The sequence below is a fragment of the Azospirillum sp. ST 5-10 genome, from assembly GCF_051225715.1.
Classification (GTDB): Bacteria; Pseudomonadota; Alphaproteobacteria; order Azospirillales; family Azospirillaceae; genus Azospirillum.
This window is the reverse complement of the sequence record NZ_JBPJSP010000006.1, coordinates 113,313-226,993: the sequence shown is the minus strand read 5'-3', so window position 1 is coordinate 226,993 and position 113,681 is coordinate 113,313. Positions and strand designations below refer to the sequence as shown.

The 113,681-nt window shown below is 72.1% G+C and carries 101 protein-coding genes (2 of these 101 cut by a window edge); 39 read left to right on the top strand and 62 right to left on the bottom strand.

Translation table 11 applies throughout. From position 1 onward, the window contains the following. The 11 genes from uxuA to ACSBPG_RS09880 all read right to left on the bottom strand — a co-directional run. Window positions 1–1,156 carry the 5' portion of a mannonate dehydratase gene (uxuA, locus tag ACSBPG_RS09930; protein WP_435536994.1) on the bottom strand. The gene continues 41 nt to the left of window position 1, outside the view, so 1,156 of the gene's 1,197 nt are visible here — the first part of the coding sequence; the start codon lies at window positions 1,154–1,156; its stop codon lies off the left edge, out of view. A 33-nt stretch (window positions 1,157–1,189) separates the two neighbouring features. After that, window positions 1,190–2,467, bottom strand: a complete 1,278-nt coding sequence (locus ACSBPG_RS09925) for a TRAP transporter large permease (protein ID WP_435536993.1) — start codon at window positions 2,465–2,467, stop codon at window positions 1,190–1,192. Beyond that, window positions 2,467–2,973, bottom strand: coding sequence for a TRAP transporter small permease (locus ACSBPG_RS09920; protein WP_435536992.1), 507 nt, complete (start codon window positions 2,971–2,973; stop codon window positions 2,467–2,469). The genes ACSBPG_RS09925 and ACSBPG_RS09920 overlap by 1 nt, the downstream gene beginning before the upstream one ends. Before the next feature lie 70 nt (window positions 2,974–3,043). Next, window positions 3,044–4,042: a TRAP transporter substrate-binding protein gene (locus ACSBPG_RS09915; RefSeq protein WP_435536991.1), complete on the bottom strand. Its 999-nt coding sequence runs from the start codon at window positions 4,040–4,042 to the stop codon at window positions 3,044–3,046. Window positions 4,043–4,080: 38 nt separating this feature from the next. Beyond that, window positions 4,081–5,097 (bottom strand): Zn-dependent oxidoreductase, encoded by a 1,017-nt coding sequence (locus ACSBPG_RS09910; RefSeq protein WP_435536990.1) that lies wholly within the window; start codon window positions 5,095–5,097, stop codon window positions 4,081–4,083. 35 nt (window positions 5,098–5,132) lie between these two features. Next, window positions 5,133–5,819 carry a GntR family transcriptional regulator gene (locus tag ACSBPG_RS09905; protein WP_435536989.1) on the bottom strand — a complete coding sequence of 229 codons (687 nt, stop codon included), beginning with the start codon at window positions 5,817–5,819 and terminating at the stop codon, window positions 5,133–5,135. Window positions 5,820–5,949: 130 nt separating this feature from the next. Then, window positions 5,950–6,525, bottom strand: coding sequence for a histidine phosphatase family protein (locus tag ACSBPG_RS09900; protein WP_435536988.1), 576 nt, complete (start codon window positions 6,523–6,525; stop codon window positions 5,950–5,952). Further along, window positions 6,519–7,199: a phosphoglycolate phosphatase gene (gene gph / locus ACSBPG_RS09895; RefSeq protein WP_435536987.1), complete on the bottom strand. Its 681-nt coding sequence runs from the start codon at window positions 7,197–7,199 to the stop codon at window positions 6,519–6,521. Before gph ends, ACSBPG_RS09900 begins: the two co-directional genes overlap by 7 nt. Window positions 7,200–7,206: 7 nt before the next feature. Continuing rightward, complete coding sequence (locus ACSBPG_RS09890; protein ID WP_435536986.1) at window positions 7,207–8,331, bottom strand: ABC transporter ATP-binding protein; 1,125 nt, start codon at window positions 8,329–8,331, stop codon at window positions 7,207–7,209. Between the two features lie 3 nt (window positions 8,332–8,334). Continuing rightward, window positions 8,335–10,059 carry an ABC transporter permease gene (locus ACSBPG_RS09885; RefSeq protein ID WP_435536985.1) on the bottom strand — a complete coding sequence of 575 codons (1,725 nt, stop codon included), beginning with the start codon at window positions 10,057–10,059 and terminating at the stop codon, window positions 8,335–8,337. A gap of 77 nt (window positions 10,060–10,136) precedes the next feature. After that, complete coding sequence (locus ACSBPG_RS09880) at window positions 10,137–11,483, bottom strand: ABC transporter substrate-binding protein (RefSeq protein ID WP_435536984.1); 1,347 nt, start codon at window positions 11,481–11,483, stop codon at window positions 10,137–10,139. Window positions 11,484–11,998: 515 nt separating this feature from the next. Here ACSBPG_RS09880 and pobA point away from each other — a divergent pair. Further along, a complete protein-coding gene (gene pobA, locus ACSBPG_RS09875; protein ID WP_435536983.1) occupies window positions 11,999–13,171 on the top strand; it encodes a 4-hydroxybenzoate 3-monooxygenase in 1,173 nt (390 codons plus the stop codon). A 69-nt stretch (window positions 13,172–13,240) separates the two neighbouring features. On the opposite strand, the gene ACSBPG_RS09870 is transcribed toward pobA, so the two are convergent. From ACSBPG_RS09870 to mntR, 4 genes are all read right to left on the bottom strand, one after another. Further along, window positions 13,241–14,620 (bottom strand): sigma-54-dependent transcriptional regulator, encoded by a 1,380-nt coding sequence (locus ACSBPG_RS09870; protein ID WP_435536982.1) that lies wholly within the window; start codon window positions 14,618–14,620, stop codon window positions 13,241–13,243. A 7-nt stretch (window positions 14,621–14,627) separates the two neighbouring features. Further along, window positions 14,628–16,547, bottom strand: a complete 1,920-nt coding sequence (locus ACSBPG_RS09865; protein ID WP_435536981.1) for an ATP-binding protein — start codon at window positions 16,545–16,547, stop codon at window positions 14,628–14,630. Continuing rightward, window positions 16,544–17,926, bottom strand: a complete 1,383-nt coding sequence (locus tag ACSBPG_RS09860) for an ABC transporter substrate-binding protein (protein ID WP_435536980.1) — start codon at window positions 17,924–17,926, stop codon at window positions 16,544–16,546. Before ACSBPG_RS09860 ends, ACSBPG_RS09865 begins: the two co-directional genes overlap by 4 nt. 110 nt (window positions 17,927–18,036) lie before the next feature. Next, window positions 18,037–18,519 carry a manganese-binding transcriptional regulator MntR gene (mntR, locus tag ACSBPG_RS09855; protein WP_435536979.1) on the bottom strand — a complete coding sequence of 161 codons (483 nt, stop codon included), beginning with the start codon at window positions 18,517–18,519 and terminating at the stop codon, window positions 18,037–18,039. Window positions 18,520–18,697: 178 nt separating this feature from the next. Between mntR and ACSBPG_RS09850 the strand changes: the two genes are divergently transcribed. After that, window positions 18,698–18,919 (top strand): hypothetical protein, encoded by a 222-nt coding sequence (locus ACSBPG_RS09850; RefSeq protein ID WP_435536978.1) that lies wholly within the window; start codon window positions 18,698–18,700, stop codon window positions 18,917–18,919. On the opposite strand, the gene ACSBPG_RS09845 is transcribed toward ACSBPG_RS09850, so the two are convergent. After that, window positions 18,877–19,680, bottom strand: coding sequence for an AraC family transcriptional regulator (locus tag ACSBPG_RS09845; protein WP_435536977.1), 804 nt, complete (start codon window positions 19,678–19,680; stop codon window positions 18,877–18,879). The two genes, ACSBPG_RS09850 and ACSBPG_RS09845, sit on opposite strands and share 43 nt — an antisense overlap. 77 nt (window positions 19,681–19,757) lie before the next feature. On the opposite strand from ACSBPG_RS09845, the gene ACSBPG_RS09840 reads away from it, so the two are divergent. From ACSBPG_RS09840 to ACSBPG_RS09810, 7 genes are all read left to right on the top strand, one after another. Further along, complete coding sequence (locus ACSBPG_RS09840) at window positions 19,758–21,875, top strand: FUSC family protein (protein WP_435536976.1); 2,118 nt, start codon at window positions 19,758–19,760, stop codon at window positions 21,873–21,875. Continuing rightward, on the top strand, window positions 21,872–22,087 hold the full coding sequence (locus ACSBPG_RS09835) for a DUF1656 domain-containing protein (protein WP_435536975.1): 216 nt from the start codon (window positions 21,872–21,874) through the stop codon (window positions 22,085–22,087). The genes ACSBPG_RS09840 and ACSBPG_RS09835 overlap by 4 nt, the downstream gene beginning before the upstream one ends. Beyond that, window positions 22,084–22,980: an efflux RND transporter periplasmic adaptor subunit gene (locus tag ACSBPG_RS09830; RefSeq protein ID WP_435536974.1), complete on the top strand. Its 897-nt coding sequence runs from the start codon at window positions 22,084–22,086 to the stop codon at window positions 22,978–22,980. The genes ACSBPG_RS09835 and ACSBPG_RS09830 overlap by 4 nt, the downstream gene beginning before the upstream one ends. A gap of 210 nt (window positions 22,981–23,190) precedes the next feature. Next, on the top strand, window positions 23,191–24,171 hold the full coding sequence (locus ACSBPG_RS09825) for a metal ABC transporter solute-binding protein, Zn/Mn family (RefSeq protein WP_435536973.1): 981 nt from the start codon (window positions 23,191–23,193) through the stop codon (window positions 24,169–24,171). Between the two features lie 13 nt (window positions 24,172–24,184). Then, window positions 24,185–25,012 carry a metal ABC transporter ATP-binding protein gene (locus tag ACSBPG_RS09820; RefSeq protein WP_435536972.1) on the top strand — a complete coding sequence of 276 codons (828 nt, stop codon included), beginning with the start codon at window positions 24,185–24,187 and terminating at the stop codon, window positions 25,010–25,012. Next, window positions 25,009–26,367 carry a metal ABC transporter permease gene (locus ACSBPG_RS09815; protein WP_435536971.1) on the top strand — a complete coding sequence of 453 codons (1,359 nt, stop codon included), beginning with the start codon at window positions 25,009–25,011 and terminating at the stop codon, window positions 26,365–26,367. The genes ACSBPG_RS09820 and ACSBPG_RS09815 overlap by 4 nt, the downstream gene beginning before the upstream one ends. A gap of 16 nt (window positions 26,368–26,383) precedes the next feature. After that, window positions 26,384–27,325 carry a metal ABC transporter permease gene (locus ACSBPG_RS09810; protein ID WP_435536970.1) on the top strand — a complete coding sequence of 314 codons (942 nt, stop codon included), beginning with the start codon at window positions 26,384–26,386 and terminating at the stop codon, window positions 27,323–27,325. A 24-nt stretch (window positions 27,326–27,349) separates the two neighbouring features. Here the strand turns inward: ACSBPG_RS09810 and ACSBPG_RS09805 are convergent, their stop codons facing one another. Both ACSBPG_RS09805 and ACSBPG_RS09800 read right to left on the bottom strand, forming a co-directional pair. Then, the gene (locus tag ACSBPG_RS09805) at window positions 27,350–27,589 is read right to left on the bottom strand and encodes a hypothetical protein (RefSeq protein ID WP_435536969.1); all 240 of its coding nucleotides are present in this window, start codon (window positions 27,587–27,589) and stop codon (window positions 27,350–27,352) included. 72 nt (window positions 27,590–27,661) lie between these two features. After that, window positions 27,662–27,892, bottom strand: coding sequence for a hypothetical protein (locus tag ACSBPG_RS09800; protein ID WP_435536968.1), 231 nt, complete (start codon window positions 27,890–27,892; stop codon window positions 27,662–27,664). A gap of 155 nt (window positions 27,893–28,047) precedes the next feature. Between ACSBPG_RS09800 and ACSBPG_RS09795 the strand changes: the two genes are divergently transcribed. Beyond that, a complete protein-coding gene (locus tag ACSBPG_RS09795; RefSeq protein ID WP_435536967.1) occupies window positions 28,048–29,043 on the top strand; it encodes a LysR substrate-binding domain-containing protein in 996 nt (331 codons plus the stop codon). A gap of 13 nt (window positions 29,044–29,056) precedes the next feature. Here ACSBPG_RS09795 and ACSBPG_RS09790 read toward each other — a convergent pair whose 3' ends face one another. From ACSBPG_RS09790 to ACSBPG_RS09780, 3 genes are read right to left on the bottom strand one after another with little or no spacing between them, the layout of a single operon-like run. After that, window positions 29,057–32,110, bottom strand: a complete 3,054-nt coding sequence (locus tag ACSBPG_RS09790; protein WP_435536966.1) for an efflux RND transporter permease subunit — start codon at window positions 32,108–32,110, stop codon at window positions 29,057–29,059. Further along, window positions 32,107–33,186 (bottom strand): efflux RND transporter periplasmic adaptor subunit, encoded by a 1,080-nt coding sequence (locus ACSBPG_RS09785; protein ID WP_435536965.1) that lies wholly within the window; start codon window positions 33,184–33,186, stop codon window positions 32,107–32,109. Before ACSBPG_RS09785 ends, ACSBPG_RS09790 begins: the two co-directional genes overlap by 4 nt. Then, window positions 33,183–34,232: an efflux RND transporter periplasmic adaptor subunit gene (locus tag ACSBPG_RS09780; protein WP_435536964.1), complete on the bottom strand. Its 1,050-nt coding sequence runs from the start codon at window positions 34,230–34,232 to the stop codon at window positions 33,183–33,185. The genes ACSBPG_RS09785 and ACSBPG_RS09780 overlap by 4 nt, the downstream gene beginning before the upstream one ends. A gap of 722 nt (window positions 34,233–34,954) precedes the next feature. Here ACSBPG_RS09780 and bcsA point away from each other — a divergent pair. The 5 genes from bcsA to bcsN are packed head-to-tail and all read left to right on the top strand — an operon-like array spanning window position 34,955 to window position 43,065. Then, on the top strand, window positions 34,955–37,168 hold the full coding sequence (gene bcsA, locus ACSBPG_RS09775) for a UDP-forming cellulose synthase catalytic subunit (RefSeq protein WP_435536963.1): 2,214 nt from the start codon (window positions 34,955–34,957) through the stop codon (window positions 37,166–37,168). Further along, the gene (locus ACSBPG_RS09770; RefSeq protein WP_435536962.1) at window positions 37,165–39,579 is read left to right on the top strand and encodes a cellulose biosynthesis cyclic di-GMP-binding regulatory protein BcsB; all 2,415 of its coding nucleotides are present in this window, start codon (window positions 37,165–37,167) and stop codon (window positions 39,577–39,579) included. Before bcsA ends, ACSBPG_RS09770 begins: the two co-directional genes overlap by 4 nt. 15 nt (window positions 39,580–39,594) lie before the next feature. Next, a complete protein-coding gene (locus ACSBPG_RS09765; RefSeq protein ID WP_435536961.1) occupies window positions 39,595–40,659 on the top strand; it encodes a glycosyl hydrolase family 8 in 1,065 nt (354 codons plus the stop codon). Then, window positions 40,656–42,407: a hypothetical protein gene (locus ACSBPG_RS09760; RefSeq protein ID WP_435536960.1), complete on the top strand. Its 1,752-nt coding sequence runs from the start codon at window positions 40,656–40,658 to the stop codon at window positions 42,405–42,407. Before ACSBPG_RS09765 ends, ACSBPG_RS09760 begins: the two co-directional genes overlap by 4 nt. 4 nt (window positions 42,408–42,411) lie before the next feature. Continuing rightward, the gene (gene bcsN / locus ACSBPG_RS09755) at window positions 42,412–43,065 is read left to right on the top strand and encodes a cellulose biosynthesis protein BcsN (protein WP_435536959.1); all 654 of its coding nucleotides are present in this window, start codon (window positions 42,412–42,414) and stop codon (window positions 43,063–43,065) included. A 28-nt stretch (window positions 43,066–43,093) separates the two neighbouring features. On the opposite strand, the gene ACSBPG_RS09750 is transcribed toward bcsN, so the two are convergent. After that, window positions 43,094–44,974 carry a bifunctional sugar phosphate isomerase/epimerase/4-hydroxyphenylpyruvate dioxygenase family protein gene (locus ACSBPG_RS09750; protein WP_435536958.1) on the bottom strand — a complete coding sequence of 627 codons (1,881 nt, stop codon included), beginning with the start codon at window positions 44,972–44,974 and terminating at the stop codon, window positions 43,094–43,096. A gap of 52 nt (window positions 44,975–45,026) precedes the next feature. Beyond that, on the bottom strand, window positions 45,027–46,406 hold the full coding sequence (locus tag ACSBPG_RS09745) for a GntR family transcriptional regulator (RefSeq protein WP_435536957.1): 1,380 nt from the start codon (window positions 46,404–46,406) through the stop codon (window positions 45,027–45,029). 204 nt (window positions 46,407–46,610) lie between these two features. Between ACSBPG_RS09745 and ACSBPG_RS09740 the strand changes: the two genes are divergently transcribed. From ACSBPG_RS09740 to ACSBPG_RS09690, 11 genes are all read left to right on the top strand, one after another. Then, window positions 46,611–47,600 (top strand): sialic acid TRAP transporter substrate-binding protein SiaP, encoded by a 990-nt coding sequence (locus tag ACSBPG_RS09740; RefSeq protein WP_435536956.1) that lies wholly within the window; start codon window positions 46,611–46,613, stop codon window positions 47,598–47,600. Window positions 47,601–47,680: 80 nt separating this feature from the next. Further along, window positions 47,681–48,199, top strand: coding sequence for a TRAP transporter small permease (locus ACSBPG_RS09735; RefSeq protein WP_435536955.1), 519 nt, complete (start codon window positions 47,681–47,683; stop codon window positions 48,197–48,199). After that, entirely contained in the window at window positions 48,196–49,497 is a 1,302-nt protein-coding gene (locus ACSBPG_RS09730) for a TRAP transporter large permease (protein WP_435536954.1), read from the top strand. Before ACSBPG_RS09735 ends, ACSBPG_RS09730 begins: the two co-directional genes overlap by 4 nt. A 26-nt stretch (window positions 49,498–49,523) precedes the next feature. After that, complete coding sequence (locus tag ACSBPG_RS09725; RefSeq protein ID WP_435536953.1) at window positions 49,524–49,958, top strand: type II 3-dehydroquinate dehydratase; 435 nt, start codon at window positions 49,524–49,526, stop codon at window positions 49,956–49,958. Window positions 49,959–49,963: 5 nt separating this feature from the next. Further along, window positions 49,964–50,824 (top strand): shikimate dehydrogenase, encoded by an 861-nt coding sequence (locus ACSBPG_RS09720; protein ID WP_435536952.1) that lies wholly within the window; start codon window positions 49,964–49,966, stop codon window positions 50,822–50,824. Window positions 50,825–50,947: 123 nt separating this feature from the next. Then, the gene (locus tag ACSBPG_RS09715) at window positions 50,948–51,892 is read left to right on the top strand and encodes an AraC family transcriptional regulator N-terminal domain-containing protein (RefSeq protein WP_435536951.1); all 945 of its coding nucleotides are present in this window, start codon (window positions 50,948–50,950) and stop codon (window positions 51,890–51,892) included. 298 nt (window positions 51,893–52,190) lie between these two features. Then, window positions 52,191–53,354: an efflux RND transporter periplasmic adaptor subunit gene (locus ACSBPG_RS09710; RefSeq protein ID WP_435536950.1), complete on the top strand. Its 1,164-nt coding sequence runs from the start codon at window positions 52,191–52,193 to the stop codon at window positions 53,352–53,354. A 21-nt stretch (window positions 53,355–53,375) separates the two neighbouring features. Continuing rightward, window positions 53,376–56,549, top strand: a complete 3,174-nt coding sequence (locus ACSBPG_RS09705) for an efflux RND transporter permease subunit (protein WP_435536949.1) — start codon at window positions 53,376–53,378, stop codon at window positions 56,547–56,549. A gap of 229 nt (window positions 56,550–56,778) precedes the next feature. Beyond that, window positions 56,779–57,372, top strand: coding sequence for an NAD(P)H-dependent oxidoreductase (locus tag ACSBPG_RS09700; RefSeq protein ID WP_435536948.1), 594 nt, complete (start codon window positions 56,779–56,781; stop codon window positions 57,370–57,372). A gap of 106 nt (window positions 57,373–57,478) precedes the next feature. Beyond that, window positions 57,479–59,062, top strand: coding sequence for a serine hydrolase (locus tag ACSBPG_RS09695; protein ID WP_435536947.1), 1,584 nt, complete (start codon window positions 57,479–57,481; stop codon window positions 59,060–59,062). A 155-nt stretch (window positions 59,063–59,217) separates the two neighbouring features. Further along, window positions 59,218–59,997: an IclR family transcriptional regulator gene (locus ACSBPG_RS09690; RefSeq protein ID WP_435536946.1), complete on the top strand. Its 780-nt coding sequence runs from the start codon at window positions 59,218–59,220 to the stop codon at window positions 59,995–59,997. Here ACSBPG_RS09690 and ACSBPG_RS09685 read toward each other — a convergent pair. Continuing rightward, the gene (locus ACSBPG_RS09685) at window positions 59,945–61,210 is read right to left on the bottom strand and encodes an NAD(P)/FAD-dependent oxidoreductase (protein WP_435536945.1); all 1,266 of its coding nucleotides are present in this window, start codon (window positions 61,208–61,210) and stop codon (window positions 59,945–59,947) included. The two genes, ACSBPG_RS09690 and ACSBPG_RS09685, sit on opposite strands and share 53 nt — an antisense overlap. A 172-nt stretch (window positions 61,211–61,382) precedes the next feature. Here ACSBPG_RS09685 and ACSBPG_RS09680 point away from each other — a divergent pair, with 172 nt between their 5' ends. The 4 genes from ACSBPG_RS09680 (at window position 61,383) to ACSBPG_RS09665 (ending at window position 64,775) form a co-directional block, all read left to right on the top strand. After that, window positions 61,383–62,612 (top strand): aromatic ring-hydroxylating dioxygenase subunit alpha, encoded by a 1,230-nt coding sequence (locus ACSBPG_RS09680; protein ID WP_435536944.1) that lies wholly within the window; start codon window positions 61,383–61,385, stop codon window positions 62,610–62,612. Continuing rightward, entirely contained in the window at window positions 62,609–63,127 is a 519-nt protein-coding gene (locus ACSBPG_RS09675) for an aromatic-ring-hydroxylating dioxygenase subunit beta (protein ID WP_435536943.1), read from the top strand. Before ACSBPG_RS09680 ends, ACSBPG_RS09675 begins: the two co-directional genes overlap by 4 nt. A 10-nt stretch (window positions 63,128–63,137) precedes the next feature. Further along, complete coding sequence (locus ACSBPG_RS09670; protein ID WP_435536942.1) at window positions 63,138–63,455, top strand: non-heme iron oxygenase ferredoxin subunit; 318 nt, start codon at window positions 63,138–63,140, stop codon at window positions 63,453–63,455. 120 nt (window positions 63,456–63,575) lie between these two features. After that, window positions 63,576–64,775 (top strand): DNA polymerase IV, encoded by a 1,200-nt coding sequence (locus ACSBPG_RS09665; RefSeq protein WP_435536941.1) that lies wholly within the window; start codon window positions 63,576–63,578, stop codon window positions 64,773–64,775. A 456-nt stretch (window positions 64,776–65,231) separates the two neighbouring features. Here the strand turns inward: ACSBPG_RS09665 and ACSBPG_RS09660 are convergent, their stop codons facing one another. From ACSBPG_RS09660 to ACSBPG_RS09565, 20 genes are all read right to left on the bottom strand, one after another. Beyond that, complete coding sequence (locus tag ACSBPG_RS09660) at window positions 65,232–65,897, bottom strand: hypothetical protein (RefSeq protein ID WP_435536940.1); 666 nt, start codon at window positions 65,895–65,897, stop codon at window positions 65,232–65,234. Then, a complete protein-coding gene (locus ACSBPG_RS09655; protein WP_435536939.1) occupies window positions 65,894–66,823 on the bottom strand; it encodes a glycine-rich protein in 930 nt (309 codons plus the stop codon). The genes ACSBPG_RS09660 and ACSBPG_RS09655 overlap by 4 nt, the downstream gene beginning before the upstream one ends. Window positions 66,824–66,826: 3 nt before the next feature. Next, a complete protein-coding gene (locus tag ACSBPG_RS09650) occupies window positions 66,827–67,147 on the bottom strand; it encodes a hypothetical protein (protein ID WP_435536938.1) in 321 nt (106 codons plus the stop codon). A gap of 15 nt (window positions 67,148–67,162) precedes the next feature. After that, window positions 67,163–67,684 carry a hypothetical protein gene (locus tag ACSBPG_RS09645; protein ID WP_435536937.1) on the bottom strand — a complete coding sequence of 174 codons (522 nt, stop codon included), beginning with the start codon at window positions 67,682–67,684 and terminating at the stop codon, window positions 67,163–67,165. Beyond that, on the bottom strand, window positions 67,681–68,595 hold the full coding sequence (locus tag ACSBPG_RS09640; protein ID WP_435536936.1) for a hypothetical protein: 915 nt from the start codon (window positions 68,593–68,595) through the stop codon (window positions 67,681–67,683). The genes ACSBPG_RS09645 and ACSBPG_RS09640 overlap by 4 nt, the downstream gene beginning before the upstream one ends. Window positions 68,596–68,598: 3 nt before the next feature. After that, entirely contained in the window at window positions 68,599–70,221 is a 1,623-nt protein-coding gene (locus ACSBPG_RS09635; protein ID WP_435536935.1) for a hypothetical protein, read from the bottom strand. Next, on the bottom strand, window positions 70,221–73,310 hold the full coding sequence (locus ACSBPG_RS09630) for a hypothetical protein (protein ID WP_435536934.1): 3,090 nt from the start codon (window positions 73,308–73,310) through the stop codon (window positions 70,221–70,223). The genes ACSBPG_RS09635 and ACSBPG_RS09630 overlap by 1 nt, the downstream gene beginning before the upstream one ends. Before the next feature lie 377 nt (window positions 73,311–73,687). Continuing rightward, a complete protein-coding gene (locus tag ACSBPG_RS09625; RefSeq protein WP_435536933.1) occupies window positions 73,688–73,834 on the bottom strand; it encodes a hypothetical protein in 147 nt (48 codons plus the stop codon). A 116-nt stretch (window positions 73,835–73,950) separates the two neighbouring features. After that, window positions 73,951–74,349, bottom strand: coding sequence for a hypothetical protein (locus ACSBPG_RS09620; protein ID WP_435536932.1), 399 nt, complete (start codon window positions 74,347–74,349; stop codon window positions 73,951–73,953). Window positions 74,350–74,459: 110 nt separating this feature from the next. After that, window positions 74,460–74,909 (bottom strand): phage tail tube protein, encoded by a 450-nt coding sequence (locus ACSBPG_RS09615; RefSeq protein WP_435536931.1) that lies wholly within the window; start codon window positions 74,907–74,909, stop codon window positions 74,460–74,462. Between the two features lie 115 nt (window positions 74,910–75,024). Continuing rightward, window positions 75,025–75,537, bottom strand: a complete 513-nt coding sequence (locus ACSBPG_RS09610; protein WP_435536930.1) for a hypothetical protein — start codon at window positions 75,535–75,537, stop codon at window positions 75,025–75,027. Continuing rightward, window positions 75,527–75,961: a hypothetical protein gene (locus tag ACSBPG_RS09605; protein WP_435536929.1), complete on the bottom strand. Its 435-nt coding sequence runs from the start codon at window positions 75,959–75,961 to the stop codon at window positions 75,527–75,529. Before ACSBPG_RS09605 ends, ACSBPG_RS09610 begins: the two co-directional genes overlap by 11 nt. Window positions 75,962–76,377: 416 nt before the next feature. Beyond that, window positions 76,378–76,560, bottom strand: coding sequence for a hypothetical protein (locus ACSBPG_RS09600; RefSeq protein ID WP_435536928.1), 183 nt, complete (start codon window positions 76,558–76,560; stop codon window positions 76,378–76,380). Between the two features lie 166 nt (window positions 76,561–76,726). Further along, on the bottom strand, window positions 76,727–77,626 hold the full coding sequence (locus ACSBPG_RS09595) for a universal stress protein (RefSeq protein WP_435536927.1): 900 nt from the start codon (window positions 77,624–77,626) through the stop codon (window positions 76,727–76,729). Continuing rightward, complete coding sequence (locus ACSBPG_RS09590) at window positions 77,623–80,175, bottom strand: cation:proton antiporter (protein ID WP_435536926.1); 2,553 nt, start codon at window positions 80,173–80,175, stop codon at window positions 77,623–77,625. Before ACSBPG_RS09590 ends, ACSBPG_RS09595 begins: the two co-directional genes overlap by 4 nt. A gap of 186 nt (window positions 80,176–80,361) precedes the next feature. After that, the gene (locus tag ACSBPG_RS09585; RefSeq protein ID WP_435536925.1) at window positions 80,362–80,832 is read right to left on the bottom strand and encodes a hypothetical protein; all 471 of its coding nucleotides are present in this window, start codon (window positions 80,830–80,832) and stop codon (window positions 80,362–80,364) included. 128 nt (window positions 80,833–80,960) lie between these two features. Continuing rightward, entirely contained in the window at window positions 80,961–81,467 is a 507-nt protein-coding gene (locus tag ACSBPG_RS09580) for a DUF3306 domain-containing protein (RefSeq protein ID WP_435536924.1), read from the bottom strand. Then, window positions 81,464–81,979: a DUF3305 domain-containing protein gene (locus tag ACSBPG_RS09575; RefSeq protein WP_435536923.1), complete on the bottom strand. Its 516-nt coding sequence runs from the start codon at window positions 81,977–81,979 to the stop codon at window positions 81,464–81,466. The genes ACSBPG_RS09580 and ACSBPG_RS09575 overlap by 4 nt, the downstream gene beginning before the upstream one ends. Further along, complete coding sequence (locus ACSBPG_RS09570; RefSeq protein ID WP_435536922.1) at window positions 81,979–82,701, bottom strand: biotin/lipoate--protein ligase family protein; 723 nt, start codon at window positions 82,699–82,701, stop codon at window positions 81,979–81,981. Before ACSBPG_RS09570 ends, ACSBPG_RS09575 begins: the two co-directional genes overlap by 1 nt. Then, window positions 82,698–83,141: a hypothetical protein gene (locus ACSBPG_RS09565; protein WP_435536921.1), complete on the bottom strand. Its 444-nt coding sequence runs from the start codon at window positions 83,139–83,141 to the stop codon at window positions 82,698–82,700. The genes ACSBPG_RS09570 and ACSBPG_RS09565 overlap by 4 nt, the downstream gene beginning before the upstream one ends. 150 nt (window positions 83,142–83,291) lie before the next feature. Between ACSBPG_RS09565 and ACSBPG_RS09560 the strand changes: the two genes are divergently transcribed. Genes ACSBPG_RS09560 through ACSBPG_RS09540 form a run of 5 tightly spaced genes read left to right on the top strand, consistent with a single transcriptional unit; the run spans window position 83,292 to window position 88,754 of the window. Then, the gene (locus ACSBPG_RS09560) at window positions 83,292–83,891 is read left to right on the top strand and encodes a TorD/DmsD family molecular chaperone (protein WP_435536920.1); all 600 of its coding nucleotides are present in this window, start codon (window positions 83,292–83,294) and stop codon (window positions 83,889–83,891) included. A 17-nt stretch (window positions 83,892–83,908) separates the two neighbouring features. Beyond that, window positions 83,909–84,133, top strand: coding sequence for a twin-arginine translocation signal domain-containing protein (locus ACSBPG_RS09555; protein ID WP_435536919.1), 225 nt, complete (start codon window positions 83,909–83,911; stop codon window positions 84,131–84,133). 14 nt (window positions 84,134–84,147) lie between these two features. Then, the gene (locus ACSBPG_RS09550; protein ID WP_435536918.1) at window positions 84,148–87,039 is read left to right on the top strand and encodes a formate dehydrogenase subunit alpha; all 2,892 of its coding nucleotides are present in this window, start codon (window positions 84,148–84,150) and stop codon (window positions 87,037–87,039) included. A gap of 12 nt (window positions 87,040–87,051) precedes the next feature. Then, window positions 87,052–87,696 (top strand): formate dehydrogenase FDH3 subunit beta, encoded by a 645-nt coding sequence (fdh3B, locus tag ACSBPG_RS09545; RefSeq protein WP_435536917.1) that lies wholly within the window; start codon window positions 87,052–87,054, stop codon window positions 87,694–87,696. Next, window positions 87,693–88,754 (top strand): formate dehydrogenase subunit gamma, encoded by a 1,062-nt coding sequence (locus tag ACSBPG_RS09540; RefSeq protein ID WP_435536916.1) that lies wholly within the window; start codon window positions 87,693–87,695, stop codon window positions 88,752–88,754. The genes fdh3B and ACSBPG_RS09540 overlap by 4 nt, the downstream gene beginning before the upstream one ends. 154 nt (window positions 88,755–88,908) lie before the next feature. On the opposite strand, the gene dctP is transcribed toward ACSBPG_RS09540, so the two are convergent. The 5 genes from dctP to ACSBPG_RS09515 are packed head-to-tail and all read right to left on the bottom strand — an operon-like array spanning window position 88,909 to window position 93,826. Next, a complete protein-coding gene (gene dctP, locus ACSBPG_RS09535; RefSeq protein ID WP_435536915.1) occupies window positions 88,909–89,949 on the bottom strand; it encodes a TRAP transporter substrate-binding protein DctP in 1,041 nt (346 codons plus the stop codon). 55 nt (window positions 89,950–90,004) lie between these two features. Beyond that, window positions 90,005–91,291 carry a TRAP transporter large permease gene (locus tag ACSBPG_RS09530; RefSeq protein ID WP_435536914.1) on the bottom strand — a complete coding sequence of 429 codons (1,287 nt, stop codon included), beginning with the start codon at window positions 91,289–91,291 and terminating at the stop codon, window positions 90,005–90,007. Beyond that, window positions 91,288–91,821: a TRAP transporter small permease subunit gene (locus ACSBPG_RS09525; RefSeq protein ID WP_435536913.1), complete on the bottom strand. Its 534-nt coding sequence runs from the start codon at window positions 91,819–91,821 to the stop codon at window positions 91,288–91,290. The genes ACSBPG_RS09530 and ACSBPG_RS09525 overlap by 4 nt, the downstream gene beginning before the upstream one ends. Next, complete coding sequence (locus ACSBPG_RS09520; RefSeq protein ID WP_435536912.1) at window positions 91,821–92,630, bottom strand: enoyl-CoA hydratase-related protein; 810 nt, start codon at window positions 92,628–92,630, stop codon at window positions 91,821–91,823. The genes ACSBPG_RS09525 and ACSBPG_RS09520 overlap by 1 nt, the downstream gene beginning before the upstream one ends. Then, on the bottom strand, window positions 92,627–93,826 hold the full coding sequence (locus ACSBPG_RS09515) for a CaiB/BaiF CoA transferase family protein (RefSeq protein WP_435536911.1): 1,200 nt from the start codon (window positions 93,824–93,826) through the stop codon (window positions 92,627–92,629). Before ACSBPG_RS09515 ends, ACSBPG_RS09520 begins: the two co-directional genes overlap by 4 nt. Before the next feature lie 138 nt (window positions 93,827–93,964). On the opposite strand from ACSBPG_RS09515, the gene ACSBPG_RS09510 reads away from it, so the two are divergent. After that, window positions 93,965–94,849, top strand: coding sequence for a LysR substrate-binding domain-containing protein (locus tag ACSBPG_RS09510; RefSeq protein WP_435536910.1), 885 nt, complete (start codon window positions 93,965–93,967; stop codon window positions 94,847–94,849). Window positions 94,850–95,024: 175 nt separating this feature from the next. Here the strand turns inward: ACSBPG_RS09510 and ACSBPG_RS09505 are convergent, their stop codons facing one another. The 11 genes from ACSBPG_RS09505 to ACSBPG_RS09455 form a co-directional block, all read right to left on the bottom strand. After that, a complete protein-coding gene (locus ACSBPG_RS09505) occupies window positions 95,025–96,365 on the bottom strand; it encodes a ferredoxin reductase family protein (RefSeq protein ID WP_435536909.1) in 1,341 nt (446 codons plus the stop codon). 281 nt (window positions 96,366–96,646) lie between these two features. Then, on the bottom strand, window positions 96,647–96,817 hold the full coding sequence (locus tag ACSBPG_RS09500; RefSeq protein ID WP_435536908.1) for a hypothetical protein: 171 nt from the start codon (window positions 96,815–96,817) through the stop codon (window positions 96,647–96,649). A gap of 54 nt (window positions 96,818–96,871) precedes the next feature. After that, window positions 96,872–97,828: an iron exporter MbfA gene (mbfA, locus tag ACSBPG_RS09495; RefSeq protein WP_435536907.1), complete on the bottom strand. Its 957-nt coding sequence runs from the start codon at window positions 97,826–97,828 to the stop codon at window positions 96,872–96,874. Window positions 97,829–97,957: 129 nt separating this feature from the next. After that, window positions 97,958–98,200 (bottom strand): type II toxin-antitoxin system Phd/YefM family antitoxin, encoded by a 243-nt coding sequence (locus tag ACSBPG_RS09490; protein ID WP_435536906.1) that lies wholly within the window; start codon window positions 98,198–98,200, stop codon window positions 97,958–97,960. A gap of 57 nt (window positions 98,201–98,257) precedes the next feature. After that, window positions 98,258–99,730: a xylulokinase gene (xylB, locus tag ACSBPG_RS09485; protein ID WP_435536905.1), complete on the bottom strand. Its 1,473-nt coding sequence runs from the start codon at window positions 99,728–99,730 to the stop codon at window positions 98,258–98,260. A 135-nt stretch (window positions 99,731–99,865) separates the two neighbouring features. Then, entirely contained in the window at window positions 99,866–101,170 is a 1,305-nt protein-coding gene (gene xylA / locus ACSBPG_RS09480; RefSeq protein WP_435536904.1) for a xylose isomerase, read from the bottom strand. A gap of 12 nt (window positions 101,171–101,182) precedes the next feature. Beyond that, window positions 101,183–102,376 (bottom strand): Gfo/Idh/MocA family protein, encoded by a 1,194-nt coding sequence (locus ACSBPG_RS09475; protein ID WP_435536903.1) that lies wholly within the window; start codon window positions 102,374–102,376, stop codon window positions 101,183–101,185. A gap of 10 nt (window positions 102,377–102,386) precedes the next feature. After that, on the bottom strand, window positions 102,387–103,442 hold the full coding sequence (locus ACSBPG_RS09470) for a sugar phosphate isomerase/epimerase family protein (protein WP_435536902.1): 1,056 nt from the start codon (window positions 103,440–103,442) through the stop codon (window positions 102,387–102,389). A 141-nt stretch (window positions 103,443–103,583) separates the two neighbouring features. Continuing rightward, window positions 103,584–104,537: a substrate-binding domain-containing protein gene (locus ACSBPG_RS09465; RefSeq protein WP_435536901.1), complete on the bottom strand. Its 954-nt coding sequence runs from the start codon at window positions 104,535–104,537 to the stop codon at window positions 103,584–103,586. A gap of 57 nt (window positions 104,538–104,594) precedes the next feature. Next, window positions 104,595–105,599, bottom strand: coding sequence for an ABC transporter permease (locus ACSBPG_RS09460; RefSeq protein ID WP_435536900.1), 1,005 nt, complete (start codon window positions 105,597–105,599; stop codon window positions 104,595–104,597). Continuing rightward, window positions 105,580–107,112, bottom strand: a complete 1,533-nt coding sequence (locus ACSBPG_RS09455) for a sugar ABC transporter ATP-binding protein (RefSeq protein WP_435536899.1) — start codon at window positions 107,110–107,112, stop codon at window positions 105,580–105,582. The genes ACSBPG_RS09460 and ACSBPG_RS09455 overlap by 20 nt, the downstream gene beginning before the upstream one ends. 230 nt (window positions 107,113–107,342) lie before the next feature. On the opposite strand from ACSBPG_RS09455, the gene ACSBPG_RS09450 reads away from it, so the two are divergent. After that, window positions 107,343–108,536: an ROK family transcriptional regulator gene (locus ACSBPG_RS09450; protein WP_435536898.1), complete on the top strand. Its 1,194-nt coding sequence runs from the start codon at window positions 107,343–107,345 to the stop codon at window positions 108,534–108,536. A gap of 176 nt (window positions 108,537–108,712) precedes the next feature. Further along, window positions 108,713–109,432: an outer membrane protein gene (locus tag ACSBPG_RS09445; protein ID WP_435536897.1), complete on the top strand. Its 720-nt coding sequence runs from the start codon at window positions 108,713–108,715 to the stop codon at window positions 109,430–109,432. Between the two features lie 41 nt (window positions 109,433–109,473). Here the strand turns inward: ACSBPG_RS09445 and ACSBPG_RS09440 are convergent, their stop codons facing one another. Next, on the bottom strand, window positions 109,474–109,878 hold the full coding sequence (locus tag ACSBPG_RS09440; protein WP_435536896.1) for a type II toxin-antitoxin system VapC family toxin: 405 nt from the start codon (window positions 109,876–109,878) through the stop codon (window positions 109,474–109,476). Beyond that, window positions 109,875–110,111 carry an AbrB/MazE/SpoVT family DNA-binding domain-containing protein gene (locus ACSBPG_RS09435; protein WP_435536895.1) on the bottom strand — a complete coding sequence of 79 codons (237 nt, stop codon included), beginning with the start codon at window positions 110,109–110,111 and terminating at the stop codon, window positions 109,875–109,877. The genes ACSBPG_RS09440 and ACSBPG_RS09435 overlap by 4 nt, the downstream gene beginning before the upstream one ends. A 376-nt stretch (window positions 110,112–110,487) precedes the next feature. Here ACSBPG_RS09435 and nifJ point away from each other — a divergent pair, with 376 nt between their 5' ends. Beyond that, window positions 110,488–113,681: the 5' portion of a pyruvate:ferredoxin (flavodoxin) oxidoreductase gene (gene nifJ / locus ACSBPG_RS09430; RefSeq protein ID WP_435536894.1), read on the top strand. The gene runs 370 nt beyond the window's last position; the window shows 3,194 of its 3,564 coding nt (coding positions 1–3,194); its start codon is at window positions 110,488–110,490; its stop codon lies off the right edge, out of view.

Sequence of the window (113,681 nt, the reverse complement as noted above, 5' to 3'; positions counted from 1 at the left end):
CGCCGCGGATCTCGGCCAGCCCGCGCAGGCGGCCGATGGCGGGATAGCCCGGATGGGTCGGCTTGCCGACGTCGTCCAGCAGCTCGTGCCCGTGGTCGGGGCGGAAGGGGATGCGCCAGCGCGGGTCGCCGGCGTCGCGGCGGCGCTTCTGCTCCTCCAGCAGGGTCGTCACCACCGCGACCATGTCGACGTCACCGCCGAGGTGGTCGGCCTCCTGGAACGAGCCGTCGGGGTCCTTGGTGACGTTGCGCAGGTGGGCGAAGGCGATCTTCGGCGCGAAGCGCCGGGCCATCGCCGGCACGTCGTTGTGCCGGCCGGCCCCCAGCGAGCCGGTGCAGAAGGTGATGCCGTTGGCCTCGGACTCCACGGCGCCGACGATGAAGGCGAGGTCGTCCTCGGTCGAGACGATGCGCGGCAGGCCCATCAGCGGGCGCGGCGGGTCGTCGGGGTGGATGCACATGCGCACGCCCACCTCCTCGGCCGTCGGGATCACCTCCTCAAGGAAGCGGGCGAGCCGCTCGCGCAGGGCGTCGACGGTCATGCCGCGGTAGCGCTCCAGCATGGCGCGCAGGCCCGGCACGTCGTAGCGGTCGAAGGCGCCGGGCAGGCCGGCCATGATGTTGGCCAGCAGCCTCTTCTTGTCGGACTCGCTGGCCCGTCCGATCCAGGCGCGGGCGCGGGCCAGCACCTCGGGGTCGTGCTCGTCCTCGGCGCCCGGGCGCTCCAGGATGTGGACGTCGAAGGCGGCGTACTCGAAGGCGTTGAAGCGCAGCGCCGTGCCGCCGCCCGGCACCGGGGCGGCGAGGTCGGTGCGCGTCCAGTCCAGCACCGGCATGAAGTTGTAGCACACCGTCGTCACGCCGCAGGCGGCGAGGTTGCGCAGGGACTGGCGGTAGTTCTCGAACAAGGGCGCCAGGTCGCCCTCGCCGATCTTGATGGATTCGTGGATCGGCAGGCTCTCCACCACGCTCCAGCGCAGGCCCAGCGCGGGGTCGGCGGCGATGGCGGCCTTGCGCCGCTCGATCTCCTCCACCGGCCAGACGACGCCGTAGGGGATGTGGTGCAGGGCCGTGACGATGCCGCTGGCCCCGGTCTGACGGATGTGACCGAGCCGGATCACGTCGTCCGGCCCCCACCAGCGCCAGGTCTGTTCCATGGGTTCTCTCTATCCTCGATGATCTCGTCCGCCTCAGCGGAACAACAGGTTGGGCAGCCAGAGCGACAGCGCCGGGATGAAGGACACCAGCAGCAGGACGATCAGGTTGCACAGCAGGAACGGCCAGATCGCCTTGGTGATCTCGGCCAGCGAGACCTTGGCGATGTTGGCCGCGACGAACAGGCAGACGCCCACCGGCGGCGTCGTCAGGCCGATCATCAGGTTCAGGACGGCGAAGGTGGCGAAATGGATGGGGTCGATGCCCACCTGGGTCGCCACCGCCAGCAGCGGCGGGAACAGGATGATCAGCGCGGCGATCGTCTCCATGAAGGTGCCGACGATCAGCAGCAGCACGTTGATCATCAGGATGATCAGGTACTTGTTGGTGGTCAGCGCCATCATGGCGGCGGCGATGGTCTGCGGGATCTGCTCGCTGGTGAGGATCCAGCCGAAGACGTTGGCCAGCCCCACCAGCAGGATCAGCCCGCCGGAGCCGATGGCGCTCTCCAGCATCAGCCCCGGCACGTCGCGCAGGCGGAAGCCCTTGTAGACGAAGAGGCCGATGACGAAGGCGTAGAGCGCGGCGACGATCGACGCCTCGGTCGGCGTGAAGACGCCGCCGACGATGCCGTAGAGGATGATCACCGTCATCAAGAGCGCCCAGACCGCGGCGCGGCTGGAGCGCAGCAGCTCGGCGAAGCCGGCCCAGGTCCCCTTGGGATAGCCGCGTTTGCGCGCCAGGATGTAGACGGTGATCATCATGCCGAGGCCCAGCATCAGGCCGGGGACGGCGCCGGCCATGAACATCTTGCCGACGGACAGGCCGGTCAGCGTGCCGACGATGATCATCGGCACGCTGGGCGGGATGATCGGCCCGACCGTCGAGGCGGCGGCGGTGACGGCCGCGGCGAAGGGCCGGTCGTAGCCGGACTTGCTCATGGCCGGGATCATCACCGCGCCGATGGAGGCGGTCTCCGCCACCGCGGTGCCGGAGATGCCGGCGAAGATCATCGACCCCGTGACGTTGGCCAGCCCCAGCCCGCCGCGGATGTGGCCGACCAGCGCGTTGCCGAAGCGCACGATCTGGTCGGTGATGCCGCCGCCGTTCATCAGGTTGCCGGCCAGCACGAAGCCGGGGATGCACAGCAGGACGAAGCTGTCCATGCCGGCGAACATGAACTGCGGGACCACCGTCAGGTCGATGCCGGCGAGCCAGAGATAGACGGCCGCCGACAGGCCCAGCGCGATGCTGATCGGCACGCCGAGGACCAGGGCGACGGCGAAGCTGCCGAAGAGGGCGGCGATCAGCATCAGGTCAGCTCCCCACGTTCCATGTCGATGCGCTCGGGATGGCCGAGGCCGAGCAGCCGGGCGACCGAGAAGAAGGCCAGCGACACCGGGATGATCAGCGCCACCACGTAGACGCCGACCATCGGCAGGTCGATGGAGCGCGCCCGCTCGCCGAAGCTGCCGTCGACGTAGAGCCAGGCGCCGGGGATGATGGCCAGCGAGAACGCCAGGACGACCACGTCCACCACCCGGTCGACGACCCGGCGGGCCCCGTCGGGCAGCGGCGCCACGAACAGGTCGACGTTGACGAGGTCGCCGCGCAGCAGCGCCAGGCCGCAGGAAAAGGCCACGAGGTAGACCAGCGCGAAGCGCGCCACCTCCTCGGTCCAGGCCGGCGAGCGGATGCCGGGCACGCGCCCGGCCACCTGCAACAGGACGACGGCGACCAGCACCGCGAAGGCGGCCAGCGTACCGTACCGGCACAGCCCGCTCGCCCCGGCGACGAGAATCGCGAGGACTCTCCGCATCGGAACTCTCCGGAACAGCAGTGGGCGTCCGCCGCCGCCCGAGGCCGGGGCCCCGGGCGGCGGCGACGGGTCAGGCGGCGACGATCTCTTCGTAGAGCGGCTTGATCTCCGGGTTGAGCGCGGCGGCGACCGCCTCGCGGCCGCGGTTGGCGAAGGCCTCCTTGTCGACCTCGACGAACTCCATGCCCTTGGCCTTGAGGTCGGCGGCGAGCTGCTTCTCGTCGGCCAGGAAGAGCTCGCGCTCGTAGGCCTGGGCGGCCGCCGCGGCCTCGGCGATGGCAGTCTGCTGCGCCTCGGGCAGGCGGCTCAGCTTCTTGGCCCCGCCCACGAGGTAGATCCAGCTGATGACGTGCTCGGTCAGGTTGACGTACTTCTGCACCTCGAAGAAGCTGGCCGACTTGATCAGGGCCAGCGGGTTCTCCTGGGCGTCGATGATGTGGCTCTGCAGCGCGGTGAACACCTCGGAGAAGGCCATCGGCGTCGGCTTGGCGCCCAGCGCGTCCCAGAACTTGACGAACAGCGGCACGTTGGGAACGCGCAGCTTCAGGCCGTCGAGCTCGTCCGGGCTCTTGACCGGCCGGTTGGAGGTGAGGTTGCGCGGGCCGCGGGCGAAGTAGGTCAACGGCCGCAGGTCGGTCTTGTCCTCGATGTTGGCGGCGATCTTCTTGCCGGTCTCCCCCTTCACCACCTTGTCCAGGTGGTCGAGGTCGCGGATGGCGTAGGGCACGGCCAGCAGGGCGGCGCTCGGCGCCCAGTTCTGCAGGGATTCGCCGGTGATGGTGAAGTCGACGATGCCGAGCTGGATGCCCTTGATGAGGTCGGTTTCCTTGCCCAGCTGCTCGTTGGGGAAGACGCTGACCTTGAGCGCGCCGTCGGTGCGCTTGGCGACCTCCTCGGCGAACTTCAGCGACGCCTTGTGCCAGACGTTGTCCTCGTTGCCGAGATGGCCGAGCTTCAGGGTCGTCTGCGCCCGGACGATGGCCGGCGCGCCAGTGACCGCGGCGGCGGCGCCGAGTCCGGCGACGCCGAGGCCGAAGGCGCGGCGGGACAGCGGGGTCTTGAACTCCATGGGTGACTCCTCCGTTTCGATCGTTGGTTCGACGGTCTTCAGTCGAAGGTGAGCTGCACCTTGATGGTGCTGGACGGGTCGTTCTCGATCAGCGAGAACGCCTCGGCGGCGCGCACCGCCGGAAAGGTCTGGGTGATCATGGCCGCCGGCGTCAGCTTGCCGGCCTCCAGCCAGGCGACCACCTGCGGCAGCAGGCGCCGGTTGAGGCGGGAGCCGACCAGGGTCAGCTCCTTCTTGACGATCTCCTGCTGGATCACCGGGCAGGGACTGGGCGAGAAGCCCAGCAGGCCGATGCGCCCGGCCGGGCTGGCGACGCGGCAGGCCTCCTCCAGCAGCGCCGGGACGCCGGCGCCGTCGATGACGACCGACGGCCCGAGCCCGTCGTTCTCCCCCCGCACGGCCTCCGGCACCGGGGTGGCGGCGGGGTTGAGGGCGACGTCGGCGCCGAAGGCGCGGGCGCGCTCCAGCCGCGCCTCGTCGAGGTCGGCGACGATGCAGCGGGCGCCGTGCAGCTTGGCGACCTGCAGCACCGTCAGGCCGACCGTGCCGGCGCCGTAGACCAGCACCGTGTCGCCGGCGTCGATGCCGGTGCGGCTCAGCACGTTGGCGGCGATGGAGAAGGGCTCGGCCAGGGCGGCGATGGCGATGGGCAGGTCGCGGCTGACCTTGACGGCGTTGGCCGCCGGCACCGCCACGCGGTCGCGGAAGCCGCCGTCGCGGTGCACCCCGAACACCTCGAGGCTGGCGCAGACGTTGGAGCGGCCGACGCGGCAGGCGTAGCAGCGCCCGCACGACACCACCGGGTCGACCACCACGTGGTCGCCGGGCGCCAGCCCGTCGACGCCGTCGCCGACCGCCTCGACGACACCGGCGAACTCGTGGCCGATGATCCGGGGATACACGGCGAACGGGTTGGAGCCGTGGAGGATGTGCATGTCGGAGCCGCAGATGCCGGCCCGCTGCACGCGCACCAGAACCTCGCCGGGCGCCGCCGCCGGGGCGGCGGCGTCGGCCAGGGTCAGCACGTGGGGTTTCTCGACGGTCAGGGCAACCAAGGCTGTCGTCCTATCGGCTGGAAGGGGAATGGGGGTCAGGTTTCGAAGATGTCGTTGCCGGTCCGGGCGATCTTCTCGACCGCCGCGAAGACGGTGCGCAGGTGCTCGCGCATCGCCTCCTCCGCGCCGTCCGCGTCGTGGTCGGTGACGCGGTCGACGATGTCCCGGTGCTGGTCGAGGACCATGGCGGCCCAGCCCTCGCTGTGCAGGGCGAGGAAGCGCACCCGGTCGAGCTGCGCCTTCACGCCGACCAGCAGGTCCCACACCGCCGGACGCCCGGCGATGCGGGTCAGCTCGGCGTGGAGCGCGTCGTCGAGCGCGAAGAAGACGTCGTGGCGCTCGGGCGCCAGCGTCTCGCGCTGGCGGTCGAGGAGGCCGGTCAGGGCCGAGCGGTCGCTCGGTCCGGCGCGCTCGGCGGCGAGTCGCACGGTGCGGCACTCCAGCGTCTCGCGGACGAACTGGCTGTCGGACACGGCGCTCAACTGGATCGGCGCGACGAAGGTGCCGACCTGCGGCACGATGCGCAGATAGCCCTCGTCGGCGAGCCGGCGGAAGGCCTCGCGCACCGGCGTGCGGCTGACGCCGAAGCGCGCGGCCACCCGCGTCTCGGAGATGGCTTCGCCCGGCCGCATCTCCCCCGTCAGCACGGCGGCGCGCAGCGACTCGTACACCTCCTGGAGGCGCGGACCGCGGTGTTCGGTGGCGGTGTGGGAGAGCGGCATGACGTCCATCGCAGCAGCTTGGATACTAGTATGGCAAGTCTGCGGGCGGACGGCAAGAGGGAGGTGGCACGGCGGACGCGCCGCGGCCGCCGTTGCTCGGGATCGGGGAAAGTCCGCCGGACCGGTCGCCTTATTCCATATCCCGGGGCCGCGGCGGGAGCGGGTCGCCGGCGGCGGACGGGGAAGCCGGGGCCGGCGCCCGCGTCAGCAGGAGCGGCGTCGCGTTCGGCGGCAGCGCCGTGCCGGGGTCGCGTCCCAGCCACCAGCACAGCGCCTGCCACGTTCCGGCGTGCGCCACGACGAGCGGCGGCGGTCCGGCGCCGTCGCCGGGGAGCCGGTCGAGCGCGGCGGCGACCCGGGCGCGGAACGCGGCGAGGGATTCGCCGCCCGGCACCCGCTCGCGCAGCAGGTCGGCGGGGAGGGCCTTGCCCTCCAGCTCCCCCCAGTTCCGCTCCTCCAGGCCGACCGCCACCGACACCGGGCATCCCAGCCACCGGGCGAGGATGGCCGCGGTGTCCCGCGCCCGGCGCTGCGGGCTGGTGTGGATCGCCGGGACGCGCACGCCGGCGGCGGCGAGGCGGCGCCCGGCGTCCTCCGCCTGGGCCCGGCCGCGGGCGGTCAGCGCCACGTCGCGGGAGCCGGCGAGCCAGCCGCCGACGTTGCTCTCCGTCTCGCCGTGCCGGCAGAAGAGGACGGCGTTCAGCACGGCCATCCCCGGCGCAGGGCATCGGGGATGGCGGCGAAGTCGTCGAGCACGCCGTCGTGGGGCAGCCGGTCCAGGGGCACGCGCGCGTACCCGTACCCCATGACGTAGACCCGCCGCACGCCCGCGGCGCGGGCCGCGGCGACGTCGTGCTCGTTGTCGCCGACGAACGCCGCCTCCTGCGGCGCGGCGCCAAGCAGCCCCAGCAGGCCCAGCAGCGGTTCCGGCGACGGCTTGCGGGTGGGGTAGCTGTCGCCGCCGACGACCGCCGCGAAGGCGCCGGCGATGCCGAGGTCGGCGAGCAGCCGGCGCGTCGCCACCAGCGGCTTGTTGGTGCAGACGCCGAGCCGGACGCCGTCGTCGGCGAGCCGCCGCAGCGTCGCCGCGACGCCGGGGTAGAGAACGCTGCGCGCGCTGGGGTCGGCCTCGTAGATCTCCAGGAAGCGGCGGACCTGGGGCTCCGGATCGCCGCCCGGAACGCCGCCGGTGGCGGCGAGCGCCCGTTCGACCAGCCGCGCGACGCCGTCGCCGATGAAGCCGCGGACGGTGGCGAGATCGAGCGGCGGGCGGTCCAGCCCGGCCAGCAGGCGGTTGGCGGCGTCGTGCAGGTCGGCGACGCTGTCCACCAGCGTGCCGTCGAGGTCGAAGGCCACCGCCGTGAAGGGACGTCCGGTCATGCGCCCCTCACCGCCGCAGGAAACGGACCCGGTCCGCGGCGAGCGCGAGACCGACCGTGGTGCCCGGCGCCAGCATCGGCTCCCCCGCCTGATGGGCGCTGTCGACCTGGACCGATTGCCGGCCGAGGTCGACCGTGTAGCGGACGCTCGCGCCCAGGAACTCGCGGTGGCGCACCGTTCCCGCCAGGGCCGCGCCGGGACCGCCGGGCGGCGCCTCCCCCGGTCCGCCGATCCGCAGGTTCTGCGGCCGGAACATCAGCTTGCCGGCGGCGCCGGGGGCGGTGCCGGGCGGCAGCGGCACCAGGGCGTCGCTGCCGGCGACGGCGAAGACCGTCCCGGCGCCGCCCGGCGCCGGCCGCACCTCCCCCTCCAGCACGTTGGCGGTGCCGAGGAAGCCGGCGACGAACAGGTTGACGGGATGGTCGTACAGCTCCTGCGGCGAGCCCACCTGCTGGATGGCCCCGTCCTCCAGGACGGCGATGCGGTCGCAGATGGTGTTGGCCTCCTCCTGGTCGTGGGTGACGAAGATGGTGGTGAGGCCGAGGCGGCGCTGCAGCGCCAGCAGCTCCTGGCGCATCTGGACGCGCAGCTTGGCGTCCAGGTTGGACAGCGGCTCGTCGAGCAGCAGCACCTTGGGCTGCACGACGATGGTGCGGGCCAGCGCCACCCGCTGCTGCTGGCCGCCGGAGAGCTGGGAGGGCCGGCGGTCCGCCAGGTGGCGCAGGCCGACCAGCTCGAGCGCGGCGTCGACCCGCCGCTCCGCCTCGGCCCGCGGCACCCGCCGCTCCTCCAGGCCGAAGGCGACGTTGCGGCGCACCGTCATGTGCGGCCACAGGGCGTAGCTCTGGAAGACCATGCCGACGTCGCGCCGGTGCGGCGGCAGGGGTGCCACGTCCTGGTCGCCGACCATCACCCGCCCGCGCTGGGCGGCGTTGAACCCGGCGATCAGGCGCAGCAGCGTGGTCTTGCCGCAGCCCGACGGCCCCAGGAAGGCGAAGAACTCGCCGGGCTGGATCGACAGGTTGACGGACTTCAGCACGTGGTTGGACCCGTAGTAGAGGTCCACGTCCTCGATGCGCACCGCGACCGAGCGGTCGCCGGCCAGCGCCGAGGGGGCAAACTGGTGGGTCAAGGGTCAATCCTCCCGTCGCGTCTCGGAGGTCCGGTTGCGCTCGATGATCCGGTGCGAGGCGTAGGTCGCCAGCCCGACGATCACCACGGCGATGATGCCGAGCGCCGCACCGGGCCCGCGCCCGGCCGCCGACTGCATGTAGACGTAGAGCCCGTAGGCCAGCGGCGCGTCGCCGGACGAATGCACGAGCATGATGGTGGCGGACAGCTCCACGGCGGCCGTGGCGAAGCTGGTGATGAAGCCGGCGAGGATGCCGCCGGTCATCAGCGGCACGACGATGCGGCGCACCGTGCGCAGCTTGGTGGCGCCCAGGTTCTCCGCCGCCTCCTCCAGCGACTCGCTGACCTGCTGCAGGGCCGCCGTGCAGGCGCGCAGCGCGTAGGGCAGGCGGCGGATCGACAGGGCCACCACCAGGACCAGCCAGAAGCTGGACAGCGGCGCCCCGCTGAACGGCATGGCAACGCCGTAGAAGCTGCGCAGGTAGCCGATGCCCAGCACGACGCCGGGCACCGCCAGCGCCGCCATGGCGGTGTAGTCCAGCCATTTGCGCGCCGGCAGGCGGGTGCGCAGGACCAGGTAGGCGATGGCCGTGCCCACCACCACGTCGATCAGCGCGGCGATGGAGGCGTAGAGCAGCGTGTTGGAGATGTACTGGCCGCTCTCCAGGAACACAGTGCCGTAGTGCTTGAGCGTGAAGGCGTCGGGCAGCGGGCTGAAGGACCAGATGGTGGCGACCGACAGCAGCGCCAGGCCGATGTGCGGCGCCAGCACCAGGAACAGGATCAGCAGCACGACGGCGTAGGCGGCGGCCTGCTCCCACGGCCGCATGCGCCGGCGCGCCAGCCCGCCGCCGCCGCGCTGCACGGTGGCGTAGTCCTTGCCGCGCATCGCCAGGGCCGAGATCCACAGCGCCGCCAGCGAGCAGGCGATCAGCACCACCGAGATCACGTAGCCCATGGGGTCGGCGAGGCCGATGGAGGAGATCCGCAGATAGGCCTGCGGCGCCAGCATGTCGTTGACGTTCAGCAGGAGCGGCGTGCCGAGGTCGTCGAACACCTTGATGAAGACCAGCGAGGCGCCGGCGACGTAGCCGGGCATGGCCAGCGGGAAGACGATGCGGCGGAACAGCCGGAAGCCGTGGCAGCCCAGGTTCTGCGCCGATTCCTCCATGGCCCGGTCGATCGCCTTCAGGCTGGCCGAGACGTTGATCAGGATGAAGGGGAAGTAGTGGATGCTCTGCACGAAGATGACGCCGTTCAGCCCTTCCATGAACGGGACCGAGACGCCGAAATGGTCGCGCAGCAGCAGGTTGACCGTGCCGTTGCGCCCGAACAGGAGCTGCATGGCGACGGCGCCGATGAAGGGCGGCATGATCAGCGGGATGACGCCCAGGCTCTGGATCAGGATGGCGCCGCGGAACTCGAACCGTGTCGTCAGGTAGGCCAGCGGCATGGCCAGCGCGGTCGCCACCAGCACCGACATGGCGGAGACGTAGACGGAGTTGCCGAACGACCGCATGAACAGGTCGTTGCGGAAGAAGTCGACGAAGTTGATCAAGGTGAAGGCGCCGGTCGTCTTGTCCTGGAAGGCGACGAAGACGACCTGGACGACCGGCACGACGAGGAACAGCAGCAGGAACAGCGCGATCAGCAGCGCCACCCCCGCCTGTCCCGGCCGGATGCCGGCGAGGCCGGCGAAGCGGGAGCGCGGCAGCGCGAGAGAGGTCATGGCGGAGACTTTCCGGACGCGGAATCGGGGTGGGCGGCGGGGGCGGGCCCGGCCGGCGCCGGACCCGCCCGTGCGGATCAGTCGACCAGCGCCAGCGCCTCCTCGGCCTTCTCGCGGGCGGCGGCGTAGTTGGCCTTGCCGAAGGCGGCCCACTTGCGCTCCAGCTCCGCCTGGCGCTCGGGCACCTCGTCCTTGGCGGACTTGCGCTCCACGGTGAAGGCGCCGGCGATCTGCGGGTCGGCGGCCTCCGCCGCGCTGATCGGCATGGCGGCGACGAGGTCGCGCGCCTCGCCGACCAGCGCCTTGGCCTTGTCGTCCGGCGTCTTCTCCAGCGCCGTCTCGGCCTGCTGGATGGCGCGGGTGGCCGCCTTCAGGTCGTCGAGCTGGAAGGTGACGAGCTGGTCGTAGAGCGCGTCGACGACGTTGTAGCGGGCCTGCGAGACGTCGACGTCGAAGTCGACGGCGGCGCCCAGCGAGGTGTCCTTGAACGGGTTCGGGTAGTCGGCCGGAGCCTTGGCGTAGGTCGCCGGGTTGACCGGCAGGCGGCGGATCTCCGGCTTCAGCAGCACCTCCTGGCCCTCGGGCGACAGGATGAAGTCGACGAACGCCTCCGCCGCCGCCTGGTTCGGCGGGTTCTTCACGATGCCGATGTTGGCCGGCACGATGGTCGTCACCGTGGGGTAGGCGAACTCCACCGGGAAGCCGGAGGCCTGGGAGGACAGGGCGAAGAAGTCGATGACGATGCCGATGCCGAAGCTGCCGGTGTTGACCCCGTCGGGCACGCCGAAGCTGCGCTCGGTGATCGTGCGGAAGTTGCCGGACATCGCCTTCAGCGTCCGCCAGCCCTTCTCCCAGCCCTCGCCCTGGAGGATCGTCTCCACCGTCAGGTGCGTGGTGCCGGAGCGCGACGGCGCCGACATGGCGACGTGGTCGAAATAGACGGGCGCCGCGAGGTCGGCCCACTCCTTGGGCGGCGGCAGCTCGTTGGCCTTCATGTAGCGGGTGTTCCACATGATGCCGTAGCCCGACGCCGCGAAGCCGCTGTAGTAGCCCTCGGGATCGTTCACGGGGTAGGCGCCCACCTTCTGCGGGATGCCCTCGACCTTGGGCCGGTACTGCTGGAGGAGTCCGGCGCCCTTCAGCACCTCGAAGGCGTCGGGGGCGGACACCCAGTAGAGGTCGGAGGCGTTGTTGGAGGCGGTCTCCTGGAGGTACTTCACGCCCGCGTTGGTGTTGCGGTTCATGATCTCCACGTCGACCTTGGGGTGGGCCTTCTCGAAGGCCTGCTCGAAGGCCGAGGTCAGGTCCTTGGGGAACGAGGTGACGACCACCAGCTTGCCCGACGGCTCCGCGGCGACGGCGGCGGTGGTGGAGAGCAGCGCGGCGGTGAACGCCGTCGCCAGGGTGAGGCGCCTCATGGCCATCTTGGTTTTCCTCCCGGAATGGTTGGTGGCCCCGCAATCAGCAAGAGGCGGGCCAACCGCCCGCTCCTTGTCCGGCAAGGGCCTGCCGCCCGGGCATGGGTCGCGCAGGGAACCGCTGCGGCGCAGCATGGGTCAGGACGGGAACAGGGCGACCGTCAGCCCGGACCGTCATTGCCGGACCGCCATCCCGGACCGCCGCCGCGGCTCCGCGCCGGACCCGACTTTGCCCGAATAGTGCAAATCTTTACCAGCATCGTCCATTCCGCCGCATGCCGTACCGGTCTACAGTCCAATGGTCCGCGGGGCGGATGGCCTGCCGGGGCAACCGACGGCCAGCGGTGCGGTTCTTCGTTCCAAACACGCGCTGAACAAAGGCTTGAGACACGGCACGACGCAATCGCCGCCGCCGGCGGTGCGGCCTCTCGGGATGGCCAACCGGAACGCGTTCGGACGAACAGGCCGCCCGGCGGCCGGCCGTCGACCAGCCAAGCCTGGGCAAACTCATCGGGGAAGTCATGAAAGTCCAAGTTTGCATCATCGGAGGCGGGCCGTCCGGGCTGCTGCTGTCCCAGCTTCTGCACCTCAGGGGCGTCGACACCATCGTGCTGGAGAAGCACAGCCGTGAGCACGTCCTGGGCCGCATCCGGGCGGGCGTGCTGGAGCACGGCTTCGCCGCCCTGATGCGCGAGGCGCAATGCGGCGAACGCATGGACCGCGAGGGGGAGATCCACGACGGCTTCTTCATCGCGCACGACGGGGTGATGGACCGCGTCGACCTGCACAAGCACTCCGGCGGCAGTTCGGTGGTCGTCTACGGCCAGACCGAATTGACCCGCGACCTCTACGAGGCGCGCGACCGGATGAACGGCAAGGTCGTCCACAACGCCGCGGACGTCATGCCGCACGACCTGGACAGCGACGCCCCGTACGTCACCTACCGCGACGGCGACCGGATCGTCCGCATCGATTGCGACTACGTGATCGGTGCCGACGGCTTTCACGGGGTCAGCCGCAAGTCGATCCCGAGGGAGGTCCTGCGCGAGTACGAACGGGTCTATCCGTTCGGCTGGCTCGGCGTGCTGTCCCAGACCAAGCCGGTGTCGCCGGAGCTGATCTACTGCAAGCATGAGCGCGGCTTCGCCCTGTGCTCCCTGCGCTCGCAGGTGCTCAGCCGCTATTACATCCAGGTGCCGCTGACCGACACCGTCGAGGACTGGTCGGATGAGGCGTTCTGGGAGGAGCTCAAGCGCCGCCTGCCCACCGAAATCGCCGCCTCGCTGGTCACCGGGCCGTCGATCGAAAAGAGCATCGCCCCCTTGCGCAGCTTCGTCGCCGAACCGATGCGCTACGGCCGCCTGTTCCTGGCGGGCGATGCCGCCCACATCGTGCCGCCGACCGGAGCGCGTGGCCTGAACAGCGCGGCGTCGGACATCTATTACCTGTATCACGCCATGGTCGACCATTACGAAAAGGGCGACGACGCGGGCCTCGACGACTACTCCCGAAAGGCCCTGGCCCGGGTTTGGAAGGCGCAGCGGTTCTCCTGGTGGATGACCATGCTGCTGCACCGCTTCCCGGACCACACCCCTTACGAGGACAAGCTGCAGTCGACCGATCTGGGGTACCTGTTCTCGTCGGAAAGGGCGCTCGGATCGTTGGCGGAGAACTATGTCGGGCTGCCCTTCTGATCACGCCGGCGGCGGTCCGGAGGCGAGGGGGGCGGTCCGTCCGGCCCGCGGTGCGGCCGTCCGCCCGCCTCACTCCTCCGCGTAGTCCGCCTTGTGCAGGCCGTGGTGGCGCATCTTCAGGTACAGGGTCTTGCGGGTGATGCCGAGGCGCTCCGCCGTCTCGCCGATGCGGCCGCCGCAGCGGGCGAGCGCGGCCTCGACGAGCTGGCGCTCGACCCGGTCGAGCTGGTCGGCCAGCGGACGGACGTCCGGCTCCGGCGCGGCCTCGCCCGGCAGTCCCGCACCCCCCGGCGCCAGGCCGTCGCCGAGGCCCAGCGCCATCCGCTCGGCGGCGTTGCGCAGCTCGCGCACGTTGCCGGGCCAGGGGTGGGCGGCGAGGCGGGCCAGCGTCGCCGGGCCCACAGCCGGGCCCACAGCCGGGACGGGGCGGCGGGCGCGCAGGGCGGCGGCGTCGAGGAAATGGCGCAGCAGCAGCGGCACGTCGTCCGGCCGCTCGCGCAGGGGAGGCAGCGGCACGGTGACGACGTTCAGCCGGTAATAGAGGTCCTCGCGGAAGCGGCCCTGCGACGCCAGCGCCAGCAGGTCGACCTTGGTGGCGGCGACGACGCGCAGGTCCAGCGGGATCGGGCGGTTGCCGCCGACCCGCTCCACCACGCGCTCCTGCAGCACGCGCAGCAGCTTGACCTGGACGTGCAGCGGCATGCTCTCGATCTCGTCGAGGAACAGGGTGCCGCCGTCGGCGTGCTCCAGCTTGCCGATGCGCCGGCCCTGGGCGCCGGTGAAGGCGCCGGGCTCGTGGCCGAACAGCTCGCTCTCCAGGATCGTCTCGGGCAGGGCGCCGCAGTTCAGCGCGACGAAATGGCCGCCGCGCCGCCGCCCGAAATCGTGCAGGCTGCGCGCCACCAGCTCCTTGCCGGTGCCGGTCTCGCCGAGGATCAGCACGTCGACCTCGGCGTCGGCCAGCGCCGCCACCGTCGCCCGCAGCCGCTCCACCGCCGGGGAACGGCCGATGATGCGCGCCTCCAGCCCGCCGCTGCCGGCCAGGCGGTCGCGCAGCGCCCGGTTCTCCAGCACCAGCCGGCGGTGTTCCAGGGCGCGGCGCACCACCTCGACGAGGTGGTCGGGCTCGGCCGGCTTCTCGATGAAGTCGTAGGCGCCCTCGCGCACCGCCCGCATCGCCATGGGGATGTCGCCGTGGCCGGTGATCAGCACCACCGGCAGCTCCGGGTCGATGGCGCGCACCGCCTCCATCAGGGCGAAGCCGTCGAGGTCGGGCATCCGCACGTCGCTGACGACGACGCCGGGCCAGGACCGCCCGAGCCGCGCCAGCGCCGGCCGGGCGGCCGCCTCGGCCAGCACCGCGAAGCCCTCCAGCTCGAGGGTCTGGCGGCTGGAGTGCAGGACTTCGCGGTCGTCGTCGACCAGCACGATGGGGTCCCCGGTGGTCATGGGCGGCTCATGCGCGGTTGAGGGTGATGGCGAAGGCGGTGCCTTCGGGGCCGCTCGACGCGACCGCCAGCACGCCCCCGAAGTCCTTGACGATGTTGTACGAGATCGACAGGCCGAGGCCCAGCCCGGCGCCCGGCGGCTTGGTGGTGTAGAAGGGGTCGAAGACCTGGGCCGCGGCGTCGGCGGGGATGCCGGGTCCGCTGTCGCGCACCTCGATGCGCACCGTGCCCTCCCCGTCCGGCCGCGCCGCCACGGCCAGCCGGCGGCAGTCCCGGCCGGCGACGGCGTCCAGCCCGTTGCCCAGCAGGTTGACCAGCACCTGCTCCAGCCGCACCTCCTCGGCGCGCACGCGCAGCGGCTCGCCCGGCAGGTCGAGGTCGACCGCCACGCCCTCGGCCCGCAGCCGCCCGGCGAACAGGGACAGCGCCCCGTGCACCACCGGCGCCAGCTCCACCGCGCCCACCCGGCTGTCGGGGCGCCGCGCGAAGCGCTTGAGATGGTTGGTGATGCCGGCCATGCGCTGGGTCAGCTCGGCGATGCGGGCGAGGTTGCCGGCGGCCTCCGCGACCCGGCCGCGGGCGATCAGCTTGCCGCCGTTGTGGGCGTAGGAGCGGATGGCGGCCAGCGGCTGGTTCAGCTCGTGCCCGACGCCGGCGGCGAGCTGGCCGAGCGCCGCCAGCTTGGCGGCCTGCACCAGCTCGGTCTGCGCCTCGCGGAACAGATGCAGGGCGTCGGCCATCTCGCTCAGCTCGTCGCCGCCGCCGCGCGGGATGGCGACCGTCAGGTTGCCCGCGGCCAGCTCGTGGGCGGCGGTGCTCAGCGCCGCGATGCGCGAGACGAGGCGGCGGCGCACGTAGAACCAGCCGACGGCCACGGCGACCAGCAGGCTCGCCAGCGCCACCGCCAGCAGGGTCGAGCGCCCCTGTTCCACGGCGACGGCGGCACGGGCGGCGGCGCGGTGCGAGGCCGCCTCCACCGCCTGCACCCGCTCGGCGATGCGGCGGTTCAGGGCGGCGACCAGCCCGCGGTTGGCGGCCAGCAGCTCCTGCCCCTCGGCGACGGTCGCCAGCTCGGCCCGCCGCAGGGCGGGCAGCCCGTCCTCGCCCTGCCCGAGGTCGAGCAGCCGCGCCACCACCTGCGACAGGCTGAGGGCGTCCGGCCAGGTGCCCAGCGCCGCGACGTCGCGGCGCAGCAGCGCCGCCGTCTCGTCCAGGAAGGCGGCGGTGTCGTCCAGCGCCTCCGGCGTCGCCAGGGTGGCGGCGCGGGCGATCAGGCCGACCGCCAGGTTGCCGTTGGCGCCGATCTGCAGCACCGCCTCGCTCTTGCGGTTCTCGTCGCGCAGGATCTGCACCGCCCCGCCCGGGGTGGCGACGCCGGCGGCCGCCTCGACGGTGGCGAGCGCGCTCTGGATGTTGAAGCGGGCGTCGGCGACCAGCGGCTCGATCTCGTCGAGGAAGTCGGCGTGCAGCCAGCGCAGGCGCTCCACGGCCTCCTGGTTGTGGCGGGCCAGGGCGAAGCGGCGGCGCACGTTGGCGTCCAGCGCGCCCAGGTTGCCGGCCAGCGCCTCCACCAGCGGCGCCAGCTCGGCCGCCGGCCCGCCCGTGCCCCGTTCGATCCCGGCAAGCAGGTGGCGCAGCGTGGCGAGGCGGCGCGCCAGGTCGGCGCGGATCGCGGCGACCTCGTCCTCGGTGCGGGCGGCGGCGAGGATCGGCGCGGTGGCGATGATGCCGCCCCCCTCCTCGGCCAGGCGCGCCGCCAGGCCGAGCGCCGGCAGCTGCCCGTCGGCGATGTCGGCGAGGCTGCGGCTCAGCCGGTCGTAGGACAGCCAGCCGATGACGCAGGCCACCACCGACAGCGCCGCCACCGCCGCGAAGGCCAGCAGCAGGCGGCCGCGGATGCCCAGCCGCGCCGGCGCCGCGCCGCTCACGGCGCCGTTCCCGGCGCGTCCGCCACGGGCGGCGCGGCGAGGCGGGCGGCGGCGCGCTCGGCCAACGCCAGCGCCCGCTCCAGGTTGCGCTGGGAGAAGGCGCGCCAGTCGCGCTCCAGCTCCGCTTGGCGGGCCAACACCGGCACCCCGCGCGACGAGCGCCTGAGGTCGGCCACCAGCGCCGGATCGGCCGCCGCCGCCGCGTCCACCGGCACCGCCTGCGCCAGGTCGCGCGCCTGGCGCAGCAGGTCGGCGGCGGACGGGTGGAAGCGGCCGGCCAGCCGCGCCTCGCCGTCGTGGATCACCTGCCAGACGCGGTTCAGCGTCTTCAGGCGGAAGGTGATCAGCTCGTCGAACAGCAGGTTGACCAGCTCGTAGCGGCTGCTCGACAGGGTGCGGTCGAAGACGAAGCGGTCGTCCTCGCCGCTCTCGGCGAAGGGGTCGGGATAGCCTTCGGGGGCCGCGGCGTAGGCGTCGGGGCGCACCGGCAGCCGGCGGATGCCGGGGTGCAGCAGCAGCGCCTGCCCCGGCGGCGACAGCAGGAAGTCGACGAAGGCGCCGGCCCCGGCCGGGTTGGGGGCGTCGCGCAGGACGGCGACGCTGGCCGGCAGGAAGACGTTGACCGTGGGATAGGCGAAGCGGATGCCGTCCGTCGCCGCGGTGGCCGAGGTGCCGAGGAAGTCGATGGTCAGGCCGACGCCGAAGCGGCCCTTGGCGACGCCGTCGGGGACGCCGTAGCTGCGCGCCGTCACGGTCGCCAGGTTGCCGGCGATCTCCAGCCAGGTCGCCCAGCCCCGCTCCCAGCCCTGGAGCTGCAGCACGGTCTCCACCATCAGGTGCATGGTGCCCGAGCGCGACGGCGCGGTGATGCCGATGTGCCGGAAATAGTCCGGCCGCTTCAGGTCCTCCCAGCCCCGCGGCGCCGGCAGCCCGTGGCGCTCCAGGTAGCCGGCGTTCCACACCAGCCCGTAGCCCGACAGGGCGAAGCCGAGATAGGTGCCGTCGGGGTCGTCGAGGGGCTGGTTGCCGACGGTGTCCGGCGCGCCGGTCGGCCGCGGCGCGATCGGCGCCAGCCGGTCGGCCGCCTTCAGCACCTCGAAGGCGTCGGGCGCCGAGGCCCAGAAGACGTCGACGCGCTCGTCCGTGCGGTCCTGGATGCGGGCGATGGCGGCGGTGGTCTTGCGGTTGAGCAGCCGCAGGCGCAGCCCCGGGTGGGCCGCCTCGAAGGCGTCACGGAACGGCTCGTAGAAGGACGCCGGGAACGAGGTCATGACGGTGACCACGCCGCCGGGCTCCGCCGCCGCGGCCCCGCCGGCGGCCAGCACCGCCAGCGCCGCGAGGCAGCCAGCCGCCGCCGACCGCACGAACCGTACCGCCACACGCACCATCCCGCCTCCGGAAAATCCGCCGGTGCGTCCTAGCACACATCCGGCGCCCCCGTCAGGCGGTCGGAGGCGCCGCCCGGCGATCGCCGGGCCGGCGGGGCGCCTCAGCCCCGTCCCGTCCGTTCCAGGAAGCGCTCGAACACCTCCAAGGTCTCGGCGCTGACGTGGTGCTCGATGCCCTCGGCGTCGAGCCGGGCCGTCTCCGGGCTGACGCCGACCGCGCACAGGAACGCCTCGACCACCTGGTGGCGGACCCGGCTGCGCTCGGCCACGGCCCGCCCCTCGTCGGTCAGGAACACGCCGCGGTACGGGCGCTGGGTGACGAAGCCGTCCTTGGCGAGGCGGCGCAGCATCTTCGCCACGGTCGGCTGGGCGACGCCCAGGCGGGCGGCGATGTCGACCTGGCGCGCCTCGCCATGATCGTCGATCAGATCGGCGATCAGCTCCAGATAGTCCTCCACCAGCTCCAGCCGGCGCGCGCTGCGCGCCTGCCGGAAGCTCTCGGCCCGGGCATCGTCGTCGGGAACGGTGTCGGAAAGGCCGTCGGGATCGCCGTCCGGATCGCCGTCGGGAACGCCATCGGACAAGGGGCTGCGCCTCCGCTGCGGGTCTGTCCCGCCAAGGCAGCACGAATTCTTAGCCGAAGCAATCTTTTTTGCCCGCTCCGGCGCGGCGGCCGCCGTGTCACTCCGGCTGGCGTCGTCACATCGACGGGGGCGGCCCGCCGGCGGTGACGGCGTTCTCGCCGAAGGTCGCCGCTCTGGCATGCCCGCCACCAGTTCCCGCGCGATCGTCCGGCATGCGATCCGGTTCCATCTCCGGTTCACGCCGAGCCACCGGGATGACGAGGACCGGCTGGCCGAACGCGGCATCGAGGTGCCCTATGACACGGCCCGCCGCCGGGTTGCGACGCTCGGACCGGTCATCGCCGGCACCTTTATTTTTCAGGCTGGGGGCGTGGGGGCACTGCGTTGCGCGAAATACTGAGCGGGAGTGCTCCCCAGGGCCTTCTTGAACATCGTGATGAATGCGTTGACCGATTCGTACCCCAGTCCGGCCGCGACATTCTGCACCGTCTCGCCGCTCGCCAACTCACGAAGGGCGACAACGAGGTGGAGTTGCTGTCGCCAGCGTCCGAACGTCAGCCCTGTCTCGCGGATCAACAGGCGCGCCAATGATCTTTCACTCATCGCGACCCGCTTCGCCCAGTCGCCCAAGGTGCTGCGGTCTGAAGGCTCGGCTGTCAGAGCGTCGGCGATCGCCCGGATCTTCGGATTGCTGGAAATCGGCAGATTGAACCGCTCGCGCGGCATTTCCGCGAGTTCGTCCAGTACCACCCGCGCAATCCGGGCGGCATGGCTGTCGGCAAGATAATCCGCGCGCTCGCGAGCAAGGCGCTCGACCATTTCCCGGATCATCGGAGAAATCGAAAGCGTGCAACTGTTCTCAGGCAGTTTTGCCGCTTCCGGTTCCACGAACAGATAGTTGAGCCGCGCATTTGCCGTTGCGCGGGCGCTGTGCGGCACACCACCCGGAACCCACACCCCGCAATTGGGGGGCACGATCCAGATTTCGTTGCCCGCAGTGCAGGTGACGGCCCCGTGCAAGGCGAGGATCAACTGACCCTTCCGATGCACATGCAAAGGCACTTCCGCCTCGTGATCCGCGAAATCGAGCTTGTGGGCGACCGCGGGCAGACGCGTCAGGTCGGGATCGAAAACGGCAACGGCGGATCGCGACATGGGCATGAGAATGGCCGTTTTTAGGTATTTTATGGCACAATACCGAATTTACCTGGTTTTGCAAATCGGTCACAACGGGCGGCATGAAGACGACGACGCCCGCAAGCACCCTCTTGAGCAAGGCCGGTGCAGCAATGCTGCACACGGGACCGAACATCCTTCGCACGCCGGCCATGACGGTGGATGCGGATGCAATCCTCTTTTCGGCGAAGAGTTTCGCTGCGGCGATGCTGGCCTGCTACGTGTCGCTGCGGATAGGGCTGCCCAAGCCGTTCTGGGCCATCGTCACCGTCTATATCGTCTCGCAGACGTCCGCCGGAGCGTCACTCAGCCGTGGTGTGTATCGCTTCGCCGGGACGCTCATTGGCGCGATCGCGACGGTCGCGATCGTTCCGAATGTCGTGAACGACCCGATCGTGTGCAGCGTGATCCTCGCTGGCTGGATCGGCCTGTGCCTGTTCTTCTCGCTGCTTGATCGCACGCCACGAGCCTATGCCCTCGTTCTTGCGGGCTATACCGCGAGCCTGATCGGTTTCCCGAGCGTGCTTGATCCCGGTGGGGTCTTCGACACCGCATCCGTGCGCGTCCAGGAAATTTCCATCGGGATTCTCTGCGCGGTTCTGGTTCATCGCTACGTCCTGCCGAAGCGGATGACCGGCCAATTCACCGGCAGGCTGTCGGCAACGCTGCTGGACGCACGTCGGTTGGCGGGCGACGCGCTGAATGGGACCGCAGAGGAAAACCGCAGCGACCGCACCCGGCTTTCTGTCGACCTGCTGACGCTTCAGGGGCTTGCGACGCACCTGCCCTATGATCCGGCCCCCGTGACACCACGGCGCGAGACGCTGCGGCTTATTCACGACCGGCTCGCCCGGCTGCTTCTGCTCACGACGGAGATCGAAGACCGGATACATTTTCTTGGCACGGGCGGCGGCAATGCTCCTGATGAACTGATCGCATTGGCCGGTGACGTCGGCGCCTGGATCGCCACCACGGAGGCGGATGATGGGGAGGCGGCGGCCGCTCGGCTGATTGGGCGCGCACGAGCGGTCCAGAAACATCTGGGCACAGATGCAGCGACGCCTGTCGACAGGGTGGGGGCCAACCTTGCCGGCCATCTGGCCGAAATGATCGGCCTGCTTCATGACTGCGACAGGCTTGGGCTGAGCATCGCCGCCAGCGGGCGCTCACGTGACCCGGCATCGCTTCACGGGCCAAAGCGTGCGAAGGGGTATGTCTATCACCGTGATCCGTGGATGGCGGCCCGCGCAGCGCTTGGCTCCATCGTCGGTATCCTCGGCGGCTGCGCCTTCTGGATATGGTCGGCCTGGCCGGAGGGTGGAACGGCAGTCTCCATTCTCGGCGTATGCTGCACCTTGTTCGGCAACGTCGACGCGCCTGTGCCATTTGTCGTCAAATATATCGTCGGCTCAATCTACGGGGCGCTGATCAGCCTCGTCTACAGCTTCGTCATCCTTCCCCAGGTCACGAACTTCGCCGTTCTTGTTGCGGTCCTTGCCCCGACGTTCCTGTTCGCCGGTTCTCTCCAGGCACGATCGCCGACGACGTTCATGGCGCTGGGCATCACCCTCACCATCCCGATCCTCTCGGGACTGGGCACCGATTACACCGGTGACTTCGCCACCTCCCTCAACACCGTGATCGCGCTCTTTGCGGCGGTCGGTTTCGGGGCGGTCAGCATGTCTCTGTTCCAGACCGTGCCGGTGGACGTAGCGATCAATCGGCTGCTTCATCTCAGTCGCCGGGATGTCGGTCGCCGCGCCCTGGGCGGCGCGCCAAACGAAGCGCGCTGGACGAGTCTGATGATGGACCGGACGGCGTTGCTGCTGCCAAGGCTACGGGCGTCCGGGAAAGCCTATGCAAGCGTCCTTGACGATACGCTGCGCCATCTTCGCGTCGGGCATGCCGCCGGTCAGCTTCGCAAGACGATCCCGCAGACGAAGGGCGAGGCCGGCGCTGCGATAGGCGACCTTCTGTCCGCGATCGCCGCGTGCTTCGGCGTCAGGAGACCGACAACGCCTGCCGAACTCGGCGACATCGATCGGCGCATCGAGACGTTGATGGCGATGATGGGGGACAGCCCACACAAAAGCCGGTCGCGGACATTCGATCTGCTCATCGACCTCCGTTTCGCACTCGGCTCCGGTGGAACGGCAAAGGGAGGAGCATCCGGCTCATGATCGTTGATTTGAATATCGGAGGCGTCTTCATCCCCGGTCTGGTGGTCCTCGCATTCATTGCACTGATCGCCACCATGGCAACGATGCGCTTCTTCGCCGCCACCGGCATCTCCCGCCTGTTCGCGTATCGGCCACTCGTCGAAATCGCCACCTTCCTCTTCATCTACGGTCTGCTCGTGCAGCACCTGCCACGGATCGGACTATTGTCGTGAAATTTTTTCTGTCCCTGTTCAGCCGCTATGCCCTGACCCTCTGCGTGGTGGCTGTCTCCGCCTTTGTCGCCCTGCAGGCGTGGAGCCGTTACGAGCGAACGCCCTGGACCCGCGATGGAAGGGTCGGCGTGGATGTCGTGCAGATCGCGCCGGAAGTCTCCGGTACGATCCGCTCCGTGCCTGTGGCCGACAACCAGTATGTCAAACGGGGCGACATTCTCTACGAGATCGACCCCGAGCGGCTTCGGCTGGAAGTGGCGCTGGCGGAGGCCGACGTCGAAGCGAAACGTCAGGACATGATCGTTCGCCAAGCGACCGCGCGGCGGCACAGCCAGCTCAAGGGCGTCGTTTCACAGGAGGCCGTACAACAAGCCGGCGGGGCGGCCGCGGCGGCCAGCGCTGCCTATCAGGCCGCGGTAGCAACACTTGATCTGGCTAAACTCGATCTTGCCCGCTCGACCATCCAGTCGCCGATCGATGGATACGTCACCAATTTGCGGCTTCGCCCCGGCGACCATGCAACGGCGGGCGCGACCAAGGTCGCCGTCCTCGATGCGTCCAGCTTCTGGATCACCGGCTACTTTGAGGAGACCAAGATCCAGAAAATCCGCGTTGGAGACCCGGCGCGGATCATGCTGATGGGCTTTGATCAGCCGGTGACCGGCCATGTCGAAAGCATCGGCCGCGGTATCGAGAACAGCAACGATGCGCCGGGCCATCTCGGCCTGCCCAATGTGGCGGCGACATTCTCCTGGGTGCGTCTTGCCCAGCGCATACCGGTCCGCATCCACATCGATCGAGTGCCTTCCGGCGTCGAACTGGCAGCGGGCATGACGGCGACCGTCGAGATCACTCCCGCTGACGGTGAAGCGGACACGGGTAAGCGGCCATGACGGACCCGGTCCGTCTGCCGCGCCCGCGCTGGCGCTGGCGCTGGCGCTGGCGCATGGCAACAGCACGCGCGGGAGTCCGGCCGAAATGCCGGAGCGACAGCCCGTCATCCCACAGGATGGAAACCACTACACTTTCGAGCAGCAGCGCTTGATTTTAGCCAAGGCTATTCCATGTGGTAGGGGCAGGAGCGCAGACGTCGGAGGACAGCGATGCGGATGGGACGGCGCGGGGTGCTGGCGGCGGCAGGGGCCCTGGTGGCCCTGGTGGCATCCGCCCACCCGGTCCCGCGGGCGGCGGCGGCGGAGCCGCTGCGGGTGGTCGCCACCACGGGGATGATCGCCGACGTGGTGCGCGCGGTCGCCGGCGACCGCGCCGCGGTGACCCAGCTCATGGGCGCCGGCGTCGATCCCCACCTCTACAAGGCGACGCGGTCCGACATGGCGGCCATGCTCAACGCCGACATGGTGTTCTACAACGGCCTGCTGCTCGAAGGGAAAATGACCGACGCCTTCGTGCGCGTCGCCACCACGGGCAAGCCGGTCTACGCCGTCACCGAGCGCATCGGCGAGGACGAGCTGATCGCGCCGCCCGGGCTGGAGGGCCATCACGACCCGCACGTCTGGATGGATCCGACGGCGTGGATGAAGGCGGTGGACGTGGTGCGCGACGCCTTCGCCGAGCGCGTCCCCGAGGCCGCCGACACCTTCCGCGCCGACGCCGAGGCCTACCGCGGCCGGCTCGTCCGGCTCGACGCCTACGCCCGGCGGGTCCTGGGCAGCGTGCCGGCGGAGCGGCGGATGCTGGTGACCGCCCACGACGCCTTCAACTATTTCGGCCGCGCCTACGGCTTCGAGGTGCTGGGCATCCAGGGCCTCTCCACGGAATCGGAGGCCGGGCTGCAGACCATCGAGCGGATCGTCGGCACGCTGGTCGAGCGCAGGATCCCCGCCGTCTTCGTCGAGACGACGATCCCCGAGCGCACGGTGCGCGCGCTGGTCGCCGGAGCGGCGGCGCGCGGCCACGCGGTCGCCGTCGGCGGTTCCCTGTTCTCCGACGCCATGGGCGCCCCCGGCACCTACGAGGGCACCTATGTCGGGATGATCGACCACAACGTCACCACCATCGCCCGCGCGCTCGGCGGGCAGACGCCGGACGGCGGGCTCGACGGCCGCCTCGCCGCCGCGCAATGACCGGGTGAGACCCATGCGCCCCTCCGTCCTCCCCTCCTCCACCCTCCCCCCCTCCGCCCTCCCCCCCGAGCACAGCGCCGCCAGCCCGCTGTCGGTGCACAGCCTGACGGTCGCCTACAACCGCAAGCCCGTGCTGTGGGACGTCGAGTACGACCTGCCCGACCGCTCGCTGACCGCCATCGTCGGCCCCAACGGTGCCGGCAAGTCGACCTTCATCAAGGCGGTCCTCGGCCTCGTCCCCGTGGCGTCGGGCGGCGTCGCGTTCTGGGGGCAGCCGCTCGCCCGGGTGCGCCGGCGGGTCGGCTACGTGCCGCAGCGCGGCAGCGTCGACTGGGACTTCCCCGTCTCCGCGCTCGACGTGGTGGCGATGGGCCGCTACGGCCGGCTCGGCTGGTTCCGCCGCGTCGACCGGCGCGAGCGCGAGGCGGCCCGCGCCTGCCTCGACCAGGTCGGCCTGGCCGACTTCGCCGGCCGGCAGATCAGCCAGCTCTCCGGCGGCCAGCAGCAGCGCGTCTTCCTCGCCCGCGCGCTGGCCCAGGAGGCCGACCTCTACTTCATGGACGAGCCCTTCGCCGGCGTCGACGCCGCCACCGAGACGGCCATCGTCGACGTGCTGCGGCGCCTGCGCGACGGCGGCCGCACCGTGGTGGTGGTCCACCACGACCTGCAGACGGTGGCGGACTATTTCGACCAGGTGCTGCTGCTGAACGGCCGGGTGGTCGCCGCCGGGCCGGTGGCCGACGCCTTCACCAACGCCAACCTCCAGCGCACCTACGGCGGGCGTCTGGCGCTGCTCGACGACGCCGCCGACGCGCTGGCCCGCGCCGGGACCAGGCGATGAGCGGGCTGGCCGGCACCGCCGTGGCCTGGCCGTCCCTCGACCAGGTGCTGCTCGTCCTGGCCTTCGGCGGCGGCTACAACACGGTCGTGGTGATGATCGGCGTGGCGCTCCTCGGGCTGGCGGCCGGCGTCGTCGGCACCTTCGCGGTGCTGCGCAAGCGGGCGATGATGAGCGACACGCTCAGCCACGCCACCCTGCCGGGCATCGCCCTCGCCTTCCTGGCGGCGGTGGCGGTCGGGGCGGAGGGGCGCAGCCTGCCGGTGCTGCTGGGCGGGGCGGCCGCCGCGGGGATCGCCGGCGTGCTCGCCGTGCAGGCGCTGGTCCGCCACTCCCGCCTGCCCGAGGACGCCGCCATGGGCGCCGTGCTCAGCGTCTTCTTCGGCCTGGGCTTCGTGCTGCTCAGCCACATCCAGACGCTCGGCACCGGGGCGGAGGGCGGCATCGCCAAGTTCATCTACGGCCAGACCGCGGCGATGAGCGTCCACGACGCCACGGTGATCGGCGCCGTCGCCGCCGCCGCCACCCTGGTCACCGCCCTGCTCTACAAGGAGTTCCGGCTGGTCTGCTTCGACCCGGACTACGCCGCGGTGCAGGGCTGGCCGGTGTCGCCCATCGACCTGGCGATGATGGCGCTGGTGGTCGTCGTCACCGTGGTCGGGCTGCAGGCGGTCGGCCTGATCCTGGTGGTGGCGCTGATCATCGTGCCGGCGGCGGCGGCGCGGTTCTGGACCGACCGGCTGGGCACCATGACGGTGCTGGCGGCCGGCTTCGGAGCCGCCAGCGGCTATGTCGGGGCGGCGCTGTCGGCCCTGCTGCCGCGCTTCCCCGCCGGCGGCATCATCGTCCTGGTGGCCGGTGCGGTGTTCCTGGCGAGCCTGTTCTTCGCGCCGCGCCGCGGCGTGATCGCCGGCACCCTGCGCCACGCCCGCCTGCGCCTCGCCGTCGAGCGCGAGCACCTGCTGCGCGGCCTCTACGAGGCGGCCGAGGCGGCCGGCACCCCGCTGGCCGCCCCGGTCGACCCGGCGCGCCTGCGCATCGTCGGCACCTGGTCGCCGCTGCGCCGGACGGCGGTGCTGGCGAGCCTGCGCCACGCCGGCCTGCTGCGCCGCGCCGGCTCCGCCATCGCCCTGACGCCGGACGGGCAGGAGGAGGCGTGGCGGGTGACCCGCAACCACCGCCTGTGGGAGGAGTTCCTGGTCAGCTACGCCCACCTCGCGCCGACCCACGTCGACCGCTCCGCCGACCTGGTGGAGCACGTCCTCGACGGCGCCATGGTGGCGCGGCTGGAGGAGCAGCTCGCGGCGATCGGCCGGCTGCCGCGGCTGCGCGGCGTGCCCAAGAGCCTGCACGCCTGAGGAGGGAGCGGCGGAGATGCAGAACTTCCTTCAGCTCGACCTGCCGGCCCTGCTGGCCGCCCTGTTCGCCACCATGGCCTGCGCGCTGCCCGGCAACTTCCTGGTGCTGCGCCGGCAGAGCCTGATGGGCGACGCCATCTCCCACGCCGTGCTGCCGGGCATCGTCGTCGCCTTCCTGGTGGCGGGGTCGCGGGCGACCGGCACCATCTTCGTCGGCGCCGCCGCCGCCGCCCTGCTGGCGGTGGCGCTGATCGAGCTGGTGCGCCGCTACGGCCGGGTCGAGGCGGGCACCGCCATGGGCGTCGTCTTCTCCGTCATGTTCGCCGCCGGCGTGGTGCTGATGGAGCAGGCGGCGGCCAGCAACGTCGACCTCGACGCGGAGTGCATCCTCTACGGCCAGCTCGAGGACATCCTGTGGCTGGCGCCGCGCGACCTCGCCTCGCTCGGCGACCCCAGGGTGTGGGCCGACCTGCCCCACGAGGTGGTGGTGCTGGCCGGCGCGCTCGCCGTGACGGCGCTCGCCGTCGCGCTGTTCTGGAAGGAGCTGACGCTGTCCTCCTTCGATCCCGAGCTGGCGACGACCCTGGGCTTCCCGGCGCCGCTCCTCAACCTCGGGCTGATGGTGCTGGTGGGGCTCGTCGCCGTGGCCGCCTTCGAGGCGGTCGGCTCGATCCTGGTGATCGCCATGTTCATCTGCCCGCCGGCGGCGGCCCGCATGCTGACCGACCGGCTGGCCACCCAGGTGTGGCTCAGCCTCCTGTTCGCCGCCCTGTCGGCGGTCGGCGGCTACGTGCTGGCGGCGTTCGGGCCGTTCTGGGTCGGCCTGGAGAGCTCGGTGGCGGCCAGCGGCATGATCGCCGTGGTCAGCGGCGTGCTGCTGGCGCTCGCGGTGCTGCTGGCGCCGGTCCACGGCGTCGTCGGCCGGCGCCGGCGCGCCCGCCGCGTCGCCGCGGCCTGAGCGGGCGCGCCGGCGGTCCCCCGCCTACTCGCAGACCAGCGAGTTGTTGGCGTTCTCGTCGCCGACACGCCGCATGCGGCAGTCGTCGCCGAGTCCGCCGGAGCCGCTTGTGCCGGTAGCGACGCCGTCGTCGCTCCCGTACTCGCCGGGCTCGACCGCGGTCGAGCCGGAACGGGCATCGCCGTCGCCGAACAGGGAGCCGGACGATTCGCAGGCGCCGAGCGTCAGCGCCAGCGCGGCGGCGAGGAGAAGACGTGTCGTCATGATGGCGATCCTTGTCGCTGGGAGAGGCCGGAGCGGCCCGCACGGGGCGCCGCCGGAGTTGCCGTCGCGCGGCTATTGGCAGACCAGGGAATTGACGGCGCTGTCGTCGCCGCCGCGGCGGCGCATGTAGCAGTCGTCGCCGAGGCCGTCGCTCGATGCGAAGCCGTCCTCGTCGGCGTAGCCCTGGGATTCGAAGGCGGTGCCGCCGTACCCGTCGTCGCCGCCGCCGAACGCGTCGTCGAAGGATTCGCAGGCGCCGAGGGTCAGTGCCAGAAATCCGGTGAGGAGGAGTCGTGTCGCCATGAGGCCGTTCCTTCCATGGTCGCGGATTCCGTCGTCAACAGGCCGCGGCCGGATCGGTTGCGGCGCGATCCGCCATCGCGCCGGTCGACAGGAGCGGCAGCTTGCCGGTAGAACCCTGGGGAACGAGTGCGGCAAGAGGCCGGAGGAGCGCTGCCATGGACAAGCTGCATGCCATGCGGGTCTTCGTGCGGGTGGTCGAGGCGAACAGCTTCTCCAAGGCCGCCGACACGCTCGGCCTGCCGCGGGCCTCGGTGACCACGACCATCCAGAACCTGGAGGCGTCGCTGGGCGTGCGCCTGCTGCAGCGCACCACCCGCCGCCTCGGCCTGACCCACGACGGGGCCGCCTACCTGGAAGGGGCCCAGCGGGTGCTGGCGGAGATCGACGAGATCGAATCCGGCCTGACCGGCACCCGGGCCGCCCCGCGGGGCCGGCTGCGGGTCGACATGCCGGGCGCCGTCGGCCGGCTGGTCGTCATCCCCTCCATCCACGAGTTCCACCGCCAGTACCCGGACGTCGACGTGATGATCGGGCTGAGCGACCGTCCGGTCGACCTGATCCAGGACGGGGTCGACTGCGTGATCCGGGTGGGCGAACTGGCGGACTCGTCGCTGGTGGCGCGGCGCATCGGCGCGCTGGAGTTCGTCACCTGCGCCAGCCCGGCCTACCTCGCCGCCCACGGCGAGCCGCAGTCGCTCGACGACCTCGCCCATCACAAGGCGGTCAACTACTTCAACAGCCGCACCAGCCGTCCCTTCGACCTGAGCTTCCAGGAGGACGGGCGGGTGCGCGAGGTGGCCATGAAGGGCGCCATCGCCGTCGACGACGCCGACGCCTACGTCACCTGCGGCCTGGAGGGGCTCGGCCTGATGCAGTCGGCCCGCTTCATGGTGCTGCCCCACCTGCGCAGCGGCGCCCTGCGCGAGGTGCTGCGGGCGTGGCGGCCGCCGCACATGCCGGTCTCCGCCGTCTACCCGCACACCCGCCACCTGTCGCCCAAGGTCCGGGTGTTCGTCGACTGGGCGGCGGAGCTGTTCGAGCGCTGCCCCCTGCTGCAGGGTCAGGACGTCGGCGACGGCCCCTGCGAGGAACGGCGGCCCCAGCACCGCACCGCGGCGGAGTGGGCGGCCGCGAGCGAGTGCGTGCTCTGAGCGGCGCCCGCCCTCAGCGGGCGGCGGGGCGCGGCTCGCGGATGCGGAACCAGGCGGCGTAAAGGGCGGGCAGGAACAGCAGGGTCAGCAGGGTGCCGACGATGATGCCGCCCATCATGGCGTAGGCCATCGGCCCCCAGAACACCTCGCGGGAGATCGGGATGAGGGCGAGGCTGGCCGCCGCCGCGGTCAGCAGGATCGGCCGCATGCGGTGCTGCGTTGCCTCCACCACGGCGTCCCACGGCGGCCGCCCCTCGGCGCGCAGGTGCTCGATCTGCACGACCAGGATCACCGAGTTGCGGATCAGGATGCCGATCAGCGCCAGCACGCCGAGGATCGCCACGAAGCCCAGCGGGGCGCCGCTGGGCAGCAGCGCCGCCACGACGCCGATCAGCCCCAGCGGCGCCACAGCCACCACCAGGAACAGGCGCTGGAAGCTCTGCAGCTGGACCATCAGGATGGTCGCCATGGCGAACAGCATCAGCGGAACCACCGCGGCGATCGGCCCCTGGGCCTTGGCGCTCTCCTCCACCGGGCCGGCCACCGCGACGCCGTAGCCGGGCGGCAGGGAGCGGACCAGCTCCGCGAGGCGCGGCGCCAGCTGCTGCACCACCGTCGCCGGCTGCGTCGCGTCGAGGATGGCCGACTTGACGGTGATGGTCGGGGTGCGGCCGCGCCGCCACACCACGGGCTGCTCCAGCTCGTAGTCGAAGGTGGCGATCGCCGCCAGCGGGACGGCCTCGCCGCCGCCGCCCGGAAGCTGGAGGTTGCGCAGGGTCTCGATGGAATCGCGCTCCGCCCGGCGGGCCCGGGCGACGACGTCGACGAGATAGATGCCGTCGCGCACCTGGGTGATGGTGGTGCCGCCGACCACGCTGTTGAGCGCGCCGGCGACGTCCTCGGAGCTGACGCCGAGCTGGCGCGCCTTGTCCTGCAGCACGTTCACCTTGACCACCCGGGCCGGCTCCATCCAGTCGTAGGTGATGGCGGTGAGCAGGGGATGCTCGCCGAGGACGACCGCCACCCGCTGGGCGAGGTCCCGCACGGCCTGGATGTCGGGGCCGCTGACCCGGTACTGCACCGGACGCCCGGGCGGCGGCCCGAGCGGCAGCAGAGTGACGTAGACGTCGATGCCGACGAACGCCTCGCGCGCCAGCGCCTCCAGCCGCGCCCGCACCCGCTCGCGCGCCTCCAGGTCGCGGGTGACGACGACGATCTGGCCGTAGTTGGGGCTGGCCACCTGGACGTCGAAGGCCAGCACGAAGCGGACGGCGCTCTGGCCGACGTAGGACGACCAATGGAGGATGTCGGCGTCGCCGTCCAGCGACCGCTCGAAGCGGTCCATCGCCTCCCGGGTCGCGGCGATCGAGGCGTTGCGCGGCAGGGTGACGTCGACGATCAGCTCCGGGCGGTCCGACGACGGGAAGAACTGCTGCTCGACCAAGCGCATGCCGTAGAGGGAGGCGGCGAACAGCGCCACCGTGACGAGGATGGTGACCCAGCGCCAGCGCATGGCGGCGAGCAGCAGCCGCGTGAACCCCCGCATCAGCCGGCTCGGCCCCTCGCGGTGGCGCTTCATCGCCTTGGGCAGGAAGGCGACGCCGAGCAGCGGCGAGAACAGCACCGCGACGATCCACGACAGCAGGAGCGCCACGGCGATCACCACGAACAGGGTGAAGGTGAACTCGCCGGCGTTGCTGTCGTTCAGGCCGATGGGGACGAAGCCGGCCACCGTGACCAGGGTGCCCGTCAGCATCGGGAAGGCGGTGGAGGTGTAGACGTGGGTCGCCGCCTTGTCCAGGCTGTCCCCCTCCTCCAGGCGCGCCACCATCATCTCCACCGCGATCATCGCGTCGTCGACCAGCAGGCCCAGCGCGATGATGAGGGCGCCGAGCGAGATCCGCTGCAGCGAGATGCCGAGGTACTGCATGACGACGAAGGTCATGGCCAGCACCAGCGGGATCGCCAGCGCGACGACGAAGCCGGCGCGCAGCCCCAGGCTGACGAAGCTCACCAGCAGCACGATCGCCACCGCCTCGAACAGCGCGCGGGTGAAGCCGCTGACCGCCTCCTCGACCACCACCGGCTGGTCGGAGACGAGGTGGACGCCGACGCCGATCGGCAGGTCGGCGACGATCGCCGCCATGCGCGCCTTCAGGGCCTCGCCGAACTCCAGCAGGTTGGCCCCGGGCTTCAGGCCGATGGCCAGGCCGATCGCCGGCTCGCCGTTGACCCGGAACAGCGCCTGCGGCGGGTCGGCGTAGCCGCGCGTGATGGTGGCGAGGTCGGACAGGCGGAAGAAGCGGTCGTTGATCCGCAGGTTGATCGCCCGCAGGCTGTCCTCCGACGTGAACTGGCCGCCGACCCGCACGCTGATCCGCTCCGGCCCGGCCTGGACGACGCCCGACGGGGCGATGGCGTTCTGCGCCTGCAGGGTCTGGACGATCGCCTGCTGGTCGATGCCGAGGGCGGCGATCTGGCGGGTCGAGAACTCCAGGTAGATGACCTCGTCCTGGGCGCCGATCAGGTCGACCTTGCCGACGTCGGGGACGGTCAGCACCTTGGCGCGGACCGATTCGACGTAATCGCGCAGCTGGCGCTGGCTCAGCCCGTCGGCGGTGAAGGCGTAGATGTTGCCGTAGACGTCGCCGAAGCGGTCGTTGAAGAAGGGGCCGGCGACGCCCTGGGGAAACTCCCCCTGGATGTCGCGGATCATGTTGCGCACCTGCACCCAGACGGCGGGGACGTCGCCCCCGCGCACCGTGTCCTGCAGGTTGACGAAGACCGTGGTCTGGCCCGGGGTCGTCATGCTGCGGGTGTAGTCGAGGCCGGGCAGCTCCTCGAGCTTCTTCTCGATCCGGTCGGTCACCTGGTCGATGGTGTCCTGGACCGACGCGCCCGGCCACTGGGCGCTGACCAGCATGGTCTTGATGGTGAAGGAGGGGTCCTCCTCCCGGCCGAGGCCGCGGTAGGCCATCACCCCGGCGACGCTGGCGACGATCATCAGGTACCAGACGAGCGACCGGTGGCGCAGCGCCCATTCCGAGAGGTTGAAGCCGTCCGTCACCGCCGGTCCCCGTCCAGGATCTTCACCGTCTGTCCCTCGTCCAGGCTGTGCACGCCGGCCGTCACCACGCGCACGCCGGCATCCAGCCCTTCGGCGATGCGCACGACGCCGTCGTCGCGCCCGGCGACCCGGACGTCGCGCAAGGCCACCGTCCGGCTCCGCGGGTCCACCACCCACACCCGGGTGCGGCCGTCGCGCTCCAGCAGCGCCGCCGCCGGGATCTCGATTCCGGCCGTGCCGTTCGCCGGCAGGCGGGCGGTCACCGTCGTGCCCAGCCGGAACGCCGGGGGCGGCACCTCGAGGGTGATCCAGAGGCGGCGGGTGCGCGTCGCCGGATCCGCCTGCGGCGCCACCTCGCGCACCGTGCCGCCGGCCCGCACCGAGGGGTCGAGCTGCAGGGCAACCTCGAACCGGGTGCCCGGCGGCAGCCGCCCGGCGATCTCGGCGGGCAGGTCGACCACCGCCTCGCGCACGTCGGGACGGGCCACCGTCACCACCATCTGCCCGGGCTGCACCACCTGGCCGACGTCGGCACCGACGGCGGTCACGACCCCGTCGAAATCGGCGCGGAGCTGGGTGTAGCCGAGCTGCTCGCGCGCCTTGTCGAGCGCGGCGCGGGCCTGGGTCAGGGCCGCCGCCGCCGCCTCGCGCGCCTGCTCGGCCGCCTCGAACTCGGCCGGGGTCGCCGTGCCCTCCTGCAGCAGCGTGCGCTGGCGCGCCTCGGCGGCGGTGGTGTTCTCGAGCTGCGCCGCGGCGCCGGACACGTCGGCCTGGGCCGACAGCACGGCGAGCTCGAACGGCAGCGGATCGATCGCCGCCAACCGCTCGCCCTGGCGCACGCCGTCGCCGACCTGGGCGTCGCGCGCGATCATGCGGCCAAGCACGCGGAAACCCAGGCTGCTGCGGTAGCGGGGCTCGACGACGCCGGCGACGCTCAGGGTGCGTTCGGCGTGGGGCGACACCACCATCGACAGGACCGGCCGGACCGGCGGCGGCGCCTCGGCCTCGCGTTCGCCGCAGGCCGCCAGCAGCGCGGCCAGGCACAGCGCCGGGACGGCGCGGCGGGCGCGGATCACGGCGTCCCTCCCGGCGCCACCTCGACGACCTGCGCCGGATGCAGGAGCTGGCCGCCCACGGTGACCACGACCTCGCCCGGCGCCAGACCGTCGCCGACGATCACCCGGCCGCTGTCGTAGCGCTCGACCGCGACCGCCTTCCTCGACACCGTCCCGCTCCGGGGATCGACCACCCACACGGCCGGCCGGCCCGCCTCGGAGGTCAGGGCGCTCCACGGCAGCACGACCACGCTGCGCGTGCGCAGCCGGGCCTCGCCGACGACGGCGGCGCCCAGCACCATGGCCGGCGGCGGATCGCCGATGCCGACCTTGACCGCCACGGTGCCGCTGTCCGGATCGACCGCCGGCGACACCTCGCGCACCGTCCCGACGGTCGTGACCCCGGGATCGGCGACCAGGCTCACGGCCACCGCGCGGCTCGGCGGGGCCTGGATGAAGATCGATTCCTGCACGTTGAACACGGCGTCGCGCGGGCCGTCGTGGGCCAGGGTGAAGACCGCCTCGGCCGCCTGCACGACCTGGCCGACCTCGGCGTGGCGGGCGGTGACGACGCCGGGCACGCCGGCGCGCAGTTCCGTCTGGGCGAGCAGGTCGCGCGCCGTCGCGCGCTCCGCCTCGGCGGACTCGAGGGCGCTCCGCGCCGTGCGCAGCGCCTCCTCGGCCTGGTCGTACTCGCGCCGCGTCGTGAAGCCCCGCTCCAGCAGGGTCTTCTGCCGCTCGAACGCCGAGGAGGCCTGGCGCAGCCGCGCCCGGGCGGCGCCGACCGCCGCCTCGGCCGCCGCCAGGTTGGCCTGCTGCTCGCGCGGGTCGAGCCGGGCCAGCACCTGGTCGGCGCCGACGTGGTCGCCGACGTCGACGGTGCGCTCGGTGATGCGGCCGCCGACCCGGAAGGCGAGGTCGCTCTGCACCTCGGCCTGGATCTCCCCGGTGAGACGGGCGGTCGGCGTGTCCTCGACCCGCTCGACGGTCCGGGCCTCGACCCGCACCGTCGGCTTGTCGGGACCCGCGTCGCGCTGCTGGCAGGCGCCGAGAACCGCCAGGACCAAGGCTGCGGCCGCCGCGACCGGGCGCCGTCGTGAACGCGGACGGATCATCGCACCTGCACCCGGCTCCAATGATGCCCCACAAATCCGGTCGTGGGGACGTAGTGTTCATCGACACCAAAGTCAATATTCGACGCACGCCCCACGTCATTTCCGGTGAATTTCTGTTCGTATGCAGGACGGTACTAAATAAAATCGCAAAACAGTCCTATGACGTGGGCGGCGCTTCCCGGCCGAACGGAGGGGAGCGCGGCGACCGCCGCATCGGCGCCGGCGGGTGGAGCAATCCTCGGCGACCACGCCACGGGTGCGACCCGCCACCGTCCGCGAAAGCAGACGAGCCATGCACCGGCGGGGCATCGGGGCATCGTTCGCAAACGAATGGAAGACGGGCCTGACGTGCTCCGGCTGCAGTTCACGCGGGGATTCACCACTCCGGGAAATGGTGATACTCATCCAAATGAAACAAATTACGTCATCAAGAAACATGTTTCCCTGAACGCCGCCGAAATCGCTAATCATTCACCAGATGAAGAATCGCGCAAATGATCAGTTCGCGAACAATCGATTAATGAGGCATTAAGGAGAGTTACAGTCAGTCGCAATATTAACGTTGACGTCAGCGAACATATATATACAGTGCGCCTCCGAAATGAGACCCAACCCGCAATCATGTGATGTCTAACGAAATGCCGCGCGCAGGAGGCCTTCCGCAGAAGCGCCACATGGCAATTTCGCGACATCCGCTGCGCCTCCTGCTCTGGGCCGTCTGCCTGCTGGCCGCCGCCGTGCTGCTGGTGCTGGCCGCCCTGCCCGTGGGCCGCGACGCCAACGCCGCGGTCTCCCTGGTCATCGTTGCCGTGGCCTTCCTGTTCGGCCGTTTCACCGAGCGGTCCTGGCACGCGCGGACGGTGACCGTCCTGCTGCTCGCCTTCATCACCCTGCGCTACTTCCTCTGGCGCATCGACGGCACGCTGCCGCCGGTCGAGAACACCGTCGACTTCGCCGCCGGGGCCATCCTGCTGGCGGCGGAGATGCTGACCTTCGCCATGTTCTTCCTGTCGCTGTTCGTCATCCTCGACCCGCTGCGGCGCACGCCGAAGCCTCCGGTCGGCGATCCCGCGAGCTGGCCGACGGTGGACGTGCTGATCCCCAGCTACAGCGAGGACGCGGGGCTGCTGGAGACGACCCTGGGGGCGGCGCTGGCGCTCGACTACCCGCGCGAGCGGTTCCGCGTGTACCTGCTCGACGACGGCGGCACCGACCAGAAGATCGCCCAGGACGACCCCGCGGCGGCGGCCGCCGCCCGGGAGCGCCGCGCGGAGCTGAGCGCGCTGTGCGCACGGCTCGGCTGCGAGTACATCGCCCGCGACCGCAACGTCCACGCCAAGGCCGGCAACATCAACTACGCCCTGACCCGCACCACCGGCGAGTATGTGCTGATCCTCGACGCCGATCACGCCCCGACCGTCGATTTCCTGCGCAGCACCGTCGGCTTCCTCCAGGAGGATCCCGGCCTCTTCCTCGTGCAGACGCCGCACTTCTTCATCAATCCGGACCCGGTGGAGTACAACCTCCACACCTTCGACCGGATGCCCAGCGAAAACGACATGTTCTACTATTCGATCCAGCCGGGCCTCGACCGCTGGAACGCGTCGTTCTTCTGCGGGTCGGCGGCGCTGCTGCGGCGGGTCGCGCTGGAGGAGATCGGCGGCATCGCCACCGGCACCATCACCGAGGATTGCGAGACCTCGCTGGAGCTCCACGCCCGCGGCTGGCGCAGCGCCTATCTGCCGCGCCCGATGGTGGCCGGCCTGCAGCCGGTGACGTTCGCCAGCTTCATCGCCCAGCGCTCGCGCTGGGCCCAGGGCATGATGCAGATCTTCCTGCTGAAGAACCCACTCTTCAAGCGCGGCCTGACCTTGCCGCAGCGCCTCTGCTACACCAACACGATGATCTTCTGGTTCTTCTGGTTCTGGCGGCCGGTCTTCACCTTGGCGCCGCTGTGCTACGCGTTCTTCGGGCTGGAGATCTTCCGCATCGACCTGCACGACTTCCTGTGCCTCGTCCTGCCGCACATCGTCTCGGCCCTCTTCCTGTCCCACCTGCTGCACGGGCGGACGCGCTGGCCGCTGTTCTCCGAGCTCTACGAGTACGTCCAGTCGCTGCACGTCGGCCGGGCCGTCATCGCCGCCATGATCAACCCGCGCCGGCCGGTCTTCAAGGTGACCGCCAAGGACGAGGCGGTGGCCGATGCCCGCTTCTCCGAGCTGGCCGGCCCGTTCGTCGTCGTGGCGCTGCTGCTGCTGGGCGGGCTCGCGACCTGCGTCTGGCGCTATTTCGCCTTCCCCGAGCAGGCCAGCGCGCTGCTGCCGATCACCGCCTGGAACACGCTGAGCTTCATCCTGGCGGTGAGCGGCGTCGCCGTCGTCTACGAGCGCCGGCGGGCCCGCCGCCAGGACCGCGTCGTCACCAACCTGCCCGGCGCCCTGACCTTGGACGACGGCACCGAGATCCCGGTGACCGTGCGCGACGTCTCGGCGGGCGGGCTCGGCCTCGTGGTGGCGGCGCATTGGCGCCAGCGCCTGGCCGAGGTGTCCGCCGCCGCCATCGCCGTCGACGACCCGCTGGACGAGCAGCGGCTGCGCGTCAGCGTCCGGCTGCATCGCCGGCAGGTGAAGGCCGGCGAGCTCCTGGTCGGCGTCGGCTTCGCCCCGACGGACCGTGACGAGATGCTCGCCGTGTCGCGCCTGGTGTTCGGCAACAGCTCGGGATGGGAGGCCTGGATCGGCCGCAAGCGGACCAACCGGCCGAACCTGCTGCTCGGGTTCGCCTACTTCATCATGCGCGTGCTGCCGCGCGGGGCGGTGGCGCTCGCCGTCCTCGCCCGGGCCGGCGCGCGCCGTCTCGCCAACCGGCACGTCCCGGAGGGCGCATGAGACCGGCCTTCGCCCTGATCCTGGCGCTGCTGGCCGCGGCGCTCGCCGCGGCCGGTCCGGCGCGGGCCGAACAGCGGGTCATCCCGCTGTCGAACCTGCACGACGGGCTGGAGCGGGTCGAGCTGTCGGGCGAGACGGACGCCGCGACGCTCGTCCTGGTGCTGCCGCCGACCGCGCCGCTGACCCAGGTCGTGCTGTCGCTGGTCTACGAGAACGGCATCGACGTGCTGCCCGAACGCAGCCACCTGCTGGTCGGCGTCAACGGCGACACGGTCGCCGAGCTGCCGATGGCGGCGATCCGCGGTCCGGTGACCGCATCGATCACCCTGCCCGTCGAACACCTGCGGGCCGGCGCCAACCGGTTCACGGTGCGCCAGGAGGCGCAGCACCGCGTCTTCTGCAACGTGCGCGGCACCTTCGACCTGTGGTCGCGCATCGACCTCGCGCGCTCGACCCTGCGGCTGGACAGCGACGGCGCCCCGCCGGCGCCGACCCTGTCCATGCTGCCGGATCTGTTCGCCGCCAGCGACCGCGCCGCCGTGCCGCTGACCATCGTCCGGTCGGGGGGGACGGCGCGCACCGACCATTTGGGCTGGGCGGCGATCGTCGCCCAGGCCTACGGGCGCGCCCTCGGCGCCAAGGTGCCGCGGGTCGAGAGCTGGGACGCCGCCGCCCGCCCGGACGGCGGCGCGCCCGCCGACCCGCTCCCCGCCAAGTCGGTGGTGGTCGGCACGCGCAACGACCTGGCCGGGATCGTCGCGGCACCGATCCTGCAACAGGTGACCGGGCCCTTCCTCGGCGTCTTCGCCGTCCCCGGCGACCCCGGCGGGTTCACGGTGGTGGCCAGCGGCCGCACCGCGGCGGAGGTCGACCGGGCGGTGGTGCGCCTCTACCGGACCGACCGGCCGCTGCCCTCCCGCCCGACCATGGTGGTCGACGAGGCGGCGGCGGACCCGGCGGCGAGCCCGGCGGCGGCCGACCTGCGGCAGGGGCGCTACCGCCTGCGGGAGCTCGGCCTGGAGACGGCGACGCACGGCGGCTACCGTTTCCGCCGCTCCTTCGAGCTGCCGCTGCCGAGCGACTTCCAGGCGATCGCCGACAGCACCGCCGTCCTGCGGCTCGACGCCTCCTTCGACGGCGAGCTGGGCCCGGCGGCCGTGGTCAACGTGCTGATCAACGACCGCGTCGCCGGCTCCCTCGGCCTGGCGGAACGGTCCGGCAACGAACTCCGCCACGCCGAGATCAACCTTCCCATGAGCGCGTTCCGCCCCGGGCCGAACCGCGTCGAGATCGTCGCCGAGCTGGCGCCCGACCGGGAAGTCGACTGCGCCTACGCGGTGCGGCGGCCGGTCTTCACGCTCTACGGATCGAGCGAGCTGGAGGTGCCGGCGTTCGCCCGCCTGGCGTTCGTGCCCGATCTCGGCCTCACCGCGCGCACCGGCTTCCCGCTGGCGGCCGGCCGCGGCGACCGGGACGGCCGCACCCGGCCCTTCGATCTGGTCGTCGCCGGCGACGGCGAAGGCTGGACCGGCGCCGCCCTGACGCTGCTGGCGCGCCTGGGCCAGCGCGCCGGCACCCTGCTGTGGCCGGTGCCGCACGTCGGCTGGGTGCAGCCGACGGAACGCAGCGCGCTGGTGGTCGGGCCGGTCGGGCAACTGCCGCAGGCCGCCCTGCGCAACGACAACGTGACGCCCGACTGGCTGTCGCGGGTCCTCGAGGCGGGGACCCGGCTGACGCAGCTCGCGTCCGCCGATCCGGGCTTTCCCGAGGAGGCGCAGCGGCGGGTGGCGGAGCGTCTGCTGCGCCTCGCCGGGAAGGACGTCGACGCGGAGCGCGACACGCCGGCGCCATCCGGCCGGCTTGCCGAGGGCACCGGCGCGGCGTCGCGCTGGGCGCGACCCGACTCCGGCGAGCCGGACGCGGCGGAACCGTCGTCGTGGCGCACCCTGCTCCTCGATCTGCTGGCTCCCGTGCGCCGCTTCACCGTCGCGTTCATGGACCATGTCGGCAACGACGCGCCGACGCTTCTGGACATCGACGGGGTGCTGCCGGACGCCGCCCTGCTGCAGATCGCCGGCCCGGACTCGTCGCGCCGGGTCTGGACGGTGCTGACGGGCACCGACGGGGCGACCCTGGAGCGCGCCGCGGCCCGCCTCGTCGCCGAGCCGTCCTGGTCGGAGGTGGACGGCAGCACGGCGCTGTGGCGCAGCACCAGCGGAGCGATGCGGATCGCCCACCCGACGTCCATCTACGCAACCATCGACGACTGGTGGGACGTCCGGAACCTCTTCCTGATCCTGGCCAACCTGTTGTCGCAGCGGATCGGCATGCTGTTCATCATCCTGCTGGCGACCGTCCTGACGCTGGCGTTCGCCCTGCACGCCCTGCTCCGCCGCGGCCGACGGCTCTAGACCCCGGTGACCGCCATGCCCCCATTCCCGTCCACCACCCGCAGGGCGCTGCTCGCCGGCGCCGGAGCGCTCGCCGCCGCGGCCGGCTGCCGGTGGCCGGCGGCGGCCGCGGAGCCGCCCGTCGCCGGCCCGGCGTGGCGAGGCTTCGTCAGCCGCTTCATCGCCGCCGACGGCCGGGTCGTCGACATCGGCAACGGCGGGATCAGCCACTCCGAGGGGCAGGGCTACGGGATGGTGCTGGCGGTGGCCGCCGGCGACCGCGCCGTCTTCGACCGCCTGTGGGCGTGGACCCGGCGCACCCTCGCCGTCCGCGACGACGGGCTGATGGCCTGGAAATGGGAGGAGGGGAAGGGCATCCCCGACCGCAACAACGCCAGCGACGGCGACGTCCTCATCGCCTGGGCGCTGCTGACCGGGGCGGAGCGGTGGAACGACGCCGAGCTGCGCGCGGCGGCGCTGGCGCTGCTCGGCGCGGTGCGCGACCGCGTGGTGACGCGCCTGGCCGACATGACCCTGCTGCTTCCCGGCGCGGCCGGGTTCCGGCGCGACACGGGCATCGTGGTCAACCCCAGCTACCTGGTGCTGCCGGCGTTCCGCGCCTTCGCCGCGGCGGACCCGGCGGGCCCGTGGGAGGAGTTGATCCGCTCCGGTCTGGTGCTGCTGGCCAAGGCGCGCTTCGGGCGCTGGCAGCTGCCGCCGGACTGGGCGGCGGTGGCCGAGGACGGCACGGTCTCGCTGCCCGACGGCTTCACCAAGCAGTTCGGCTACGACGCCATCCGGGTGCCCCTGTACCTCGCCTGGGCCGGCTACCGCGACCCGTACTATTTCCGCCCCTACAGCGCCTTCGCCGCCCAGTTCGGCGAGCGTCCCATCCCCGCCACGGTGTCGCTGCCCGGCGGCACCACCGCCCAGGTCGGGGCGTCGCGCGGCATGCTCGCCGTCCACCGGCTGGCGGCGCGGCTGGCCAACGCCGGCAACACGGTCGCCGTGCCGGCGGCGGCCGGTGAGGACGGCTACTATTCCACCGTGCTCGGTCTGCTCACCGGTCTGGCCGAACGCAGCCTCGGATCGACGCCATGATGCGCCTCCCCCTCCTCGCCGCGACCCTGGCCTGCCTGTCGGCGCCGGCCTGGGCGCAAGCCGGGGGCGGCGCCCCGCACGCCCTGGCGCCCGGCGTCGAGGTCCAGCTCGACGCGCCGGCGGCGCCGGCGCCCGGCGGCATCGACGAGACCGCGCTGCGCCACTACGCCCGCACCGGCGACGTCGCCCGCCTGGAGGCCGAGATCGCCCGCCTCAAGGCGATCGATCCGAACTGGCAGCCGCCCGCCGACCTGTTCGCGCCGCAGGCGACGCCGAGCGGCGTCGACGAGACGCCGATCTGGGCCCTCCTCGCCGACGGCAAGACGGCGGAGGCCCGCGCCGCCGTCGCCGAGCAGCGCCGCACGACGCCGGCCTGGACGCCGTCGGACAAGCTGACGGCCGAGCTCACCCGCGCCGAGACCACCCAGCGCGTCCGCACCGCCAGCGACGCCGGGCACTGGCAGGAGGTGGTCGACGCGGTGCAGGCCGACCCGCAGGTGCTGGGCTGCGCACGGCTCGACACCATGTGGCGGGCGGCCCAGGCGTACGGCGAGCTCAAGCGGACGGAGCGGGCCTTCGACCTCTACCGCTCCGTCATGAGCGACTGCCCGAACGCCGCCGACCGCCGCGCCACCCTGTTCAAGGCCAGCCCCTATCTGAGCGAGGAGCAGCTGCGCACCCTGGCCGAGCTCGGCACGCGGCCCGGCGAGGCCGCGCCGGCGACCGCAAACGGCGACGGGAACGGCGCCAGCGTGCGCGAGGGCCTGGCGGAGCTGAGCGCCGGGCGCATCCTGCAGCGCCTGTCGGCCAGGAACGCCGCCCCGTCGGCCGCCGAGCTGGAGCAGGCCGAGGCCTTCGTCGCCGACCGGAAGTCCGCCGACGGCGCCCTGGCGATCGGCTGGTTCTACCAGAACCGCCGGGCCTACGACGACGCCCGCCGCTGGTTCGCCCGCTCCGCCGACTGGGCGCCGAGCGACCGCGCCGCCGAGGGCCTGGTGCTGGCGCTGGCCGGACTCGGCCGGCGCGACGAGGCGCTGGCGACGGCCAAGCCGTGGCTGTCCAAGTCGCCGCGCGTCGCCCGTGCCGCGGAGAGCCTGCGGCGGGGCGGCGGAGGGGCCGGGAGCGGCGGCGGCGACGCCCCGGGTGCGCGGGCCGCGGCGGCGCTGCGCCAGGCGGTGCAGGTGCGCGACTGGGGCCGCTGCCTGGAGATCGTCCGGGCGGAACGCCAGGCCGGACGGGTGACGGCGGCCCTGGTGCAGCAGAGCGGCTGGTGCCTGCTGGAGCTGAAGCGCACGACCGAGGCGGACCTCGCCTTCGGCGAGGCGGCGGCGCTGGCGGCCAAGGGGCGCGGCGCCGACAGCGCGCGCATCGCCGACGAGGCGCGCTACGGCCAGATGCTGGCTCGCCTGGAGCTCGACGGCGCGGCCCGCGTGCTGAAGGCGCTGCCCGGGTCCGGGCTGACGCCGTCGCAAAAGACCGACGTCCAGGCCGACGCTTACGCCAAGCTGGCGCTGCAGGCCTACGACGAGAAGCGCTTCCGCGACGCGCTGCGCATGCTGGAGGCGCGCCGCGCCCTGGCGCCGGAGACGCGGGGCTTGACCTTGATGCGCGGCTGGTCCCTCTACCACACGGAACGGCGCGGCGAGGCGCTGGCGGTGTTCGAGGAGCTCGACCGCCGCCTCAGCACGCCCGAAACACGGGAGGCGGTCGATGTGGTGCGGATGTCCCTGTACGGGGCCTGGGACTGAGAGGATGGGTGTGAGGCTTCCCGGCGGCGCCGCCGCGGCGCTGATCGTGGCCGTGGCCCTGGGCGGCTGCGCGCCGGGCTTCCGGCGCGACGAGAGCTGGCGCGTGCCCACCACCTGGACGCGCATCGCGCCGGAGGAGGTGCCCGTCTTCCTGTCGCCGGGTCCGGTGGCCGTCGTCGGAGCCCAGGCGCGCGACATCGGCACGATCTACCGTTCCTACCATGTGGTGCTCAGCAACCCGACGACGCTGCCGCAGGAGAACCGTCTCGACGTCGACGTCGAGTGGATGGCCACGGACATCCTCTCGTCCCTTGACCGCCCGGCCCGCCCCTACCCGCTGCCGCTCTACACGCTGGAGCGCCTGAACGAGACGCTGGCCGCCGAGTTTCCCGGGCTGGAGCCGCACGTCGGCGAGATCGAGCGGCACAACCGCTACGGCGTGTACGACCACGCCTACGCGACGGACGGCACCGTCACTTGCGTGCTCGCCTGGCAGCAGATCACCGATCGCGAGCGGGTGCTGCCGGAGACCATCGCGTCCATCCGCCTGGAGTGGCGGGTGTGCGGGACCGGCGGCGATCCGGCATCGCTGCTCGCCCCCTTCGACGCGCTGCGGCTGACGATCGACCCCGCCATGCTGGAGCTGCCGGCGACCTGAGCAAAGCTGCTTGGCGCCGGCCGGCGCGTCAGGGAACGGGCGGGCGCGCCGCCCACCGGGTCTGCGCGGCGAGACGGATCGGCGCGTTGACGGCGCCGTAGCCTTGGTAGGCGCGCCGCTGCACGATCTCGAAGAAGAAGCCGCCCTCCAGCATGCCGGTGTAGGCGTGGTAGAACGCCGACGTCCCCTGGCCGTCGTACAGGATGTTGCCGGCGCGCAGGCGGTCGACCTCGGCCGCGGTCAGGTCGGCCCGCACCTCGAGGTCGTCGTAGTAGTTCTCGGGGATCGCCAGGAGGTCGACGCCGCCCGCCTTCAGGCGGTCGACGGTGGCGAGGATGTCGTCCGTGGCGAAGGCGACGTGCTGGACGCCCGACCCGAAGAACTCGTCGACGAAGCGCGACGACAGGGTCTGGCGGCTCTGCGAGGCGTTGAGGATCAGCCGGAGCGCGCCGTCGGGCGTCTCCACGGCCTGGCTCTGGACGACGCCGCCGGGGTCGATGACCGCCTGGGCCGGCGTCGTCCGCACCTCCAGGAGCGAGGTGTAGAACAGCAGCCAGCTCAGCATCTCCTCGTACTGCATGGACTGGGAGACGTGGTCGATCGCCGTCAGCCCGGCCTCTCCCGCCCCGTCGTCCGCGACCGGCGCGAAGTCGACGTCCCACAGCCGGTCCAGCCCGTGCGCCCGGTCGACGAAATAGAGCAGGCTGCCGCCCAGGCCGCGCACCGCGGGAATGTCCAGCTCGCCCGGCCCGACCGCGCCGCGGAACGGCTGGTCCAGCAGCGCCAGCGCGCGGTCGACGGTGGCGCGGGCGTCGTCGACGCGCAGCGCCAGGGCGCACACCGACGTGCCGTGGGTGATGTGGAAGGAATGGGCGAATCCCTCGGCCTCGGCGTTCACCACGATGTTGACCGCCCCCTGGCGCCAGCGGGTCGCCGCCTTCGAGCGGTGGACGCCGGCCTTGCGGAAGCCGAGGCCCCGCAGGGTGGCCTCGAAGCCGGCGGCGCCGCGCTCGTCGACGGCGAACTCGATGAACTCGACGCCGGAGCAGACCCCTTTGGACGGCAGCACCGGCACGCCCGGCACCGGTGCGCCGGTGCGCCGCCGCAGCCCGTCGAGCATGGCGATCAGCGACCGCTGCCCGTCGACGGCGACGCCGCGCGCCGAGCCGGCGCGGAAGCGGTCGTTGAAGATCTCCAGCGACAGCAGGCCGTCGAAACCGGTGGCGTGCAGCGCGGTCATGAAGGCGTCGACCGGCAGTTCCCCCTGGCCGGGGAAGCAGCGGTGGTGCCGGCTCCACGACAGGCAGTCCATGTCGAGCCGCGGCGCGTCGGCGATCTGGACCAGGAAGATGCGGTCGGCGGGGATGGCGCGGATCGCCGACAGGTCGGTGCCGCGGGCCAGCACATGGAAGGAATCGAGCACCAGCCCGACGGCGGGATGGTCGGCGCGCCGCACCACCTCCCAGGCGTCGCGGTAGTCGTGGATGTGCCGCCCCCAGGACAGCGCCTCGAAGGCGACGCGCAGGCCGCGCCGGGCCGCCCGTTCGCCCAGCTCGCGCAGGTCGGCCGCCGCCCGGTCGATGCCGCCCAGCGAGTCGGGCGAGACGTTGGAGCACACCATCAGCAGGTCGCAGCCCAGCTCCCGCATCACGTCGAACTTCCGCTCGGCACGGGCGAAGACCTTGCTGCGCTGCGGCTCGGGCATGCCCTCGAAGTCGCGGAACGGCTGGAAGGCGATCACCCCGAGGCCGAGGCCGGCGATCATCCGGCGGACATCGGCCGGGGTGCCGTCGAACGTCAGCAGGTCGTTCTCGAAGATCTCGACGCCGGTGAACCGGGCCGCGGCGATGGCTTCGATCTTCTCGGCGAGCGTGCCGCTCAGGCAGACGGTGGCGATGGCCGTGCGCATGGTCGTCTCTCCCGTTGCTCGTGCCGGCCCGTTCCCTGCGCGGGCCAGCCGGTCAGGCGATGGTTCCGGCGGCCAGCGCGTGCTCGACCCCGCCGGCGACGTGGCGCCGCAGCACCTCGCAGGCGCGCGCCGAATCGCGGTCCATGGCGCAGTCCAGCAGCAGCGTGTGCTCGTGCGCCGCGATGTCGCCGCGGTAGCTCAGCGCGATCATCTGATAGCGCAGGTACTTGTCGAAGACGGCGGCGTGGGCCTCGATCAGCATCCGCGAGCCGCAGGCGGAGATGAGCGCCTGGTGGAACTGCCAGTCGTACTGCTTCCAGCTCTCGGTGCAGGTGCGGTCGTCGGCGGCCATCCGCTCCTCCATCCGGGCGAGCCGGTGGTGGGCCGCGACGACGCGGCTTTCCCAGTCCATGTCGCCGGCGCGGAACGACTGCTCGAGCGCGCGGCCTTCCAGCATCAGGCGCAGGTCGGCGATCTCGCGCAGGTTGGCGATCGACACGGGAGCGACCTCGAAGCCCTTCTGGCCTTCGGCGACCACCAGACGCTCCGACGACAGCCGGTTCAGGATCTCGCGCAGGGTGCTGACGCTGGCGCCGTAGTCGGCCTTCAGCGCCTCCAGCTTCAGCTTCCGGCCGGGCGGCAGGCGCCCGAAGATGATGTCGGCGCGGATCTTGCGGTAGGCGGTCTCGCCCACCGACTGGAAGGCCTCGCCGGCCGCGGGGTCGACGTCCATCCGCGCGACGGCCGGTCCGCGCCGGTGCGCCGCCGGCAGGGCTCCGCTCTCCAGCGTATGGGCGACGCAGCCGTCGACGTGACGCGTCAGCACGGCGCAGGCCGCCGCCGCGTCGCGCGCCAGCGCGCAGTCCAGCAGCTCCTGGTGCTCCGACGCCGCCGCGGCGCCGCGGAAGACCACGGCGACCATCTGGTAGCGCAGATACTGGTCGAAGACGCCGCCGAAGAGGTCCAGCAGGGTCTGCGAGCCGCACGCCTCGATCAGCGCCTGATGGAACTCGCGGTCGTAGCGCTTCCACAGCTCGGTGCCCGTGCGGTCGCCGGCCATCATGCGGCGTTCCATGACCTTCAGCTTGTGGTGCGCGGCGACGACGCGGCTCTCCCACTCCAGGTCGCCGGCGGCGAAGGATTGCGGCAGGGCATGGGTCTCCAGGAGGAGCCGCATCGCCGCCACGTCGCGGAACCCGTCCGGCGACACCGGGGCCACCTGAAAGCCGCGCTGCCCTTCGGCGTGCACGAGCCCCTCCGACGACAGCCGGCTCAGCACCTCGCGCAGGGTGCTGACGCTCGCACCGTAGTCGGTCGCCAGCCGGTCGAGGCGCAGCCGCGCTCCCGGTCCGAGCCGGTCGAAGATGATGTCCGTCCGGATCCGGTCGTAGGTCCGGTCTGCGATCGAAGGCGCCAGCAACTCGACGCTCATGCGGCTTCCATCCTTGCTTCGGGCACGTTCGGCTCCCGCCGCGCCGTCGGAGACGGCGCCGTTCCGTATGCGTGACCGGATCTTATCCGATCAACGGCAAAATGTCATGTGATTACGCAATCAGCTATTGATCCTTTTTCCATCCGAGTCAATAGTGCTTCCTAAGACGCAACCATATTGCGCATACGATCGAGGAGGAGACAGATGCTGCCCACCATCACCAGACGATTCGTCGTGGCCGCGGGCGTGGCCCTCGTGGCCTGGGGCGCCGGCGGGATCGCCACGGCTGAGGACGCGAAGAAGCTGCGCTTCTCGGCCGTGTTCTCGGAGCAGGACATCCGCGCCGAGATGATGAAGCGCTTCGCCGACGCCGTGAAAAAGGACTTCACGATCCAGCCCTATCTCGGCGGGACGCTGTTCAAGCAGGGCACCGAGCTGGTCGCCATGCAGCGCGGCAACCTGGAGATGGGCAACGTCGCGCCGCAGGACGTCTCGAACCAGATCCCGGCCTGGTCCATCGTCACGTCGGCCTACCTGTTCCGCGACGCCGAGCACCTGAAGACGGTGTTCGCGAGCGACGTCGGCGCACGGCTCAAGACGATGGCGTCCGAGCAGCTCGGCATTCACATCCTCGGCCCGACCTACTACGGCTCGCGCCAGATCGGCCTGCGCGTCGACAAGAAGATCACCACGCCCGACGACATGGCGGGGATCAAGCTGCGCATGCCCGGCGGCGACGCCTGGCAGTTCCTCGGCGAGGCCATCGGCGCCAACCCGACGCCGATGGCCTACGCCGAGGTCTACACGGGCCTGCAGACGGGCGCCATCGACGGTCAGGACAACCCGCTGCCCAACGTCCAGAACATGAAGTTCTACGAGGTGATGAAGCAGGTCGTGCTGAGCTCGCATCTCGTCGCCTTCGACCTGCTCGCCGTGTCGAACAAGGTCTGGGACGCCATGACCCCGGAGCAGCAGAAGGCGTTCCAGGCCGCCGCCGACGAGGCCATCGCCTGGAGCACCGAGCAGCACCGCAAGCGCGAGGACGAACTCGCCGCCTTCTTCAAGGCGCAGGGGCTCGAGGTCTACAAGCCGGACGTCGACGCCTTCCGGGCCTACGCCCAGAAGAAGTATCTCGCCTCCGACTTGGCCGCGGGCTGGATCCCCGGCATGCTGGAGAAGATCAACGCGATGTGACGACCGGGCGCGGCCGCCGGGGCTCGCTCCCGGCGGCCGCGCCCGGCGATCCGTGACCGCCCACGCGGAGATCCGTCCCGATGACCGGGTATCTTGGCAAGGCCGGGCCGTGGCTCGCCCGCCGCGCCGAAAACGTCGCGGCCGCCATGCTGGCCGCCATGTTCGCGGCGTTCATCCTGCAGATCGCCTTCCGATACGTCCTGGGGCTGCCCATCGGGTGGACCCACGAGCTCAGCGCCACGCTGTGGATCTGGCTGGTGCTCTGGGGCGCGGCGTTCGTCCTGACGGACGCCGAGGAGATCCGCTTCGACATCGTCTACGGCACGGCCCGTCCGCGCGCCCGCCGGGCCATGTGCGCCGTCTCGGCGCTGGCGCTGGTGGCGCTCTATCTGGTGTCGCTGCCTGCGGTCGTCGACTACGTCGCCTTCATGAAGGTGCAGAAGACGACCTATCTCAAGATCCGCTACGACTGGCTGTTCTCGATCTACGTCGTCTTCGCGGTCGCCGCCATCGCCCGCCATCTCTGGCTCGGCTGGCAGGCCCTGTTCGGCCACGACGGGGAGGAGGCCGCGGGCGTCGTCCGGGTGGGCGGCGAATGACCGTCGCAAGCCCCTTCTCGCTGGCGGTCGTCGCGATCACGGCGCTCGCCGTCATCGGGCTGCCCATCGGCCACGCGATGATCGCCGGCTCGATCCTCTATCTGCTGCTGGCCGGCCAGGACATGGGGATCGCCGCCGAGCAGATCCTCAACGGGATGTACGGCAACTACGTCATCCTGGCGGTGCCGCTGTTCATCCTGGCCGCCGAGTTCATGAACATCGGCAGCATGACGGACCGGCTGACGGCGTTCTGCAACGCCCTGGTCGGCCGCTTCCGCGGCGGGATCGCCCACGTCAACATCCTGCAGAGCATCGTCTTCGCCGGCATGTCGGGCTCGGCCATCGCCGACGCCGCCGGCACCGGGCGCATGATGCAGGTGATGATGACCCGCGACGGCGGCTACACGCCGAGCTACGCGGCGGCGGTGACGGCCGTCTCCTCGATCATCGGGCCGATCATCCCGCCCTCGATCCCGATGGTCCTCTACGCCCTGGTCTCCGACGCCTCCATCGGCTTCCTCTTCCTCGGCGGCATCGTCCCCGGGCTGCTGATGGCGGCCAGCCAGATGGCGATCGTCGCCATCACGGCGCGCCGCCGGAACTTCCCCGTGGAACCGCCGGTCCCGGTGCGCGCGCTCCCCGGCATCACCTGGCGGGCCCTGCCGTCGCTGATGATGCCGGCGGTCCTGCTCGGCGGAATCTACGGCGGCGTGATGACGCCGACGGAGGCCGCCGCGGTCGCCGCGGCGTACGCCCTCGCCGTCTCGGCCGTCGTCTACCGCAGCGTCAGCTGGACGACGTTCTACCGGTCGCTGGCGGTGAGCGCCCGCACGACGGTGTCCATCGGCATGCTGATCGCCGGCTCGGTCGTCTTCAACTACGTCGTCACCGTCGAGAACATCCCCGACACGGTGCGGCTCCTGCTCGGCGCCTGGGACCTGTCGCCGGCCGGCTTCCTGATCCTGGTCAACGTGCTGCTGCTGGTGCTGGGCTGCGTGCTGGAGGGCACGGCGATCCTGCTGGTCGTGGTCCCCGTCTTCATCCCGACGGCGCAGGCGCTGGGCATCGACCTCGTCCACTTCGGCGTGGTCGTGGTGGTCAACATCATGATCGGGCTGGTGACGCCGCCCTACGGGCTGCTCCTCTTCATCATGCGGAGCATCTCGGGCGCCCCGGTGTACGCCATCGTCCGCGACACCCAGCCCTTCCTCGCCGCGATGCTGGTCGCGCTCGCCGTCCTCACCTTCGTTCCCGAGACCGTCCTCTGGCTGCCGCGGCTGTTCGGCTACCAGGGCTGACCGGCCCCTGCCCGAGAAACGAGCCCATGAGCACACCGATCCACGTCCTCAACGGACCCAACCTGAACCGCCTCGGCGCCCGCGAGCCGGAGATCTACGGCCGCACCACGCTCGCCGAGGTGGAGGCGATGTGCCGGGAGGCGGCCGGCGGCCATCCCCTGGTGTTCCGCCAGTCGAACCGCGAGTACGAGCTGATCGACTGGGTGCACGAGGCGGTCGACGCCGACGCCGGCGTCGTCATCAACCCCGCCGCCTTCACCTTCACCTCCATGGCGCTGATGGACGCCCTGAAGATGGTCCGCCGCCCCCTGATCGAGCTGCACATCTCCAACATCCACCGCCGCGAGCCGCTCTACCACAAGTCGCTGGTCTCGCCGGTCGCGACGGCGGTGGTGGCCGGCCTCGGTGCCCGCGGCTATCCCGTCGCGGTCCGCGCCGTGCGCGACCTGCTGGAGGAGTGACGGCGATGCCCGCGCCGCCGTTCGCCGGGCCGTCCCTCCTGCTGGGGCTGGTGGGGAGCGGCATCCAGGCCTCGCGCACGCCCGCCCTGCACGAGCGCGAGGCGGCGGAGCTGGGCCTGCGCTGCCTCTACCGGCTGATCGACCTCGAGGCGCTCGGCCTCGACGCAGGCGCCCTGCCCGACATCCTGACCGCGGCCGAGCGCTTCGGCTTCGCCGGGCTCAACGTCACCCACCCCTGCAAGCAGGCGGTGATCGCGCTGCTCGACGACCTGTCGCCCGACGCGCGCGCGCTCGGCGCGGTGAACACGGTCGTCCTGAAGGACGGGCGCCGCGTCGGCCACAACACCGACTGGTGGGGCTTCGCCGAGAGCTTCCGCCGCGAGCTGCCCGACGTCCGCCGCGACCGGGTCGTCCTGTTCGGCGCCGGCGGCGCCGGGGCGGCGGTCGGCCACGCCCTGCTGACCGCGGGTGCGGGGCGGGTGGTGATCGTCGACACCGACGCCGGCCGCGCCGAGGCCCTGGCGGCCGCCCTGTGCGCCCGCTTCGGCGCCGATCGCGCCGCCACGGCGCCGTCCCCCGCGGCGGCCATGGCGGGCGCCGACGGGATCGTCAACGCGACCCCGCTGGGCATGGCGAAATACCCCGGCAGCGCCGTTCCGGAGGCGCTGCTCCACCCCGGCCTGTGGGTGGCCGACATCGTCTACTTCCCGCTGGAGACCGAGCTGCTGCGCCGGGCCCGCGCGCTGGGCTGCCGCACCCTGGCGGGCGGCGGCATGGCGGTCTTCCAGGCGGTCGGCGCCTTCCGCCTCTTCGCCGGGCGCGAGCCCGACGCCGGGCGCATGCTCCGCCACTTCGCCGCCATGTGACACCGGGACCGTCCTCCCGATGCTCCGAGTTTCATGCCCGATCCTGCAAACGGGCCAACTTCCTGTTTCGCACGAGCGAAAGGACCGATAGAGAGGAGTCGACGCCAGCTCAGGAGACCGTTCGTGACCGATCCCTTTCGCGAGATGGCTTCGATCATTTCCCGCCACGCGGCCGGCGAGGGCGCCACCGCCACCGCCATCGCCGACCTCTTCGTCAGCCGCCAGCCGACGCCCTCGAAGCGCGTCCACACCACCCATCGGCCGACCTTCGCCCTGGTCGTCCAGGGGGCCAAGAGCCTGACCGTCGGCAACGAGGACCTGACCTACGGCGTCGGCGACTATCTGCTGGTGTCCCTGGACCTGCCGGTCGCCTCCTGCGTGACCCACGCGCGGCCCGACGAGCCCCAGCTCGGCATGGGACTCGTCATCGATCCGGAACGCCAGGCCGAGGTCTTCGCCCGCATGCGGATCCCCCACCGCGCCACGGCCGACGCGGACACCCGCAGCGTCGTCGTCGCCAAGGCGCCCGCCGACCTCGTCGACGCGACGCTGCGGCTGCTGCGGCTGCTCGACCGGCCGCAGGACATCCCCGTCCTGGCGCCGCTGTTCGAGCAGGAGATCATCTACCGCCTGCTGTCGGGCCCCTACGGCGCGCGCCTGCTCCAACTCGCCATGGCGGAGAGCCCCAGCAACAAGGTCGCCAAGGCGATCGCCTGGCTGCGGGCGAACTTCGCGCAGCCGCTGCGGATCGGCGCCCTGGCCGACCAGGTCGGGATGAGCGAATCCTCGCTCCACCACCACTTCAAGGCCGTCACCGCGATGACGCCGGTGCAGTACCAGAAGCAGCTCCGGCTCCACGAGGCCCGCCGCCTGCTGCTCGTCGAGCGGCTCGACGTCGCCGCCGCGGCCTATGCGGTGGGCTACCAGAGCCCGTCGCAGTTCAGCCGCGACTACAGCCGCCTCTACGGCCTGCCGCCGGCGCGCGACGCCGGCCGGCCGCGCGGGGCCGGGCTGCCGCCCGCCGGCCGGCCCGGCGACGCCGGCCTGGGCGCGTCCGCCCTGCGCTGACCCACGCCACCGCCGGCTTCCGGCGCCCGAACCCTCCGCAACCCCTCGATTGGCCGAACAGACGGGCCCTCCGGACCATGATTGTTCGGACGATCCGAATTGTGTTCCCGAACCCGCCGTCTTTATCCGAGCGCCATGCTCGGACACAGTGCATCTGCTGCACTGCGGGATCGGCGCCGGACACCGGCCGCCGCCTGCGGTGCCGCCTTCATCAGGAGACCCCATGTCCACGACGTCCGTGTCCCAAGCGCCCGTGTCTCAAACGCCCGTGTCCCAAACGCCCGTGTCGGCGCGGCGTGTGCGTTTCGCCCTGCTGCTGGCGGCCGGTGTGTCCATGGCCGCCGTCACCGGGTTCCTCGCCCTGCGCAGCCCGGCCGGCGCCCAGACGGCGCCGGCCGCCCCGCCGGCCGTCGAGGTCGACGTCGCCTCCGTCGTCGCCCGCCCGGTGCGCGACTGGCACGCCTTCTCCGGCCGGCTGGAGGCGGTGGAGCGGGTCGAGGTGCGCCCCCGCGTGCCCGGCACCATCGTCGCCGTCCATTTCGAGAGCGGCGCCCGGGTCGAGCAGGGCGACGTCCTGTTCACCATCGACCCCGCGCCCTACGCCGCCGAGGTGGCGCGCGCCGAGGCGCAGGTCGCCGCCGCCGAGGCGCGGGTGCGCTACACCGCCGCCGACCTGGAGCGCGCCCGCGGCCTGACCCGCGGCGCCACCATCTCGCGCAGCACGCTCGACGAGAAGGAGAGCGCCGCCCGCGAGGCCGCCGCCAACCTCAAGGCCGCCCAGGCGGCGCTGGACATCGCCCGGCTCGACCTCGGCTACACCGAGGTGCGGGCGCCGATCGCCGGCCGCGTGTCGCGGGCCGAGCGCACCGTCGGCAACGTGGTGGCGGCCGGCGCCGCGGCCGAGCCGCTGACCACCCTGGTCTCGGTCTCGCCGATCTACGCGTCCTTCGACGTCGACGAGCAGACCTACCTCACCACCATCGCCCCGGTGAAGGACAGCGAAGCGATCCCGGTGCGCCTCGGCCTCGCCAACGAGGAGGGCCATCCCCGCACCGGCACCGTGGAGTCGGTGGACAACCGGCTCGACACCGTGTCCGGCACCATCCGCGTGCGGGCGCGCTTCGACAATCCCGACGGCTTGCTGGTGCCCGGCCTCTACGCCCGCATCCTGGTCGGCGGGACCGAGCCCCACGACGCGGTGCTGGTCGACGAGCGCGCCATCGGCACCGACCAGGACAAGAAGTACGTCCTGATCGTCGGCGAGGACGACCGGGTCAGCTACCGCGCCGTCGGCCTCGGCCGCCGCCACGGAGCGCTGCGCGCCGTGACGTCCGGCCTGGCGGCCGGCGAGCGCATCGTCGTCAACGGCGTGCAGCACGCCCGCCCCGGCGACGCCGTCCGCCCGCGCGCCGTCGCCATGGTCGGCGAGCGCACCGAGACGGCGTCCGCCGAGACGCCGTAACCGGCTTCACGGGATCCCGCCATGAACGTCTCCGGCTTCTTCATCGAACGGCCGATCTTCGCCGGCGTGCTGTCGGTCGCCATCTTCCTGGCCGGCCTCATCGCCGTCGTCCGGCTGCCCATCTCCGAATACCCCGAGGTCGTGCCGCCCTCGGTGGTGGTGCGCGCCCAGTTCCCGGGCGCCAACCCCAAGGTCATCGCCGAGACCGTCGCCGCCCCGCTCGAGGAGCAGATCAACGGCGTCGAGAACATGCTCTACATGCAGTCGCAGGCCAACAGCGACGGCAACATGGCGCTGACCGTGACCTTCCGCCTCGGCACCGACGCGGACAAGGCGCAGCAGCTCGTGCAGAACCGCGTCGCCCAGGCGCTGCCGCGCCTGCCCGAGGACGTGCAGCGCCTGGGCGTGACGACGGTGAAGAGCTCGCCCACCCTGACCATGGTGGTGCACGTCCTGTCGCCGGACGACCGCTACGACATGACGTACCTGCGCAACTACGCCGTCCTCAACGTCAAGGACCGGCTGAGCCGCATCGCCGGCGTCGGCGAGGTGCAGGTGTGGGGGGCCGGCGACTACGCCATGCGGGTCTGGCTCGACCCGCAGAAGGTGGCTGAGCGCCGCCTCATCGCCGGCGACGTGGTGGCCGCCATCCGCGAGCAGAACGTCCAGGTCGCCGCCGGCGTGATCGGCGCCGCCCCGGCCGCCGACGGCACGCCGCTGCAGCTCTCGGTCAACGCCAAGGGCCGGCTGCGCACCGCCGAGGAGTTCGGCGACATCGTCCTCAAGGTCGGCGCCGACGGCGGCGTCACCCGCCTGCGCGACGTGGCGCGGGTCGAGCTGGCGGCCGCCCAGTACAGCCTGCGCTCGCTGCTCGACAACAAGCCGGCGGTGGCGCTCGGCATCAACCAGACGCCCGACGCCAACGCGCTCGCCATCTCCGATTCCGTGCGCGAGATCATGGCGGAGCTGAAGCAGGACATGCCGCCGGGCGTCGACTATTCCATCGTCTACGACCCCACCCAGTTCGTCCGCTCGTCCATCGAGGCGGTGGTGCACACCCTGCTCGAGGCGGTGGCGCTGGTGGTGCTGGTGGTGATCGTCTTCCTGCAGACCTGGCGCGCCTCCATCATCCCGCTGCTGGCGGTGCCGGTCTCCATCGTCGGCACCTTCGCGCTGATGCTGGCCTTCGGCTACTCCATCAACGCGCTGTCGCTGTTCGGCATGGTGCTGGCGATCGGCATCGTCGTCGACGACGCCATCGTCGTGGTGGAGAACGTCGAGCGCAACATCGCCTCCGGCCTGTCGGCGCGCGAGGCGACGCACCGGGCCATGCGCGAGGTGAGCGGCCCGATCATCGCCATCGCCCTCACGCTGGTCGCCGTGTTCGTGCCGCTGGCGGCGATGACCGGGCTGACCGGCGAGTTCTACCGCCAGTTCGCCATGACCATCGCCATGTCGACGGTGATCTCGGCCTTCAACTCGCTGACCCTGTCGCCGGCCCTGTCGGCGGTGCTGCTGCGCGGCCACCACGATCCCCAGGACCGCCTCACCCGCATCATGAACCGGGTGCTCGGCCCCTTCTTCCGCCTGTTCAACCGCGTCTTCAACCGGGCGTCGGAGGGCTACGGCCGGGGTGTGGGCGGCGTCCTGCGCCGCAAGGGGGCGATGCTGGCGGTCTACGCCCTGCTGCTCGGCCTGACGGTGGTGCTGGGCCGCGCCGTGCCCACCGGCTTCGTGCCGGCCCAGGACAAGGAGTACCTGATCAGCTTCGCCCAGCTGCCGACCGGCGCCTCGCTCGACCGCACCGAGGGGGTGATCCGCGCCATGACCGAGACGGCCCTCGCCCAGCCCGGCGTCGAGCACGCCGTCGCCTTCCCCGGCCTGTCGGTCAACGGCTTCACCAACAGCTCCAGCGCCGGCATCGTCTTCGTCACCCTGAAGCCGTTCGCCGAGCGCCACGACCCCATCCTGTCGGCCGGCGCCATCGCCGGCGCGCTGCAGCAGAAGTACGCCGCCATGAAGGAGGCCTTCGTCGCCGTGTTCCCGCCACCGCCGGTGATGGGGCTGGGCACGCTGGGCGGCTTCAAGCTGCAGATCGAGGACCGCGGGGCGCTCGGCTACGAGGCGCTGAACGAGGCGGTGAAGGCCTTCGTCACCCGCGCCGCCCAGACGCCGGAGCTGGGGCCGACCTTCTCCAGCTACCAGATCGACGTGCCCCAGCTCGACGTCGAGCTGGACCGCGTGAAGGCCAAGCAGCTCGGCGTGCCGGTGGGCGAGGTGTTCGACACCATGCAGATCTACCTCGGCTCGCTCTACGTCAACGACTTCAACGCCTTCGGCCGGGTCTACCAGGTCCGCGTGCAGGCCGACGCGCCGTTCCGCGCCGACGCCGACGACATCGGCCAGCTCAAGACGCGCAACGACCAGGGGGTGATGGTGCCGCTGTCGTCGCTGGTCACCGTCGCCCCCAGCTACGGGCCGGAGATGGTGGTGCGCTACAACGGCTACACCGCCGCCGACATCAACGGCGGCCCGGCGCCGGGATTCTCGTCGGGCCAGGCCGAGGCGGCGGCCGAACGCATCGCCGCCGACGTGCTGCCGCGCGGCATGAAGTTCGAGTGGACCGACCTCACCTACCAGCAGATCCTGGCCGGCAACGCCGCCTACTGGATCTTCCCGATCAGCGTGCTGCTGGTGTTCCTGGTGCTGGCCGCCCAGTACGAGAGCCTGATCCTGCCCCTGGCCATCCTGCTGATCGTGCCCATGAGCCTGCTCTCGGCGCTGGCCGGCGTGTGGCTGACGGCCGGCGACAACAACATCTTCACCCAGATCGGCTTCATGGTGCTGGTCGGGCTGTCGGCCAAGAACGCCATCCTGATCGTCGAGTTCGCCCGCGACCTCGAGGCCCAGGGGCGCTCGGTGGTGCAGGCCGCCATCGAGGCGAGCCGGCTGCGCCTGCGGCCGATCCTGATGACCTCGATCGCCTTCATCATGGGCGTGGTGCCGCTGGTCACCTCCACCGGCGCCGGCGCCGAGATGCGCCAGGCCATGGGTGTCGCGGTGTTCGCCGGCATGATCGGCGTCACCCTGTTCGGCCTGCTGCTCACCCCGGTGTTCTACGTCGTCCTGCGCCGGCTCGCCGGGGCGGAGCGGCGGGCCGGCGGCGGCGCTTACGCCGGGGCGCCGGCGGAGTAGGCAGGGCCGCCAGAGGGCCGCCAGAGGGGGAGGGGTCCGCGCGGTCCCTCCCCCTCGCCGTTTTCGCGCCGGAGGCCGGCGCCGGAATTCGCCCTGACCCGCGGCGGGAGAGGGCACGACGACCCGATGCGATCACCCCGAGGAGGCCGGCACGGCCCCTTGACATGGCCGCCCCGCGGCATAACCTACGTTTCGTAACTTACTATTGGTAACTTACGGAGCCGATGCCATGTCCGCCCTGATCGTCACCGCCAACCCCGACCCTTCGTCCCTGACCGCCACCGTGGCCGCGGCGATCGCCGAGGGGGCACGGCGCGCCGGCGTCGGCGCCGCCATCGCCGACCTGGCGGCGGAAGGCTTCGACCCCCGCTTCACGGCCGGCGATCGCGCCGCCTTCCTCGGGACCGGACCGCTGCCCGACGACGTCGCGCGCGAACAGGCGCGCATCGACGCCGCCGACGCCCTGGCGCTGGTGTTCCCCGTCTACTGGTGGTCCATGCCGGCCCTGATGAAGGGCTGGATCGACCGCGTCTTCGGCCGCGACTGGGCCTATTCGGACCGCGACGGCAAGGTCGTCGGTCTGCTGCGCGAGCGGCCGGTGCACCTCGTCGCCCTCGCCGGCGCCGACCAGGACGGCTTCGACCGGCACGGCCACACCGCCAGCTTCGACAGCCAGATCGTGCGCGGCATCTTCGGCTACTGCGGCCTCCGCTCGGTGACCACCACCATGCTCTACGGCGTCGACGATGGCGATGCGGCGCGCGTCCGCGATCATCTGCGCCGCGCCGCCGCGCTCGGCGAAGCGTTGGCCACCGCCCAGTGAGGGAGGGATCGCCGGGTTCAACATGTGATTGCAACGGCAACACTATCTCCGGCCCAATGCCGTGTCGGCCGCAACGACGGCCCTCCGTTCGGGAGTTGGAGACACCATGCCCCCCATCAGCACGTCCGGCCCGCTCGCCCTCGGCCTCGCCGCCGCCCTGGTCCTGGGCGCCCCGCAGGCCCGGGCCGAGCGCGGCAACCCGGCCATGAGCTTCGGCGGACAGACGATCGACGCGATGATCGCCGAGTTCATGGCGGAGAACGACATCCCCGGCATGGCCGTGGCGATCGTCCAGGCCCCCTACATCCCCCGCGTCACCGGCTTCGGCGTCGCCGACCGCGACCGCAAGTTGCTGGTGTCGCCCAACACCCTGTTCGACGTCGGGCCGATGGCCGAGGCCTACACCGCCGTCGCGGTGATGCAGTTGGTGGAAGCCGGCCGGCTCGGCCTCGACGACGCGGTGGGCACGCACCTGCCCGACCTGCCGGAGGCGTGGCGGCCGATCAGCGTGCGCACCCTGCTGGCGCACGCCTCGGGCCTTCCCGACTACAGCGTCGAGCCGGGCTTCGACCCCTCCGCCCCGCACAAGGCGGCGACGCTGATCGAATCGGTCGCCGGCAAGCCGCTGGCGTTCGAGCCGGGGCACGACGTCGCCGCCAGCGCCACCGACTACCTGCTGCTGGCGCAACTCGTCGAAAAGGCCAGCGGACAGTCGTTCCAGGCCTTCGTGCGGCAGAACCAGTTCGACCGCCTCGGCCTGGCGCACACCGTGTTCGTCGACGAGCGCGACCGCGTCCATGCCGAAGCCGTGGAAAGGAACGGCAACCGCCACAAGGACTTCCTGGCCGATCCCGTGTTCGTCGACCCGACCGAGCCGGCCACCGGCTACCGCGCCGAGGGTGACGCGCTGGTTCCCGCGGCCGCGGTCGACGCGACGGCGCGCCCGGGCAGCGGCGGCATTCTCGCCTCGGCCCGCGACATCAGCCTGTGGGACATCGGGCTGGCCGGTGGCATCCTGGTGAAGGACCCGGCCCTGCGCGCCGTGCTGTACGCGCCGGCCGGCCTGGCCGGCGGCCGCACGGCGCCGGTGATGGGCGCCTGGCGCTTCCCCGGCCACAAGGGGCTGATGTACACGCGCGGCGACGGCCAGGGGCAGTCGGCCTTCCTCAGCCGCTTCACCGACCCCTCGGAGCTGGTGTGCGTCACCCTGCTCGCCAACCGCGACGGCGTCGACCTCACCCAGCTCGCCCGCCGCATCGCCGGCGCCTACGACGCCCGCCTCGGCCCGCCCGCGGCGCCGCCGACCATGCGCCTGCAGGAAAGCCCCTACCCCGTCCGCGAGACCATCGACCGGCTGGAGGCGGTGCTGCGCGCCGGCCAGGTCGGCGTCATGGCGCGCATCGACCACGCCGCCGGCGCCCGGGCCGCCGGCCTCGACCTGCCGCCGACCGAGCAGATCGTCTTCGGCGACCCCGCGGCCGGCACCCGGCTGATGCAGGAGCGGCCCACCGCCGCCCTCGACCTGCCGCTGCGCGCCATGGCGTGGGAGGAGAACGGGCGCGTCTGGCTCGGCTACACCGACCCCGTCGCCATCGCCGCCCTGCACGGCGTGGCCGAGCACGGCGCGCTGGCCCACGCCATGCGCCGCAAACTGGACGGCGCGGCGCTGAAGGCGGTGACGCCGTACTGAGGATCGCCCCTCCCCCGGCGGCGCCGGGGGAGGGAACGGTCGGCGGGCGGTGCCGCGCGGCGACGGCGTGCGAGAGCACGATTCACACTCCAGGCGATTCCACCTGGAGCGATCCCGCTCTAGACTGCCGGCCCGGAACGGCGGACGAGGCTGCGGTGGTCGGCAAGCGCAAGGGAATCCAATCGGTCGAGACCGGCGTCGGCGTGCTCGACGCCCTCGTCCGCCTCGGCCGGCCCGCCACCCTGTCGGAGATCGCCCGGGCCGCCGACCTCTCGGCCAGCCAAGCCCACCGCTACCTCGCCAGCTTCGTCAACACCGGCCTGCTGCGCCAGGACCCGGCCACCACCCTCTACGACCTGCACACCGGCGCGCTGCGCCTGGGGCTGGCCGCCATGGCCCGCCTCGACCTGTTCGAGGAGGCCGGCCGCGCCGCCCAGGCGCTGGTGGAGGGCACCGGCCGCACGGTGCTGCTGGCGGTCTGGGCCGATCTCGGCCCGACCGTCATCCGCTGGTACGCCGGCAACCCGCCGGTCTACACCACGCTCGCCATCGGCTCCCATCTCTCCCTCACCCAGTCGGCGACGGGCCGGGTGTTCCTGGCTTTCCAGAACGACACCTTCGTGGCCGACCTGCTGCAGCGCGAGCTGGTGCGCGAGCGCACCGCCGGGCCGGTCGACCTCGACGCCATCCGCCGGCGCGTGCGCCGCGACCTCGTCGCCGCCGTCGACGGCACCCTGGTGCCGGGCCTGCGGGCGGCCGCCGCCCCGGTGTTCAACCTGCAGGGCGAGCTGGTGCTGGTGGCCTCGGCGATCGCCTCGGCCGCCTTCGCGCCCGCCGACGACGCCCGCATCCGCGACCGCCTGCTGGCGACGGCGCGCGACCTCACCCGGCGGCTGGGCGGGCGCTGGCCGGAGCCGGAGCCGGAGCCGGGCTGAGGAGGGCGCGGGCGGCGCGGGCGTCGAACCGGCCGGCCGCCGCCAGCGTGTCGGGCAGCTCCGCCGCGGCGGCCACCAGGCGCCGGCACAGGCTCATGTCGCGCCCGGCGTTGACGGCGACCGCCCCCACCAGGCGCCGCCCGCGCAGCGCCAGGAACAGCCGGCCGCCGGCCGCCGAGGCGCCCTGCTCCACCAGGCGCGCACCGGCCGCGCCGGCATCGAGTTCGCCGCAGAGCTGGACGTTCAGGTCGAACTGGTCGGTCCAGAACCAGGGCGCCTCGGCCGGCGGCGGCGGCTCGCCGAGGAGGGTGGCGGCCGCCCGCGCCGCGGTCGCCTCGGCGTTCTGCCAAGTCTCGCAGCGCATCGTCCGGCCGTCCGGGCCGGGCCGGGCGGCGACGTCGCCGACGGCGAGGATGGCGGGGTCGGAGCTGCGCATCGCCGCATCGACCACCACCCCGTCGTCCACCACCAGCCCGGCGTCGCGCGCCAAGGTCGTTTCGGGAACGATACCGATCCCGGCCACGGCGAAGTCGGCGCGCACCACGGCGCCGTCGGACAGCGTCGCCACCACCCCCTCCGCGTCCTCCGCCATGGCCCGCACCCGCTCCCCGCAGATGATCGTTACGCCAGCGGATCGATGTCGCTCGGCGATCAGCGTCGCCACCGGCTCCGGAACGTTGCGGCCGAGCGGCCGCGAGCCGACCTCGACCACCGTCACCGCGAGGCCGCGGCCGCACAGGGTCGCCGCCACCTCCAGGCCGATGACCCCGCCGCCGACCACCAGCGCCGACCGCGCCGTGCCGGCACGCGCGGCGATGGCACGGACGTCCGCCACCGTCCGCAGGACGAACAGTCGCGCCAGCCGGAACGGCAGGCGCCGCGGCTGGCCGCCGGTGGCGAGCACCAGCCGGTCGTAGGGCACGCTGCCGCCGTCGTCCAGCGCGACCCGGCGGTCCCGCCGGTCGATCGCCGTGACGCGCCGCCCCGTCAGCAGGCGCACGCCGCGCTCGGCGTAGGTCCCGGCGGCGGCGAGGAAGGCCGGTGCCGCCGCCGGATCGGCCAGCATCCCCTTGGAGAGCGGCGGGCGCTCGTAGGGCGCCAGGGGCTCGGCGCCGATCACCGTCACCGGCCCGCCATGGCCCCGGCCGGCCAGCAGCAGGGCGGTGCGGCCCCCGGCCTGCCCGGCACCGACGATCACCGTTCCCGCCGTCATGCCGCCGCCCTCCCCCGCCCTGCCCCGCCCTGCCCTGTTCATGACCGGCCTCCCGCATCCGACTCCCGACGGGCGCCTCCCGACGGACGCCTTGACGGCGCCTGTTGCTCATCATACAAATCGTTGCATAATATGCAATCACCGACGCCGACCATCGGGGAGGAGGACGACCATGGCCGATCCGGCACCACGGACGTGGGGCCCGCAGGACGCGGGCCGGGTTCCCTACTGGGTCTACACGGACGAGGCGGTCTACCGGCGCGAACTGGAGCGCATCTGGTACGGGCCGCATTGGCTCTACTGCGGGCTCGAGGCCGAGGTGCCGGAGGTCGGCGACTTCAAGACGACGACGCTCGGCGAGCGCCCGGTCATCGTCGTGCGCAGCAGCGTCGAGGAGATCAGCGTCGTCGAGAACCGCTGCGCCCACCGCGGCGTCAAGTTCTGCCAGGCCCGCTCCGGCCGCACCAAGGACCTGCTCTGCCCCTATCACCAGTGGGCCTACGACCTGCGCGGCGCGCTGGTCGGCGTGCCGTTCCGCCGCGGCGTGCGCCGCCAGGGCGGCATGCCGGCCGACTTCGACCCGGCGCGGCACGGCCTGCGGCGCCTCCGGGTCGAGGTGGTCAACGGCGTGGTCTGGGCGACCTTCTGCGACGGCACGCCGCCGTTCCGCGAGTATCTCGGGGAGCGGTTCTGGGCGCACTACACCCGCGTCTACGACGGCCGGAAGCTGGAGGTGCTGGGCTACAACCGCCAGCACATTCCGGCGAACTGGAAGCTGATGCAGGAGAACATCAAGGACCCCTACCACGCCGGCCTGCTGCACGTGTTCTTCGTCACCTTCGGCCTGTTCCGCGCCGACCAGAAGTCGGCGGTCGACATGGACGAGACCGGCCGCCACGGCATCCTGATCAGCCGCAAGGGCGAGCAGGAGGTGAACGACGTCACCGCCGACCTGCGCAACTTCCAGGGCGACCTGACGCTCGCCGACCCGCGCATCCTCGACGTCGTCAAGGAGTTCCCCGGCGACGAGACGGTGGGGATGATCACCGTCTTCCCCTCGGTCATCCTGCAGCAGCAGGTGAATTCGCTCACCACCCGCCAGATCGTGCCGACCGGCCCCGGCGGCTTCGACTTCCACTGGACGCACTGGTGCTACGCCGACGACCCGCCGGAGATGAAGCGGCGGCGCACCCGCCAGGCCAACCTGTTCGGGCCGGCCGGCTTCGTCTCCGCCGACGACGGCGAGATCATCGAGATGAGCCAGCAGGGCTTCGCCGCCGCGGCGGAGGAGGAGGCGCTGGTGCTGATGGGCGGCCGCGACGTGGCCCCCACCGACTACATGGTCACCGAGACGGCGATCCGCGGCATGTACCGCTACTGGCGGGAGGTGATGGGGCTATGACCGCGACGACGACCGCGACGACGGCCGCGACCGCGGCGATGGCCGCCCCGGGCGACGACCTGCGCGCCCGCGTGCGCGACCTCTACGACGCCTATTACGCGGCGCTGGACGACGTCCGCCTGGAGGATTGGCCGGACTTCTTCACGCAAGACTGCCTCTACCGCGTCGTCCCGCGGGAGAATGCCGAGCGGGGCTACGCGCTGGCGACCATGCAGGCGGAGAGCCGCGGCATGCTGCAGGACCGCGTCACCGGCCTCCTGCGGACGCAGATGTACGCCCCGCGCTACTACCGGCGCTTCCCCGGCCCGCTGCGGGTGGCGGAGACGGCGGGCGGCGTGCGCACGCGGCACAACCTCCTGATGGTGCAGACGCTGATCGACAAGCAGTCGGACATCGTGCTGTGCGGCGTCTGCCACGACCTGGTGGTCGCCGACGGCGGGCGCCTGCGCTTCAAGGAGCGCGTGGTCGTGTTCGATTCCGAAATGATTCCCAACAGCCTGATCTATCCCGCCTGAGGAGCACGCCATGAGTTGGGTCAAGGCCATCGCCGCCGCCGCCCTGGAGGCCGAGGGCGTCGCCGGCGCCGAGGTCGGCGGGCACCGCCTCGCCTTCTACGCCGTCGACGGCGCCTACTACGCCACCGCCGACGTCTGCTCCCACGGGCGGGCCTTCCTGTCCGACGGCTATCTCGACGGCCATCTCATCGAATGCCCCCTGCACCAGGGCCTGTTCGACGTCCGCACCGGCGCACCCGCCGGCGCACCCTGCACAGAGCCGATCCGCAGCTTCCCCGTCCGGGAGGAGGACGGCGTTCTCTACGTCGAGGTCGACGGGGCGGGGTGAGACGGGCCGTGCCACGGCCGCACGACGGACGCGCCGCGACGGCAGCGGTGCATTGACAAGCCCGGGCCGGCGCGCCCATGTTCCCGACGTGTTCTCACGCTGGGAAGGACCGCCGGTCGCATGCCGCTCCACCCCGACAGCCGAACCGTCTGCCGCGACTGCGCCGCCGCCCTGGACGGCACGCTGGACGGCGCCCGCGACGCCGCCCCGGGGCGCTGTCCGAAGTGCGGCAGCCGGCGGCTGTTCCGCCACGACGAGCTGCACGCGCTGACGATCGGCCACATCGACTGCGACGCCTTCTACGCCACGGTGGAGAAGCGCGACCGGCCGGAGCTGGCGGCGCGGCCGGTGATCGTCGGCGGCGAGGGGCGCGGCGTCGTGGCGGCCTGCTGCTACGTCGCCCGGCTGGCCGGCGTGCGCTCGGCCATGCCGATCGCCCGGGCGCTGGAGCGCTGCCCCGACGCCGTGATCCTGCCGCCGGACATGGCGAAGTACCGCGCCGTCGGCCACCGCGCCCGCGCCGTCATGGAGGCGTTCACGCCGCTGGTCCAGCCGCTCTCCATCGACGAGGCCTATCTCGACCTCGCCGGCGTCGCGGAGCGCCTCGCCATCTCCCCCGCCCAGGCGCTGGTGGAGGTGGTGCGCCGGCTGGAGCGGGAGCTTGGCATCACCGCCTCGATCGGCCTCTCCTACAACAAGCTGCTGGCCAAGATCGCCTCCGACCTCGACAAGCCGCGGGGCTTCTCCGCCATCGGCCGGGCCGAGGCGGCGGCCTTCCTGGCGGACAAGCCGGTGAAGATCCTGTGGGGGGTGGGACCGGCGCTGGAGCGCAAGCTGGCCGACGAGGGCATCCGCACGGTGGCCGACCTGCGCAGCCGCGACGAGGTCCATCTGGTGCGCCGCTACGGCGCCATGGGCCGCCAGCTCCACCGCTTCGCCCGCGGCGTCGACCCCCGCCGGGTCGAGCCGGAGAGCCCGAGCAAGTCGGTGTCGGCCGAGGACACGCTGGACTGGCCCACCGCCGACGCCGCCGCCCTCGCCGACATCCTGCCCCGGCTGGCCGCCACCGTGGAGCGGCGCATGGAGAAGGAGGGGGTGCTGGGGCGCAGCGTCGTTCTCAAGCTGAAGACCGCCGAGTTCCACCTGCTGACCCGCTCGCGCCGGGTCGACCCGCCGACCCGCTCCGCCGCCGCCCTGGTCGAGGCCGCGCTGCCCCTCCTGGAGCGCGAGGCCGACGGCCGCGCGTTCCGCCTGATCGGCATCGGCTGCAGCGACCTCACCGCGCCGCGCCTGGAGCGCGAGCCCGACCTGTTCCGCTGAGCCGCCCCGCCGGCCGGGCCGCGCGCCGCCGGGACCCGGTGCGCCGCAGAACTCGAACGCGGTCGACAGCAGGACGGTGCGCGGCGCCCCCGGCGCCAGCCAGCCCGGGGCGTAGGAGGACGAGGCCCAGTAGTCGTTGTCGAACAGGTTCTCGACGTTGGCGTGGATGGTGATCGGCGTGCCCCCGGCGTCGAAGGTGTAGCGCGCGCCGATGTCGATGCGCGTCCAGCTCGGGATGCTCTGGGTGTTGGCGGTGTCGACGTGCTGCGCGCCGGTGTGGATGACCCGCCCCGACAGGGTCAGGCCGGGCAGGAACGGGGCGTCCCACTCCGCCCCGGCGTTGACCTGCACCTCGGGTGTAGCGGGCCTCATAAGATTGGAGTGAGAGACGCATAAGATTGGAGCACCTTAACGTCTCTCGCCAGGACCGTCGGGGGGTCGTCTTGGCCGCACATCCTAGGTAGGCCAGCCCGTCTCGATCGCCACAGCGGCCACAGCCTGCACGGTCGTCGCGGCGTCGATGGCGGCGCAAAGCTCCGCCTCACGCCGGAACAGGGGTGCGATGACGTCCGACCGGGCGCGCTGAGCGATGTCCATGACCTCTGCATCCGTGAGCGACAGGTACGCCCGCTTCCCGGCACCCGCGTCCACGCACTTCCACGGTTCGACCGGCGGCTGCCGGAGCCCCGCCGCCGCCGCGGCCCACTCGGCGTCGAGCTTGGCCTGGCTGCCGGGGTCCGTGTAGATCAGGTACGTCTCGCCGTCGGAGCGATCCCAGGTGAGATAGCTGGCCTCCTCCTTCTGCCGGCGCAGGGTCTCCAGCTCGACGCAGCGCGCCTCTTTGGCGGCCGCCAGCTCGGCTGCGAGTTCTGCCGGCGTCTTATCGACGACCTGCCAACCGGCACCGGTCCACACCGGCGCGTGCTGCGTCGCCGGGTCGTAGGCCGGCTGAGCGGGGGCCAGCACGTAGCCGGCGTCCGTCAGCTCGTCCTCGGTGAAGGTGCTGGGGTCGGTGCGCAGACGGCCATCGGAGAGCCGGATGGCGAAAGGCAGGGAAGTCGGGATCGCCCCGCGGTGGGAATATGCATTTGACACGATGATTCCCCTGAGTGAGCCGGTCACGGCAGGATCAGCACGGCTATGCCGTGGGCATGGGCACCACCGTATCCCCGACGATCCGTATCTGCGCTGTTGCCGGGCGTGGTGAAGTTGCCGGCCGTGGTCGAGGCGCTGGACAGCACGTTGGAGTCGAAATAGCCGCTCCCGCCTGCCCCGCCGCCCGTGCCGCCACCGCCACCGCCGCCGTAGCAACCGCCACCGCCCCCACCCCCGAAATTGGTCGCGCTGACCACACCGCCGCCGCCTTGCCCCAGCGAGCCGCCGCCGGCCGCGGCGCTATCACCGCCCTGACCGCCGGCGGATTGTGTGCCGCCCTGCGCAGGGGAGGTACCAGCGCCATTCTGGCCAGATGATCCGCCACCGGCGCCGCCTAGGTTGGAAGAACTACCCGCGCCTCGGCCACCGCCCCCGCCGGCAACTGCGACAAGAAGCGCCCCGACGTACGCATCTGTGCGCCCGCCGCCGCCGCCGCCATAGCTGCTGCCAGAGAAACCGCCATAGCCACCGCCATTGAACCCGCCAGAGCGCTGCGCAAACGATCCACTGCCGCCTGGAACCAACGTCAGCGTGGCGGCGGCATCAATCAGGGTGCCGGTTGTGTATCCGCCCGCCCCGCCGCCGTCGATGCCGCCGCTGCTGCTGCCGTCACCGCCAGCCCCCCACAGCTTCAGGCGCGTTCCCGCGGGCACATTGGCAAAGGGCGCGGCGGCGAAGTGGTTGCCAATTCGGCTGACGGTCGCGCCCGCCGGGGGAACGGCCGCCGCCGCGGAGTCGCCGGCCGCGTAGAAGATCCATATCTTCTTATCGATCACAGCCATGAACGTGCCGAAGCCGGTGCCAGCCACAGCGGCAGGCATGATAAAGCCGCCATCAGCGCCTGCCGCACTGAGGCGGGACAGTCCCGAACCAACCTTACGAAAGCTCGGCATCGCTCATCCCTCCAGGACGCAGACGGTGATCTCGGCGTCCCCGGCGGCCGACGCCAGCGCCTGGATCTTGTCGCCGCTCTCCAGGATCAGGCCGCCGGCCTGCACGGCAATGCTGTCCTTGGCCTTGACCTCGGCTTGGTAGCAGAGGCGCGTGATGGCGGCGCCGGCGCTGGCGTCGGTCCACTGCACCGTGACGTTGACGGCGTTGGTGCCGTCGACGTTGGCGACCTGGATCATCGTCACCTTGGCGCCCCCGGCCGGGGCGGTGTAGACGTCGGCCGCCGAGGTGCCGAGGGCGGCGCGGGCGTTCTTGGGTGTGCTCATGGGGTCCTCGGGTTCTCACATGGAAGCAAAGAAGAAGGCGTCGTTCTCGGCCTTGGCCGCGATCACGGACGCGGGAACGTTGCTCAGCGACGTGTTGGCGGCGCCGATGTCCGCGGCCGTCGCAGTGCTGGGCAGGGCACCGACGGCGGCCGCATCGAGTACGACGTTCGGCCCGGCTTGGCCATTGACCGTCGCCACCGGCCCCCCGGCGATGCTGTCTACAAGCCCCTGGACATCGGCGGCGCTTTGTGCCGCGGCGTCTGCACTGTCCGCCGCCTCGCCAGCCTTGGCGGTGGCAACGCCGGCTTGGGTGGTCGCGGTCGTAGCGTCGATGTCGACCTGCGCCGCCAGCGTCGCCACGGCGCCGGCCGCCTCGACAACCTCGCCGGCCGCCGCGCCCATGTCGTTGAGGGCCCGCGGCAGGTTCACCTCGAAGCCCGTGACGCCGCCGTCGGCGCCGTCGAACCCGTAGGGGTTGGTGTCGGCCTTGTAGAGCCCGCCGTTGTACTGGGCGAGCCGTTCGGTTGCTGCGCTCACTTGGTGATCTCCTCGATCTGGACGGTGGCACCGTCGAACCCGTAGTGCTTCCACGTCTTGCGGAAGGCGTCGCGGCGCTGGCCGATGAAGCCGCGCCGGAACAGGGCGGCGGGATCGTCGACGTCGGGCAGCGACACCACCGGCTTGCTCCAGTTCACCCGCTTCGACTGGTCGAAGAGGGCGTCGCCGTCCTCCTTCGCGATCAGCTCCAGCGGGATCTCGACGGAGCGGTAGCCGGTCCCGGGCTCCACGAAGGTGCCGCCGCCCGGGGTGCGCGTGATCTCGTCGGTGGGGGTCCAATTGTCGCTGTAGCCGGCGCCGTAGCCAGGCGGGATGCGGACCTGCAGGCTGTCGGAGAACCAGGCGTGCCCGATCTCCAGATAGCCGGCGTCGGTGGCGACGTCGGGATCGTCGGGGTCGGGCGCGGCGCCGCTGCCCACCAGGTCCCAGCGGTACGCCGCCGCCCGCACCATCGGCAGCACGACGTGCACGTTGGTCGGGTAGAGGGCGAAATCCTCCGGCGGCAGGTCGCCGCGGAACACGTTGGCGGCCCCCCAGCGCAGCTGCCGCCAGCCGTACAGGCTGGGGATCACCCGGCGGTCCAGGCCGCTCGCCGGGCGGCTGTCGAACAGCACCGCCGTCATCGCCGGATCGGCGTAGAGCCGCAGGCGGATGCGGTCGCCCTGCTTGAGGTTGGTCGCGAACAGGCCGGCGTAGGTGATGGGATAGCGGCCGTCGAAGGTGCCCCGGAAGACCACCGGGGCCGCCTCCGTGCCGGGGCCCGTCGAGCGTGCCCTGACGCCGAGCGGCAGGACGAGGGCGTTGGCGGCCGGGGCGGTGTCGGACCAGCCGGTCTCGTCGGCCGCCCCGGTGACGATCCGGTTGCGGTCGGCGAAGGTGTGGTTCGCCATGGGCTACTCCCGCAGGATGAAGGTGGACAGGTTGGCCCGCTGGTTGACGCGCACGCCGATCACGCGCAGCGGCCGGCCGGCCTCGAAGCCGGGCAGGTCGTCCTCCACGACGACCACGTCGAGGCGGCGGATGTCGGCGAACAGCCGCGTGCAGGGCAGCTCGTAGAGCTGCCGCGGCACCCGGGCGTCGTCGAGCAGCGCCGCCGCCTCGGCGTCGCCATCGGCGGCGTGGCGCAGCAGGGTGTCGCGCTCGATCAGCCGGGCGATGTTGGCGCCGTAGGCCGCCACCGCGCCGGGGTCGTCGGGGGTCCGGCTCTCGCGCCATTCCGTGGTGGCGATGGAGCGGGCGTCGTCGGTGATGGCGCGGTCCAGCGTCGCCGCGTCGCGGGGGGCGTAGTTCCGGCCGGTGCGGAGCAGGACGGCCCGCGCCGGCACGTCGCGCCCCGCCCGGTCGAGCGGCTTGAGCCCGACATGGTCGATGCCGCGGCGCAGGCGCCGCACCGGCGTCCCGGCCGCCGGCAGCACCTGCCCGACGGTCAGCCGCTCCGCCTCGTCCACCAGCCAGAACCCGCGGGCCGACTGCACCGCCCGGTCGAATACGTCGCGCAGGGTCGTGGTGTCGCCGGCCGGCAGCCACAGGCCGATGGCGTAGGGAGCGGCCGCGGCGAACGCGGCGAACGCCGCCGCGTCGACGCCCGCGGGCTCGTCGAGGATGCCGCTGGCGGTCGCCCAGAAGCGCACCAGGTCGGCGATGGTTTGCCGCCAGACGCCGCCGGTCTTGTCCCCCTTCACCTCGCAGGTCAGGGGATAGGCCGTCGGGTTCTGGCCGGCCCCGCCGCCCAGCCGGAGGATGCCGGTCGCCTTGTCCTGTGCCCACTGGCCGGCCGCCGGCGTGCCCGTCGCCTCGACGAGGTCGACGTAGCCGTCGCGCACGGCGACGATGCCCTCGATCGGATGCCCGCCGTTGACGCTGAAGGTGTGGAGCCCCCCGACGATGCCGAGATAGCTCGGCTGCAGCGACAGCACGTGCCCGAAGCACCGCTCCTTCGTCCGTCCCTTCATGTCGGCGGTGCCGTCGAGGCCGCCGGTCCCGCCGTAGGTCTCGGCCTGCAGCGCGGTGTCGAAGTCCACGGTGCGGTCGCGCGGGGTGAGGACGATCCCGGTCCGGGTCAGCCGCGGCATCTCCTGGCCGGCGACCACGACCGGCACGAAATCGACGTCCCGCCGCCCCGTCCGCGGCCCGACGAAAACGGCGAGCCGCCGGCCGGCCAGCGCGTAGTCGGTCCACAGCGCGTTGAGCGGGCGCGCCGCCGCCGGCAGGACCACCCAGCCGCCGGTGTCCAGGTCGCGGCCGCGGATCGGCATGCGCCGCTGCCAGTCCAGGCGGTTGGAGAGGATGGTCTCGCCGACCTCGGCCTGGGACGCTCCCGCCACGCCGCCATAGCTGGCGATGGTGAGCGACACGTCCGCCGCCTGCTCGACCAGCGGGACGTAGGGCAGGTCGGCCAACGCGTCGGTGCGCCGGCACTGGTAGCCCGGCGGCGTGCTGAAATAGAAGCGGTGGCGGTGGCCGGACGCCGCGTGGACGGCGTCCAGCTCCACCAGGAAGACGAGTTCGTCGGCCATCACACCACCTTCCGCTGGCCGGCCGCGGCCATCCGGCGGCCGGCGTCGGCGATGTCGCGCTGCACCTCGATCTGCTCGGCCCCCTGGTCGCCCAGCATGCGGGCCATGCGGTCGACGGTCTGGGTGAGCCGGCCGACGTCGCCGCGCAGCCGGCGCACCTCGCCGGCCGCAGCGTCGGCCGCCGCGTCGGCCACCGGCGCGCCGCCGCGCGGCGGCCGCAGGTCGGCCACGCCGGGCCAGCGGTCGTTGGCGGCGACGTACCGCCCGGCCCGCATCGCCTCGAGCTGCGGCAGGTAGCGGGCCGTCATGTCGGCCGGCATCACGTGCTCGCCGCCGGCCAGCGCGATCAGCCCGCCGTCGGCGTAGCGGGCCAGCACGCTGTCGCGCCCCCACAGGCCGGTGCCGACGACGCCGCCCTCCTCGTAGCCGATGATCATGCGGGCGATCGCGTCGTAGAGCGGGTTGCTGCGGCGGTAGGCGTCGAACGCCCCGGTCCCGAAATCGCCGGTGAAGCCCGTCGCCGCCGCCAGGACGCGGTTGAGGTCCCGGTTCGCGCCGAGGTCGATCCCGTGCTGGCTCACCCAGAGCTGCGAGAACGCATCGAAGGCGCCGGCCCCGAAATCCCCGACGAAGGTCGGGTTGGCCTGCGCGATCAGCCGGTTCAGGGCCTGGTTCGTGCCGTAGTCCCGGAAATCGCCCTCGGCCAGCGTCGCCGTGAGCGCCGCCTCGATCGCCGCCATGCCGTCGTCGGTGACGCCGATCAGCCGGTCCAGGCGCGACACGGTGTCCCGCGCCGCCCTGGACTGCTGCGCCGCGACCGATTCCACCGAGGCCAGCCCCTGCTGCACCTCCTCCATCACCGCCGGGTTGGCGCTGGCGTAGAGCGAGCGGTTGGCCTGGAGATAGGCGTCGATCGTCGCTTGCAGCCGGCCCGCCGCGTCGAGGTCGCCGCCCTGCGCCGCGGCGAGCGTGCTCCGGTACTGCCGCTGCGCCTCCAGGAACATCTCCTGCGGCGACAGCGTCGTGTGGTCGGACAGCAGCAGGTTGCGACGGTACGCACCGAGCGTCTCGCCCGCCGCGTCCCAGGCGTCCGCCGTCTGCTGGGCGGTCTGCCGCGCCGACTGCAGGAGCGATTGCCACGTCTGGTCGATGCTCCGGACGATCGCTTGTCCGGCCTCCACCTCGGCGTCGTGCATCGCCTGTGCCGCCGCGGCCCCGTCCCGGTAGCGCTCGATGAGCATGCCGAGCACGGCGCCGTACTGTTCCGCGGAGATCCGCTCGTTGCGCTGGCGCTGGTTGAGCTCGCCCTGCGCCGCGTACAGGTCCTGCACCGTCGCCGTTCCGGCGTCGGCCTTCGCGAGGAACCCGTCCAACGCCGCGACGAGCGCCGGGAAGCCCGACGCGTCCAGGCCGAGGTCGAGCAGCGTGTCCGTGGCCCCGATCTTGAAGTTCGGGTCGACGGCCTGCGCCACCCGGATGTCGCCCTGCCGGATCACGTTGTCGTTCGCCGCGTTGTAGTCGTCGATGGCCTGCTGCGTCACCCGCGACAGCAGCTCGGACTGCTTGGACGTCGCGACGCCGAGCTCCGTCAGCACCGGGACGAACGCCTCGAAGTTGATCCTCGCCTGCGTCGTCACCCGCTCCAGGCCGCGCAACCCGTCTCCCGCGTCGCCGAGGCCAAGCATGGCCTCGACCTGCTGTTCGAGCACCGAGTTCAGGGTCTCCTCGGATTCCAGCCCGAGGCGGACGGCGGTGTCCCGCCACTCCACGAGTTGCTCCTTCGCCTGCTCGCCCGCGGTCTTCGCCGCCGCCATCATGTCGGCGATCTGCTCCGACACGGCGTAGCCGTCCTTCATCGCGTCGAAGGTCTGGCGGAAGGTCTGCGCCAAGTTTAGGTCTGAAACGAAGTCGTCAAGAGTTGTTGCGTCTGTGTTCTCAAGGGCCGTCTCGACATCCTCGTTGGCGACATTGACAGATCCGCGCTCCACGAGATCGCGATATAGGGCGATTTGCGCCTCATCGAATGAGCCGTACTTTTCAGTAGCCCACTCGTCGTCGATTTTGTACGTGAACTTTCCCTTGCGGGCATTGATCCGGCTGTACGTTTCTTCGGTGAACCGTCCACCGGACGCCTGTAGTACAGTCTCCATGGCCGCGACCATGGTTTGCTGCATTTGGGCGGCCTGCTCCGGATCGGCCTCGTTGTCCGCACCGCTGTCCGCGGCGATCAGCCCGCGGGAGTTGTACCTTGTCGCCGCCTCTAGGGTGGGCGGGCCGGGATCGCCGCCGAAGATGCCCCCGAGGATGCTGCCGGCGATGGCGGCGATCGGCGCGAACGGTTGGAGGCCGGGGATGAACGACATGATGGCGGCGGCCGTGTTGCCGAGGCCGCCGACGACGTTGCCGCTCTGGAAGTTGGAATAAGCATTGAACCCGTACCCGGCAGCACCGAGGATCCTGCCGGGAGTGATTCCGGTACCGGGCGCTCCCGCCACGATGCGGGAGCCCTCCCCACCGGCGAGCATCCCATTTGTTGCCGTCGCCACCGGCGCCGTCGCCGGCGCGGAGAAAATGACCGGGGTGTCCAGCCAGCGGTTGAGATCCGTGAACACGCCGCCGAGCTGTCGGTCCAGCCACGTTCCGTTGAGGAGAGAGGTGTTGACGCCGCCGACGCCCCCCTCGGAGAAGAGGCTGGCGCCTTGTGCCTGCGTCCCGCCGCCCGCCTTGGTGCCTTGCGCGCCCGCGGGCAGCTCGATGCCGAACAATTCGGGAACGAATTCGACGATCTCCTGCGTGATCGGCAGGATGAACTTGGTCCTGACGAGATCGAGGGCCATCTTCCGCAGGGTCTCGTGCCACCATTTGAGAATCGGCTCGCCCTGGTCGAGGATCTTGTCCGTGAAGTCCTTGGCGAGCTCTGCGGCCTTCTCCTTGATCTTCTTCCTGAGCTCCTCGATTTCGGTCTCGTTCGTGTTCGATCCGGTGGACGGGGCGGGCGCCGCCGCGGCCTGCGCCCGCTCCTGCGCCGGTGCCGCCACCAGGGCGCTCGCCTGCGCGCGCTCGTACGCCGCCGTGGCGGCCGGGTCCACGGCCGGCGACGCGCGCCGGACGGCCTCCTGGCGCTCCGCGTAGCGGGCGAGGGCGCGCTCGGCCAGCTCGGTCTGCCTGAGCGCGATCCGCTGCGCCGCGGCGACCGTCTGGATCGCGCCGGAGGCATCCCGGCTGGCCGCGGTGAGCCGGCCGGAGGCGACGGCGGCGCGGCCGACCGCCGTCTCGTAGGTCGCGACGGCGGCCGAGGCCTTGACGGCCCCGGCGGCGAGTTCGGTGACGGAGGTCTGTGCGATCTGCGCCATGGGGCCGCCTCTCCAAAGAAGGAAGGCGCCGCGGCGGCAAGCCGGGCGCCCGTTGCGTGGGTGCTTGGGGTCGGACGGGCGCGTCGCCGCGCGCCGGGCGGGCGGGCCGCGCTTCAGCCGAGGACGTCGAACGCCCGTTCCAGGCGGGCCTGCACCGCCTCCCGGTCCAGCGTCCCGTCCCTCATCGGCGGCGCGCCGGCCGGCCGGCCGGCCGCGTCGTCCGCGGCGCCCCAGGGGTTCGTCCGCTGCAGGAAATCCACCTTGGCGTCGATCGCGACGGCCAGGCGGAAGATGCTGGCCCGCAGGGCCGCCCCGTCCGACCAGCCGAGCCAGCCCGTGGCGTAGCCGTAGAGCCGCTCGGCGTTCTCGGCGTGGGTCAGCCGGCCAGCAAAGGGTCGGCGCCGTCCTCCCCGCCGGCCTCCCCGCCGGCATCCGCCAGGTCGGCCGGACCGGCCTTGTCGGCCATCACCTCGTCCACCGACTTACCGGCGTTGAACAGGCGGAAGACGAAGTCGCTGAGCGGATCGGCGAGGCCGGCCAGGCCGGTGTCCATGACCAGCTGCGGCAGCTTCTTCGCCTGCTGGTCGGTGAAGCCGAGGCCGTGGCGCAGCACGAAGATGATGGCGGGGATGTTGCCGGCGGCGATCTTGCCCAGCAGGACGCCGTAGTTGTCGTACTGCGTGGCCAGGCGCTGGTAGCAGTTCAGCGACGGCTTCAGGGTGTGCTCGGCGCCGGCGAGGGTGAGGGCGACTTCGCCGCGGGTCAGCCTGGACATGTCGGGGCCTTTCGGTCGTGGGCTCGGGACGGGGGAACGGAGCGGGGAACGGGGAAAGGGACGGCGGCGCGCCGGGGCGCCGCCGTCCCGCGCCCGTGCGGGCGCCCCGCTCAGGTGGCGGCGACGCGGGTGATGGCGCCCTGGATGCTCAGGGTCGCGGTGGCCTTGACGATGTCGTTGGTGCCGGAGACGCCCTCCTTGTAGGACATCACGCGGGCCTGGAAGACGCGGTAGGAGCCGTGCCCCGACGGGGTCGCCTTGTCCGGGTACTCGACCCGGAAGTTGTAGAGCTCGTCGGAGTCCAGCGCCTGCGCCAGCGCCTCCTGGCCGGCGTCCTGCAGGTCGCCGCCGAGGCTCAGGGTGATGGTGCCGGCGTTGAAGCTGCCCTTGAACTTCTGCGTCTCGCGGGTGTCCAGGGGCTGGTGGGTGATTTCCTGGAACTCCTTGCCGAACTCGCCGATGGACGTCACCTCGCCGATCAGGGTGTAGGTGTCGCCGCTCGGGCTGCCCGCCGCGGTGCCGATGCTGATGGACGTGCCGGCCGCCGTGGTAACCGCCATGGCATTCTCTCCTTCGTGATGGTGATGACGGCCGCAGGGACGCGGCCAGGGGGACGCCGCTCCCGGACGGGAGGGCGTATGCGGGTGTTCGGGGGGATGGGTGGAAGGCTGCGGATCAGCGCGCCAGCCAGCGGTCGTCCGGCCGGCCCAGCAGACCCATGGTCCAGCCGGACAGCGACCGGACGCGGCCGGCGAGGTCGGGGAGCGCCCGCTCCCACCCCAGGCGGTACTGCCTCAGGTGCCGGCGCAGCGACGGGGCGCCGTCGTGGTGCGGCCCCGCGTCCAGAGGGGCGCCGGCGAGCACGACGCGCCGCGCGCCGCGCGCCAGCGCCACCCGGACCGCGTAGAGGGACGAGGAGCCGTTCCACATGTCGAGCTTGGGGTGGACGTCGCTGACGCCGGCTGCCGGCTCCGGCGCGACCAGCGGCCAGTCGCCGGCCCGCCCCGCCCGGTAGGCGGGTGCGAACTCGGGGTGCAGGGTGGCGCCGCCCCAGATCGCGCCGGGAAAGTCGGCCATCATGCGGTTGACCGCCAGCACGCGGGCCGGCCGGCCGCCCCAGGCGGCGAGGTCGTCGCGCACGGCGGCGGCGCACCCGACGACGAGCCAGGGCAGACCGTCACCGGCCATAGTGGAAGGCGAAGGGGACGGACACGGGGATCGCGTCGTAGGCCTCGGCCGGCTCCGCCACCTCGTCGTCCTCGTGGGCGATCCGGGCGTCCTCGGTGACGAGCTGGGTGCCGTCCGGACGGCGTTCGTTCAGGCGCCGCAGGACGGCCGCGAAGCCGTCGGCGATCTCGGCGCCGAGCTGCTGGCCGCTGCCCTTGGGCGTGTACACGGCGACCGCGACGACGCCGGCCTGCTCGCCGCGCGCCGCGCCGGCGGGGGCGAGCGTGCGCAGCGTGTCGCGGCCGCCGACGACGCGGACCAGGGCCCACGGCCGCGGTGGCGACGGCGGCTCGAACGGTTCCCAGGCGAAGGCGACGTCCGCGGCGGGAAGGGGCGCGTCGGTCGCCAGCTTGGCGCGGATCAGCGCGATGACGGGTCCCAGCATCGCGTTCACCCTCGGTTGCGGAACGACGGCGGGACGCCGGCACCGGGCGCGGCGGCGAAGAGGCTTTGCGGCATGAGCGGGCTCCAGAAACGGCGAAGCCGCCCGCGGATCTCTCCGGGGCGGCTTCAGGTGCAGACGCTCGTATGGCGTTGATGGGCTCCACTTAGCCGGAAATTCCTTAACAAAGCGTTAACAGCTGGTACAAAACAGGAATATCAAGCGAACGAATGCCAAACATATCTGCCCTGCACCGGACCGCGGCGGGCACACGCCGCACCTCCCCTGGAGGAGGCCTGCTCCGCGCGTCCGCGCCACCAGCGGCGGCGGCATGCCGCCGCAGGCGTCCGCCGGCGAACAGCGGAACGACGGAACGGACGGGCCGCAGCCGGCGCGGCCCGTCCGTTCCGCCCGCCACGTCACCGCTTCTCGGCGTGCCTTTCCAGGTAAAGAAGCGGCGCCGGGTAGTCGTGCCTGTGGCCGGACGTCACCTGCTTGCAGTATCGTCTGGCCGCACCGCTGTCGATCCACTCGCCAAGCTCACCGTTCCGGCGCTTGCGAGCAACATGCCGGTCGAACTTATCCAGGATCTTGTGGATCACCAGAACGCCTCGTCCTTTCAGGAACGCTCCTGACCCGGTCCACCATTTCCACGATGGGGACCGGTTCGGCCGGATCATTATGGCCGAGACGACGGCACCGAGATGCGCGGAATGGGCATGCCTGCATGTTGCAACGCACACACCGCGGCGCCCCCCGGCCGGCGGTTCATCCGAGCGCCGTCAGCGGCTCGGAGCCGGGCAGCGGGGTATGGCCGGACAGGGGAAGGGCGACGACGTCGCACTCGGCGTCGCGCAGGACCTCCTCGGCGACGCTGCCCAGGACGAGGCGCTCGACGGCCCCCTTGGCGTGGGTCCGCGTGCCGACGACGCACAGCTCGGCGGGCAGGGCACGGAGCACGTCGTGCAGCCGGGGGGCGGCCGCACTCCATTCGACCATCGGCAGGTAGTCGCCGTCGCGCAGACCGGCCCGGCCGGCGATCGTCCGCAGGCAGTCCCGGCACCGCTCCTCCATCGCCGCCCGGTGCCGTGCCTTTCCCTCGCCGGCGCCGCCGGACAGGCGCCCCGGCAGGGCGGCCGCGTCGCCGAGGACGTGCAGAAGGTACAGGGTCCGGCCCGCGGCCATGCGGCGGGCGAGCCTCACCACCTCGGCCGCCTCCTCGACGAGGTCGACGGCGGCCACCGTGCACGGGTACTCGCCCGGCTCCCGGCGCTTGACCACCAGGACCGGCCGCGTCGTGTTGCGGACGACGCGCTCGACGGTCGTGCCGGTGAGGACGTCCTTCAGAAGGTTGCGCCGGTGCGCGCCGAGGACGACCAGCGCGGCGTCCTCGGCGTCGGCCGCGGCGACGATGGCCTGGAAGTCCAGGCCGCCGACCGCCCGCACCTCGACACGCGCGGACCCGCCGTGGGGCTGCGGCCCCGCCGCCGCCCGCAGGTACGCCAGCGCCGTCTTCCGCGCGGCCGTGAAGATGGCGGAGGGCAGCTCGTCGTCGACCACGTGCAGGACGGTCACCGGCGCGTCGAAGCGCCGGGCCAGGAACAGGGCCTGGGCGACGGCCCGGTCGCTGCGCGCGGAGAGGTCCGACGCCACGAGCAGACGCTTCATGCCGCCCCCCTGTCGCCGCCGGCCCGCGGCGGCGGCAAGGCGGCCGGTGCCGCCTCTTCGTCCGTCGAGGCCTCGTTCATCTGGCGGCGGGCCCGCACGGTCGTCTCGAAGCGTCCCCGCAGGTCCGGGTTGATCCGCAGGAAGCGGCGGAACTCGTCGGCCCGCAGCACCAGGAGCTGGCAATAGCTGAGCGCGACGACGTCGGCGCTGCGCCGGCGCCCGCTGAGCAGGGCCATCTCCCCGAAGAAGTCGCCGCGGCCGAGCCGCACCTTGTGCCCCGGCAGCGCCACCTCCACCGCGCCGGACGAGATGAAGTAGACGCTGTCGCCGGGATCGCCGCGCCGGATGATCCGCTCGCCGGGCACCGCGAAGCGGGCGGCGAACAGCCGGCTGATCTTCTTCAGGCTGTCCTCGTCGAGGCCGGAGAACATCTCGAACCGGCCCATGAGGTCGCGGGTGTCGAGCCCGAGGTCGAGCCGCGGGCGCTCGGCCAGCGCCTCCTGGGCGGCGTGCAGCTCGTGCGCCAGGTTGTTGTACAGCTCCTGCCCGATGAGGTGCTCCTCGAAGAGCGCGCGGTATTCCATGTGCTCCCGCCGCACCGCCGTCTGCTGCAGGAATCGTCGCTCGAGCGCCTCGGCGTAGTCCGGGTACTGGAGGCGCAGGGCGTCGAGCGCCTTGCGCGTGGCCTCGATCCGCCCGCCGACGATCTCCTTCAGCAGGTCGGCGATGCGTCGCCCGAGCAGCGGGGCGAGCTTGCGGTCGGTGAACTCCTCGAGCTGGCGCAGCACCAGCGCCGACACCAGCAGCATCTCGAAGCGGTCGGCCAGCTCGCTCATCAGCGGGCGGTCGACGCGCAGATGGCGGTGCAGCCGATGCGCCAGGCGGAAGGACGGCGGGAAGCCGAACAGGGCGCGGGCGCACCGGTTGTACTCGACCCGGCCGCCCTGCCGCGCGCCTTCGGCGATGCGCCCGACCTTCACCAGCAGGCGCTCGACGATGTGCGGCGACACCGTGCGTTGGCGCTGGTGGTCGAGGATCAGCTCGGTCTCGCGGTTGGTCAACGCCACCAGGCCGATGGTGATGCGGTCGCGGTCGGCGATGGCCGGCTCCTCCTCCCCCGCCGCCGTCGGGTCGGCGATGCGCGCCTCGTAGGCCCTGGTCGCGGCGCGCAGCACCGCCGGGGCGATCTCGTACTCCCGCGCGGTCTCCTTGACGGCGTCCAGGACGTTGCCCAGGGACAGCGCCAGGACCTGGCGGCGCAGGGCGACGTCCACCGGCGACAGCCGGTCGAGGCCGAGGAGCCGGATCAGCGGCCGCAGCGTCAGCCCGTTGACGAACAGGGTGAACAGCACGTAGCCGGTCGCGAGGACGGCGACGAAGGCCTTGGTCTCCGCCGGCAGGACGAGGTTCTCCGTCACCGACAGGGCGAGCGCCAGGGTGACGGCGCCGCGCAGCCCGCCCCACAGGATGACGGCCTTGTAGGGGGCGCTGACCGCCTGCGCCAGGCCGACCATGGTGAGGAGCGGCAGCAGGCCGAACAGCACCGCCGCGCGCGCGGCGAGGGTCGCCGCCACCAGCACGAGGAGCAGGCCGAGGTCGAACAGCGTCAGGTTCACCATCAGCCGCGGCACCAGGATCGCCGCCAGCACGAACACCAGCGAGCCGGCCCAGAAGGCGATCTGCTCCCACATCTCCTGCAGGAAGGTCCAGGTGTCGGGCGCGATGCGGCGGCGTCCCAACGCGCTCATCACCAGCCCGGCGGTCACCGCCGCCACCACGCCGGACACGCCGAGATAGCGGTCGCTGAGGATGTAGGCGACGTAGGGCAGCGCCATCGTCAGCGTCATCTGCGCCGTGCGCAGCTCGCGCATCAGCGGCATCGCCGCCAGGACCAGCTTGGCGGCGACGCTGCCGACCACGGCGCCGCCGACGAAGGCGTAGACGAAGAACCGGACGGCCCCGCCGATGTCCGGCTCCGCGCCCGACACCAGCAGGTTCAGGAGGATGCCGAAGATGGCGATGGCCGCGGCGTCGTTGAGCAGGCTCTCGCCCTCGACCAGCCGGGACAGCCGGCCGGGGGCGCCGACGTCGCGGAAGATGGCGACCACGGCGCTCGGGTCCGTGGTCGCGACGATGGCGCCCAGCATCAGGCAGACCACCACCGGCATGCCCGAGACCGGAGCCAGCGCCAGCCCGACGGCGACGGTGGCGATGACCACCGCGACGACCGCCAGCAGCAGGATCGGCGCCGCATCCTCGATCATCCGGTTGACGTCCAGGGTGAAGGCGGCCTGGAACAGCAGGACCGGCAGGAAGATGTAGATGAACACCGCCGAGTTCAGCGGCAGGTGGAGGATCATCTCCGCCACGGAATTGAACGCGTCGGTGAGCGTGGTGTAGAGCAGGAACGAGGACAGGAGCGCGATGGCGACGCCGACCATCGCCAGCACCACGTTGTTCGGCAGCTTCGCCCGCACCGCCACCGGCTGGACCAGGCCGACGACCGTGAGAAGGCCGGCGAGGGCCAGGAGAATGGAAGGCAGCGTCATCGAGGTCACCCGGGGATGCAACGGATCGGGAACACGCAGCCCCCGCGCACCGCGCCTGTCGGCTTGGCGCCGGGGCGGGGGCGGGACCGCGCACGGCGGACGTCCGGTGGTGGCGACGCCGGGACCACGGCGACCCGCGTGCGCGAGCCGTGCTCCGATTCCCGATGGAACCGGACGGGAGCGGCGTCAGACCGGCGCCGGCGGCGGCGCCCGCGCGCCGAACGGCGTCCGGACCGCCCCGGCCCGGCCGTGTTCGCCGGCCGGTGCCGGCGGCGAGCCGCGGTCCCAGCGCGCCGCGGCGGCACCGACCGCCGGTGCGGCGGCCGGATGCGGCGGTGCCCCGGCGTCGCTGCGGCCCCGCTGTTGCTTCACCTCGGCGGCGGCCGGCCACGCGGCGCCGCGCGGAACCGCCCAGCGGAGAAGGGCGGCCCGGGGCGTGGCGAGGGCGGCAATGCGGGTGCTGCCGGCCTCGTCCGCGGGCCGCTCGTACAGGAGGCTTCCGGCCGAAGCCGCCGTCCCGTCCCTGGCGAACAGGCCGGCACCGAGGACGAGCAGCAGCAGCAGCGCCGCCCCGGTCCGCAGCGGCCGCCGGACGAAGGCGCTGACGGCGATGAGACCGGCCCCGATCAGAAAGGCGAGGTTCATCGCACCAGGCATACGACCGACTCCTCCGCGTCCAGCATCCGGAACACAGGATAAGGGGCCCGATAGCCCGACATCAACCCAAATGGCCGGTCGATGCGGTCGCCCCGCACGCCCTCGTGTCCGGTGCCGGCGGTCGTCCTCTACACACCGGCGGCCGGGCCCTCCTCGCCTGGCGGTGGCGCATCGTCGGCGGCCGGTTGCTGCGGCGGATCGCCGGCGGCCGGTTCCTGCGCCGTGTCCCCGTCGGCCGCCGGCCCGTCCTCGCGCAGGTGGCGGAACAGCGCCTCGGCGACCTTGCGGGCGTCGTCGGTCGGGCGCAGCGCGCCGTAGCCCGGCGCGTTGCAGTCCCAATCGTAGTCGGCCAGCGTGCGGTAGCCGGTGATCGCCGGGTCGCTCGCCCAGGCCTTGCGCAGGGCGGCGAGGCGCAGGGCCTTGGGCACGCCCTTCTTCAGGAAGACGGTGTAGTCGCTGTCGGCGCCCAGGGTGTCCAGCGCCGGCAGGGTCGCCGGGTCGACCGCCTCCTCGTCCGCGGCACCGGACGTGTCGGCCGGCGCCGCCGCCTCGCGGTCCTCGCGGGCGGCGCGCTTGCGGCGCGACCAGCGGGCGAGGAAGCCGTCGCCGTCGCCGCTCTCGGGGTCGTCGGTCATGGTCCGTCCTCCCATCCCGTCGGGCCGCCGCCGGGCGGCCGGGGCGCCAGCGCCTCCGGGTCGGCGCGGTCGCGGGCGCGTCGCCACGGCTTGCGCTCGACGTGGTGGCGGGCGACGAAGGCGGCGAGCCAGGCGCGCACCGGCCCGGGCATCGCCACCGCGTCGAGCAGGTCGTCGCCGACGTCGGCGTGGGCGTGCGCCTCGGCCGGGTCGACGGTGGCCAGCAGCAGGCGCAGGCCGTGCGGCCCGCCGCCCGGACGCAGAACGACGTACACCGCCGGACGCGGCCCCTCCAGGTTGTGCTTGTAGAGGGCGGCGTCGGCGGCGTGGGCGACCAGCGCGACGGTTCCGGCGAAGAAGCGGGTGACGCCGCCTTCCTCCGACAGCACCGACCAGGGCGCCAGGTCCGGGCGGCCCGCCAGCACGCCGGCGGTCGCCCACACATGGTCCTGCCACGGGCTGTGCGCCGGGCGCCGCTCGACCACCACGCCCACGGCCATCCGCTCCACCATCACGCCGTCCCCCCGGCGCGCGCCGCCAGCGCGGCGAGCAGCCCGTGCCGCTCCGTCCCGGCAAGGCGGTCGCCCGTCGCCGGATCGAGGGCGCCGTCGCCGTCCCGCCGCGCCAGCCAGTGGCGGGCGAGGGGCGCGAACCCCTCCTCCTCCCAGCGGTGCAGGCCGTGCAGCAGGTGGCGGGCGAAGGCCTCGACCAGGTCGGCCGCCGCCAGGTCGCCGAACCCTTCCTCGGCGAGCGCGGTCCGCTCCGGCTCCAGCCCCGGCTCGCCGCCGTCGTGGCGCAGCCGGAGCGTGACCCCGACCACCAGCCAGTCCGGCAGCCAGTCCGGCAGCCGGTCCGGCGCCGCGTCGGCGCCGGCGCGCGGCGGCCAGCCCGCGCGCACGCGCCCGACCGCCGCGCCGTCCACCGCCAGCCCGTCCGGCCAGCGCACCGACACCGGCTTGTGCGGCGGCCCGAGCGCCGCCAGCGCCTCGGCCATGGCGACCTGCGCCGCCAGCGCGGCGCGGACCGCGCCCCGCAGGTCCGTGTCGGGCTCCAGCACCACCGCGACGTCCAGCCGGTCCGGCCCGGCGCCCCAGACGAGGCGGCCGGCGCCGGCGCCCGCGCCGGCCTCCGCCAGGGCGCGGCGGAACGCGTCCTCCCCGGGCTCGCAGCCGACGGGCTCGAAGGGCGGCGGCAGGACCGGCGCCGCCACGCGCGCCACGGCCGGCGCGCTCATTCGACGTAATTCTCGGGAAACAGGACGTCCGGGTTGCCGGCGGCGGAGGGCTCCATCTCGAGGGCCGGCTCGCTGGCGAAGGGGTTGGGACGCGGGGTCGGCCGCCCGTCCAGCCCCGGCGGCGCCCGGCGGACCTCGTTCAGCGCCCCGTAGAGCTCGACCTTGGCCTGCTCCGTGTCGGACGGCTCCGGCGGCCGGGTGCCCTGCTGGGTGGGCTCCGGCATCTGGCTGTCCTTGACCTCGGGCGACGTCAGGCCGCGCCGTTCGGCCTCGTCCGGATCGCCGCCCTTCGGGGCGTCCTCGCCGGAATGCCAGCTCCGGACGCCCGCCGGCCAGTCCGGGCCCTGGGACGGCGGTGCCGGCTGGGCATGGGCGGGCAGGCCGGCGGCCGCGGCGTGCAGCAGCAGGACGGTGACGGCGATCGGCAGGGTGCAACGCACGGACGGACTCCCGGGCAGGCGGCGGGGACGGATGGCATGGACGTCGCTTCCTCAACACGCGGCACGCCCCTTCGTTTCCCGCGGCAACCTTCCCCGGCGGCGTTTGTTGTCGAAGGGGAAGCGTGGACGCCAGGCGGAGGAGCGGTGCGGGTGGAGGACACGACGATCGCGGTCGACGAGGCGGACCGCCACCGGGCGCAGGCCTACCGGCTGCTGGCGACGGTGCTGGCGCGGCCGCCGTCGGACGATCTGCTGCGCCGCCTCGCCGCGCTGGACGGCGACGCGACGCCCTTCGGCGCGGCTGTGGGGGGGCTGGCGCGGGCCGCCGCGGCGACCGCGGCGGCCGCGGCCGAGCGGGAGTTCAACCGGCTGTTCATCGGCGTCGAGCGGGGCGAGCTGGTGCCCTACGCCTCCTACTACCGCACCGGCTTCCTGCAGGACCGGCCGCTGATCCTGGTGCGCGCCGACCTGGAGCGCCTGGGCGTGGCCCGTGCCCCGGGCGTGCCGGAACCCGAGGACCACGTCGCCGCGCTGGCCGAGACCATGGCCGGCCTGATCGACGGCGGCTTCGGGCCCCCGGCCGGCCTGGAGGAGCAGAGGCGCTTCCACGACGCCCACCTCGCCCCCTGGGCCGGGCGTTTCTTCGCCGACCTGGAACGGGCCGAGTCCGCCGTCTTCTACCGGCCGGTGGGCACCCTGGGCCGCCGCTTCCTGGAGATCGAGGCCGACGCCTTCGCCCTCGCCGCCTGACGCTGAGGAGACCGACCATGAGCAGCAACGACAGGACGGGCACGGACGCGACCGGCCGCGGCCGCCGGCCCGGGCGCCGCGACGTCCTCAAGGGCGTCGGGCTGGCCGGCGCCGGCGCCGCCGCGGCGCTGGCCGCCGCGCCGCAGCCGGGCGAGGCCTACGAGCCGCCGGAGGAGCAGGTGGAGTCCCGCTACCGGCTGAACGCGCACGTCGAGCGCTTCTATTTCCTGAACCGCCTCTGAAGGACGGACCGCCGATGCTGACCAAACGCCGCGCCGCGCCCGCCCGCCAGACCCTGTCCGACGCCCTGCGGCCCGGCGGCGCCGGCGGCGTCGGCCGGCGCGCCTTCCTCAAGAGCTCCGGCGTCGCCGCCGGCGGGCTGGCGGCGCTCGGCGCCCTGCCCGGCGGCATGGTGCGCAAGGCCGAGGCCGGGGCGCTGGTCGAGGGGGCCGAGCGCGTCCTGCGCAAGAACGTCTGCACCCACTGCTCGGTCGGCTGCACCGTGGTCGCCGAGGTGCAGAACGGCGTCTGGGTGCAGCAGGAGCCGGGCTGGGACAGCCCGATCAGCCAGGGCACCCACTGCGCCAAGGGCGCGTCGGTGCGCGAGCTGGTGAAGGGCGAGCGGCGGGTGAAATACCCGCTGAAGCTGGTCGACGGCGAATGGACCCGCGTCTCGTGGGATCAGGCGATCGAGGAGATCGGCGCCAAGCTTCTGCAGATCCGCGACGCCTACGGACCGGACAGCGTGTTCTGGCTGGGCTCGGCCAAGTTCTCCAACGAGGGCGCCTACCTGTTCCGCAAGTTCGCCGCCTTCTGGGGGACCAACAACGTCGACCACCAGGCGCGCATCTGCCATTCGACCACCGTCGCGGGCGTGGCCAACACCTGGGGCTACGGCGCGATGACCAACAGCTACAACGACATCCAGCACTCCAAGTGCCTGGTCATCATCGGCGGCAACCCGGCGGAGGCGCACCCGGTGTCGCTGCAGCACATGCTGCGCGCCAAGGAGCGCAACCGGGCGCCGTGGATCGTCATCGATCCCCGCTTCACCCGCACCGCCGCCCACGCCACCGAGTACGTGCGCATCCGCCCCGGCACCGACATCCCCGTGGTCTGGGGCATCCTCTGGCACATCTTCCAGAACGGCTGGGAGGACAAGGAGTACATCGCCGCGCGCGTCTACGGCATGGACCAGATCCGCGCCGAGGTCGCCAAATGGACGCCGGACGTGGTGGAGAAGGTCTCCGGCGCGCCCGGCGAGCAGCTCTACCGCGTCGCCAAGGCGATGGCCGAGAACCGGCCCGGCACCTTGATCTGGTGCATGGGGGCGACGCAGAAGACGGTCGGCACCGCCAACGTCCGCGCCTTCTCGATCCTGCAGCTGGCGCTCGGCAACATCGGCGTGCCGGGCGGCGGCGCCAACATCTACCGCGGCCACACCAACGTCCAGGGCGCCACCGACATGGGGCTCGACGTGTCCTCCCTGCCCTCCTACTACGGCCTGGCGGAGGGCGCGTGGCGGCATTGGGCGCGGGTCTGGGACGTGCCGTACGAGCACATGCTCGCGCGCTTCGGCTCGAAGGAGCTGATGGAGGCCAAGGGCATCCCCACCACCCGCTGGTTCGATGCCGCGGTGGCCGAGCCGGGCGAGCTCGACCAGCCCAACCCGATCCGCGGCATGGTGGTGATGGGCCATGGCGGGAACACCGTCACCCGCATGCCCGACATGCTGAAGGGGCTGGAGAAGCTCGACCTGCTGGTGGTCGCCGACCCCCACCCCACCAGCTTCGCGTCCGTCCGCCAGCGGCGCAACGGCACCTACATCCTGCCGGCCTGCACCCAGTTCGAGTGCGACGGCAGCCGCGTCGCCTCGAACCGCTCGGTGCAGTGGGGCCAGAAGGTGGTCGACCCGATCTTCGAGTCGAAGAACGACTACGAGATCATGTACCTGCTGGCGCGCCGCCTCGGCTTCGCCGACACGCTGTTCAAGCACATCAAGGTCGAGGGCACCGCGCCGCTGGCCGAGGACATCACGCGCGAGATCAACCGCGGCTGCCTGTCCACCGGCTACACCGGCCAGTCGCCGGAGCGTCTGAAGCTCCACATGAAGTACCAGCACACCTTCGACCGCATCACCATGCAGGCGACGGAGGGGCCGCTCAAGGGCGAGTACTACGGGCTGCCCTGGCCGTGCTGGGGCTATCCGGAATGGCGCCACCCCGGCAGCCCCGTGCTCTACGACACCTCCAAGCACGTCATGGAGGGCGGCGGCACCTTCCGCGCCCGCTTCGGCATCGAGCGGGACGGCGAGACCCTGCTGGCCGAGGGCAGCTTCTCCAAGGGCTCGGAGATCGAGGACGGCTATCCCGAATTCACCATGGCGGTGCTGCGCAAGCTCGGCTGGGACACAGAACTGACGGCGGAGGAACGCCGCGTCATCAAGCTGATCGGCGGCGACAAGGAGGACGACGTCTCCTGGGCGACCGACCTGTCCATGGGCATCATCCGCGTGGCGATCAAGCACGGCTGCCTGCCCTACGGCAACGCCAAGGCGCGCGCCGTCGCCTGGAACCTGCCCGATCCGGTCCCCGTCCACCGCGAGCCGGTGTACAGCCCGCGGCCCACCCTGGTCGGCGAGTTCCTCAACTACGAGGACCGGCGGGACTTCCGCCTGCCGCTGCTCAACCGGGCCGTCCAGAAGGCGGCGCTCGACGCCGACGTGCCGGCGAAGTTCCCGTTCATCTACACCTCGGGCCGCATCGTCGAGTACGAGGGCGGCGGCGAGGAGACGCGCTCCAACCGCTGGCTGGCCGAGCTGCAGCAGTCGATGTTCGTGGAGATCAACGCCGGCGACGCCGAACGCCTGGGCATCCGCGAGGGCGAGTACGTCTGGGTGGTCAGCCCCGAGGAGGGGCGGGCCAAGATCAAGGCCCTGGTGACCGAGCGGGTCGGCCCCGGCGTGGTCTTCCTGCCCTTCCACTTCAGCGGTTTCTGGCAGGGCGAGGATCTGCGCGCCAACTACCCGCCGGGCACCGACCCGATCGTGTTGGGCGAACCGGCCAACGGGGTCACGACCTACGGTTACGACCCCGTCACCGCCATGCAGGAGACCAAGGTCACCCTGTGCCGCATCGAGAAGGCTTGAGGAGGCGAGCGCATGGCTCGAATGGTGTTTCTCTGCGACAGCGAGCGCTGCATCGAATGCAACGCCTGCGTCACCGCCTGCAAGAACGAGCACGAGGTGCCCTGGGGCATGAACCGCCGCCGGGTCGTCACCCTGCAGGACGGGCAGCCGGGCGAGCGCTCGATCTCCATGGCCTGCATGCACTGCACCGACGCGCCCTGCGCCGCGGTGTGCCCGGTCGACTGCTTCTACCGCACCGCGGACGGGGTGGTGCTGCACTCCAAGGACCTGTGCATCGGCTGCGGCTACTGCTTCTACGCCTGCCCGTTCGGCGCCCCGCAGTACCCGCGGGCGACCCTGTTCGGCAGCCGCGGCAAGATGGACAAGTGCACCTTCTGCGCCGGCGGCCCGGAGCCCGACAACAGCGAGATCGAGTACGAGAAGTACGGCGCCAACCGCATGGCCGAAGGCAAGCTGCCGCTGTGCGCCGAGATGTGCTCGACCCGGTCGCTGATGGCCGGCGACCAGCCGGTGCTGGCCGACATCTACAAGGAACGCTCGGCGCGGCGCGGCTACGGGTCCGGCGCCTGGGGCTGGTCGGTCGCCTACGCCGCCGACCAGGACGGCACCTACGCGCCCGGCGGCATCGCCATCGACCAACCGGAGAGGACGTCATGACGGTCGCGCTCGCCCGCCTGGCGGCGGTGCTGATCCTCGCCCTTCCCCTGGCCGCCGCCGCCCAGACCGGGCCGGGGGCGGTCGGCGCCGGCGGCGATCCCAACACGGCGGTGGCGCCGGGGCTGGAGCAGCAGACCCCCTCCCCCGCCATCCGCGGGCCGGAGGACGTGCCGCTCTACATCCCCCACGAGGACCAGGTCGTCGGGCGGGTCAGCATACCGGACCGCAAGCTCGCCACCCTGATCCAGCCGGAGGGGCGGGAGTGGCGCGCCTTCCGCATGGACTGGCTGCAGTGGATCGGCGGGGTGGTGCTGCTCGGCGCGCTGGCGGCGCTGACCGTCTTCTATTTCTGGCGCGGCACGATCGAGCTGCACCGCGGCCGCGCCAACCGCTGGGTGCCCCGCTTCAACAGCCTCGACCGCTTCGCCCATTGGACCACCGCGCTGGGGTTCCTGACCCTGATGCTGTCGGGGCTGGTGCTGACCTTCGGCCGCTTCGTGCTGATCCCGGTGATCGGCCACGGCGTCTTCGCGCCGCTGGCGGACGGGGCGAAGTTCCTGCACACGGTGTCCAGCGTGCCCTTCGTGCTCGGCCTCGTGATGATGCTGGCCTTGTGGATCCGCGACAACATCCCGACCCGCGCCGACCTCGTCTGGCTGCGCCAAGCCGGCGGCCTGCTGACGCGCGGCTCCGCCCACCCCGAGGCGGCGCGCTTCAACGCCGGCCAGAAGGGGCTGTTCTGGCTGGTGATCCTCGGCGGCGCGTCGATGGCGCTGACCGGCTACCTGCTGATGACGCCCTTCTACTACACCGGCGTCGGCGGCATGCAGATCGTCCACGTCATCCACGCCCTGCTGGCGATGCTGCTGACCGCGGCGATCTTCGGCCACATCTACATCGGCACGGTGGGCATGGAGGGCGCCTTCGACGCCATGGGCCGCGGCGTGGTCGACGAGAACTGGGCGATCGAGCACCACAAGGGCTGGTACGACGAACAGTGCCGCGCCGGCCGCATCATCCCAGGCAGCCAGCTCGGCCACCAGGGCGGCGACGATTGAGAACGGGGGCACCGTCAAGTTCGGGCTCGGCGGACCGGGTCGGCACAGCGGCCGGTGGCGACGCGCCGGGACGGTGGAAGAGAGGCTGGCGGCGCGGGCGGCCGATGGAACGCCCCGCGCCGCCAGCCCCGCGTCCGTCCGGCGCAGCGGTCCCTCAGTCGGCGGGGTTCGTCCCCCGCACGCCGTCGAGGGCGGTGTGGAACGCCGCCAGGGCCTCGCTCCCGGGCAGGCCGCGGTCGTCGAGGGCGGCGGCCCATTCCCGGGCGATCGCCGCGTTCGCCGCCCGCAGCCTCTCCTCGTCCGCCCCGGCGAAGCGGATGACCGAGATGCCCTGCGCCTCCAGTTCGCCGGTGGCCGCCGCCTCCTTGCGGTCGAAGGCGGCACAGGCGGCGAGCGTCGTCTCCTCTCCGGCCTCCTGCAGCAGCGCCTTGATGTCGTCGGGCAGGCGCCGCCACGCCGTCTCGCCGATGGAGTAGGCGACGACCACGGTCCCGAAGTTCTCGCCCTGCGTCACGGCCGTGGTCAGCTTGGTCAGCTTGTAGGAGTCGATGCTGATGTGGGCCAGGAGGGCGCCGTCGATCATGCCCCGCGACATGCCTTCGTAGATCTCGGGCGGCGCCATGCGGACGGGAACGACGCCGAGCTGTTCCAGGGTCAGGCTCTGGGCGCCGCCGGAGGCCCGGATCTTCCGGCCGCGCAGCCCCTCCACCGTGGCGACCGCACCGGCCTTGCCCAGGACCATCTGGTAGGGCGGCAGCGCGACGATGAACAGCGGACGGATGCCGTTGGGAGCGTACTCGTGCTCGAACAGCCATCCCCCTTCCTTGACCATGGACCAGTAGCTGCGCATCACCTCGCACGACGTCCGCGAGGCGCCCGGCAGCTCGGCGACGGCCGACAGGGGCATCTTGTCGGACACGTAGCCCGGCCCGATGTAGCCGATGTCGAGCAGGCCGGCCCGGGTCAGCGACAGGAAGTCCTTGGCCTTGCCCACCTGTTCGGCCGGGTAATAGGTGATCTTCAGCCGCCCGCCGGACTTCTTCTCCACCAGCTCGATCCACGGCAGGGTCGCCGTCTCGGCGATCACGTGGCCCACCGGCAGGGAATCCCCCATCCGCAGCGTGACGTCCTGCGCCGCGGCCGATGCGGCCCAGCCGGCCAGGGCGGCGGCGGCGATCCCCGCGATGGCCTTCATGCCGGTTCCTCCCAGTCCATTCATTTGCGTTCTCCTTGCGACGGTTCGATTGGGATCAGCGCATCATGCTCGGCAACCAGAGGGTGATCTGGGGCAAGCAGACGAGGATCGCGATGGCGACGAGATGCGCCAGCACGTGGGGCGCCACGCCGCGGAAGACCTCGGCCAGCGGCCGGTCCGCGTAGCGCGCGACGATGAAGCAGTTCAGGCCGACCGGCGGCGTCACCATCCCCAGCTCGGCGGTGACGATCATCACCACGCCGAACCAGACGAGGTCGTAACCGAGGGACGCCACCAGCGGGACGACCACGGGAACGGTCAGCACCAGGATGGCGATCTGGTCGAGGAACGACCCGAGGACGATGTAGCCCACCAGCAGCAGGAGGAGGACGCTCCAGGGCGGCACGCCGAGGCCGCCCACCCAGGCGACGAGGGACTGGGTGATCTGCGTCAGGGCGAAGAAGTACCCGAACACCGTCGCCCCCAGCAGGATGACCATGATCATGGCGCTGCCGTGGGCGGCGCGGCGCAGCGCCTCGCCCAGGCCCTTGCGGGTCAGGCGGCCGCAGGCGGCCAGCAGGACCAGCGCGCCGAAGGCGCCGACGGCCGCCGCCTCGGTCGGCGTGGCGAGGCCGAGATAGATGACGCCGGTGACGAGCGCGAACAGGCCGACGATGGGCCCCACGGAGCCGAGCATCCGGACCTTCTCCCGCCAGGCGACCGCGCCGGCCGAGGGTGCGTGCTCGGGACGGCGCCAGGCGAGGACGTAGACCGTGGCCATGATGGTCGCCATGACCAGCAGGCCCGGCAGCACGCCGGCGACCAGCAGGCTGCCGACGTCGACGTCGGCCAGCAGCCCGTAGACGATCATCGCCACGCTGGGCGGGATCAGCATCGCCAGGGTGCCGGAGATGGCGACGACGCCGGCCGCCAGGCTGGGCTCGTAGCCCTGCCGGATCATCGCCGGCAGGCTGGTGGCGGACAGGGTCGCCGCCGAGGCCGTGGAGGTGCCGCAGATGGCCCCGAAACCGGCCCCGGCCAGCGCCGTCGCCATGCCCAGGCCGCCCCGGGTGCGACCGACCCAGGCGGCGGTGGTGCGGAACAGGTCGTCCACCTTGCCGCTCTGCAGGACGAACTCGGCCATCAGCAGGAACAGGGGGATGGTGATGAACTCGTAGGTCCCGCCGACGGTGAGCGGACTCGTCTCGAGAACGCCCAGCAGGCCGTCGGGACCGACGATCAGCAGCAGGCCGAGGGAGCCCGAGACCAGCATGGCGAAGCCGACCGGCGTGCCCAGGGCGAGAAGGGCGAGCAGCAGCAGGAGAATGGCCAGCGCGGTCATTCGACGCCTCCCTCGGCGAGCGCCTGCCCGAACGCCGGCGCCGGCCCGGGGGAGCGGAAACCGGCGGCCGTGGACAGGGCCAGGCGGACGAGCAGCATCGCGCAACCGACCGGGACGATCATGACGGAGGGCCACATGGGCCAGGGGATCGGCCCGGCGACCACGTCGTTCCCGGCCAGCGCCTCGACGCCGCGGCGCAGCGTCGCGCAGCCGATCAGGGCGAAGACGCCCAGCGCGCACAGGTTGCCGAGCGCATCCGCCCAGGCCCGCCCGCGCGGTGAAAAGCCGTCGCGCAGGATGTCGACCCGCACCTGCGCGCCGCCGCGGAAGGAGTCCGAGAGGAGCAGGAAGAAGATGCCCGGCATCAGATAGAGCGTGACGACGTCGTGGGTCCACTCGAAGGGCCGGTGGAGCGCGTACCGCAGGACCACGTCGGCCGTGATGATCAGCATCAGCGCGAGCAGGAGGGCGCAGCCGGCGGCGGCGGCCAGCCGCTCGACCCGCCGCAGGGCCCGGAGGAGCGGGTCCATCAGCCGACCTCCCTGTGCGCCGCCCGGCGCTCCATGTCGGCCAGCAGCCGCTCCACCGCCGCCTCGTGCTCCGGCGTCAGGTGGGCGATCGCCTGGACCGCCGCGGTGGCGTCCAGGTTTCCCTGAAGGTCCTGGCGCTCCGCCATCTTCAGCAGGCGCTTGTAGGAGCGCAGGGCGGTTCCCGAATGCGCGGCGATCTCCGCGGCGGTCTCCCGTGCCCGGCCCATCAGGGCGTCCGGCTCGGTCACCTCCGACACCAGCCCCCAGTCCAGGGCCTGGCCGGCGTCGATCACCTTGCCGGTGAAGGCCAGCTCGGCCGCGCGGGCCCGGCCGATCACCCGCGGCAGGAACCAGGCGCCGCCGATGCCGGAGATGATGCCGAGGCGGACGAAGACCTCCGAGAACCGGGCGCGCCGGGAGGCGAGGCGCAGGTCGCACATGCAGGCGATGTCCAGCCCCGCCCCCATGGCGGGTCCGTTGACGGCGGCGATGACGGGGATCTCCAGGGCCTGGAAGGCCAGGGGAATGCGGTGCAGCGCCCGCCGGTACCCCTCGGCGAGGTCCGCCGGCGGGCCGGCCATGAAGCCCGTCTTCGCCTTCATGTCCTTGACGTTGCCGCCGGCGCAGAACGCCGGGCCGGCCCCGGTCAGGATCGCCACCTTGACCTCCGGCAGGGCGTCGGCCCGCCGCAGGGCGGCGGCGAGGTCCTCGCACTGTCCGGGGCGGGACAGGGCGTTGCGGTCGTCGGGGCTGTTCATCGTCAGCGTGGCGACCGGCCCGTCGATCTGCAGGTCGATGAATCCTGTCATACGGTTTCTCCCTCCATGACGACGCCCTCGCCGACCAGGGCGTCGATGTCGTGTTGCGAAAAGTCCAGAAGCTGCAGGGCGCGGCGGGAGTGCTCGCCGACGCGGGGCGCGGGGGTCTGGGGCCGGCGGGTGCATCCGCCGAAGGCGAAGCCCGGCATGCGCACCGGTCCCGCCACGGGGTGCACGGTCGTGACCTCGACGTCGCCGGCGCGGTAGGCGGGCGAGGCCACCACGTCGGCGTGGCTCGCCACGGGAGTCGCCATGATCCCGGCCTGCGACAGGCGCTCCGCCCAGTCGGCCGCCGGGCGGCGGGCGAACAGCGGGTCGAGCACCGCGTGCAGGGCGGCGCGGTTGGCCACGCGCAGGGCGTTGCTGGCGAACCGCCCGTCGCCTTCCAGCTCGGGCCGTCCGAGGGCGCGGCAGAGTGCCGCCCAGCGCGGCGGCTGGTAGGCCGCCACCATGATCCAGCCGTCGGCCGTGGGAAACGCCTCGTTGGGCGCGGCGTAGCTGGCGGCGTTGCCGGTGACGGCGGGCAGCTCGCCGTTGGTCAGGTAGGCGGCGAGGTCGAGCTGCTGCAGCATGAGCATGCCGCTCAGCAGGTCGATGTCGAGGAAGGCGCCGCCGCGGCCGGCGTCGCGGTTGCGCAGGGCCCCCTGGATGGCGATCAGGGCGAAGAGCGCGCCGGTCATGTCCGCCAGCGGCAGGGGCACCTTGCCCGGCCCCCCGTCCGGCGATCCCATGGCGCTCATGATGCCGCTGGCGGCCTGGATGATGCCGTCCACACCGGGCCTGTGGTGCCAGGGTCCGGTCTGCCCGTAGGCGGAAATCGCGCAGTACACCAGGTCCGGATTGACGGCCGACAGCTCGGGGTAGCCGATGCCCAGCCGGGCGGCGACGCCGGGGCGGAAGTTCTGGACCACCACGTCGGCCCGGGCGCCCGCCCGCGCCATCACCGCGCGCGCCCGGGGATGCTTCAGGTCGAGGCCGAGGCCGAGCTTGTTGCGGTTGGACACCAGGGACACGAAGCTCTCGCCGTTGCGGGACGGCGGGCCGAGGCGGCGGGCGAGTTCCCCCCCGGGGGGTTCCACCTTGATGACCGTCGCTCCCAGGTCGGCGAGCCACATCGCGCACACCGGTGCCGCGATGAGCTGGCCGAAATCGAGGACGAGGAGTCCTTCGAGGGATTTGCCGAGCACTGCGAGTCTCCCTGGAACGCTCGCGCGAGACCTTCGCCTCGCTGCGGATCTTCTTTGCGACCCTACGGCCCCAGGGAATGTTGGACAAACTAATTGATTTCGGTAACAATTGATCTGTGATCAACAATTGAGATCGTGATGCGGACCTTGCCCTCCCTGACGGCCCTGCACGCCTTCGAAGTGGCGGCACGGCGTCTGAGCGTGCGCGCCGCCGCCGACGAGCTTCTGGTGACGCCGGGCGCGGTGAGCCGGCAGATCAAGCTGCTGGAGGAGCATTTCGGCGTCGCGCTGATCGAGCGGGCCGGCCGCGGCATCGCGCTGACGGCGAAGGGGCGCGCCTATCACGAGGCGGTGCGCCGCCCCTTCGAGGAGTTGCGCAAGGCCAGCTCCGTGCTGGCGGCGGAGTCCGCGAAGACGGTCATCAGCCTGCGCTCCTACACCACGTTCGCGACGCGGTGGCTGCTGTCACGGCTCGTGCCGTTTCAACTCGCCCACCCCGACGTCGAGGTCCGGCTGTCCATGTCGTCGGGCTGGTTCGGGCTGGACGACATCGACGCCGCCATCCGCCTGGGCCCCGGCGATTGGCCGGGCCTCGGGGCGATTCCATTGATCCGCAACGTCCTGTCGCCGGTGTGCAGCCCGTCCGTCGCCCGGGACTGCGCCGGCGATCCGGCGAAGCTGGCCGACCACACGCTGCTCGCCACCCCGCACCGTCCCGACGACTGGGCCATCTGGCTCGGCGCCGCCGGCCTGGGGGGATGCGAACGCTTCCGCTTCCTGTCCTTCGAGAGTTCGGCGCTCGCCTATCAGGCGGCGGCCGCGTCGCAGGGCATCGCGCTCGCACAGCTGGACCTCGTGGACACCGACGTGCGGTCGGGCCTCCTGGTGAGGCCCTACGAGCTGACCGTCGACCGCGGGGGCCACACCTACCATCTCGTGTGGGATGCCGGCTCGCCGAAAGCCGACGTCGTGCGGCGCCTGGGCGAGTCGCTGACCGCGTTCGCGGACACCGCCGGAGCCTGAAGCGGATCGCGTGAGGCGCGGCGTCCGGACTCCAGGCGCGGCGCCGAGGCGGCCTCCCGGGGCGCTTGGGAGCGCAGCGCTCCCAGTGCTTGCCAGCGCGGGAGAAGGCCCGTCGCGGCTCGGGTCGCGCACAAGCCGGACCGCAGCCCGGATGGGCCGCCGCGCCGGCCGGGCGTCATCGCATGGCGAAGAGCTCCTGATGGAAGCGCTGGCCCACCGGCATGCCCTGGATCGCGAAGTCCTGCCGCAGCGCCTGTCCGAAGCCCGCCGGGCCGCAGAACCAGATGCTGGCGTCGCGCCATTCCGGCACCGCCGCGCGGATGCGCTCCCCGTCCAGGCGGCCGTCGCGGCCGTCGACCAGGACGTGCAGGTGCACCCCCACGGCCGCGGCATCGGCCGTGAGCTTGGCGATCGCCTCCTCGTCGTAGTCGCGCGTGGTGTGGAAGAAATGGATCGTCTGCGACGGGTGCCCGCGGCTCGCCGCCAAGTGCTTCATGCGGGCGATGAAGGGCGTCACGCCGATGCCGCCGCCCACCCAGATCTGGTGCGGGCACGTGTCATCGAAGGTGAAACAGCCGTACGGCCCTTCGACCATCACCGCCTGTCCGACCCGCAGCTTCTCCCGCAGCCATCGGGTGTGGTCGCCCAGTTCCTTGATCACGAACGTGATGCGGCGATCGGTGTCGTTCCAAGCGGAGGCGATGGTGTAGGGATGGGCGCCCTCCGCGACGTCCGAGGTGACGAAGGCGAACTGGCCCGCCCTGTGCCCCGGCCAGCCCCGGGGCACCGCGATCGCCGCTTCGAGCACGCGCACGCCCGGATAGTAATGGAGGGCGCTGATCGTGCCCCGAACCTGCCGGTCGGCGGCGACGCGGCGCAAAAGCACCACGACGGCGGCCCAGGTGCCTCCGGCGAGCAACGCCGCCATCACCCAGCCGATGGGTGCCGTCCAGTAAGCAACGTTGGTGAGCACGACGGCATGGAACACCAGCACCAAGTAGGCGACCGCCAGCAGGCGGTGCGTCTTGAAGAACAGCCGGTAGGGGAAGCGTTTGAGCAGCGCCAGCGCGATCAGCAGCACGACCGCGTAGAAAGCCCACTCGCCGACCCCTTCGGCGGTGCCGCGCAGGGTCTGGAACAGTTGCTCGACGGGGTTCTCCAGGACCGGCCGCGGCCCCCTTTGCGGCCGAGCCAACCACCCCCCACCCACCGCCCACTTCGTCCCCTGGGCCCAGAGCCAATGGATGATCGCGAACACCAGGGAGACGATGCCCAGCCACTTGTGCAGGCGGTACATCTTGTCCAGACCGCCGAACCACGCCTCCGGCCAGCGGGGGCGCAACGCCAGGATCATGGCCACGCTCATGCAGCCCATGGCGATCACGCCGCTGTGCTGGACCATGTTGGCGCGGAACGCGAAATAGCCGGCCCATTGGAACACCGAGGACTCGGCCGTCAGCCACAGTACGGTCAGCAGCGCCAGCAAGCCCCACAGGGACATCTTGATCTTCTGCATGGCGACCTTCTTCGTGCCGCACCGCCGATGAAGCGGTCTTGCATGAATGCTTTTCCGAAGGGGGGTGGCGAGCAAGCTGATTCCCGGAAACGCAGCTATTCGAGCCTGGCGGATCTTCGATGCCGGCGTGCACACAGGGAGGGTTTTTCGGAAGACGGCATCGTTGCTCCGGCACTCGTGCGGGAGCTTCGGGCATCACCGGATCGTGTCTGCCGATCGACGGTGCGCCTTCGGTCGGCAGCAAGGGGCGCAACGGCCCTCTTGCGCCGCGACCACCTCTCTCACGGCTCCCCGCCCCACCCCGCGCGGCCTTCCGACCCGTCGTCGCCGACGCGGACGCTGCCGAGGGAATAGGCGTCGCTCGACGGGACGGTGATCAGGTCGTCGAACACCAGGCCGGTCACCACCATCGCCACGAGGTAGAAGGCCAGGGCGGATGCGAATGCTTTCATGATCGGGCACCTCCGCATCGTGAACAGGCGGAACCGCCGCCGGGTTTCCCTCGCTCAGGCGCTGCCGATGAAGATGCCGGTGAGGAACACCAGCACGCCGCCGACCACCACCTGGAACGCCGCCGAGAGCAGCGGCGTGTCCATGTAGCGGTTGCGGATCCAGGCGATGACGCCCAGCTCGACCGCCACCACGGCGACCGCCAGCACGGTCGCGGTGTGGAAGTCGGGGATCAGGTAGGGCAGCGTGTGGCCGAGCCCGCCCAGCGCCGTCATCAGCCCGCAGACGACGCCGCGCAGCCAGGGGCTGCCGCGCCCGGTGAGGGAGCCGTTGTCCGACAGCGCCTCGGCGAAGCCCATGGAGATGCCGGCCCCCACCGCCGCGGCGAGGCCGACCAGGAAGGTCTCCCAGGTGTCCTGGGTGGCGAAGGCGGCGGCGAACAGCGGCGCCAGGGTCGAGACCGAGCCGTCCATCAGCCCGGCCAGGCCGGGCTGGACGATCTGCAGCACGAACAGCCGGCGCTCGGCGTCGTGCTCGGCCTGCTGGGCGGCGGCCGGCACGTACCTCTCCTCCAGCTCGACCGCCTTGCGCTCGTGGCGGCGCTCCTCGGCGGCGAGGTCGCCCAGCAGCTTGCGCACCGCCGTGTCGGTGGCGCGCTGGGCGGCGCGGGCGTAGAAGCGGCGGGTCTCCGCCTCCATGATCTCCGCCTGCTCGCGCACCGTCTCGATGTGCAGCGGGCGCGACAGCCACACCGGCCGGCGCCGCACGAAGCCGCGCACGTCCTGGCGGCGGATCAGCGGGATGCGGTCGCCGAAGCGGTCGCGGAAGAGGTCGAGCAGGCGGCGGCGGTGGCCGTTCTCCTCCTCCGCCATGGCGGAGAACATGCGGGCGGTGTCGGGGTAGGCGTCGCGCAGCCCGTCGGCGAACTCGTCGTAGATGCGCGAGTCCTCCTCCTCCAGCGAGATGGCCAGAGCGAGCAGTTCACGTTCACCGAGTTGCGAGAAGTCCATCATGGCGCACCGTCCGTCATCGTCGTCCCCCCTACACCCGCCGTATCGGGCCGGGGCAGCTGGTCGCGCCGCCGCCGGCAACCGTTCCGGCCGGCCGGCAGCAGCAGCAGCGGGGCGTGTCCAGCAGCAGCCTCACGGCCCGTCGCCGAACAGCCGCGCGGTCTCGGCGTCGCCCATCCGGTCGACATCGTCCGGCACGGCGATCGCGCCGGCCAGGAATCCGAGACGCGTCGGCGTCCCGGCCGGCGCAACGAGCGCCGTCACCTGGACCAGCGGCTTGCCGGCCTTGGCGATGACGAACGGCTCGCCCCGCGCAGCCTGATCGACCAGGCGCGACAGGTGAGTCTTGGCCTCGTGGATGTCGACGGTGCGCATGACGCCTCGGCGCGAATGGACCTGGTCCGCCAAACTTGGTTCACCGTCCGACTCCCATCAATGGGCAGCGCTGCGGAACGTCTCCTTCAAGGTGCCGTACAGGCCGCGGAACAACGCCAACCGCGGCGCCATGGCGGCGGCGAGCGCCGGGTCGGGCGTGTCGGTGCGCGCCGCCGCAAGGGTGCGGCAGACGTCCTCCGGCGCCTCGCCGGTGGCCGCCAGGCGGGCCAGCCGGGCGGCGCCGAACGCCGGGCCGACCTCGCCGCCCACGGGATAGACCAGCGGCCGACCCAGCACGCTGGCGAGGATGCGGCCCCACAGCGGACTGCGGGCACCGCCGCCGATGAACTGCATGGTGCCCACATCGGTGCCCGCCTCCTCGAGAACCGCCAGCCCGTCGGCGAAGGCGAAGGCCACCCCCTCCAGCACGGCGCGGGCCAGCGCGCCGCGGTCGGTGGTCGGCGTCATCCCGAACAGCACGCCGGTGGCGTGGGGGTCGTTGTGGGGCGTGCGCTCGCCCGAGAGGTAGGGCAGGAAGGTGAGACGGCCGATGTCGGGACCGGCGCGCTCGGCCTCGGCCAGCAGGGTGGCCTCGTCGGCCGCCCCGGTCAGCTTGGCGGCGAAGCTGAGGCAGCTCGCGGCGTTGAGCAGCACCGACATCTGGTGCCAGCGCCCGGGCAGGGCGTGGCAGAAGGCGTGCACGGCCCGCTCCGGGTTGGGGGCGAAACGGCCGGTGCTGACGAACAGCACGCCCGAGGTGCCGAGCGACAGGAAGGCCTGGCCGTCGCCCACCACGCCGACGCCGACCGCGCCGGCGGCGTTGTCGCCGGCCCCCGCCGCCACCGGCGTGCCGGCCGGCACCCCCCAGGCGGCGGCCACCTCGGGGCGCAGGCCGCCGGTCGGCTCGGAGCCCTCGAAGAGGCGCGGCATGTGGTCCTCCGTGAGCCCGGTCGCCGCCAGCACCTCGGCCGACCAGGCGCGCCGGGCGACGTCGAGCCACAGGGTGCCCGCGGAGTCCGAGAGGTCGGAGGCGCGCTCGCCGGTCATGCGCAGGCGCAGCCAGTCCTTGGGCAGCAGCACGGTGGCGGTGGCGGCGAAGACCGCGGGCTCGTGCGCCGCCACCCACAAGAGCTTGGGCGCGGTGAAGCCGGGCATGGCGCGGTTGCCGGTGATGGCGCGGAGCGAGGGCACGCGGCGTTCCAGCTCGGCGCACTCCGCCTCGCTGCGGCCGTCGTTCCACAGGATGGCCGGGCGCAGCACGCGGCCGCCGCGGTCCAGCAGGGTCGCCCCGTGCATCTGCCCCGACAGCCCGACGCCGCGCACCGCGGCGAGATCGGCGGCGTGGTCGCGCCTCAGCGCCGCCATCGCCGCGCCGGTGGCGCGCCACCAGTCCTCCGGGTCCTGCTCCGACCACAGGGGATGGGGCCGGCTGACGGTCAGCGGGCCGGTGGCCTGGGCGACGACGCGCTGCTCCCCGTCGACGAGGACCGCCTTGACGCCCGAGGTGCCGAGATCGATGCCGAGATACATGGCGCAGCTCCCGCGAATGAAGTGTCCGCGCCGGTCCCCCACCCCACCCTCCCCCACTGACGCGGGGGAGGGCTTGCTCCTCCCCCCGCGTCAGTGGGGGAGGGTGGGGTGGGGGACCGGCGCGTCCCTTTCCCGTCACACGTACCGGTTCACCAGGTTCTCCAGCATCTCCTGCCGGCCCGAGCGCGGCTTGGGGTCGAGGCCCCGGCCGGTGTCGGCGAGGTCGGCGAGCGACGCCCCGCTCATGATGCGCCGCCCCAGGTCGCCGTCCCAGCCGGCGTAGCGGTCCGCGACGTGGCGCTTCAGCTTCCCGTCCTCCACCAGCCGCGCCGCCGACAGCAGCGCCCGGGCCAGCGTGTCGACGCCGCCGACATGGGCGTGCACGAGGTCGAGCGGGTCGAGGCTCTGGCGGCGGATCTTGGCGTCGAAGTTGAAGCCGCCGGTGGTGAAGCCGCCGGCCTCCAGCATCCGCGCCATGGCCATGGTCAGGTCGACGTGGTCGTTGGGGAACTGGTCGGTGTCCCAGCCGTTCTGCGGATCGCCGCGGTTGATGTCGATCGAGCCGAAGATCCCCAGCGCCAGCGCCGTCGCCACCTCGTGCTCGAAGCTGTGGCCGGCCAGGGTGGCGTGGTTCACCTCGATGTTGACCCGCACCTCGTCCTCCAGCCCATAGCGCTTGAGGAAGCCGTAGACGGTGGCGACGTCGTGGTCGTACTGGTGCTTGGTCGGCTCCATCGGCTTGGGCTCGATCAGGATGGTGCCCTGGAAGCCGATCTTGTGCTTGTGCTCGACCACCGCCGACAGGAACCGGCCGAGCTGGTCGAGCTCGCGCGCCATGTCGGTGTTGAGCAGCGTCTCGTAGCCCTCGCGGCCGCCCCACAGCACGTAGTTGACGCCGCCCAGCCGCTTGGTCGCCTCCAGCGCGTCGCGCACCTGGGCGGCGGCGCAGGCGAACACCTCGGGGTCGGGGTTGGTCGCCGCCCCGCCCATGTAGCGCGGGTGGGAGAACAGGTTGGCGGTGCCCCACAGCAGCTTGACGGGCGAGCGCGCCATCCGCGCCTCGATCTTGTCGAGCATGCGGCGGAAGGCGTCCTGCGTCTCCGCCATGGCGCCCAGCTCGGGCGCCACGTCGCGGTCGTGGAAGGTGAAGAAGGGCAGGCCGAGGGTCTCGAACAGCTCGAACGCCACGTCCAGCTTCGCCTCGGCCTGGGCCATGGGGTCGCCCGGGCGCATCCACGGCCGGTCGAAGGTGCCGCCGCCGAACGGGTCGCCGCCCGGCCAGCAGAAGCTGTGCCAGTAGCACACGGCCATCCGCAGATGGTCCTCCATGCGCTTGCCCAGCACCGTGCGGTCGGGCTGGTACCAGCGGTAGGCCAGCGGGTTGTCGCTGTCCGGTCCCTCGTAGGGGACGCGGCCGATGCCGAAGAAGGGGTCCGTCATGCCGGGGGTCCTCTAAAGCGGTGTCCAGGTGGCGCCGCCGCGGCTGCTCGCCACGGCGGCGTGGATGAAGCGCACGCCGCGCACGCCGTCCCGCACGCCCGGCACCAGCAGCGCCTGCGGGTCGGGATCGCGGCCCGCCGCGCGGGCGGCGATCAGGTCGGCGGTGTCGCGGTAGAGCACGGCGAAGCCCTCCAGGTACCCCTCGGGGTGGCCGGAGGGGATGCGGGTGGCGTGGCCGGCCGCCGCATCGGCGCCGGGGCCGGCGCGGGTGATGAGGCGCGGCGGCTCGCCGAAGGGGGCGAAGCGCAGGTGGTTGGGCTGCTCCTGGAACCACTCCAGCCCGCCCTTGTCGCCGTAGACGCGCAGGCGCAGCCCGTTCTCGTTGCCGGGGGCCACCTGGCTCGCCCACAGCATGCCGCGGGCGCCGCCGGCGAAGCGCAGCAGCATCTGGGCGTGGTCGTCGAGCGGCCGGCCGGCGACGAAGGTGGTCAGCTCGGCCGCCAGTTCGGCGACCCGCTGGCCCGAGACGAACTCCGCCAGGTTGAAGGCGTGGGTGCCGATGTCGCCGATGCAGCCGCCGACCCCGCTGCGCGCCGGGTCGGTGCGCCAGGCCGCCTGCTTCTGCCCGCTCTCCTCGATCCGGGTGGTCAGCCAGTCCTGCGGGTACTCCACCTGCACCACCCGCACCGTGCCGATCAGGCCGCCCTCGACCATGGCGCGGGCCTGCCGCACCATGGGGTAGCCGGTGTAGTTGTGGGTCAGCGCGAAGACCAGACCGCTCCTCTCCACCGCCGCCGCCAGGTCCTCGGCGTCCGCCACCGTGGTGGTCATCGGCTTGTCGCAGATGACGTGGATGCCGGCGTCGAGGAACGCCCTGGCGGCGTCGTGGTGGACGTGGTTGGGGGTGACGACGGCGGCCACGTCGATGCCGTCGGGGCGCGCCGCCTCGGCCCGCGCCATCTCCCGGAAGTCGGCGTAGCAGCGCGCCGGGTCGAGCCGCAGGTCAGCGCCGCTCTCGCGGGCGCGCTGCGGGTCGGCCGACAGCGCGCCGGCCACCAGCTCGTAGCGGTCGTCGAGACGGGCGGCGATGCGGTGGACGGCGCCGATGAAGGCGCCGCGCCCGCCGCCGACCATGCCGAGGCGCAGGCGCCGGGTGACGCCGGCCCCCTCTTTCCCTTCAGCCCCCTGTTTCCCTTCAATGGTCATGGCGTCCTCCTCACCCGATGCCGAGGATGCGCCGGTTGGCGGCGAGGTCGGTGCCGGTGCCGGCGAAGTCGTCGAAGGCCTTCTCGGTCACCCGGATGATGTGGTGGTCGATGAACGCGGCACCCTCGGCCGCACCCTGCTCGGGGTGCTTCATGCAGCACTCCCACTCCAGCACCGCCCAGCCGTCGAAGCCGTACTGGGTCAGCTTGGAGAAGATGCCGGAGAAGTCGACCTGGCCGTCGCCCAGCGAGCGGAAGCGGCCGGCCCGGTCGATCCAGGGCTGGTAGCCGGAATAGACGCCCTGGCGCGCCGTCGGGTTGAACTCCGCGTCCTTGACGTGGAACATCTTGATGCGCGGGTGGTAGACGTCGATGTAGCCGAGATAGTCGAGCTGCTGCAGCACGAAGTGGCTGGGGTCGTAGAGGATGTTGCAGCGGGGATGCCCGTCCACCCGCTCCAGGAACATCTCGAAGGTGGCGCCGTCGAACAGGTCCTCGCCGGGGTGGATCTCGTAGCAGAGGTCGACGCCGGCGGCGTCGAAGGCGTCGAGGATCGGCCGCCAGCGCCGCGCCAGCTCGTCGAAGGCGGTCTCGATCAGGCCGGGCGGGCGCTGCGGCCAGGGATAGAGGAACGGCCAGGCGAGCGCGCCGGAGAAGGTGACGTGCGCCGTCAGCCCGAGGTTGGCCGAGGCCTTCGCCGCCTTCATCAGCTGGTCGACCGCCCATTCCTGGCGCGCCTTGGGATTGCCGCGCACCGCGGGGGCGGCGAAGCCGTCGAACGCCTCGTCGTAGGCGGGGTGGACGGCGACGAGCTGGCCCTGCAGGTGGGTCGACAGCTCGGTGACCTGGACGCCGGCCTCGGCGCAGATCCCCTTGACCTCGTCGCAGTAGTCCTTGCTCTCGGCGGCCTTGGCGAGATCGAAGAGGCGGGCGTCCCAGGAGGGGATCTGCACGCCCTTGAAGCCGAGGCCGGCGGCCCAGCGGGCGATGGCCGGCAGGCTGTCGAAGGGCGCCGCGTCGCCGGCGAACTGGGCCAGGAAGATCGCCGGCCCCTTGATGGTTTTCATGGCTTGTCTCCCAGATGCGGAGTGGTGGCGCCGGTCCCCCCTCCCGACCTCCCCCACTCACGCGGGGGGAGGAGAAAAGCCCTCCCCCGCGTGAGTGGGGGAGGGTTTGGGTGGGGGGCCGACGCGACGCGCCCGCCAGGATCAGAACGGCGAGTCCGGGTAGTAGTACTTCTCCGCGTTCTCCGGCGTGACCAGGGTCGCGTCGAGGATGTATTCCTTCTTGATCGGCGCCTTCTCCACCAGGTGCTTGGCGGTGATCTCCATGGCGTCGGCGATCATCGAGGGCGGATAGAGCACGTCGACGGGGACCAGCTTGTCCTTCTCCATGACGCGCTTGATCATGTCCTTCATGCCCGCACCGCCGACCACGAACATCTCGTTCTCGCGGCCGGCCTGCTTCACGGCCTCGATGACGCCCAGCGCGATGTCGTCGTCCTGCGCCCACACCGCGTCGATCTTCGGGAAGCGCGACAGGAAGTCCTGCATCACCTTGAAGCCGTCGTCGCGGTTCCAGTTGGCGTATTCCATCGCCAGGATCTCGATGCCCGAGCCCTCCAGCTCCTGCTTGAAGGCGTCGACCCGCTGGTTGTCGATGACGGTGGGGATGCCGCGCAGCACGACGATCTTGGCGCCCTTGCCGAGCCGGCTCTTGAAGTACTCGGCCGACACCTTGCCCATGGCCGGGTTGTTGCCGGCGACGTAGAGGTCCTGGATCGACGGGTCGGTGAGGCCGCGGTCGACGACGGTGACGAACTTGCCCTGGTTCTTCACCTCGCGCACCGGGTCGGTCAGCGGCGCCGATTCGAAGGGCAGGATGACCAGCGCGTCGATGGCGTGGATCGACACCAGGTCCTCCAGGTCGTTGGCCTGGGAGCCGGCGTCGCGCGCCGTGGCGATCTGGATCTCCAGGTTCGGGTACTGCGTCTCCAGGCGCTTCTCCGCCTGCTGGGCGTGCCAGTTGAGGCCGCCGGCCCAGCCGTGCGTCGCCGCCGGGATGGACACCCCCATCTTCACCTTGTCCTGGGCCACGGCGCCGCCGGCGGCGAGCGCCAGGCCGGCGGCGAGCGCCGCGGCGATACCGAACTTAACCGTCATGGTCGAACCTCCCGTTGGTCCGTGAATGGCCGGGTCTTGTCGGGCCCGGTCGTGGGGTCAGCGCCGCGAGGCGGCTCCGCGCTGGAGCAGCACCGCGACGATGATGATGGAGCCCTGGATGGCGCCGTTGAGATAGACGCTGATGGCGCCGGTCAGGTTGAGGATGTTGTCGATCAGGGTGAGCATCACCGCCCCCGCCACCGTGCCCCAGATGCGGCCGTAGCCGCCCTTCAACATGGTGCCGCCGATGATCACCGCGGCGATCGCCTCGAGTTCCCAGAGGAGCCCGGTGGTGGCCGAGGCCGAGCCGAGGCGCGGCACGTAGATGGTCACGGCGATGCCGACGCACAGGCCCTGCAGCGCGAAGGCCAGCGTCTTCACCCGGTCGACGTGGATCGAGGAGTAGCGCGCCACGTCCTCGCTGGAGCCGATGGCGGCGCAATAGCGCCCGAAGCGCGTGCGGTAGAGGATGACCGCCCCGGCCAGCGCCACCAGCGCGAAGGCCAGCACCGGAACCGGGATGCCCAGCACGTCGCCGTAGTAGAGCGGCCGGTACGTCGACCGCACGGTCGAGTTCAGGGACAGGGTGCCGCCGTCGGCGAGATAGGTGACCAGCGAGCGGAAGATGCCCATGGTGCCGAGGGTGACGATGAAGGCGTCGATGCGCCCCTTGGTCACCAGCACGCCGTTGACGAAGCCGGCCGCCAGCCCCAGCCCCAGGGCCACCAGGATGCCCACCAGCACGGTGGCGACCCCCGGTCCGAGGTCGGGCACCAGCGCGTTCATGGTGACGATCACCACGCCGGCGGCGAAGGCCGCCATGGAGCCGACCGACAGGTCGATGCCACCCGACGTGATGACGAAGGTCATGCCGACCGCGATGATGCCGATGAAGGCGGTGCGGGTCAGCACGTTGGCGATGTTGCCGGGGCTGAGGAACACCGGGTTGACGAGATAGCCCAGCAGCACCAGCGCGGCCAGCGCCAGGAACGGCCCCCAGAGCTTGAGGTCGAAGCTCGGCAGCGTCCGCCGCGCCATCACGTCAGGCGTGGACGAGGTCATGGGCAGCTCCCTTCAGGCCGGTGGCGTAGCGGACGATCTCGGCCTCCTCCAGCTCGCCGCCCTCCAAGGTGCCGGTGACGACGCCGGAGCGCATCACCACCACCCGGTGGGCGAGGCCGATGATCTCCGGCATCTCCGACGAGACGAGGATCACCGACCCGCCGCGGCCGGCGAAGTCGTGCAGGAAGCGGTAGATCTGCTGCTTCGTGCCGATGTCGATGCCGCGGGTCGGCTCGTCGGCGATGAGGATCTCGGGCTCCACCTGCATGGTCTTGGCGAGCAGCAGCTTCTGCTGGTTGCCGCCGCTCAGCGCCGAGACCGGCACCTCGGGATCGCGCACGCGGATGTCGAAGGCCTCCACGGCGCGCTCCAGCGCCGCCCGCTCCCGCGCCTCGTCGATGAACAGCGCGCCGTACCGGCGCAGCGCCAGCAGCGTCAGGTTGGGACGCAGCCCCTGATGGACCAGCAGCCCCTTGCCCTTGCGGTCCTCGGTCACGTAGGCGATGCCGGCGTTCACCGCGTGTTCCAGCGAATGGACGGCGAGCGGCCGGCCGTTGCGGGTGATCCGGCCGTGCGCGTGCGGGCGCAGGCCCAGCAGTCCCTCCATCAGCTCGGTCCGGCCCGCGCCGACCAGCCCGAAGAACCCGAGGATCTCGCCCCGGCGCAGCGCGAAGGAGGCGCCGCGCACCCAGCCCGGCACGTCGAGATGCTCCACCGCCAGCACCACCGGCGAGTCGCCGGGCGGCGGCTCCTTGGGCGGGTAGAGGTCGGCGATGGAGCGGCCGACCATGAGCTGGGCGATGGCGTCCTGGTCGAGCCCGGCCGCCGGCCGGGTCGCGACGTGCCGGCCGTCGCGCAGCACCGTCACCCGGTCGGCGATGGCCTTCACCTCGTTCAGCTTGTGGGAGATGTAGACGATGCCCACGCCCTGCGCGGTCAGGCGGCGGATCAGGCGGAACAGCACCTCGGTCTCGGCGCCGGTCAGCACCGCCGTCGGCTCGTCCATGATCAGCACGCGCACCTCGCGCGACACCGCCTTGGCGATCTCCACCATCTGCTTCTCGGAGACGCTGAGGTCGCGCACCCGGCGGCGCGGGTCGATCCGGCACTCCAGGCTCTCCAGCACCTCGCGGGCGCGCGCCCGCATGGCGCGGCGGTCGAGGAAGAGGCCGCGCCGCAGCTCGCGGCCGAGGAAGATGTTCTCCTCGGCGCTGAGGTGGTCGGCCAGGTTGAACTCCTGGTGGATGAGGACGATCCCCAGCGCCTCGCGCGCCCCCGGGCCGTCCGCCGGCGCCGGTGCGCCGTCCACCGTCACGCCGCCCGCCGTCGGCGGCAGATAGCCGCCGAGGATCTTCATCAGGGTCGATTTGCCGGCGCCGTTCTCGCCGACCAGCGCGTGCACCTCGCCCGGCCGCACGTCGAAATCGACGCCGAACAGGACCGGCACCGGCCCGAACGACTTCGACACGCCCTGCGCCGCCAGAACCGCGTCACCCGGAACCGCGTCACTCATGGGGCCACTCCCCTCCCATCCTGTCCGACCGGTCCGCAGTCATTTGTTCGTGCTGCGAATTGGATAGACGGTCGAACTAATTTGACGCTACGCTTCCTCGGCGGCGGCGTCAACCCGCTTCGGGAGGGGGGCGGAGGGGACGTCGACGGCGTACCGGCGACCGTCCAGAGGACGTATGATCGACCGTCCAGAGGACGTATGATCGGCGGCGATTCGGGAAGAGGACGTGCATGCGCGCCAGCGTCAACTCGGCATCGATCCGGCGGCTCAACGTGATCCGGACCTTCCATGCGCTGCGCGAGCACCCGCACTGCTCGCAGCGCGACCTCGTGCAGCTGACCGGGCTGGACAAGGCGACGACCTCGGCGATCGTCGCCCAGCTCATGGAGGAGGGGCTGATCGAGCGCACCGAGCCGGCGCGCGCGGCGACCCGGCGGGTGCGCCGGGTCGGCCGGCCGGAGACGGCGCTGGCGATCAGCCCGTCGGCCGGGCTGCTGGTGGGGGCGCGGCTGGAGCCGGTGACGATCCGCATCCTCACCGCCACGCTCGCCGGCACGGTGCTCGGGCAGGTGCAGATCCCCGGCAGCCGCGACATCGGCGAGGCGCTGCGGCGCCTGCACGAGGGCATCGACCGGGCGGTGGCGGCCAGCGGCGGCGGCCGGCCGGTGCGCGGCATCGGCATCGGCCTGCCCGGCCTGATGGACCGCAGCGGCCGGCTGGTGCTGGCGCCCAACCTGGGCTGGCGCGACGCGCCGATCCAGCCGCTGCTGCAGGCCGCCCTCGACGCGCCCGTCTACGCCGACAACGACACCAAGGCGGCGGCGCTGGCCGAACGCCTGTTCGGCGCCTGCCGCGCCGTCGAGGACTTCCTCTACCTCACCGGCCATTCCGGCGTCGGCGGCGGGCTGTTCCTGGGCGGCCGGCTCTACCGCGGCGCCTCGGGCTTCGCCGGGGAGATCGGCCACGTCACGGTGGTGGCCGACGGCCGGCCCTGCGGCTGCGGCAAGCGCGGCTGCCTGGAGACCTACGTCTCCGAATCGGCGATCCTCAGCCGGCTGGCCGAGCAGGGCCGCCCGCTGCCCGATCTCGCCGAGGTGGCCGCGGCGGCGGCGGCCGGCGACCCCGTGGTGACCGCCCTGCTGGAGGAGGTCGGCGGCTACCTGGGGCTGGCGGTGTCGCACGTCGTCAATCTGCTCAACCCCTCCCTGGTGCTGCTCGGCGGAGCACTGACCCTGGTCGCCGACGTCGTCCTGCCGGCCCTGGAGCGGGCGCTCGCCCGCCACGCCCTGGCGCCCACCCTGTCCGGCCTCAAGCTGATGGTGTCGCCGCTGGGCGCCGACGCCGTGCCCATCGGCGGCATCGCGCTCGCCATGGAGGGATTCCTCGCCGCCCGCGACACGGTGCGGCCGCTGCTTCACGCGTGAGCGGGACGACTCCGCCCCGCAACCGGCGCTGGCCCGCGATCACCGAAAAGCAGGATATGTTCAACTTGCATTCGTACGATTGCGTATTGATTCCTCTGGGGATCGATGCGCGCGCGCGGTGACGACCGCCCGTACCACCCTGTCGGTGCGACCCGATGATCTGGAGATTCGTGCCCGTGAAACACATCCTACCGATCACGGCGGTCCTCGCCGCCGCCACGCTGTCGCACGCCGCGGCGCAGACGCCGCAGTCGGTGACCGCGACCTTCGGCGATGCCTATGTCGGCCTGTCGGCCGGCGTGCTGATCCCCACCGACACCGACCAGACGCTCACCGGAGCGTTCGCCGGCGCGCCGGTGTCGGGCTCCGGCAAGCTGTCGTACAAGCCCGGGGTCCTCGTCGATCTGCGCGCCGGCTACCACTTCAACCCGTATCTGGCGGCCGAAGCGGACATCGCCTATTCCCGCTACACCTATGACAGCTTCGACGGCACGCTGACCGCCGGCGGGTTCGCCGTCAGCGGGACCAAGTTCGACGGCCACGTCACGAACTGGCTGGGATTCGTGAACGCCATCGTCACGCCGCTCGGCCGCAAGGGCTTCTCCCCCTACGTCGGCGCCGGCATCGGCGCCAGCGCCTACGAGGCCAAGGTGGACAGCGCCACCGTCAGCAACATCGGCAGCTTCACCGTCGATTCGAAGACGACCAACGTCGACTTCGCCGCCAACGCCATGGTCGGGTTCGACTACGCGGTCTCCGACGCGGTCTCCGTCGGCGCCCGCTACCGCTTCATCTGGACGGACTCGGCGACGACGGAGTCCTCCGGCGGCCTGACCACGGAGTCCGGCAACGTCCGCCACCACGCCCTGTCGCTCACCGCGACCTACCGGTTCTGAGGGCAAGCGCCGTCGCCACCCACGGTCGTGGCGACGGCGCGTCATCGATCGGGAGCGATCAGCCGCACCGTCGGGAAGTGGCGGCGGTAGCGCCGCACGTCGCGCGTCAGCAGGGCGAGATCGGCGACGGCGGCGTGCGCGCCGATGAAGAAGTCCGGCAACACGCCCGTCTTTGTCCCGCCCGTCGCGCGATAGCTCAGAAACGCCTTCCCCGCCAGGAACAGCGCGTCGCGGGGGATGGGCTCGACGGTGATGCCCGCGTCGGCCAGCACCGCATCCAAGTCCTCGATGCGGTCGTAACCGATGGACAGTTCGGCGTAGATGACGGCGTTGATGAGCAGCGCACCGCCGAGTCCCGCGGCCTCGAGCCGCTGCAGCGACCAGGAGCCCCAGACGGGATCGTCGGTCACGACATCCAGGAGAACGTTGGTGTCGACGAGCGTCACGCTCCCTCGCCGCGGGTCAGGGCCATGATGTCCTCGGTGCTGAGGCGTCGCGTGGCGCTGCCTCGCAGACGCTCGAACCGGCTGCGCCGCGGCTCGGCATCGATCTTGGTCAGCACCACCCGCCCGTCCTCCGCGAGGTGGAAGTCGACCGCGCTGCCGGGCTCGATGCCGAGAAAGTCACGAATCGGCTTCGGGATCGTCACCTGACCCTTGCTCGTCACCGTCGTCGCCATCGTCGCCTCCGTATTACCGCGCCGCGCTCAAGTAATACATGGTGCCGGTGGCCGGTTTCGGCGAGGGCGACGGGTGGGGTGCCGACACGTTGTGCGACACGCTGCCGCAACACGGTGGCGGCGGCCACTCCGCGCTTTCTGCACCGCGATTCCCTGCCGTATCGTTGATGTCCGGCTGAGAGGCGAGGCGCGGCGCCCGCCCGTTGCTCAAAAAAACAGTGCGAAGAACCGTCCGTGAGGAAGGCCCGAGGCGGGCCCGCATGCGCTCCGGAATCCGTGCGAACGCCGGCTTCCAGGCGACCCCAGTTCGAGGTCGGGACGCGGGCGGCGGCTTGGACATCGATCCTGCGAACAACGTCCGGGAAAGACATTGCCGATGAGCACAGGCAAGGACATCGCCGTCATGGACGGCAACGAGGCCGCGGCGTCGGTCGCCTACCGCGCCAGCGAGGTGATCGCGATCTACCCGATCACCCCCTCCTCCGCGATGGGCGAGCTGTCCGACGAATGGGCCGCCCACGGCGCCACCAACGTGTGGGGCGACGTCCCGCAGGTGGTGGAGATGCAGTCCGAAGGCGGGGCGGCCGGCGCCGTCCACGGCGCCCTGCAGGCGGGCACGCTGGCGACGACCTTCACGGCGTCGCAGGGGCTGCTGCTGATGATCCCCAACATGTACAAGATCGCCGGCGAGCTCACCCCCTTCTGCATGCACGTGGCGGCGCGCACCCTGGCGACCCACGCGCTCTCCATCTTCGGCGACCATTCCGACGTCATGGCCTGCCGCCAGACCGGCTTCGCTATGCTGGCCTCGACCAACGTCCAGGAGGCGCACGACCTGGCCCTGGTGGCGCACGCCGCGACCCTGCGGGCGCGCGTGCCGTTCCTGCACTTCTTCGACGGCTTCCGCACCTCCCACGAGGTGAACCGCGCCGAGCGGCTGTCCGACGACGACCTCCGCGCGCTCCTCGACGACGACGCGGTCGCCGCGCACCGCCGCCGCGGCCTCAGCCCCGACCACCCGGCGGTGCGCGGCACGGCGCAGAACCCGGACGTCTTCTTCCAGGCCCGCGAGGCGATCAACCGCTACTACGAGGCCTGCCCCGCCGTGGTCCAGGAGATGATGGACCGGCTGGCGGCCCGCACCGGGCGGCGCTATCACCTCTACGACTACGTCGGCCACCCCGACGCCGAGCGGGTCGTCGTCGCCATGGGCTCGGGCGCCGAGACCTGCGCCGAGACGGCGCGCCACCTGGCCGAGCGCGGCGAGCGGGTCGGCTGCCTGGTGGTCCGCCTGTTCCGGCCCTTCGCCGTCGCCGAGTTCGCGACCGCCCTGCCGGCCGGCGTGCGACGCATCGCCGTACTCGACCGCACCAAGGAGCCGGGCGCCGTCGGCGAGCCGCTCTACCTCGACGTGGTGGCGGCGCTGGCCGAGGCGCGCGCCGCCGGCAGCCGGGTCGCCGAGCCGGTGGTGATCGGCGGCCGCTACGGCCTGTCGTCCAAGGAGTTCACGCCGGCCATGGCCAAGGCCGTGTTCGACGAGCTGCGGCGCGACCGCCCGAAGCGGCGCTTCACCGTCGGCATCGACGACGACGTCACCCACACCTCGATCCCCTGGGACCCGGCCTTCGACATCGAGGGCGCGGAGGTGTCGCGCGCCGTCTTCTTCGGGCTGGGCGCCGACGGCACGGTGGGAGCCAACAAGAACTCCATCAAGATCATCCAGAAGCACACCAGCGGGTACGCCCAGGCCTATTTCGTCTACGACAGCCGCAAGTCCGGGTCGACCACCGTGTCGCACCTGCGCTTCTCGCCGCGGCCGATCCACGCCCCCTACCTGATCGGCCGGGCGCAGTTCGTCGCCTGCCACCATTTCCCGCTCCTGGAGCGCATGGAGGTGGTGGAGATGGCGGCACCCGGCGCCACCGTGCTGCTCAACGCCCCCGGCACGCCGGAGGAGGTGTGGGCGGCGCTGCCGCGCGAGGTGCAGCAGGCCTGCATCGACCGGCGGGTGGCGCTCTACACCGTCGACGCCACCGCGGTGGCGCGCGACACCGGTCTGGGGCGGCGCATCAACACCATCATGCAGACCTGCTTCTTCGCGCTGGCCAAGGTGATGCCCCACGCCGACGCCGTCGCCGACATCAAGGCGGCGATCGCCAAGACCTACGGGCGGCGCAGCGAGGAGGTGGTGCGGCGCAACTTCGCCGCCGTCGACCAGGCCCTGGCCAACCTCAGGCGCATCCCCCTGCCCGACCGCGCCGAGGCCGGCCACGACCGGCCGCCGGCGGTGCCGGACGGCGCGCCCGACTTCGTCCGCCGGGTGACCGCCGCCATGATCGCCGGCCACGGCGACCGGCTGCCGGTCTCGGCCTTCCCGGTGGACGGCACCTGGCCCAGCGGCACCTCCCGGTTCGAGCGGCGCTCCATCGCCACCGAGGTGCCGGTGTGGAACGCCGCGGCCTGCATCCAGTGCAACAAGTGCACGCTGGTCTGCCCGCAGGCGGTGATCCGCGCCAAGGCGGTGCCGGACGCGGCGCTGGCCGACGCCCCGGCCGGCTTCGCCACCCTGCCCTACCGCGGCCGCGAGTTCCCCGGCGCGCGCTACACCCTGCAGGTGTCGCCCGGCGACTGCACGGGCTGCTCGCTGTGCGTCGCCGCCTGCCCGGCCAAGGACAAGGCCGACCCGACGCGCAAGGGCCTGGAGATGCGGCCGCTCGCCGAGCAGCCGGGGCTGCAGGCCGCCTTCGACTATTTCCTGACCCTGCCCGAGGCGCCGCGCGACCGCATCCCGACGACGGTCAAGCACACCCAGCTGCTGCAGCCGCTCTTCGAGTTCTCGGGGGCCTGCGCCGGCTGCGGCGAGACGCCCTACATCAAGCTGCTGACCCAGCTCTTCGGCGACCGCATGCTGATCGCCAACGCCACCGGCTGCTCGTCGATCTACGGCGGCAACCTGCCGACCACGCCCTACACCACCGGCCCCGACGGGCGCGGGCCGGCCTGGGCCAACTCGCTGTTCGAGGACAACGCCGAGTTCGGCCTCGGCCTGCGCGTCGCACTGGACCAGCTGACGGCGCAGGCCAAGACCCTGCTCGGCTCGCTGTCGGCCGGTCTCGACGGCCGCCTGGTCGAGGCGCTGATGACGGCCCGGCAGGACGACGCGGCCGGCATCGCCGCCCAGCGCGCCCGCGTCGCCGACCTGCGGGCACTCCTCGCCGACCGGCGCGACCCGGCGGCGCGGCGGCTGGCCGAACTGGCCGAGCACCTCGTGCGCCGGACGGTGTGGATCGTCGGCGGCGACGGCTGGGCCTACGACATCGGCTATGGCGGCCTCGACCACGTGCTGGCCTCGGGGCGCGACGTGAACGTGCTGGTGATGGACACGGAGGTCTACTCCAACACCGGCGGCCAGCAGTCCAAGGCCACCCCCATCGGCGCCTCGGCCAAGTTCGCCACCGCCGGCCGCGCCGTCGCCAAGAAGGACCTCGGCCTGATCGCCATGGCCTACGAGCACGTCTACGTCGCCCGCACCGCCTTCGGTGCCCGCGATTCCCAGACGCTGAACGCGCT

Coding starts and splice junctions, on each gene's coding strand:
- ACSBPG_RS09905 (WP_435536989.1), bottom strand. CDS start 5,819: ATGCCGCTCTCCCACACCGCCACCGAACACCGCGGTCCGCGCCTCCAG.
- ACSBPG_RS09650 (WP_435536938.1), bottom strand. CDS start 67,147: ATGAGCACACCCAAGAACGCCCGCGCCGCCCTCGGCACCTCGGCGGCC.
- ACSBPG_RS09655 (WP_435536939.1), bottom strand. CDS start 66,823: ATGCCGAGCTTTCGTAAGGTTGGTTCGGGACTGTCCCGCCTCAGTGCG.
- ACSBPG_RS09705 (WP_435536949.1), top strand. CDS start 53,376: ATGAACGTCTCCGGCTTCTTCATCGAACGGCCGATCTTCGCCGGCGTG.
- fdh3B (WP_435536917.1), top strand. CDS start 87,052: ATGGCTCGAATGGTGTTTCTCTGCGACAGCGAGCGCTGCATCGAATGC.
- ACSBPG_RS09820 (WP_435536972.1), top strand. CDS start 24,185: ATGCGCCCCTCCGTCCTCCCCTCCTCCACCCTCCCCCCCTCCGCCCTC.
- ACSBPG_RS09640 (WP_435536936.1), bottom strand. CDS start 68,595: ATGGCGAACCACACCTTCGCCGACCGCAACCGGATCGTCACCGGGGCG.
- ACSBPG_RS09435 (WP_435536895.1), bottom strand. CDS start 110,111: ATGGCGACGACGGTGACGAGCAAGGGTCAGGTGACGATCCCGAAGCCG.
- ACSBPG_RS09615 (WP_435536931.1), bottom strand. CDS start 74,909: ATGGCGGTTACCACGGCGGCCGGCACGTCCATCAGCATCGGCACCGCG.
- dctP (WP_435536915.1), bottom strand. CDS start 89,949: ATGAAGGCCATCGCGGGGATCGCCGCCGCCGCCCTGGCCGGCTGGGCC.
- ACSBPG_RS09835 (WP_435536975.1), top strand. CDS start 21,872: ATGATCGTTGATTTGAATATCGGAGGCGTCTTCATCCCCGGTCTGGTG.
- bcsA (WP_435536963.1), top strand. CDS start 34,955: ATGGCAATTTCGCGACATCCGCTGCGCCTCCTGCTCTGGGCCGTCTGC.
- ACSBPG_RS09510 (WP_435536910.1), top strand. CDS start 93,965: ATGCGGACCTTGCCCTCCCTGACGGCCCTGCACGCCTTCGAAGTGGCG.
- ACSBPG_RS09610 (WP_435536930.1), bottom strand. CDS start 75,537: ATGGCCGGTGACGGTCTGCCCTGGCTCGTCGTCGGGTGCGCCGCCGCC.
- ACSBPG_RS09815 (WP_435536971.1), top strand. CDS start 25,009: ATGAGCGGGCTGGCCGGCACCGCCGTGGCCTGGCCGTCCCTCGACCAG.
- ACSBPG_RS09570 (WP_435536922.1), bottom strand. CDS start 82,701: ATGAGCGCGCCGGCCGTGGCGCGCGTGGCGGCGCCGGTCCTGCCGCCG.
- ACSBPG_RS09465 (WP_435536901.1), bottom strand. CDS start 104,537: ATGACGGTTAAGTTCGGTATCGCCGCGGCGCTCGCCGCCGGCCTGGCG.
- ACSBPG_RS09885 (WP_435536985.1), bottom strand. CDS start 10,059: ATGACCTCTCTCGCGCTGCCGCGCTCCCGCTTCGCCGGCCTCGCCGGC.
- ACSBPG_RS09585 (WP_435536925.1), bottom strand. CDS start 80,832: ATGCCTGGTGCGATGAACCTCGCCTTTCTGATCGGGGCCGGTCTCATC.
- ACSBPG_RS09840 (WP_435536976.1), top strand. CDS start 19,758: ATGAAGACGACGACGCCCGCAAGCACCCTCTTGAGCAAGGCCGGTGCA.
- ACSBPG_RS09470 (WP_435536902.1), bottom strand. CDS start 103,442: ATGAAAACCATCAAGGGGCCGGCGATCTTCCTGGCCCAGTTCGCCGGC.
- ACSBPG_RS09725 (WP_435536953.1), top strand. CDS start 49,524: ATGAGCACACCGATCCACGTCCTCAACGGACCCAACCTGAACCGCCTC.
- ACSBPG_RS09825 (WP_435536973.1), top strand. CDS start 23,191: ATGCGGATGGGACGGCGCGGGGTGCTGGCGGCGGCAGGGGCCCTGGTG.
- ACSBPG_RS09740 (WP_435536956.1), top strand. CDS start 46,611: ATGCTGCCCACCATCACCAGACGATTCGTCGTGGCCGCGGGCGTGGCC.
- ACSBPG_RS09695 (WP_435536947.1), top strand. CDS start 57,479: ATGCCCCCCATCAGCACGTCCGGCCCGCTCGCCCTCGGCCTCGCCGCC.
- ACSBPG_RS09810 (WP_435536970.1), top strand. CDS start 26,384: ATGCAGAACTTCCTTCAGCTCGACCTGCCGGCCCTGCTGGCCGCCCTG.
- ACSBPG_RS09795 (WP_435536967.1), top strand. CDS start 28,048: ATGGACAAGCTGCATGCCATGCGGGTCTTCGTGCGGGTGGTCGAGGCG.
- ACSBPG_RS09880 (WP_435536984.1), bottom strand. CDS start 11,483: ATGGCCATGAGGCGCCTCACCCTGGCGACGGCGTTCACCGCCGCGCTG.
- ACSBPG_RS09500 (WP_435536908.1), bottom strand. CDS start 96,817: ATGAAAGCATTCGCATCCGCCCTGGCCTTCTACCTCGTGGCGATGGTG.
- ACSBPG_RS09475 (WP_435536903.1), bottom strand. CDS start 102,376: ATGACCATTGAAGGGAAACAGGGGGCTGAAGGGAAAGAGGGGGCCGGC.
- ACSBPG_RS09550 (WP_435536918.1), top strand. CDS start 84,148: ATGCTGACCAAACGCCGCGCCGCGCCCGCCCGCCAGACCCTGTCCGAC.
- ACSBPG_RS09925 (WP_435536993.1), bottom strand. CDS start 2,467: ATGCTGATCGCCGCCCTCTTCGGCAGCTTCGCCGTCGCCCTGGTCCTC.
- ACSBPG_RS09760 (WP_435536960.1), top strand. CDS start 40,656: ATGATGCGCCTCCCCCTCCTCGCCGCGACCCTGGCCTGCCTGTCGGCG.
- mbfA (WP_435536907.1), bottom strand. CDS start 97,828: ATGATGGACTTCTCGCAACTCGGTGAACGTGAACTGCTCGCTCTGGCC.
- ACSBPG_RS09845 (WP_435536977.1), bottom strand. CDS start 19,680: ATGCCCATGTCGCGATCCGCCGTTGCCGTTTTCGATCCCGACCTGACG.
- ACSBPG_RS09920 (WP_435536992.1), bottom strand. CDS start 2,973: ATGCGGAGAGTCCTCGCGATTCTCGTCGCCGGGGCGAGCGGGCTGTGC.
- ACSBPG_RS09505 (WP_435536909.1), bottom strand. CDS start 96,365: ATGCAGAAGATCAAGATGTCCCTGTGGGGCTTGCTGGCGCTGCTGACC.
- ACSBPG_RS09735 (WP_435536955.1), top strand. CDS start 47,681: ATGACCGGGTATCTTGGCAAGGCCGGGCCGTGGCTCGCCCGCCGCGCC.
- ACSBPG_RS09575 (WP_435536923.1), bottom strand. CDS start 81,979: ATGGTGGAGCGGATGGCCGTGGGCGTGGTGGTCGAGCGGCGCCCGGCG.
- ACSBPG_RS09525 (WP_435536913.1), bottom strand. CDS start 91,821: ATGGACCCGCTCCTCCGGGCCCTGCGGCGGGTCGAGCGGCTGGCCGCC.
- ACSBPG_RS09805 (WP_435536969.1), bottom strand. CDS start 27,589: ATGACGACACGTCTTCTCCTCGCCGCCGCGCTGGCGCTGACGCTCGGC.
- ACSBPG_RS09620 (WP_435536932.1), bottom strand. CDS start 74,349: ATGTCCAGGCTGACCCGCGGCGAAGTCGCCCTCACCCTCGCCGGCGCC.
- ACSBPG_RS09590 (WP_435536926.1), bottom strand. CDS start 80,175: ATGACGCTGCCTTCCATTCTCCTGGCCCTCGCCGGCCTTCTCACGGTC.
- ACSBPG_RS09490 (WP_435536906.1), bottom strand. CDS start 98,200: ATGCGCACCGTCGACATCCACGAGGCCAAGACTCACCTGTCGCGCCTG.
- bcsN (WP_435536959.1), top strand. CDS start 42,412: ATGGGTGTGAGGCTTCCCGGCGGCGCCGCCGCGGCGCTGATCGTGGCC.
- ACSBPG_RS09670 (WP_435536942.1), top strand. CDS start 63,138: ATGAGTTGGGTCAAGGCCATCGCCGCCGCCGCCCTGGAGGCCGAGGGC.
- ACSBPG_RS09745 (WP_435536957.1), bottom strand. CDS start 46,406: ATGAGCGTCGAGTTGCTGGCGCCTTCGATCGCAGACCGGACCTACGAC.
- ACSBPG_RS09685 (WP_435536945.1), bottom strand. CDS start 61,210: ATGACGGCGGGAACGGTGATCGTCGGTGCCGGGCAGGCCGGGGGCCGC.
- ACSBPG_RS09800 (WP_435536968.1), bottom strand. CDS start 27,892: ATGGCGACACGACTCCTCCTCACCGGATTTCTGGCACTGACCCTCGGC.
- ACSBPG_RS09720 (WP_435536952.1), top strand. CDS start 49,964: ATGCCCGCGCCGCCGTTCGCCGGGCCGTCCCTCCTGCTGGGGCTGGTG.
- ACSBPG_RS09530 (WP_435536914.1), bottom strand. CDS start 91,291: ATGACCGCGCTGGCCATTCTCCTGCTGCTGCTCGCCCTTCTCGCCCTG.
- ACSBPG_RS09850 (WP_435536978.1), top strand. CDS start 18,698: ATGCCCGCCACCAGTTCCCGCGCGATCGTCCGGCATGCGATCCGGTTC.
- ACSBPG_RS09770 (WP_435536962.1), top strand. CDS start 37,165: ATGAGACCGGCCTTCGCCCTGATCCTGGCGCTGCTGGCCGCGGCGCTC.
- ACSBPG_RS09540 (WP_435536916.1), top strand. CDS start 87,693: ATGACGGTCGCGCTCGCCCGCCTGGCGGCGGTGCTGATCCTCGCCCTT.
- xylB (WP_435536905.1), bottom strand. CDS start 99,730: ATGTATCTCGGCATCGATCTCGGCACCTCGGGCGTCAAGGCGGTCCTC.
- ACSBPG_RS09750 (WP_435536958.1), bottom strand. CDS start 44,974: ATGCGCACGGCCATCGCCACCGTCTGCCTGAGCGGCACGCTCGCCGAG.
- ACSBPG_RS09595 (WP_435536927.1), bottom strand. CDS start 77,626: ATGAAGCGTCTGCTCGTGGCGTCGGACCTCTCCGCGCGCAGCGACCGG.
- ACSBPG_RS09455 (WP_435536899.1), bottom strand. CDS start 107,112: ATGAGTGACGCGGTTCCGGGTGACGCGGTTCTGGCGGCGCAGGGCGTG.
- ACSBPG_RS09605 (WP_435536929.1), bottom strand. CDS start 75,961: ATGCTGGGACCCGTCATCGCGCTGATCCGCGCCAAGCTGGCGACCGAC.
- ACSBPG_RS09555 (WP_435536919.1), top strand. CDS start 83,909: ATGAGCAGCAACGACAGGACGGGCACGGACGCGACCGGCCGCGGCCGC.
- xylA (WP_435536904.1), bottom strand. CDS start 101,170: ATGACGGACCCCTTCTTCGGCATCGGCCGCGTCCCCTACGAGGGACCG.
- ACSBPG_RS09675 (WP_435536943.1), top strand. CDS start 62,609: ATGACCGCGACGACGACCGCGACGACGGCCGCGACCGCGGCGATGGCC.
- ACSBPG_RS09520 (WP_435536912.1), bottom strand. CDS start 92,630: ATGACAGGATTCATCGACCTGCAGATCGACGGGCCGGTCGCCACGCTG.
- ACSBPG_RS09680 (WP_435536944.1), top strand. CDS start 61,383: ATGGCCGATCCGGCACCACGGACGTGGGGCCCGCAGGACGCGGGCCGG.
- gph (WP_435536987.1), bottom strand. CDS start 7,199: ATGACCGGACGTCCCTTCACGGCGGTGGCCTTCGACCTCGACGGCACG.
- ACSBPG_RS09915 (WP_435536991.1), bottom strand. CDS start 4,042: ATGGAGTTCAAGACCCCGCTGTCCCGCCGCGCCTTCGGCCTCGGCGTC.
- ACSBPG_RS09870 (WP_435536982.1), bottom strand. CDS start 14,620: ATGACCACCGGGGACCCCATCGTGCTGGTCGACGACGACCGCGAAGTC.
- ACSBPG_RS09700 (WP_435536948.1), top strand. CDS start 56,779: ATGTCCGCCCTGATCGTCACCGCCAACCCCGACCCTTCGTCCCTGACC.
- ACSBPG_RS09765 (WP_435536961.1), top strand. CDS start 39,595: ATGCCCCCATTCCCGTCCACCACCCGCAGGGCGCTGCTCGCCGGCGCC.
- ACSBPG_RS09460 (WP_435536900.1), bottom strand. CDS start 105,599: ATGACCTCGTCCACGCCTGACGTGATGGCGCGGCGGACGCTGCCGAGC.
- ACSBPG_RS09580 (WP_435536924.1), bottom strand. CDS start 81,467: ATGACCGACGACCCCGAGAGCGGCGACGGCGACGGCTTCCTCGCCCGC.
- ACSBPG_RS09730 (WP_435536954.1), top strand. CDS start 48,196: ATGACCGTCGCAAGCCCCTTCTCGCTGGCGGTCGTCGCGATCACGGCG.
- ACSBPG_RS09450 (WP_435536898.1), top strand. CDS start 107,343: ATGCGCGCCAGCGTCAACTCGGCATCGATCCGGCGGCTCAACGTGATC.
- ACSBPG_RS09665 (WP_435536941.1), top strand. CDS start 63,576: ATGCCGCTCCACCCCGACAGCCGAACCGTCTGCCGCGACTGCGCCGCC.
- ACSBPG_RS09635 (WP_435536935.1), bottom strand. CDS start 70,221: ATGGCCGACGAACTCGTCTTCCTGGTGGAGCTGGACGCCGTCCACGCG.
- pobA (WP_435536983.1), top strand. CDS start 11,999: ATGAAAGTCCAAGTTTGCATCATCGGAGGCGGGCCGTCCGGGCTGCTG.